Source organism: Pseudomonas sp. MF6396 (genome assembly GCF_002018915.1).
GTDB classification, from domain to species: Bacteria; Pseudomonadota; Gammaproteobacteria; order Pseudomonadales; family Pseudomonadaceae; genus Aquipseudomonas; species Aquipseudomonas palmensis.
The window spans coordinates 115344-229071 of sequence record NZ_MVOK01000002.1 but is presented as its reverse complement, the minus strand read 5'-3'; the positions used below and the strand labels follow the sequence as shown (position 1 = coordinate 229071).

107 protein-coding genes, 4 tRNA genes, 3 pseudogenes and 1 riboswitch (2 of these 115 only partly in view) are annotated in these 113728 nt (G+C 62.9%); of the genes and pseudogenes, 65 read left to right on the top strand and 49 right to left on the bottom strand.

Translation table 11 applies throughout. The annotated features are described in order from the left end of the window. The 3 genes in view from MF6396_RS02695 to fabI are tightly spaced (at most 18 nt apart) and all read left to right on the top strand, a layout consistent with a single transcriptional unit that may run on beyond the window. Positions 1 to 863, top strand: partial view of an ABC transporter permease gene (locus MF6396_RS02695; RefSeq protein WP_043864487.1) — the 3' portion only. 157 nt of this gene lie to the left of the window's left edge; only the last 863 of its 1020 coding nucleotides appear in the window; its start codon lies beyond the left edge, outside the window; the stop codon is at positions 861 to 863. 1 nt (position 864) lies between these two features. Continuing rightward, a complete protein-coding gene (locus MF6396_RS02690; RefSeq protein ID WP_043864488.1) occupies positions 865 to 2475 on the top strand; it encodes an ABC transporter ATP-binding protein in 1611 nt (536 codons plus the stop codon). Positions 2476 to 2493: 18 nt separating this feature from the next. Then, entirely contained in the window at positions 2494 to 3288 is a 795-nt protein-coding gene (fabI, locus tag MF6396_RS02685) for an enoyl-ACP reductase FabI (RefSeq protein WP_043864489.1), read from the top strand. A gap of 195 nt (positions 3289 to 3483) precedes the next feature. Here the strand turns inward: fabI and MF6396_RS02680 are convergent, their stop codons facing one another. The 8 genes from MF6396_RS02680 to MF6396_RS02645 all read right to left on the bottom strand — a co-directional run bounded on the left by MF6396_RS02680 (position 3484) and on the right by MF6396_RS02645 (position 15370). After that, the gene (locus MF6396_RS02680; protein WP_054915281.1) at positions 3484 to 5355 is read right to left on the bottom strand and encodes a SurA N-terminal domain-containing protein; all 1872 of its coding nucleotides are present in this window, start codon (positions 5353 to 5355) and stop codon (positions 3484 to 3486) included. Between the two features lie 196 nt (positions 5356 to 5551). Next, positions 5552 to 5824: an HU family DNA-binding protein gene (locus MF6396_RS02675; RefSeq protein ID WP_003183171.1), complete on the bottom strand. Its 273-nt coding sequence runs from the start codon at positions 5822 to 5824 to the stop codon at positions 5552 to 5554. A gap of 146 nt (positions 5825 to 5970) precedes the next feature. Next, entirely contained in the window at positions 5971 to 8367 is a 2397-nt protein-coding gene (lon, locus tag MF6396_RS02670; RefSeq protein ID WP_078479639.1) for an endopeptidase La, read from the bottom strand. A gap of 152 nt (positions 8368 to 8519) precedes the next feature. Continuing rightward, positions 8520 to 9803, bottom strand: coding sequence for an ATP-dependent Clp protease ATP-binding subunit ClpX (gene clpX / locus MF6396_RS02665; protein WP_043864492.1), 1284 nt, complete (start codon positions 9801 to 9803; stop codon positions 8520 to 8522). 105 nt (positions 9804 to 9908) lie between these two features. Beyond that, positions 9909 to 10544, bottom strand: a complete 636-nt coding sequence (gene clpP / locus MF6396_RS02660; RefSeq protein WP_043864493.1) for an ATP-dependent Clp endopeptidase proteolytic subunit ClpP — start codon at positions 10542 to 10544, stop codon at positions 9909 to 9911. Positions 10545 to 10635: 91 nt separating this feature from the next. Beyond that, positions 10636 to 11946, bottom strand: coding sequence for a trigger factor (tig, locus tag MF6396_RS02655; protein WP_043864494.1), 1311 nt, complete (start codon positions 11944 to 11946; stop codon positions 10636 to 10638). 128 nt (positions 11947 to 12074) lie between these two features. Next, complete coding sequence (gene ltrA, locus MF6396_RS02650) at positions 12075 to 13778, bottom strand: group II intron reverse transcriptase/maturase (RefSeq protein WP_078479638.1); 1704 nt, start codon at positions 13776 to 13778, stop codon at positions 12075 to 12077. A 1286-nt stretch (positions 13779 to 15064) separates the two neighbouring features. Then, the gene (locus tag MF6396_RS02645) at positions 15065 to 15370 is read right to left on the bottom strand and encodes a DUF6388 family protein (RefSeq protein WP_043864495.1); all 306 of its coding nucleotides are present in this window, start codon (positions 15368 to 15370) and stop codon (positions 15065 to 15067) included. Between the two features lie 226 nt (positions 15371 to 15596). Between MF6396_RS02645 and MF6396_RS02640 the strand changes: the two genes are divergently transcribed. From MF6396_RS02640 to MF6396_RS02630, 3 genes are all read left to right on the top strand, one after another. After that, positions 15597 to 17426, top strand: coding sequence for an SLC13 family permease (locus MF6396_RS02640; protein ID WP_058541306.1), 1830 nt, complete (start codon positions 15597 to 15599; stop codon positions 17424 to 17426). Positions 17427 to 17569: 143 nt separating this feature from the next. Next, positions 17570 to 18088, top strand: a complete 519-nt coding sequence (locus MF6396_RS02635) for a sigma-70 family RNA polymerase sigma factor (protein WP_043864497.1) — start codon at positions 17570 to 17572, stop codon at positions 18086 to 18088. After that, on the top strand, positions 18085 to 19032 hold the full coding sequence (locus tag MF6396_RS02630) for a FecR domain-containing protein (RefSeq protein WP_078479637.1): 948 nt from the start codon (positions 18085 to 18087) through the stop codon (positions 19030 to 19032). Before MF6396_RS02635 ends, MF6396_RS02630 begins: the two co-directional genes overlap by 4 nt. Positions 19033 to 19045: 13 nt before the next feature. Here MF6396_RS02630 and MF6396_RS02625 read toward each other — a convergent pair whose 3' ends face one another. From MF6396_RS02625 to MF6396_RS02600, 6 genes are read right to left on the bottom strand one after another with little or no spacing between them, the layout of a single operon-like run. Next, a complete protein-coding gene (locus MF6396_RS02625; protein ID WP_078479636.1) occupies positions 19046 to 19810 on the bottom strand; it encodes an ATP-binding cassette domain-containing protein in 765 nt (254 codons plus the stop codon). Continuing rightward, the gene (locus MF6396_RS02620) at positions 19811 to 20821 is read right to left on the bottom strand and encodes a FecCD family ABC transporter permease (RefSeq protein ID WP_078479635.1); all 1011 of its coding nucleotides are present in this window, start codon (positions 20819 to 20821) and stop codon (positions 19811 to 19813) included. Then, entirely contained in the window at positions 20818 to 21600 is a 783-nt protein-coding gene (locus tag MF6396_RS02615; RefSeq protein WP_058541309.1) for a heme/hemin ABC transporter substrate-binding protein, read from the bottom strand. Before MF6396_RS02615 ends, MF6396_RS02620 begins: the two co-directional genes overlap by 4 nt. Before the next feature lie 50 nt (positions 21601 to 21650). Continuing rightward, the gene (locus MF6396_RS02610; RefSeq protein ID WP_161493023.1) at positions 21651 to 22595 is read right to left on the bottom strand and encodes a ChuX/HutX family heme-like substrate-binding protein; all 945 of its coding nucleotides are present in this window, start codon (positions 22593 to 22595) and stop codon (positions 21651 to 21653) included. Positions 22596 to 22623: 28 nt separating this feature from the next. After that, positions 22624 to 23556, bottom strand: coding sequence for a ChaN family lipoprotein (locus MF6396_RS02605; RefSeq protein WP_078479633.1), 933 nt, complete (start codon positions 23554 to 23556; stop codon positions 22624 to 22626). Positions 23557 to 23573: 17 nt separating this feature from the next. After that, a complete protein-coding gene (locus tag MF6396_RS02600) occupies positions 23574 to 25982 on the bottom strand; it encodes a TonB-dependent receptor (RefSeq protein WP_202971256.1) in 2409 nt (802 codons plus the stop codon). 268 nt (positions 25983 to 26250) lie between these two features. On the opposite strand from MF6396_RS02600, the gene MF6396_RS02595 reads away from it, so the two are divergent. The 3 genes from MF6396_RS02595 (at position 26251) to MF6396_RS02585 (ending at position 27997) form a co-directional block, all read left to right on the top strand. Continuing rightward, positions 26251 to 26436: a hypothetical protein gene (locus MF6396_RS02595; RefSeq protein ID WP_054915290.1), complete on the top strand. Its 186-nt coding sequence runs from the start codon at positions 26251 to 26253 to the stop codon at positions 26434 to 26436. A gap of 100 nt (positions 26437 to 26536) precedes the next feature. Beyond that, on the top strand, positions 26537 to 26929 hold the full coding sequence (locus MF6396_RS02590; protein WP_078479632.1) for a RidA family protein: 393 nt from the start codon (positions 26537 to 26539) through the stop codon (positions 26927 to 26929). After that, positions 26930 to 27997: an alpha/beta hydrolase family protein gene (locus MF6396_RS02585; protein WP_196932488.1), complete on the top strand. Its 1068-nt coding sequence runs from the start codon at positions 26930 to 26932 to the stop codon at positions 27995 to 27997. A gap of 176 nt (positions 27998 to 28173) precedes the next feature. On the opposite strand, the gene MF6396_RS28360 is transcribed toward MF6396_RS02585, so the two are convergent. The 3 genes and pseudogenes from MF6396_RS28360 to MF6396_RS02570 all read right to left on the bottom strand — a co-directional run bounded on the left by MF6396_RS28360 (position 28174) and on the right by MF6396_RS02570 (position 29851). Next, positions 28174 to 28277: transfer RNA gene (locus MF6396_RS28360), tRNA-OTHER, on the bottom strand. A gap of 475 nt (positions 28278 to 28752) precedes the next feature. Then, positions 28753 to 29241 (bottom strand): DUF2514 family protein, encoded by a 489-nt coding sequence (locus MF6396_RS02575; RefSeq protein ID WP_404940711.1) that lies wholly within the window; start codon positions 29239 to 29241, stop codon positions 28753 to 28755. Beyond that, positions 29241 to 29851 (bottom strand): annotated as a pseudogene (locus tag MF6396_RS02570) (glycoside hydrolase family 19 protein). The gene MF6396_RS02575 and the pseudogene MF6396_RS02570 overlap by 1 nt, the downstream one beginning before the upstream one ends. A 66-nt stretch (positions 29852 to 29917) precedes the next feature. Here MF6396_RS02570 and MF6396_RS02565 point away from each other — a divergent pair. Beyond that, positions 29918 to 31864 (top strand): acyltransferase family protein, encoded by a 1947-nt coding sequence (locus tag MF6396_RS02565; RefSeq protein ID WP_078479629.1) that lies wholly within the window; start codon positions 29918 to 29920, stop codon positions 31862 to 31864. Between the two features lie 1112 nt (positions 31865 to 32976). Here the strand turns inward: MF6396_RS02565 and MF6396_RS02555 are convergent. Next, positions 32977 to 33366: a hypothetical protein gene (locus MF6396_RS02555; RefSeq protein ID WP_078479627.1), complete on the bottom strand. Its 390-nt coding sequence runs from the start codon at positions 33364 to 33366 to the stop codon at positions 32977 to 32979. A gap of 227 nt (positions 33367 to 33593) precedes the next feature. Between MF6396_RS02555 and MF6396_RS28945 the strand changes: the two genes are divergently transcribed. From MF6396_RS28945 to MF6396_RS02495, 11 genes and pseudogenes are all read left to right on the top strand, one after another. Continuing rightward, positions 33594 to 33845, top strand: a complete 252-nt coding sequence (locus MF6396_RS28945; protein ID WP_196932489.1) for a hypothetical protein — start codon at positions 33594 to 33596, stop codon at positions 33843 to 33845. Positions 33846 to 34299: 454 nt separating this feature from the next. Then, entirely contained in the window at positions 34300 to 34749 is a 450-nt protein-coding gene (locus tag MF6396_RS02545) for a hypothetical protein (RefSeq protein WP_078479626.1), read from the top strand. 377 nt (positions 34750 to 35126) lie between these two features. Further along, a complete protein-coding gene (locus MF6396_RS02540) occupies positions 35127 to 35384 on the top strand; it encodes a hypothetical protein (RefSeq protein ID WP_148071510.1) in 258 nt (85 codons plus the stop codon). A 96-nt stretch (positions 35385 to 35480) separates the two neighbouring features. After that, entirely contained in the window at positions 35481 to 35633 is a 153-nt protein-coding gene (locus MF6396_RS28650) for a hypothetical protein (protein ID WP_160328361.1), read from the top strand. Beyond that, the gene (locus tag MF6396_RS02530) at positions 35630 to 35953 is read left to right on the top strand and encodes a hypothetical protein (protein WP_058540508.1); all 324 of its coding nucleotides are present in this window, start codon (positions 35630 to 35632) and stop codon (positions 35951 to 35953) included. The genes MF6396_RS28650 and MF6396_RS02530 overlap by 4 nt, the downstream gene beginning before the upstream one ends. Then, entirely contained in the window at positions 35950 to 36264 is a 315-nt protein-coding gene (locus MF6396_RS02525; protein WP_078479624.1) for a hypothetical protein, read from the top strand. Before MF6396_RS02530 ends, MF6396_RS02525 begins: the two co-directional genes overlap by 4 nt. Positions 36265 to 36457: 193 nt before the next feature. Then, complete coding sequence (locus MF6396_RS02515) at positions 36458 to 36790, top strand: hypothetical protein (RefSeq protein WP_078479622.1); 333 nt, start codon at positions 36458 to 36460, stop codon at positions 36788 to 36790. A 263-nt stretch (positions 36791 to 37053) separates the two neighbouring features. Then, a pseudogene (locus MF6396_RS28940) lies at positions 37054 to 37521 on the top strand (DNA-methyltransferase); the annotation flags it as partial. A gap of 138 nt (positions 37522 to 37659) precedes the next feature. Next, positions 37660 to 38136: a hypothetical protein gene (locus MF6396_RS02505; protein WP_078479718.1), complete on the top strand. Its 477-nt coding sequence runs from the start codon at positions 37660 to 37662 to the stop codon at positions 38134 to 38136. Between the two features lie 38 nt (positions 38137 to 38174). Further along, entirely contained in the window at positions 38175 to 38492 is a 318-nt protein-coding gene (locus MF6396_RS02500; RefSeq protein WP_078479621.1) for a helix-turn-helix domain-containing protein, read from the top strand. 172 nt (positions 38493 to 38664) lie between these two features. Beyond that, a complete protein-coding gene (locus tag MF6396_RS02495; RefSeq protein ID WP_231390635.1) occupies positions 38665 to 39474 on the top strand; it encodes a tyrosine-type recombinase/integrase in 810 nt (269 codons plus the stop codon). A gap of 9 nt (positions 39475 to 39483) precedes the next feature. Here the strand turns inward: MF6396_RS02495 and MF6396_RS02490 are convergent. The 3 genes from MF6396_RS02490 to MF6396_RS02480 form a co-directional block, all read right to left on the bottom strand. After that, positions 39484 to 39568 (bottom strand) — tRNA-Leu (locus MF6396_RS02490). Positions 39569 to 39621: 53 nt separating this feature from the next. Continuing rightward, positions 39622 to 39697, bottom strand: a tRNA-His gene (locus MF6396_RS02485). A 41-nt stretch (positions 39698 to 39738) separates the two neighbouring features. Beyond that, a tRNA-Arg gene (locus tag MF6396_RS02480) sits at positions 39739 to 39815 on the bottom strand. A 285-nt stretch (positions 39816 to 40100) separates the two neighbouring features. Between MF6396_RS02480 and folD the strand changes: the two genes are divergently transcribed. The 11 genes from folD (at position 40101) to MF6396_RS02425 (ending at position 50751) form a co-directional block, all read left to right on the top strand. Then, the gene (folD, locus tag MF6396_RS02475; protein WP_054915292.1) at positions 40101 to 40955 is read left to right on the top strand and encodes a bifunctional methylenetetrahydrofolate dehydrogenase/methenyltetrahydrofolate cyclohydrolase FolD; all 855 of its coding nucleotides are present in this window, start codon (positions 40101 to 40103) and stop codon (positions 40953 to 40955) included. Positions 40956 to 41091: 136 nt separating this feature from the next. Next, positions 41092 to 41294, top strand: a riboswitch (cobalamin riboswitch). Positions 41295 to 41415: 121 nt separating this feature from the next. Then, positions 41416 to 43350 carry a TonB-dependent receptor plug domain-containing protein gene (locus MF6396_RS02470; RefSeq protein ID WP_078479620.1) on the top strand — a complete coding sequence of 645 codons (1935 nt, stop codon included), beginning with the start codon at positions 41416 to 41418 and terminating at the stop codon, positions 43348 to 43350. A 98-nt stretch (positions 43351 to 43448) separates the two neighbouring features. Then, the gene (locus MF6396_RS02465; RefSeq protein ID WP_043864507.1) at positions 43449 to 43790 is read left to right on the top strand and encodes a (2Fe-2S) ferredoxin domain-containing protein; all 342 of its coding nucleotides are present in this window, start codon (positions 43449 to 43451) and stop codon (positions 43788 to 43790) included. Beyond that, complete coding sequence (locus MF6396_RS02460) at positions 43787 to 44713, top strand: ABC transporter substrate-binding protein (RefSeq protein WP_078479619.1); 927 nt, start codon at positions 43787 to 43789, stop codon at positions 44711 to 44713. Before MF6396_RS02465 ends, MF6396_RS02460 begins: the two co-directional genes overlap by 4 nt. A 133-nt stretch (positions 44714 to 44846) precedes the next feature. Then, positions 44847 to 45764: a citrulline utilization hydrolase CtlX gene (gene ctlX, locus MF6396_RS02455; RefSeq protein ID WP_078479717.1), complete on the top strand. Its 918-nt coding sequence runs from the start codon at positions 44847 to 44849 to the stop codon at positions 45762 to 45764. Positions 45765 to 45787: 23 nt separating this feature from the next. Next, positions 45788 to 46834 (top strand): ornithine cyclodeaminase, encoded by a 1047-nt coding sequence (locus tag MF6396_RS02450; protein ID WP_043864509.1) that lies wholly within the window; start codon positions 45788 to 45790, stop codon positions 46832 to 46834. Positions 46835 to 47108: 274 nt separating this feature from the next. Then, positions 47109 to 47888: an ABC transporter substrate-binding protein gene (locus MF6396_RS02445; RefSeq protein WP_078479618.1), complete on the top strand. Its 780-nt coding sequence runs from the start codon at positions 47109 to 47111 to the stop codon at positions 47886 to 47888. A gap of 74 nt (positions 47889 to 47962) precedes the next feature. Next, complete coding sequence (locus MF6396_RS02440) at positions 47963 to 48688, top strand: ABC transporter permease (protein WP_043864511.1); 726 nt, start codon at positions 47963 to 47965, stop codon at positions 48686 to 48688. Then, positions 48685 to 49398: an ABC transporter permease gene (locus MF6396_RS02435; protein WP_043864512.1), complete on the top strand. Its 714-nt coding sequence runs from the start codon at positions 48685 to 48687 to the stop codon at positions 49396 to 49398. Before MF6396_RS02440 ends, MF6396_RS02435 begins: the two co-directional genes overlap by 4 nt. A gap of 3 nt (positions 49399 to 49401) precedes the next feature. Continuing rightward, complete coding sequence (locus tag MF6396_RS02430) at positions 49402 to 50244, top strand: ABC transporter ATP-binding protein (RefSeq protein ID WP_229589384.1); 843 nt, start codon at positions 49402 to 49404, stop codon at positions 50242 to 50244. 12 nt (positions 50245 to 50256) lie between these two features. Beyond that, positions 50257 to 50751, top strand: coding sequence for an Lrp/AsnC family transcriptional regulator (locus tag MF6396_RS02425; protein WP_043864513.1), 495 nt, complete (start codon positions 50257 to 50259; stop codon positions 50749 to 50751). Positions 50752 to 50800: 49 nt separating this feature from the next. On the opposite strand, the gene MF6396_RS02420 is transcribed toward MF6396_RS02425, so the two are convergent. From MF6396_RS02420 to MF6396_RS29375, 3 genes and pseudogenes are all read right to left on the bottom strand, one after another. Further along, on the bottom strand, positions 50801 to 52498 hold the full coding sequence (locus MF6396_RS02420; RefSeq protein ID WP_078479617.1) for a putative bifunctional diguanylate cyclase/phosphodiesterase: 1698 nt from the start codon (positions 52496 to 52498) through the stop codon (positions 50801 to 50803). A gap of 21 nt (positions 52499 to 52519) precedes the next feature. Beyond that, on the bottom strand, positions 52520 to 53596 hold the full coding sequence (locus MF6396_RS02415) for a methyl-accepting chemotaxis protein (RefSeq protein WP_434093267.1): 1077 nt from the start codon (positions 53594 to 53596) through the stop codon (positions 52520 to 52522). 207 nt (positions 53597 to 53803) lie between these two features. After that, positions 53804 to 54085, bottom strand: a pseudogene (locus MF6396_RS29375) (PAS domain-containing protein); the annotation flags it as partial. Positions 54086 to 54271: 186 nt separating this feature from the next. Here MF6396_RS29375 and MF6396_RS02410 point away from each other — a divergent pair. The 5 genes from MF6396_RS02410 to MF6396_RS02390 all read left to right on the top strand — a co-directional run bounded on the left by MF6396_RS02410 (position 54272) and on the right by MF6396_RS02390 (position 58105). Next, the gene (locus tag MF6396_RS02410; protein ID WP_043864657.1) at positions 54272 to 54586 is read left to right on the top strand and encodes a helix-turn-helix domain-containing protein; all 315 of its coding nucleotides are present in this window, start codon (positions 54272 to 54274) and stop codon (positions 54584 to 54586) included. A 251-nt stretch (positions 54587 to 54837) separates the two neighbouring features. Beyond that, positions 54838 to 56151, top strand: coding sequence for a C4-dicarboxylate transporter DctA (locus MF6396_RS02405; protein WP_043864516.1), 1314 nt, complete (start codon positions 54838 to 54840; stop codon positions 56149 to 56151). Between the two features lie 36 nt (positions 56152 to 56187). Beyond that, on the top strand, positions 56188 to 56892 hold the full coding sequence (locus MF6396_RS02400; RefSeq protein WP_054915296.1) for a FadR/GntR family transcriptional regulator: 705 nt from the start codon (positions 56188 to 56190) through the stop codon (positions 56890 to 56892). Positions 56893 to 56906: 14 nt separating this feature from the next. Further along, positions 56907 to 57593: a GntR family transcriptional regulator gene (locus MF6396_RS02395; RefSeq protein WP_043864518.1), complete on the top strand. Its 687-nt coding sequence runs from the start codon at positions 56907 to 56909 to the stop codon at positions 57591 to 57593. A 146-nt stretch (positions 57594 to 57739) separates the two neighbouring features. Further along, positions 57740 to 58105 carry a DUF7079 family protein gene (locus tag MF6396_RS02390; RefSeq protein ID WP_063612014.1) on the top strand — a complete coding sequence of 122 codons (366 nt, stop codon included), beginning with the start codon at positions 57740 to 57742 and terminating at the stop codon, positions 58103 to 58105. Between the two features lie 17 nt (positions 58106 to 58122). Here MF6396_RS02390 and MF6396_RS02385 read toward each other — a convergent pair whose 3' ends face one another. From MF6396_RS02385 to MF6396_RS02370, 4 genes are all read right to left on the bottom strand, one after another. Then, on the bottom strand, positions 58123 to 60549 hold the full coding sequence (locus tag MF6396_RS02385; protein ID WP_078479616.1) for a TonB-dependent siderophore receptor: 2427 nt from the start codon (positions 60547 to 60549) through the stop codon (positions 58123 to 58125). A gap of 98 nt (positions 60550 to 60647) precedes the next feature. Beyond that, complete coding sequence (locus tag MF6396_RS02380) at positions 60648 to 61622, bottom strand: FecR domain-containing protein (RefSeq protein WP_078479615.1); 975 nt, start codon at positions 61620 to 61622, stop codon at positions 60648 to 60650. A 4-nt stretch (positions 61623 to 61626) separates the two neighbouring features. Then, positions 61627 to 62157, bottom strand: a complete 531-nt coding sequence (locus MF6396_RS02375; RefSeq protein WP_043864521.1) for a sigma-70 family RNA polymerase sigma factor — start codon at positions 62155 to 62157, stop codon at positions 61627 to 61629. Between the two features lie 83 nt (positions 62158 to 62240). Continuing rightward, entirely contained in the window at positions 62241 to 62681 is a 441-nt protein-coding gene (locus MF6396_RS02370; RefSeq protein ID WP_078479716.1) for a PACE efflux transporter, read from the bottom strand. A gap of 99 nt (positions 62682 to 62780) precedes the next feature. On the opposite strand from MF6396_RS02370, the gene MF6396_RS02365 reads away from it, so the two are divergent. The 11 genes from MF6396_RS02365 to MF6396_RS02315 all read left to right on the top strand — a co-directional run bounded on the left by MF6396_RS02365 (position 62781) and on the right by MF6396_RS02315 (position 74646). After that, complete coding sequence (locus MF6396_RS02365) at positions 62781 to 63671, top strand: LysR family transcriptional regulator (RefSeq protein WP_043864522.1); 891 nt, start codon at positions 62781 to 62783, stop codon at positions 63669 to 63671. Positions 63672 to 63815: 144 nt separating this feature from the next. Beyond that, positions 63816 to 65696: a methyl-accepting chemotaxis protein gene (locus tag MF6396_RS02360; protein WP_078479614.1), complete on the top strand. Its 1881-nt coding sequence runs from the start codon at positions 63816 to 63818 to the stop codon at positions 65694 to 65696. 155 nt (positions 65697 to 65851) lie between these two features. Continuing rightward, positions 65852 to 66637 carry a sulfite exporter TauE/SafE family protein gene (locus MF6396_RS02355; RefSeq protein ID WP_043864524.1) on the top strand — a complete coding sequence of 262 codons (786 nt, stop codon included), beginning with the start codon at positions 65852 to 65854 and terminating at the stop codon, positions 66635 to 66637. A gap of 478 nt (positions 66638 to 67115) precedes the next feature. Further along, a complete protein-coding gene (locus MF6396_RS02350) occupies positions 67116 to 67442 on the top strand; it encodes a DUF485 domain-containing protein (protein ID WP_043864525.1) in 327 nt (108 codons plus the stop codon). After that, the gene (locus tag MF6396_RS02345; RefSeq protein ID WP_058541320.1) at positions 67439 to 69097 is read left to right on the top strand and encodes a cation acetate symporter; all 1659 of its coding nucleotides are present in this window, start codon (positions 67439 to 67441) and stop codon (positions 69095 to 69097) included. The genes MF6396_RS02350 and MF6396_RS02345 overlap by 4 nt, the downstream gene beginning before the upstream one ends. A gap of 84 nt (positions 69098 to 69181) precedes the next feature. Next, positions 69182 to 70450: an OprD family porin gene (locus tag MF6396_RS02340; protein WP_043864527.1), complete on the top strand. Its 1269-nt coding sequence runs from the start codon at positions 69182 to 69184 to the stop codon at positions 70448 to 70450. A 134-nt stretch (positions 70451 to 70584) separates the two neighbouring features. Continuing rightward, positions 70585 to 70887, top strand: a complete 303-nt coding sequence (locus MF6396_RS02335; protein ID WP_054915303.1) for a type II toxin-antitoxin system HigB family toxin — start codon at positions 70585 to 70587, stop codon at positions 70885 to 70887. Between the two features lie 4 nt (positions 70888 to 70891). Further along, complete coding sequence (locus tag MF6396_RS02330) at positions 70892 to 71281, top strand: helix-turn-helix domain-containing protein (protein WP_043864529.1); 390 nt, start codon at positions 70892 to 70894, stop codon at positions 71279 to 71281. Between the two features lie 37 nt (positions 71282 to 71318). Next, complete coding sequence (locus MF6396_RS02325; protein WP_078479613.1) at positions 71319 to 72023, top strand: hypothetical protein; 705 nt, start codon at positions 71319 to 71321, stop codon at positions 72021 to 72023. Between the two features lie 38 nt (positions 72024 to 72061). Continuing rightward, positions 72062 to 73939, top strand: a complete 1878-nt coding sequence (locus MF6396_RS02320) for a DUF294 nucleotidyltransferase-like domain-containing protein (RefSeq protein ID WP_078479612.1) — start codon at positions 72062 to 72064, stop codon at positions 73937 to 73939. Then, a complete protein-coding gene (locus MF6396_RS02315) occupies positions 73936 to 74646 on the top strand; it encodes a 3'-5' exonuclease (protein WP_043864532.1) in 711 nt (236 codons plus the stop codon). Before MF6396_RS02320 ends, MF6396_RS02315 begins: the two co-directional genes overlap by 4 nt. Positions 74647 to 74785: 139 nt before the next feature. Here MF6396_RS02315 and MF6396_RS02310 read toward each other — a convergent pair whose 3' ends face one another. Next, positions 74786 to 76456, bottom strand: a complete 1671-nt coding sequence (locus MF6396_RS02310) for a BCCT family transporter (RefSeq protein WP_054915306.1) — start codon at positions 76454 to 76456, stop codon at positions 74786 to 74788. Between the two features lie 203 nt (positions 76457 to 76659). Between MF6396_RS02310 and MF6396_RS02305 the strand changes: the two genes are divergently transcribed. Next, a complete protein-coding gene (locus MF6396_RS02305; protein ID WP_054915307.1) occupies positions 76660 to 77007 on the top strand; it encodes a hypothetical protein in 348 nt (115 codons plus the stop codon). Between the two features lie 6 nt (positions 77008 to 77013). Here the strand turns inward: MF6396_RS02305 and MF6396_RS02300 are convergent, their stop codons facing one another. After that, positions 77014 to 77979: a GlxA family transcriptional regulator gene (locus tag MF6396_RS02300; RefSeq protein WP_078479611.1), complete on the bottom strand. Its 966-nt coding sequence runs from the start codon at positions 77977 to 77979 to the stop codon at positions 77014 to 77016. Between the two features lie 127 nt (positions 77980 to 78106). Here MF6396_RS02300 and MF6396_RS02295 point away from each other — a divergent pair, with 127 nt between their 5' ends. Further along, positions 78107 to 78748: an HD domain-containing protein gene (locus MF6396_RS02295; RefSeq protein ID WP_043864536.1), complete on the top strand. Its 642-nt coding sequence runs from the start codon at positions 78107 to 78109 to the stop codon at positions 78746 to 78748. Between the two features lie 9 nt (positions 78749 to 78757). On the opposite strand, the gene MF6396_RS02290 is transcribed toward MF6396_RS02295, so the two are convergent. Beyond that, complete coding sequence (locus MF6396_RS02290; protein ID WP_238596407.1) at positions 78758 to 79996, bottom strand: NRAMP family divalent metal transporter; 1239 nt, start codon at positions 79994 to 79996, stop codon at positions 78758 to 78760. 259 nt (positions 79997 to 80255) lie between these two features. On the opposite strand from MF6396_RS02290, the gene dusA reads away from it, so the two are divergent. The 3 genes from dusA to MF6396_RS02275 all read left to right on the top strand — a co-directional run bounded on the left by dusA (position 80256) and on the right by MF6396_RS02275 (position 84374). Continuing rightward, complete coding sequence (gene dusA, locus MF6396_RS02285) at positions 80256 to 81266, top strand: tRNA dihydrouridine(20/20a) synthase DusA (RefSeq protein WP_078479609.1); 1011 nt, start codon at positions 80256 to 80258, stop codon at positions 81264 to 81266. Between the two features lie 120 nt (positions 81267 to 81386). Continuing rightward, positions 81387 to 82313 (top strand): transaldolase, encoded by a 927-nt coding sequence (gene tal / locus MF6396_RS02280; RefSeq protein ID WP_043864539.1) that lies wholly within the window; start codon positions 81387 to 81389, stop codon positions 82311 to 82313. A 174-nt stretch (positions 82314 to 82487) separates the two neighbouring features. Beyond that, positions 82488 to 84374, top strand: a complete 1887-nt coding sequence (locus MF6396_RS02275) for an alkaline phosphatase D family protein (RefSeq protein WP_078479608.1) — start codon at positions 82488 to 82490, stop codon at positions 84372 to 84374. A gap of 40 nt (positions 84375 to 84414) precedes the next feature. On the opposite strand, the gene rssC is transcribed toward MF6396_RS02275, so the two are convergent. Continuing rightward, entirely contained in the window at positions 84415 to 84897 is a 483-nt protein-coding gene (gene rssC / locus MF6396_RS02270; protein WP_043864541.1) for an anti-sigma factor antagonist RssC, read from the bottom strand. Continuing rightward, the gene (rssB, locus tag MF6396_RS02265) at positions 84894 to 86078 is read right to left on the bottom strand and encodes a two-component system response regulator RssB (RefSeq protein ID WP_043864542.1); all 1185 of its coding nucleotides are present in this window, start codon (positions 86076 to 86078) and stop codon (positions 84894 to 84896) included. Before rssB ends, rssC begins: the two co-directional genes overlap by 4 nt. Positions 86079 to 86348: 270 nt before the next feature. Between rssB and MF6396_RS02260 the strand changes: the two genes are divergently transcribed. Continuing rightward, entirely contained in the window at positions 86349 to 86648 is a 300-nt protein-coding gene (locus tag MF6396_RS02260) for a PilZ domain-containing protein (protein ID WP_043864543.1), read from the top strand. 50 nt (positions 86649 to 86698) lie between these two features. On the opposite strand, the gene MF6396_RS02255 is transcribed toward MF6396_RS02260, so the two are convergent. Next, positions 86699 to 87403, bottom strand: coding sequence for an MlaA family lipoprotein (locus tag MF6396_RS02255; RefSeq protein WP_043864544.1), 705 nt, complete (start codon positions 87401 to 87403; stop codon positions 86699 to 86701). Between the two features lie 206 nt (positions 87404 to 87609). Here MF6396_RS02255 and MF6396_RS02250 point away from each other — a divergent pair, with 206 nt between their 5' ends. Continuing rightward, complete coding sequence (locus MF6396_RS02250) at positions 87610 to 88197, top strand: hypothetical protein (protein ID WP_054916180.1); 588 nt, start codon at positions 87610 to 87612, stop codon at positions 88195 to 88197. Positions 88198 to 88321: 124 nt separating this feature from the next. After that, entirely contained in the window at positions 88322 to 88585 is a 264-nt protein-coding gene (locus MF6396_RS02245) for a DUF4404 family protein (RefSeq protein WP_043864546.1), read from the top strand. 49 nt (positions 88586 to 88634) lie between these two features. Here the strand turns inward: MF6396_RS02245 and queF are convergent, their stop codons facing one another. Then, complete coding sequence (gene queF / locus MF6396_RS02240) at positions 88635 to 89465, bottom strand: NADPH-dependent 7-cyano-7-deazaguanine reductase QueF (protein ID WP_054916181.1); 831 nt, start codon at positions 89463 to 89465, stop codon at positions 88635 to 88637. Positions 89466 to 89522: 57 nt separating this feature from the next. After that, entirely contained in the window at positions 89523 to 90044 is a 522-nt protein-coding gene (locus tag MF6396_RS02235) for a cupredoxin domain-containing protein (RefSeq protein ID WP_043864548.1), read from the bottom strand. A gap of 152 nt (positions 90045 to 90196) precedes the next feature. On the opposite strand from MF6396_RS02235, the gene MF6396_RS02230 reads away from it, so the two are divergent. Together MF6396_RS02230 and MF6396_RS02225 are read left to right on the top strand one after the other, a co-directional pair. Next, positions 90197 to 90877: a heavy metal response regulator transcription factor gene (locus MF6396_RS02230; protein ID WP_043864549.1), complete on the top strand. Its 681-nt coding sequence runs from the start codon at positions 90197 to 90199 to the stop codon at positions 90875 to 90877. Continuing rightward, entirely contained in the window at positions 90874 to 92232 is a 1359-nt protein-coding gene (locus tag MF6396_RS02225; protein WP_078479607.1) for a heavy metal sensor histidine kinase, read from the top strand. Before MF6396_RS02230 ends, MF6396_RS02225 begins: the two co-directional genes overlap by 4 nt. A gap of 102 nt (positions 92233 to 92334) precedes the next feature. On the opposite strand, the gene MF6396_RS02220 is transcribed toward MF6396_RS02225, so the two are convergent. The 3 genes from MF6396_RS02220 to MF6396_RS02210 form a co-directional block, all read right to left on the bottom strand. Next, a complete protein-coding gene (locus MF6396_RS02220) occupies positions 92335 to 93579 on the bottom strand; it encodes a lipoprotein-releasing ABC transporter permease subunit (RefSeq protein WP_043864660.1) in 1245 nt (414 codons plus the stop codon). Positions 93580 to 93651: 72 nt separating this feature from the next. Then, positions 93652 to 94335, bottom strand: a complete 684-nt coding sequence (lolD, locus tag MF6396_RS02215) for a lipoprotein-releasing ABC transporter ATP-binding protein LolD (protein WP_173925058.1) — start codon at positions 94333 to 94335, stop codon at positions 93652 to 93654. Positions 94336 to 94342: 7 nt separating this feature from the next. Beyond that, entirely contained in the window at positions 94343 to 95593 is a 1251-nt protein-coding gene (locus MF6396_RS02210; RefSeq protein WP_054916186.1) for a lipoprotein-releasing ABC transporter permease subunit, read from the bottom strand. 94 nt (positions 95594 to 95687) lie between these two features. Here MF6396_RS02210 and MF6396_RS02205 point away from each other — a divergent pair, with 94 nt between their 5' ends. Further along, the gene (locus tag MF6396_RS02205; RefSeq protein ID WP_043864553.1) at positions 95688 to 96275 is read left to right on the top strand and encodes a PilZ domain-containing protein; all 588 of its coding nucleotides are present in this window, start codon (positions 95688 to 95690) and stop codon (positions 96273 to 96275) included. Positions 96276 to 96302: 27 nt separating this feature from the next. Beyond that, positions 96303 to 97025, top strand: a complete 723-nt coding sequence (locus MF6396_RS02200) for a glycerophosphodiester phosphodiesterase (RefSeq protein WP_078479606.1) — start codon at positions 96303 to 96305, stop codon at positions 97023 to 97025. Between the two features lie 42 nt (positions 97026 to 97067). On the opposite strand, the gene sthA is transcribed toward MF6396_RS02200, so the two are convergent. The 3 genes from sthA to MF6396_RS02185 all read right to left on the bottom strand — a co-directional run bounded on the left by sthA (position 97068) and on the right by MF6396_RS02185 (position 101191). Further along, positions 97068 to 98462 carry a Si-specific NAD(P)(+) transhydrogenase gene (gene sthA / locus MF6396_RS02195; RefSeq protein WP_043864555.1) on the bottom strand — a complete coding sequence of 465 codons (1395 nt, stop codon included), beginning with the start codon at positions 98460 to 98462 and terminating at the stop codon, positions 97068 to 97070. Between the two features lie 187 nt (positions 98463 to 98649). After that, a complete protein-coding gene (locus MF6396_RS02190) occupies positions 98650 to 99561 on the bottom strand; it encodes an FAD:protein FMN transferase (protein ID WP_078479715.1) in 912 nt (303 codons plus the stop codon). Between the two features lie 166 nt (positions 99562 to 99727). Then, entirely contained in the window at positions 99728 to 101191 is a 1464-nt protein-coding gene (locus tag MF6396_RS02185) for a glyceraldehyde-3-phosphate dehydrogenase (RefSeq protein WP_043864557.1), read from the bottom strand. A gap of 180 nt (positions 101192 to 101371) precedes the next feature. Here MF6396_RS02185 and mfd point away from each other — a divergent pair, with 180 nt between their 5' ends. Genes mfd through MF6396_RS02170 form a run of 3 tightly spaced genes read left to right on the top strand, consistent with a single transcriptional unit; the run spans position 101372 to position 108063 of the window. After that, positions 101372 to 104821, top strand: a complete 3450-nt coding sequence (gene mfd, locus MF6396_RS02180; protein WP_043864558.1) for a transcription-repair coupling factor — start codon at positions 101372 to 101374, stop codon at positions 104819 to 104821. A gap of 10 nt (positions 104822 to 104831) precedes the next feature. Next, positions 104832 to 105404 (top strand): CsiV family protein, encoded by a 573-nt coding sequence (locus MF6396_RS02175; RefSeq protein ID WP_078479605.1) that lies wholly within the window; start codon positions 104832 to 104834, stop codon positions 105402 to 105404. A gap of 4 nt (positions 105405 to 105408) precedes the next feature. Then, the gene (locus MF6396_RS02170) at positions 105409 to 108063 is read left to right on the top strand and encodes a DEAD/DEAH box helicase (RefSeq protein ID WP_078479604.1); all 2655 of its coding nucleotides are present in this window, start codon (positions 105409 to 105411) and stop codon (positions 108061 to 108063) included. A gap of 73 nt (positions 108064 to 108136) precedes the next feature. Here the strand turns inward: MF6396_RS02170 and nagZ are convergent, their stop codons facing one another. From nagZ to MF6396_RS02155, 3 genes are read right to left on the bottom strand one after another with little or no spacing between them, the layout of a single operon-like run. Beyond that, complete coding sequence (gene nagZ / locus MF6396_RS02165) at positions 108137 to 109135, bottom strand: beta-N-acetylhexosaminidase (RefSeq protein ID WP_173925092.1); 999 nt, start codon at positions 109133 to 109135, stop codon at positions 108137 to 108139. Positions 109136 to 109157: 22 nt separating this feature from the next. Beyond that, complete coding sequence (locus MF6396_RS02160) at positions 109158 to 109682, bottom strand: L,D-transpeptidase (RefSeq protein WP_177346313.1); 525 nt, start codon at positions 109680 to 109682, stop codon at positions 109158 to 109160. Between the two features lie 45 nt (positions 109683 to 109727). After that, positions 109728 to 110441, bottom strand: coding sequence for a TetR/AcrR family transcriptional regulator (locus MF6396_RS02155; protein WP_043864562.1), 714 nt, complete (start codon positions 110439 to 110441; stop codon positions 109728 to 109730). A 228-nt stretch (positions 110442 to 110669) separates the two neighbouring features. Here MF6396_RS02155 and lexA point away from each other — a divergent pair, with 228 nt between their 5' ends. Both lexA and sulA read left to right on the top strand, forming a co-directional pair. After that, entirely contained in the window at positions 110670 to 111278 is a 609-nt protein-coding gene (gene lexA / locus MF6396_RS02150) for a transcriptional repressor LexA (RefSeq protein ID WP_043864563.1), read from the top strand. Positions 111279 to 111290: 12 nt separating this feature from the next. Continuing rightward, positions 111291 to 111773 carry an SOS-induced cell division inhibitor SulA gene (sulA, locus tag MF6396_RS02145; RefSeq protein WP_054916190.1) on the top strand — a complete coding sequence of 161 codons (483 nt, stop codon included), beginning with the start codon at positions 111291 to 111293 and terminating at the stop codon, positions 111771 to 111773. Between the two features lie 66 nt (positions 111774 to 111839). Here sulA and MF6396_RS02140 read toward each other — a convergent pair whose 3' ends face one another. The 4 genes from MF6396_RS02140 to topA all read right to left on the bottom strand — a co-directional run. Then, positions 111840 to 112076: a hypothetical protein gene (locus MF6396_RS02140; RefSeq protein ID WP_043864565.1), complete on the bottom strand. Its 237-nt coding sequence runs from the start codon at positions 112074 to 112076 to the stop codon at positions 111840 to 111842. A 50-nt stretch (positions 112077 to 112126) separates the two neighbouring features. Beyond that, entirely contained in the window at positions 112127 to 112648 is a 522-nt protein-coding gene (locus MF6396_RS02135; protein WP_078479603.1) for a DUF6586 family protein, read from the bottom strand. A gap of 89 nt (positions 112649 to 112737) precedes the next feature. Beyond that, positions 112738 to 113490, bottom strand: coding sequence for an HAD-IB family hydrolase (locus MF6396_RS02130; protein WP_078479602.1), 753 nt, complete (start codon positions 113488 to 113490; stop codon positions 112738 to 112740). Between the two features lie 139 nt (positions 113491 to 113629). Further along, positions 113630 to 113728 carry the end of a type I DNA topoisomerase gene (gene topA, locus MF6396_RS02125; protein WP_043864567.1) on the bottom strand. The gene runs 2508 nt beyond the window's last position, so 99 of the gene's 2607 nt are visible here — the last part of the coding sequence; the start codon falls outside the window, past its right edge — the gene reads right to left on this strand; the stop codon is at positions 113630 to 113632.

Here is a 113728-nt window from a genome sequence, read left to right as displayed (position 1 = left end):
AATGGTACTTCCCCGCCCTCAAGCGCTACCCCGAGACCACCTTCGGCGGCGAGTTCCCGCTGGAGGCCAACTACAAGAGCCCGTACATCCGCGAGTTGCTGGCAGCCAAGGACAGCTGGGTGCTGTGGGCACCGATCCCGTTCAGCTACCAGAGCATCAACTACGACCTGAAGGTGCCCGCCCCGGCCCCGCCCTCGGCGCAGAACCTGCTGGGCACCGACGACCAGGGCCGCGACGTGCTGGCGCGGGTGATCTACGGCTTTCGCATCTCGGTGCTGTTCGCCCTGACGCTGACGGTGTTCAGCTCCATCATCGGGGTGATCGCAGGCGCCCTGCAGGGCTTCTATGGCGGCTGGGTCGACCTGGCCGGGCAGCGCTTTCTGGAGATCTGGTCGGGATTGCCGGTGCTGTACCTGCTGATCATCCTGGCCAGTTTCGTGCAGCCCAACTTCTGGTGGCTGCTGGGCATCATGCTGCTGTTCTCGTGGATGAGCCTGGTGGACGTGGTGCGCGCCGAGTTCCTGCGCGGGCGCAACCTGGAATACGTGCGCGCGGCGCGGGCGCTGGGCATGCAGAACGGCGCGATCATGTACCGGCACATCCTGCCCAACGCGATGGTCTCGACCATGACCTTTTTGCCGTTCATCCTGACCGGCGCCATCGGCACCCTCACGGCGCTGGACTTTCTCGGCTTCGGCCTGCCACCGGGCGCGCCGTCGCTGGGTGAGCTGGTGGCCCAGGGCAAGTCCAACCTGCAGGCGCCGTGGCTGGGCATGAGCGCCTTCGCGGTACTGGCACTGATGCTCAGCCTGCTGGTGTTCATCGGCGAGTCCGCCCGCGATGCCTTCGACCCGAGGAAATGAGATGAGCAACGACACCTTGATCGAAGTGCGCGACCTGTCGGTGGAGTTCGTCACCGGGGCGCAGCAGCAACGCGTGGTCGAAGGCATCAGCTTCGACATCCGTCGTGGCGAGACATTGGCACTGGTGGGCGAAAGCGGCTCGGGCAAGTCGGTGACCGCGCACTCCATCCTGCGCCTGCTGCCCTACCCGCTGGCCCGCCACCCCAGCGGCAGCATCACCTACGAAGGCCAGGACCTGCTCAAGCTGGAAGAAAAACAGATGCGGCGCATTCGCGGCAACCGCATCGCGATGATCTTCCAGGAGCCGATGACCTCGCTCAACCCGCTGCACAACATCGAGAAACAGATCAACGAGATTCTCATGCTGCACAAGGGCCTGCGCGGCAAGGCGGCCACCGAGCGCACCCTGGAGCTGCTGGAACTGGTGGGCATTCCCGACCCGGTCAAGCGCCTCAAGGCCCTGCCCCACGAGCTGTCGGGCGGTCAACGCCAGCGGGTGATGATCGCCATGGCCCTGGCCAACGAGCCGGAGCTGCTGATCGCCGACGAACCGACCACCGCGCTGGACGTCACCGTGCAGCTGAAAATCCTCGAATTGCTCAAGGACCTGCAGGCGCGCCTGGGCATGGCGCTGCTACTGATCAGTCACGATTTGAACCTGGTGAAAAGAATTGCCCACCGCGTATGTGTCATGCAGCGCGGTTGCATCGTCGAACAGGCGTCGTGTGACGAATTGTTCCGTGCCCCGCAGCATCCGTATACGCAAATGCTGCTCGGTGCCGAGCCCAGCGGCAAGCCTGCCGACAACCCGGTGGGCCCGCCGCTGCTCGAGGTCGAGGACCTGCGCGTGTGGTTCCCGATCAAGAAGGGCCTGCTGCGCAAGACCGTGGACCACGTCAAGGCGGTGGACGGCATCAACTTCAGCCTGCCCCAGGGCCAGACCCTGGGCATCGTGGGCGAGAGTGGTTCCGGCAAGTCTACCCTGGGCCTGGCGATCCTGCGGTTGATCGGCAGCCAGGGCGCGATACGCTTTGAAGGCCAGGCGCTGGACGGCCTGACCCAGCAACAGGTGCGGCCGTTGCGCCGCCAGATGCAGGTGGTGTTCCAGGACCCCTTCGGCAGCCTGAGCCCGCGCATGAGCGTGAGCGATATCGTCGGAGAGGGCCTGCGCATTCATCGTATTGGCACGGAGGCAGAGCAGGAACAGGCGATCATGGAGGCGCTAGAGGAAGTAGGACTGGATCCGCAAACCCGGCACCGCTACCCTCACGAGTTCTCCGGTGGCCAGCGACAACGTATTGCCATTGCCCGGGCACTGGTATTGAAACCGGCGCTGATACTGCTGGACGAGCCCACTTCGGCGCTCGACCGGACCGTTCAGCGCCAGGTGGTGGAACTGCTGCGTACGCTGCAGACCAAGTACAACCTGACCTACTTGTTCATCAGCCATGACCTGGCGGTGGTCAAGGCGCTCAGCCACCAGTTGATGGTGGTCAAGCAGGGCAAGGTGGTGGAACAAGGTCCGGCTACGGGTATTTTCAGCGCCCCGCAACATCCCTATACACAGCAGCTGCTGGAAGCCGCCTTTTTGGCCCCTACAGCTGTCGATTAACCTGAAGAGGAACAACACATGGGTTTTCTCGCCGGTAAGCGCGTACTGATCGTCGGTGTCGCAAGCAAACTGTCCATCGCATCCGGCATCGCTGCCGCCATGCATCGCGAGGGTGCAGAACTTGCCTTCACCTACCAGAACGAAAAGCTCAAGGGCCGCGTCGAAGAGTTCGCCGCTGGCTGGGGCTCCAGCCCTGAGCTGTGCTTCCCCTGTGACGTTGCCAGCGATGAAGAAATCGCCAAGGTCTTCGAAGAACTGAGCAAGAAGTGGGACGGCCTGGACTGCATCGTGCACTCCGTAGGCTTCGCGCCGGGCGACCAGCTCGACGGCGACTTCACCCAGGCCACCACCCGTGATGGCTTCCGCATTGCCCACGACATCAGCGCCTACAGCTTCGTGGCCCTGGCCAAGGCCGGTCGCGACATGATGAAGGGCCGCAATGGCAGCCTGCTGACCCTGTCGTACCTGGGCGCCGAGCGCACCATGCCCAACTACAACGTGATGGGCATGGCCAAGGCCAGCCTGGAAGCCGGCGTGCGCTACCTGGCGCGCAGCCTGGGCCCGGAAGGCACTCGTGTGAACGCCGTTTCGGCCGGCCCGATCCGTACCCTGGCAGCCTCGGGTATCAAGAACTTCCGCAAGATGCTGGACGCCAACGAAGCGCAGACCCCGCTGCGCCGCAACGTCACCATCGACGAAGTCGGCAACGCCGGCGCGTTCCTCTGCTCGGACCTGGCGTCGGGCGTGAGCGGTGAAATCATGTACGTGGACGGTGGCTTCAACACTACTGCCATGGGCGACCTTACCGAGTAAGGTTGGCAGGATGAGAAAAGGCCGCTGATGCGGCCTTTTCTTTTGTCCGGGATCTGGCTATTCGCCGGCAAGGCCGGCTCCTGAAGAGGTTGCGATCCCTGTAGGAGCCGGCCTTGCCGGCGAACGCCCCCGTACAACCAACACAAAAACAGAAAGGGCCGCATCAGCGGCCCTTTCCGTTTACAGCAGCATCACTCAGTAACGGGTGATGTCCGCCTTCTCTTCCAACTGCTTGCGGTACGCAGCGAAGTCCTGCTGGCCAGCACGCGACGCCAGGAAGCGACGGTAGGCCGCCTTCTCTTCGTCACTTGCCGCAGCACCTTCGTTGACGCCGTTCAGGCGCAGGACCACAAAGCTGCCGTCGTTCAAGGTGACGCTACCGAAGGTCGGCTTGTCCTTGGCTTGCGGCTTGCTCATGCGGAACACCGCCTGCAGCTCGGCCGGGTCGATGGCCTCCTGGTTGCGTGTGACCGCTTCCTGGACCTTCCAGCTCTGCCCTTCCTGGCTGGCTGCCAGTTCGACCTTGCCGTCGCGCAGGCCGGCGATCAGCGCCTCGCCCTTGGCCTTGGCCGCCGCACTGGCGTGCTCCCTGGCCAGGTGCTTGCGAATGCTGTCGCTCACCACTTCCAGCGGCAGTTGCTCAGGCTTGCGGTGCTCCTTGACACGGATGACCACGACCGTCTCCGGGTCCAGCTCGATGGCGGTGCTGTTGGCACCCTCTTCCAGCACTTCCGGGCTGAACGCCGCCTGGATCACTGCACGGTTGGCCGTGATGCCATCGCCACCTTCACGGCCGAACGGCGCCGAGGTGTTCAGCTTCAGGCCAAGCTCCTGGGCCGGCTGGGCCAGGTCGGAGGCTTCGAACGCCGAGTCCTCCAGCTGCTTGGTCACTTCGACGAAGCGCTGTTCGACCTGCTGGGTCTTGAGCTCGCGGGTCAGCTTGTCTTTCAGGCTGGCAAAGGTCGGCACTTCAGGTGCCTGCACATCCAGCAGCTTGATCAGGTGCCAACCGAAGTCGGTACGCACCGGCGCCGATACCTGGCCCTTGTTCAGCGCATACAGCGCCTCTTCGAAGGCCGGGTCGTAGACGCCCTGGCCGGCATAGCCCAGGTCACCACCCGTGGCGGCAGAGCCCGGGTCCTGGGAGAACTCCTTGGCCAGCTTGGCAAAGTCTTCGCCTTTGTCCAGACGCTGCTTGATCTCTTCGATGCGGGCCTTGGCCTGGGCATCGTCAAGCTTGTCGTTGACTTCGATGAGGATGTGCGCGGCATGACGCTGCTCGGCCAGGTTGGCGATTTCCTTCTGGTACAGCGCCTGGAGCGCCTCGTCGTCGACTTTGACCTGGTCGAAGAACGCGGCCTTCTTCAGCTCGATGTAGTCGATGACCACCTGATCGGGGCTCATGAACTCCTTGGCGTGCTCGTCGTAGTGCGCCTTGATCTCTTCGTCGGTGACCTTGACCGCGGCCGGGTCGGCCTTGAAGGTCAGCGAAGCGAAATCACGGGTCTGCTTCTCCAGGCGGGCAAATGCCTCGACCTGCGAATCGGTAACGAAACCGCTGCCGGCCAGGCCCGCACGCAGTTGGCCGATCAGCATTTCCTGCGCCAGCATGTCGCGGAACTGCAGGCGGCCGTAGCCCAGCTGACGAATCACCTGGTCGAAGCGCTCGGGGCTGAACTTGCCGTCAACCTGGAACTCCGGCGTTTGCAGGATGACCTGGTCAAGCGCGGCTTCGGAGAAGCTGAACTTGGCATCCTTGGCGCCCTGGAGCAGCAGCTTGCGCTCGATGAGGCCCTTGAGTGCTGCTTCACGCAGCATTTTTTCATCCAGCAGGGAGGCGTCGAAATCCTTGCCCAGCTGTTGCATCAGTTGCCGACGTTGCATGTCGACAGCCTGGCTCAGCTCATTCTGGCTGATGGTGTCGCCATTGACCTTGGCAGCGTCCTGGCTATGGGTGGTGGCCTGGAAGATGGCATCGAAGCCGGTCAGCGCCATCAAGGCCACGATGACACCGATGATGGTCTTGGCAATCCAACCTTGTGAATTGTCCCTGATATTTTGAAGCATGCGTCCCCCAGAAACGGCCGTACTAAATAAACAACCGCGGAGCGTGGGTAGAGTCCTGATAGAAGAAAGGCGCATCCGAGGATGCGCCTTCTCGTAACTGGCGAAGCACACGGGAATCTGTTTTTGCGATTCCCCGTGCTGCGCTACCAGGCCAGGCGAAACCCGACCCGGTTAGGCGAAGCCTGAAAGAGACGCCTTAGTTGACGGCTTCTTTCAGTGCTTTGCCGGCCTTGAAGCCTGGCTTCTTGGCAGCAGGAATTTCCAGAGTCTTGCCGGTTTGCGGGTTGCGACCGGTACGGGCAGGACGATCGGTTACCGAGAAGGTACCGAAACCGACCAGCACCACGGAATCACCGGCTTTCAGGGCGCCGGTGACGGATTCGATGACTGCGTCCAGCGCACGGCCGGCAGCAGCTTTCGGGATATCAGCAGATGCGGCAATAGCGTCAATCAGTTCCGACTTGTTCACTCTAAGTCCCCTTATCTCTATTTGAGTTTGTTTCTAAGTATGTAATGAAAAGCAAAACGATTGCCGGGTGGCCCACCGACAAGTGGGCGCCGCTTTATAACAAGGGCCCGAATTAACGTCGTGGAGGCCCCCCAGCCAAATACGTACTAATGGGTACTGATTCGTTCCTTGGAATCGCTGTCGCGCTTTTCATCCTTGGCGACAATCTCGGGAGCCACATCTGGCAAGGGCTCCGGGGCGTATTGCAGCGCAATTTGGAGGACTTCGTCAATCCATTTGACAGGTTTAATCTGAAGATCCTGTTTAATATTGTCAGGAATTTCCTTCAGGTCGCGCACATTCTCTTCTGGAATGATCACGGTCTTGATCCCGCCGCGGTGTGCTGCCAGCAGTTTTTCCTTCAAACCGCCAATGGCCAGCACCTGGCCACGCAGGGTGATTTCCCCGGTCATGGCCACATCGGCGCGCACCGGAATCCCGGTCAGGGCCGACACCAGTGCAGTGCACATGCCGATGCCAGCGCTTGGGCCGTCCTTGGGGGTAGCCCCTTCCGGCATGTGAATGTGGGTGTCGCGCTTCTCGTGGAAGTCGGCCGGGATCCCCAGGCTGCGTGCACGGCTGCGCACCACGGTCTGCGCGGCAGTGATCGACTCGACCATCACATCGCCCAGCGAACCGGTCTTGATCAGTTGACCCTTGCCCGAAATCACCGCGGCCTCGATGGTCAGCAGCTCGCCGCCCACCTGGGTCCACGCCAGGCCGGTTACCTGCCCTACCTGGTCCTGCTGCTCGGCCAGGCCGTAGCGGAACTTGCGAACGCCCAGGTAATGCTCGAGGTTGTCACCATCGACCTTGACGGCCACCTGCTTGAGCCCGGCATGTTCCTTGACGACCTTGCGGCAGATCTTGGCGATCTGGCGCTCCAGGCCCCGCACACCGGCTTCGCGAGTGTAGTAGCGGATGATGTCGCGGATGGCGGCAGTGTCGATCTCCAGCTCGCCCTTCTTCAGGCCGTTGGCCTTGATCTGCTTGGGCGAGAGGTACTTGACCGCAATGTTGATCTTCTCGTCTTCGGTGTACCCCGGCAGACGAATCACTTCCATCCGGTCGAGCAGCGCCGGCGGGATATTCATCGAGTTGGAGGTGCACAGGAACATCACGTCCGACAGGTCGTAATCGACCTCCAGATAGTGATCGTTGAAGTTGTGGTTCTGCTCGGGGTCGAGCACTTCGAGCAGTGCCGAGGCCGGGTCGCCACGCATGTCGCTGCCCATCTTGTCGATTTCATCGAGCAGGAACAGCGGGTTGCGCACACCCACCTTGGTCATCTTCTGGATCAGGCGACCTGGCATCGAACCGATGTAGGTACGGCGGTGACCGCGAATTTCTGCCTCATCACGCACGCCACCCAGGGCCATGCGCACGAACTTGCGATTGGTGGCGCTGGCAATGGATTCGGCCAGGGAGGTCTTGCCCACACCCGGCGGGCCGACCAGGCACAGTACCGGGCCGCGGATCTTCTTCACGCGCTTTTGCACGGCGAGGTATTCGAGGATGCGTTCCTTGACCTCGTCCAGGCCATAGTGGTCGGCATCCAGGATCTCTTCGGCCTTGGCCAGGTCAAGGCGCACCTTGCTCTGCGCCTTCCACGGCACCTGCACCAGCCAGTCGAGGTACGAGCGCACCACGGTGGCTTCAGCCGACATCGGCGACATCTGCTTGAGTTTGTTCAGCTCGGCCTGGGCCTTGGCGTAGGCATCCTTGGGCAGGCCGGCAGCGTCGAGGCGCTTTTTCAGCTCTTCGACTTCGTTGTGGCCTTCGTCGCTGTCGCCGAGCTCTTTCTGAATGGCCTTCATCTGCTCATTCAGGTAGTACTCGCGCTGGCTGCGCTCCATCTGCTTCTTGACCCGACCACGGATGCGCTTCTCGACCTGCAACAGGTCGATTTCGGCATCCAGCAAGGCCAGGACGTGCTCGACCCGGGCGCCCAGGTCGATGATTTCGAGAATTTCCTGCTTCTGCTCGATCTTCAGGGCCATGTGGGCGGCCATGGTGTCGACCAGGCGGCCCGGCTCGTCGATGCTGTTGAGCGAAGAGAGGACTTCAGCGGGGACCTTCTTGCCCAGCTGCACATACTGTTCGAATTGCGACAGCAGGCTGCGCACGAAGACTTCGGACTCGCGATCGGCGGCCTCGACTTCGTCGATCAGCGCCACATCGGCGCGAATATGCCCGTCGACTTCGACAAAGCGCTCAACCGCACCGCGCTGCTCGCCCTCGACCAGCACCTTGACGGTGCCATCGGGCAGTTTGAGCAGTTGCAGTACGGTTGCGATGGTGCCGACACGGTACAGGGCATCTTCACCTGGATCGTCATCAGCTGGATTCTTCTGGGCCAGCAGGAGGATCTGCTTCTCGCCCGTCATCGCGGCCTCGAGGGCCTCGATGGACTTTTCACGCCCCACGAACAGCGGGATGACCATGTGCGGGTAAACGACGACATCGCGCAATGGCAAAAGAGGCAAGTCGAGGGTTGTCTTCATGATTTCGCCTCTACAGCGGCCTTATGGCCGTAATCCGATGGAAATTTGAGCATGGAGTTAATGTGGGGGCAGGCCCGCAAAAAAACAAGCTCTGCGACAGGAAAAGCAAAGGGGCCCGTAGGCCCCTTGCTGGTTTGCTGCCGTCACCCGACTCAGGCGTCGGGTGCAGCCTTGGCTTGCGGCTCGCTGTTCTCGTAGATCAACAGCGGCTTGGACGAGCCATCGATGACGCTCTCGTCGATCACCACCTTGCTGACATCCTTCTGCGAAGGAATCTCGTACATGGTGTCGAGCAGAATGCCTTCGAGAATCGAACGCAGGCCACGGGCACCGGTCTTGCGCTCCAGTGCCTTGCGGGCCACCGACTTGAGCGCATCGCTGCGGAACTCCAGGTCGACGCCTTCCATCTCGAACAGCTTGCCGTATTGCTTGGTCAAGGCGTTCTTCGGCTCGGTGAGGATCTGCATCAGTGCAGCCTCGTCGAGCTCGTCGAGGGTTGCCAGTACCGGCAGGCGACCGACGAACTCGGGAATCAGGCCAAACTTGACCAGATCGTCCGGCTCGACTTCACGCAGCGACTCGCCAACCTTCTTGCCTTCTTCCTTGCTGCGAACTTCCGCACCAAAGCCGATGCCACCGCGGGTGGAACGGTTCTGGATGACCTTTTCGAGGCCCGAGAACGCACCGCCGCAAATGAACAGGATGTTGCGCGTATCGACCTGCAGGAACTCCTGCTGCGGGTGCTTGCGGCCACCTTGCGGTGGTACCGAGGCAACCGTGCCCTCGATCAGCTTGAGCAATGCCTGCTGCACGCCTTCGCCCGAAACGTCACGGGTGATGGACGGGTTGTCCGACTTGCGCGAGATCTTGTCGATTTCGTCGATGTAGACAATGCCCATCTGGGCCTTTTCCACGTCGTAGTCGCACTTCTGCAGCAGTTTCTGAATGATGTTCTCGACATCTTCACCGACATAACCCGCTTCGGTCAGCGTGGTGGCATCGGCAATGGTGAACGGCACATTCAACAGACGCGCGAGGGTTTCGGCGAGCAGGGTCTTACCCGAGCCCGTCGGTCCGATCAGCAGGATGTTGCTCTTGCCGAGCTCGACATCGTCGTTCTTCTTGTCACGTTGGTTCAGGCGCTTGTAGTGGTTGTACACCGCTACGGCCAAGACTTTTTTCGCGCGCTCCTGACCAATGACGTACTGGTCCAGGATGCCGCTGATTTCTTTCGGCGAAGGCAATTTATGCGCGCTGCTCTCGGCCTGGGCTTCCTGCACCTCCTCACGGATGATGTCGTTGCACAGGTCGACGCACTCGTCGCAGATAAAGACCGAGGGGCCGGCAATCAACTTGCGTACTTCATGCTGGCTTTTGCCGCAGAAGGAGCAATAGAGCAATTTGCCGTTGTCCTCGCCGTTACGGGTGTCAGTCATTCGATCGATCCAATCCGGTAGGCTTGCAACACAAGATGAAGGCAATTGCGGGCTTTTTCAAGTCCACAGGTGGCGGGAGGGCCCGCCCACCCGCTTGGCTGCCTATCAAACAGGCCGCTTGTGGAGCACCGAGTCGATCAGGCCGTATTCGGCAGCACGCTCGGCGCTCATGAAGTTGTCGCGGTTGGTGTCACGCTCGATGGTTTCGAGGTCCTGCCCGGTGTGATGGGCCAGCAGCTCGTTCAGACGCGAACGGATCTGCAGGATTTCCTTGGCGTGGATCTCGATATCCGAGGCCTGACCCTGGAAGCCACCCAGCGGCTGGTGAATCATCACCCGCGAGTTCGGCAGGCAGAAACGCTTGCCATGGGCACCGGCAGCCAGCAGGAACGCGCCCATGGAGCACGCCTGGCCGATGCAGGTGGTGGAAACGTCGGGCTTGATGAACTGCATGGTGTCGTAGATCGACATGCCTGCTGTCACCGAACCACCCGGCGAGTTGATGTAGAGATGGATGTCCTTGTCCGGGTTTTCCGCTTCAAGGAACAGCAATTGCGCTGCGATCAGGTTGGCCATGTAGTCCTCTACCGGGCCGACCAGAAAGATCACCCGCTCCTTCAACAGGCGCGAGTAGATGTCATAGGCGCGTTCGCCACGAGCGGATTGCTCGATAACCATCGGGACCAGGCCGCCTGCGGCCTGGATGTCAGAGCTCTGCTGATAATAAGAATTGCGGGACATGTCCTGCACTCACTCCCAAATAGTCATGTCTTGAATACGCACAAGCCAGCTCGAAGGCTGGCTTGTGGTGTTTTCCTACAAGAGAAGGAAATCAGTCAGCGGCAGGTGCCTGCACCGGCTTGACAGCTTCTTCGTAAGAGACCGATTTGTCGGTCACAGTCGCTTTCTGCAGAACAGTATCCACAACTTGTTCTTCCAGCACAACCGAACGGACTTCGTTCAACTGCTGGTCGTTCTTGTAGTACCAGGCCACGACTTGCTCAGGCTCCTGGTAGGCCGAGGCCATTTCCTGGATCATTTCGCGAACGCGGTCTTCGTCTGGCTTGAGGTCGAACTGCTTGACCACTTCGGCGACGATCAGGCCCAGCACGACGCGGCGCTTGGCTTGCTCTTCGAACAGCTCGGCCGGCAGTTGCTCAGGCTTGATGTTGCCACCGAACTGCTGAACGGCCTGCACGCGCAGACGGTTCACTTCGTTTTCCAGCAGGGCCTTTGGCACTTCGATCGGGTTGGCAGCCAGCAGGCCGTCCATTACCTGGTTCTTGACCTTGGTCTTGATGGCCTGGCGCAGTTCACGCTCCATGTTCTTGCGAACTTCGGTGCGGAAGCCTTCGATGCCGGTTTCCTTGATGCCGAACTGGGCGAAGAACTCTTCGGTCAGCTCAGGCAGTTTTGGCTCGGAAACGCTGTTGACGGTAACGGTGAACTCGGCGGCTTTGCCAGCCAGGTCCAGGTTCTGATAGTCCTCGGGGAAGGTCAGGTTCAGAACGCGCTCTTCACCGGCCTTGGCGCCGACCAGACCTTCTTCGAAGCCTGGGATCATGCGGCCGGAACCCAGCACCAGCTGGGTGCCCTGGGCCGAACCACCGGCGAACACTTCACCGTCGACCTTGCCGACGAAATCGATGTTCAGCTGGTCTTCGTTCTGGGCAGCACGATCGGTCGCTTCAAAGCGAACGTTCTGCTTGCGCAGCACTTCCAGCATGTTGTCCAGGTCGGCGTCAGCCACTTCGGCGCTCAGGCGCTCGACGTTGATCGACTCGAAACCGGCAACGGTGAACTCAGGGAACACTTCGAAGACGGCAACGTATTCCAGGTCCTTGCCCGCTTCGAGCGACTTCGGCTCGATCGACGGCGAACCGGCCGGGTTCAGCTTCTGCTCGACCACGGCTTCGTAGAAGGAGGACTGGATCACATCGCCTACTGCTTCCTGGCGAGCGTCAGCACCGAAACGGCGCTTGATTTCGCTCATTGGAACTTTGCCTGGGCGGAAGCCAGCGATCTTGGCCTTTTGGGCGGTCTGCTGCAGACGCTTGTTGACCTGGCTCTCGATACGCTCAGCCGGCACGGTGACGCTCATGCGGCGCTCGAGAGCGGAAGTATTTTCAACAGAAACTTGCATGGATATTCCTCGTTGCACAGACGTTAGCCGGCGATACCGACTCCAGAATGTCGGGTAGAGATGGGCCATTACTGGCCCACCTCCCCCTAAGAACCGTACGTGCGAGTTTCCCCGCATACGGCTCGGGCCTAATCAAAACCCCCGGTAAGGGGAGCCGGTTTGTTCACTGTCAATCCGCGAGCGTGTAGCCGCTGGTGACAAAGGGGGTGCAATAGTACCCGGTTATTTAGGGAGTCTCCACCGCCTTTTGTGCGGTACAGAATGTGGTGATCATGCCACCCCGTCTCCTTCGTGATCGGTAACTTACATATTGGACACAATCCTTTCTGACTCTGGAAAAGGCTCAAGATTTGCTTACGGTACGCCAGCCTTTTGAGCATCTGTTCCATACGCCTTTTCTCACCCATTTCCTCCATAGAAGGATCGAAGGGGTTGTACTCCCCACTCACCTTCTTGTGTCGTTCGATCGGAGTGCTCGCTAGCGAGTACAACTCGATCGTTCGCATCTCTCCCTTGTCATTCATCGTCGCGGTAGCAAACACCCCTTTCCGCCCCTTCATGGGTTTAAAGTATTTCGCTCCGATCCACTGGAGTGTTTTCTTAGGGTGTCGCCGTTTTGCCCAACGCCATAGAGCCAGAAAGATCATGTAATCCATGCGGCTATACGCTTTCTTAGCTACCACAGGCTGGTGATAGAACGCCCAGCCACGCAGTATCGGATTCAGCTGTCGGATCAGATCCTCCTGCCTTACCGTTTTGCTGGTACTGATGACCTCCCTTACCTTGCTATAGAACGCTTTCACGTTTTTCTTGCTTGGCTTGATCAGAAGCTTCCCATCGTACTTGCGGAAATTCCAACCTAGAAAGTCAAAGCCTTCCTTTATATGGACGACACGCGTCTTCTCGAGTGACAACTGCAGCCCCCGCACTGCTAGGAACTGCTCTACCCAAGGTCTGACTTCAGTTTCCAGCACCTCTCGCGAGGTTCCGGTTATCACAAAGTCATCCGCATAACGCACCACATTGATTTTCAGCTTCTTGGCCTTGGTCACACCCAGATGTTGCTTAAGTTGTGACTCCAGCCCATCCAGAACCAGATTTGCCAAGCTGGGCGAGACAATCCCGCCCTGTGGCGTACCGGCATCCGTTGCCTGTAGCTGGCCTTTATGAATCACGCCAGCTTTCAACCATTTTCGGAGAACCACCTTATCCGTTGGGACGTTGGCGATAAGCCAGTCATGATTGATATGGTCAAAGCAGCCTTTGATGTCCGCCTCCAAAACCCATTGGGCCGAAACCTTCTTGGATAGGCATACGAACAACTGCCCCATTGCATCCGCCGTAGATCGCTCGATCCTAAAGCCGTAGCTGTTTGGATCGCCGGTGGTTTCTGCAATGGGTGCCAGAGCAAGCAAATACAACGCCTGCATTGCCCTGTCCGTCATGGTCGGAATGCCCAGAGGGCGCTCCTTTCCATTTGACTTCGGAATAAACACACGCCGTAAAGGCCGTGGTTTATAACCGTGGCGCTTCAACCCATTTGCCGCCTTCCATTTGGCATCGGGTGTACCCCAGAGCACGCGGTCGACTCCCGCCGTGCGCTTACCCTGGTTTTCAGTGACTCGCCGTACGGCCAAGTATCTGGCCGAGCGTGAGCGGGTCAGCATCCGCTGCAAGGCTTTCACCCTGCGCCAGTTGCCTTCCCGACAAGCCTTCGCAATCCGTATCTGCATCGCCCGGACATTCCGCTGAACACGCCACCAATCGATGTCATGCCATTGTTGCGGAGCGCCGGAAGGCGCAGACACGGCCAATTGGCTATGTTCTAACATGCTGCCTTCCTCTCAAGTTGCCCCAAGCGAAAGACGCACACATCCCCTGACGGGAATGTACGCTCCCGCCAGGGTTGGATTAATAGAAGATCCGTTACAGCTGGATCTCTAGGTTTATTGAGACAGGTTCACTCAGAGTTCATGCGACGAAAGACCACGCAGAAGTCTGCCCGGTTTCCCGTGGAGCAATGTTCCAGCCCCTATCCGGGCCATTACAGCCCGGCTTTCGCTTTCTCTGCGATCCCATACCCGCACAGCCAACGGATCACCTTGCGGTTCACCTGCCCGAAGGCAGCCATACGGGCTTACCACGTTCCCTGCCTGTCACACGACTGGGTTAGAGTCTGCCTATTCGCCGGCGACCTTATGTGACGACGTGTTCCGACCCTTGACCAGAACAACCGGTCGCATCACCTTTTTGGTTAATGCCTATCAGCAGATTAGGCACCGTAATGCTGACGACGTTTATTAGCAGTTCACTTGTGTTACCCATACCAGCCAGCCTAGCGCCTCAACCCGGTACTGCTCCGAGCATCTGCGCTCCGCCTCACGGCGAAGACGCACCCATACGGGGGCTACATTGTTGGAAGAGCTTCACACCCCACCGTTACCAGTGACGCATGTCTTCCTAGGCTATCGTTGGTCGCACAACGAGTCCGCTGCCACTCCAAACAGGCAATGGTTGGACAATGACAGACAGAGCTTTCGCTCATGTCTCCGGTTTGATGTGAACAGGGACTGCCGAGGCAGCATGCTCAAAGAATTGTTACCTCCTGTTTCAAAAGCAGGAGGGAACCCCAGCGGGGATTCTCTCCCGCGTGGGTTTAGCCCTGAATAGGGCTGATGTGTAGTAGGCACTCCAATACCGGAAATCCAGTACTGCGGTCGAGCCACCGAGCGCTAATCGACCTTGAGTTTGCCACCGCCGCTGCGGCAAGTCCTTGAAGGCATTGGACTTCTGGGAGGGTTTTGTTTCTTGGGATTGGGCACCCAAGCTCTCGGCTCTCTTTCGAAAACCCTTCAAGATGACTCTACACCTCGAAGTTTAGGAGACACGCCACGCGTGTCGCACCAAGGGCAAGCATTCTAGTGACTCAAACACCAGAAGTCACCCCGTTCAAATCAAGGAGAACAGGCCGCGGCACATTTGAATTTCGCACAACTGCCCCGAAGCCTCTTGCCCGGGCGCCGGAACCCGCCGTTGAAGGCGTTGCGGCCTGACCGGCGGGCATCCCGATGCCCAGTGGAGGCTATGGAACAGAAACTTTTCAACACACTACCGCGCCTCAGGGCGCAGCATCTTCAATTTCGTTGAACTCGCAGTATTCCTGCCAGCTCAGGCCCAATGCCTCGGCCACTTCGCGGTGCACTTCAAGACGCATCTCGCGCAGTTGTTCGGGCGACTCGGCAATCAACTCCAGGGTCAACTCCCAGGATTGAAGGCCACGCTCCTGCGCCTGGTCATCGAACGCCCACTGGATCTGCTGCTGTTGCTCGTGGGCATTGAGCCCGGCTATCTCTTCGAGCAACTGCGGGTTTGCCTGGGCAAACCGCTCTAGCGCGACCGCCTGGCGTGATTCTTTTGCAATCATGGTGCATTCCTTCCTGCGGCCGATAACCCGGCCACTGCTTCAACCGCCTGAAATCTATCAGCTTTGGCTTATTTGTCACTAGCCAGGGTGACATCGGCGACAGGTGAACAGCAGAATGCCGCGCACCTTAACATCTGGCCCTGTGCCACCCAAGCGCTGCAGCAAATCAACAAACGGCCGCCCGGTTTCTGCCAGACTCACCGGCGTCTTCTTTTCGGATACCTGCATGAATCACGAATTGTTCTGGGTCCTTGGCCTGCTGTTCAGCGCCGTCGCGCTGTTTGTCATCAATCGCCCGCGCATGGACGTGGTGGCGCTGCTGGTGATCGTCGCCCTGCCCCTGCTCGGCATCCTGAGCGTGCAGGAAGCCCTGGCCGGCTTCAGCGACCCCAACGTGGTGCTGATTGCCGCGCTGTTCGTGATCGGCGAAGGGCTGGTGCGCACCGGTATCGCCTACCGCATCGGCGAGTGGATGGCCGAACGCGCCGGCAACAGCGAAACTCGCCTGATCGTGCTGCTGATGGTGTCGGTGGCAGGACTGGGCTCGGTGATGAGTTCGACCGGCGTGGTGGCGATCTTCATCCCGGTAGTACTGAGCATCGCCGCACGCATGAAGGTGTCGCCCAGCCGCCTGATGATGCCACTGGCCTTCGCCGGGCTGATCAGCGGCATGCTCAGCCTGGTGGCCACGCCTCCCAACGTGGTGGTGCACAGCGAGCTGGTACGCCACGGTGAAACCGGTTTCAGCTTTTTCAGCTTCACCCCTTTCGGCCTGGTGATCCTGGTGCTGGGGGTGGGCTACATGCTGCTGACGCGCAACTGGCTGGGCAGCGCGACGCGCAAGGATGGCAGCACCGAAACCCGCCGCACCCTGCTCGACCTGATCATCGACTACAAGCTGGCCGGGCGTGAACGACGCCTGCGGGTCAGGCCCCATTCGCCGCTGATCGGCCACAGCCTGAGCGAGCTGAAGCTGCGCACCGAGCACGGTGCCAACGTGGTCGGCATCGAGCGCCAGCACAAGTTCAGCACCCGCGTGATCAGCCCCGACTCCAGTACCCTGGTGCACGAGGGCGACGTGCTGCTGCTTGACCTGTTCTCGCCCAAGGACGACCTGCGCAGCCTGTGCCAGACCATGCGCCTGGAGCCTCTGCACTTCAAGGCCGCCTACTTCATCGACCAGTCGCGCGAAGTGGGCATGGCCGAAGTGGCGCTGCCACCGGGCTCGCAGTTGATCGGCAAGAACCTGCTGGAGCTGACGTTCCGCAGCCGCTGGGGGCTGAACGTGGTGGGCCTGCGTCGCGACCAGGCGGCCATCGACGAGCAACTGGTGGAAGAAAAGCTCAAGCTGGGCGACACCCTGCTGGTGATCGGCACTTGGAAGGCGATTCGCCAGCTGCAGACGCAACCGCGAGACTTTCTGGTGCTGAGCCTGCCGGCGGAAGTGGACAACGTGGCCCCGGCCCTGAATCAGGCGCCTTATGCGCTGATCAGCCTGGCGGTGATGGTGGGCCTGATGATCAGCGGCCTGGTGCCCAACGTGATCGCCGCGCTGATCGGCTGCCTGCTGATGGGCGCCAGCCGCTGCATCGACATGGAGAGCGCCTACCGGGCGATCCACTGGCAGAGCCTGATACTGATCGTGGGCATGCTGCCCTTTGCCCTGGCGTTGCAGAAAACCGGAGGCATCGCCCTGGCGGTGGACGGCCTGGTGGGCGTGCTGGGCGGTGCCGGGCCCTACGTGATCCTCGCCACGCTGTTTGCGATCACGGCGCTGATCGGGCTGTTCATTTCCAACACCGCAACAGCGGTACTGATGGCGCCGGTTGCGATCACCACCGCACAGCAACTGGGCGCATCGCCCTACCCGTTCGCCATGATCGTGGCGCTGGCCGCATCCGCCGCATTCATGACGCCGGTGTCGTCGCCGGTGAACACCCTGGTGCTGGGGCCGGGGCAGTATCGCTTCGCCGACTTTGTGAAGGTGGGGGTACCGTTCACGATCCTGGTGATGATTGTGAGCGTGCTGATGGTGCCGTGGATTTTTGCTCTGTAGACGGCGATGCTGCCTTCGCCGGCCATGCCGGCTCCTGCAGGAGCCGGTTTGGCGGCCACAACTCACTAACAATAACAATTATCATTTGAGAAATAATCTCGTTATACTCCGCAACCTCATCAGCCCTGCACCGATCGCACTCGATGGAATCCAGCCCACACGCCCCTGCCAGCGCCCATGCGTACCTGCAGACGCTGTACACCGATCACCATCGCTGGCTACGCCAATGGCTGCGCAACCGTATGGGTTGCCCGGAGTCGGCGGCTGACCTGGCCCAGGACACGTTCCTGAGCATCCTGGCCTCCAAGGACCTGTTCAGCATCCGCGAGCCGCGCTCGTTCCTGTCCACCGTGGCGCGGCGCCTGATGGCGAACGTACACCGGCGCCGACTGGTGGAGCAGGCCTATCTCGAAGCCCTGGCCAACCTGCCCGAAGCCGTGGAGCCCTCGCCCGAGGTGCGCACCCTGGCCCTTGAAGCCCTGACCCTGCTGGACAGGCTGCTCGACGAACTGCCGGCCAAGGTCCGCGAAGCGTTTCTGCTGTCGCACCTGCAGGGTCTGAAAATCGCCGAGATCGCCGAGCGCCTGCAAGTCAGCACTCGCTCGGTGAAGCTGTACCTGGTGCGCGCCAACCAGCACTGTTTTTTTGCGCAACTGCCATGAGCACACCGCAACCGGCCTTCAAGCCCCGCACCACCCGTGAGGCTGCCCACTGGCTGACCCTGTGGATGGACGGCGACCTGCCGCCCGAGCAGGCCCAGGCCTTTGCACGCTGGCGCGCCGCCGACCCGGACAACGAACGCGCCTGGCTGCATATAGAAAGCCTGCGCGGTCGCCTGGCCGGGCTGGAGCCCACCGCCGGCTACCGCAGCCTCAGTCACGGCGGCAGCAGTCGTCGGCGGGTGGTCAAGGCATTGCTGCTGCTTGCCCTGGCCGGCGGCACCGGCGGCCTGGCCTACCGCGAGCCCTGGCGCAGCGGTGCGGGCCTGGCCTACCACAATGGCGCCAGCGCCCCTCGACACATCACCCTGGCCGATGGCAGCCAACTGACCCTGGATGCCGACAGCACGGTGGAGGTGGACTTCACCCCCACCCAGCGCACCGTGCACCTGCGCAGTGGGCGGCTGCTGATCAATACCGGGCATGATGACGCGCAGCGCCCCTTCAGCGTGAAGACCGCCCAGGGCAGCGTCCTCGCGCTGGGCACCCGGTTCGTGGTGCAGGTGCAGCCCGAGCGCACCGATGTGCAACTGTTCGAAGGCGCGCTGAAACTCAGCCCGCTGCACACCACGCCGCAGCGGCTCAGTGCAGGTGAGCGCACACGCTTTACTGCCATGCGCATAGACGACAGCACCCGGGTGGGCCGCGAGCCTTCATGGGGCGTAGGTGCACTGGAGGCCGACGACATGCGCCTGGGGCACTTCATTGCCGAACTGTCGCGCTATCGCCCCGGCCTGTTGCGCTGCGCCAGTGAAGTGGTCGACTTGCGCATCTCGGGGGTCTACCCGCTGGCCGACAGCGATGCGGTACTAGACGCGCTGACCCAGTCGCTGCCGGTCAGCATCAACCGGCGCTCGCGCTACTGGGTCACGGTCAGCGCCCGCTGAGGGAACTGGCCATTCAGCACGCCAGCTCGATGCCCACCGCGTGGCCGGGCCCCGCCGTTACACTGACCTGAGCCCCGAACACCGTCTCGATGGTATGTGCATTCAGTACCTGTGCGGGCGTCCCGCTGGCGCACAACCGGCCCTTTTCCATCAGCCACAGCCGGTCGCAGTAGCGCGCCGCCAGGTTGAGATCATGCAGCACGCACACCACCGCGATATGTGGCACGCGGGCCAGCCGGCGCAACAGGCGCATCAGATTCTGCTGCTGGCCGATATCCAGCGCGCTCGTGGGCTCGTCGAGCAGCAGCAGGCGCGGCGCCTGGCCCTCGGTGGGGCCCGCAGGGCTGATGGCCAACTGGTTCAGCGCGCGGGCGATGGTCACCCGCTGCAACTCGCCGCCCGACAGCGACAGCACGCCGCGGTCGAGCAGATGAGTGATGTCCATGGCCTCGACGATGCCGGCGCACGGCAACCCCGCATGCCCCTGGCCCAGCTGGATGAATTCGCCGACCTGCCAGTCGAACGCACTGTCCATGTGCTGGGTGACCAGGGCACGGTTGCGCGCCAGCTGGCACGGTGAATAGGCGCTCAACGGCTGATCGAGCAGCCGCACTTCGCCGCAGTCGGGCGTGATATAGCCGGAGATCAGCGACAACAATGTGCTTTTGCCTGCGCCGTTGGGGCCGATCAGCCCCAGTAGCTGGCCGCCCTGTATGGCCTCGGTGACCGGGCTGAGGGCCAATGGCCGATGCAGGCCGACAGCGAGAAGATCGAGCATTCAGAACTCCCGGACCTTGCGGCCCAGCAACAACCAGAGAAAGTACGGCCCGCCGATCACGCTGGTGACCAGGCCGACCGGAATCTCGGCAGGGCTGACCAGGCTGCGCGCCAGGGTATCGGCAAGCAGCAGCAGAATCGCCCCGCACAGCATCGAAGCCGGAATCAGCAGACGGTGGCCCGGCCCGAAGTACAGGCGCAGGCAGTGCGGCACCAGCAGGCCGATGAAGCCGATGATGCCAGTGAGTGCGACGCACAGGCCCACGCCCAGCGAGGAGGCCAGCACAATGCGATTTTTCAGGCGCTCGGCATTGAGCCCCGCCGCATGGGCAGACACCTCACCCAACTGGAACAGGTCCAGGTCGGCGGCGCTGCGCACCAGCACCAGCAAGGTCAACGGCAACACCACCAGCGCTACGCTCAGGGTCGACCACTCGGCACTGCCCAGGCTGCCCATGCCCCACAGGCTCAATTGGCGCAACTGTTCTTCGCTGGCCATGAAGGTCAGCATGCCGCCCACCGCGCCGGTCAGGGTATTGATCACCAGGCCGGCCAACAGCAGGGTGATGGTCGATTCACGACCCTTGTAGCCGCGCCCGATGCGGAAGATCACCAGCGTTACCAGCAACGCCCCGACAAACCCGGCCAGAAACTGCCCATACAGCTCCAGGCCGGCAAAACGCCCATTGAACAGCACGATCCAGATCGACACCGCCAGCCCCGCACCGCTGGCCTGGCCCAGCAGCGTGGGGTCGGCCAGCGGGTTGCGAAACAGCCCCTGCATGGCGGTACCGCCTGCTGCCAGGGTCGAGCCCACCAGCACCGCCAGCAGCAGCCGCGGCAGGCGTACCTCGCTCCACACTTGCCATTCCAGCGGCGCGGGCAGATGGCCCAGCAGGATGCGCGGCGACAGGCCGATGCTGCCCACCAGCGAGCACAGCGCCAGCAAGGCGCACAGGCCGGCCAGCATCAGCAACAGCATGGGCAATGAGCGGGTGTGCGAGCGCGTCATGGGAACAGCGCCCCTGCATCACGGCGCAGTTGCAGCATGGCCGCCACGGTGCGTGGGCCCAGGTTGAGCAGCGCCTGATCGTCCACCTGCACCAGGCGCCGGTGCTGACCGGCCGGGGTCAGCGCCAGGCCGCCGAGCTTCCACAGGTTGTCCTCGCCGCCCAGGGCCTGCAACCCGGCGCGGCTGATGATCACGAAATCCGGTGCAAGCGACACCATCGCTTCGGCCGCCACCTGCTTGTAGGCACTGAACGGCGCGCAGTTCTCGATGCCCGCCTGCTCCAGTGCGGCATGGGCTTCGGTGCCGCGTCCCATGATCAGCGGGATCATGCCCGCTCGATTGAAGATGAACAGCGCCCTGGGGCCCTTGAGCGGCGCCAGTGCAGCCAGCTCGGCGGCCAGACGTTGCTGCTCTGCAACCAGCGGCTGGCTCAGGGCTTCACGGTCGAAGGCCTTGGCCACCTGTTCTATCTTGCGTGGGATATCGGCGATGCGCTTGCCCCTGGGCACTTCGATGACCTCGACGCCCACGGTATCCAGCTGGCGCAGCACCACGGCCGGACGCGCCGCATCGCTGAGCACCACCCGCCGCGGATGCAGGCTCAGGATGCCTTCGGACGACAACTGGCGCAGATAGCCCACCGACGGCAGGCGAGCCACTTCGGGTGGGTAGTGACTGGAATCGTCACGCCCCACCAACCGCGAAGTGGCCTGCAACTGCGCGGCAATCTCGGCCAGGTCGTTGCCGATGACCAATGTGTCGGCCTGATCGGCATGCACGGGCGCTGTACCTATTAAAAGAAGCAGGCACACACTCAGCAGCCGAGCGCTCATTGCCCCGCCTCCAACCGATCGAGCAACTCGCGCCAGGCTGGCTGTTCGGGCTGCCCGGCAGGGCGACGCCCGAACAGTTGCACGATCAGGCGCTGCTCGGCATCGAAGATCTCCAGGCTGTTGACCCCGCCTACGGCATTGGGTTTGTACACGCGCCAGGCTTCGGCTTCGACGGTGTCACGTATGCCGAAACGGGTTGGTGCGGCGTCACCGTCACCCGGCATGTCGAACACCAGGCTGTCGCCCTGCCGCGTGGCGCCGTCGAGCTTGCCGGTGTAGATCTGCGTGGAGCCGGGGCTATAGATGAAGACCATCAGTTCCAGCCCGCTGTCGGCCAGTTGCCCGAGCAGCGCCGCAGTGCCCGCGCTGCCGATACGCCGGGCAAACTGCGGGGCCACGCCCTGGTTGCCCTGATAGCGGGTCAGGCCATGACGCTTGAGCAGCGCGAAGTGGTCATGCACATCCCCCATCGCTGCCCAGTCGTCGACCAGCCCGGCGACCTGTACATCAGTTTTGACCAGTGCCTCGCGCGGTGTGAAGTGCGGGTGCTCCAGGCTGCCCTGGGAATACAGCTCGGCCCACGCCTGCAGGTCCGAGCCGGGTAGCGACGCCAGGCGCAACAGCGGCGCGGCATGCCGGTCGAACACCCGCAGCTCGAAATCACCAGCGGCCTGGCCACGGGTGAGGCACAGCCAATGCCAGGCGCGCAGGTTCAGGCGCAGGTCCAGGCCATCTTCGCCAAGCACCAGACCGACCTGGGCAACATCGTCCGACCGTGGGAAGCGCCCCACCTGGTCGAGGAACGCATGACTGGCCTGGGTCATGACCCTCAGCGGGCCAAGGTGATACAGCCGGGCCGCCACTTCGGCGGCAGGCAGGGCGAGGCTGAGGCAGTCTTGCCCAAGGCGTTGGCGGAGGTCGCTGGCAGTAATAGCAGGCATGTGGGGATTCCTTGTGAGCAGAAAAGGTTCAGTGAAGGGGTGGCTGCAAGGGTGCGTCGCAGCTGGCAGCCGCCGGGGCAAGCGCAACGCCGTCGCCGTCCTGGCTGGGCAGCAGCCACACGAAGTCGGCATCCTGCACGGCTGGGGCCTGGCCCTCCTCACCCAGCACCAGCACCTTCAAACCGGGATCGCGCGCGCCATGCCTGAGGTACTGGGGCGCGCCCTGGGACTTGAGGGTGTGCAGCACACCGGCGAACAACAGGCGCGGGGCCGGCGCGGCGTCGAGCACCTGGGCCATGCGCCGGTCGCGACCGTGCTGAATGGCGAGCATGGCGTTCAGTCGCGGCAGGTCGATCTCGCCACAGTGCATCTGCACGATGCGCTGACGCTGCACCTCGGCGATTGCCGCTTGCGGAAACAGGCTGGCCGCATCCGCGGGCGCGTCGGCTGCCACCTGCTTGCGTTCGCGGGGAGACAGGTTGCCGGCCAGCACCGGGGCCGGGGCCTGCATCAGTGCCTGCATCAACGGGCCGTATTGCTCCCAGCTCCAGCGCTCATCCCACTGCATGATCTTGCGCAGACGCGCCAGCCGCACGCGGTTGCCTGCGCCCAGCCACGCCTGCACATCGCCAACCGGGCGCTGCTGATCGCTATCGAGCATCTCGAGCACCACGGCGCCTTGCTTGCGCCGCTCGGCCAGGCCGGTGGCCAGCCACTGCTCGATCAGGTGATGAGCCACGTTGTCGTGGGTCTCCCCCACCATCACCGTGGGGGCTTGCGCCAGTACGTCGAGCAATTGCCCGGCATCGATCTGCTGGCCGCTGCGCACATCAACGATCGCGCCCCAGCCGGGGATGTTGGCTTCGACACGGGCATAGGCGGTCTGGGCCGGCGGCGCATTGACCGTGGCGCAGCCGACGAGCAGGGCAAGGCACGCCCCAAGCAGGCAGTTCGTGTACATGAGAGGGTCCTGTGGGGTCAGTATTCGAACGTGACGCCGAACGAGGTGGTACGCCCACGCCCGGTACCGCGGTCCAGTGAGGCGGACATGATCGAGTCCACCGAGGCGTTGTAGCTGTAGGTCTTGTTCTCCACGTTCTCGACGTTGAAGAACAGGCTGACGTTCTGCTGCACCTGCCAGCTGCCGTAAAGGTCCCAGATCACGCCGGTAGACTGTGTCTTCCTGGTTTCGTACCAGTCCCAGCTTTCTTCGGCAGGGCCGGAGTACTCGCCGCGGGCGCCGAGCACCACGCGCTCGTCGAACCAGCGCGTGCCCAGGTCGAGGGTCCAGTAGCGGTCGGGCTGGCTGTTGATGTCTTCGAGTTCGATGCCCGAGGTGGTCGGCGCCTTGGTGGTGGAGCGGGTCCAGGAGAGGTTGGCGTAGACGAAGCCTGCGTCGTAGCGGCCCTCGATCTCGTAGCCGCTCATGCGCACCTGCTCGGGCCAGTTGACCCAGTTGGCCTTGGCCGAGTATTCGCCGTCGTCATCGACGATGTCGAACGACTGCGGGGTGATATAGCCGTCGATCTTGCTGATGAAGCGGTTGACCTTGAGCTGGGCGTAGTCGTTGCTGCTGAACAGCCCGGCGCGACTGAGATTGAAGCCGAACTCGTAGTTGGTGGAGCGCTCCTGGCGCAGGTAGGGGTTGGCCCCCACGCCGTCGGCATCGCTGGCGTCGGCGGTCATCGGTACCTTCTCGAAGAACATCTCCTGCACCCGCGGTGCACGCGAGGTGCGCGACCAGCTGGTATAGAGCTGCATCCAGTCATAGGGCTTTACGGCAAAGCCGATACGCGGGTTGAAGCTGTGCTCGCGGCGGGTGATGTCCACATCGCCCCCGCCGATACCCGCGCACTCGCGCAAAATCGAGCACTTGGGCACGTGGCCGCTGACCTTGTAGCCGTCGTAGTGCATGCCCAGGGTCATGGCATAGATGTCGTAGTCCAGCTCCAGGGTACTGAACAGGCTTTCGGTCTGCTGCTTGCCTTCGGGGTTGGCCCCGCGTTTTTCCGGCGTGTCGGCAACGAAGTCGTCGGTGTAGTAGCGCATGCCGTTGCTCCAGCTCGCTTCCACCGGGCCGAGGTTGAAACGGCTGAGGTTGGTGAAGTCGAAACCGTGGGCATCGTCGTGGGTCTTGCGGCCGATGAAGGTGGATTCCTCCACCGGCGGGTAATCGAGATGGGTCTTGTTCTGGTAGGCGTTTACCGTCAGGTTCACCCATTCGTTGTAGGGCGTGTAGGCGTACTTGGCGCGGTAGGTTTCGTTGCGCAGTTCCCATGGGTAGTTGTGGTAGAACTCGTTGCGGTACTGCACGCCGCTGAGGTCCAGGCGGTGCAGGTCGTTGGGCTGCAGGCGCACCTTGAGCAGGCCCGAGCGCGGGCTCTGCTTGGTGGTGTCGTAGTGGTTTTCCTGGCCGGAGCTGGTCTTGTATTCGCCGGTTTGCGAACTGCTGGCGGCGGCGACGATGCCGTACACGCCTTCGCTATCCTCGGGACGGGTTCGTGCGCCGGCGGCGAGCATGCGCGTGTTGCCGTAACCGTTGTTGCCGGTGCGGTAGGTGCTGCGCACACCCACGCGGTGATCGGGCTTGACGATGTCGTCGATATCGAAGGTACGGAAGTTGGCGGTGCCCCCCAGGGTATTGGCACCTTCGGCGCCGTCCACCGCGCCGCGCTGCACATCGACACCGGCCAGCAGGTTGGGGTCGACGAAGGCCATCGGCCCGCCTGAACCGTGACCGGCGTTGTTGCGGAAGGTCTGGGTCACGCCGTCGATCATGGTGTTGACCCGCCCCAGGCCCGACAGCCCGCGGATGTTCACCGAAACCCCGGGCTGGCTGCGCGAATGCAGGGTGTAGGTACCGGGCATGGAACGCACCAGGCTGTTGAGGTCCTGGCGTTCGGCGTGCACTTCGCGGCTGCTGCGGATCACGCCCGGGCGCTCGCCCAGTGCGTTGACCAGCGTGGGGCCCACCTCCAGCGCGCTGCGGCTCTGTTCCTCGGCGCGCAGCACGAAGCTCTTGTCCTTGAGCTGCACGATGCGCAGCCCGGTACCCATCAGCAGCAGGTCGAAGGCTTCCTTGCGGTTGTACTCGCCATCCAGGCCCTGGGTCTGGCGCTTGTCGGTCAGCTCCGGGGCAAAGGTCAGCATCACGCCGGTGGCGCCCGCCAACTGATTGAGTGCGGGCGCCAGCGGGCCTGCCGCAATCTGGTAATGCTTGCGTACAGCTGCGTGCTGAGCGGTGGGCGCCTCCATGGGCGCCGCCATTGCAACGCTGGCACCACTGACGGCAAGCGCCAGCACAGTAAGCGCGCCCTGCGCCGCCTTGAAAACACGGTGCCTGTCGGGCTGCTGGCCTGGATTTACGGTCGGCGCGATGCGTTTCACGTGAAGCTCCCTGGAACGTTGCAATGGTCTTGCAATAGAGGTCACGTGAGGCAGCCAAAAGGGGAAATGAAAATCAGTATTATTTTTAAAATCATTCATCAGCATGCGCGCGGATAAATGTTGGAACAGTTCTGCCCGTGATGTTCACGCGCCTACGGCGCAAAGGACGCTATGCTTGCAGAGCCTTCCGTTGACGAACGGTGCCACAGCACCCGCACACGGAACGGCCGACTCGAGTGGCAGGGAGGCCGTGATAAAGGAACCGCACATGGAAAAATACCGATTGGCCGCTGCGCAGCTCGACGAGAGCCTCAGCAGAATTCGCGAACAACGCGATCACCTCCTCGCCTTGGGGGAGGCGGAGCAAGCCGCTCCACTCACCAGAATCCTCAACATCGTTCGACTGGAGCTTGAGCTGTCACCGGTAGGTGGGCCCAAGGCGACCAGGCATTGACGCGAGGGCACTGAAACGCGAAAGCCACCTTGATAGGTGGCTTTTCTGTTCTATAGAGTGGCGCGTCGCTTGATAGCCCTACTCCCCTGGACCCTGCCCCATGACTGATCACCAGATTATCGTCCCCGACGAGATGAAATTGCTTTGCGAGCGTGCTGGTTATGCCCCCGCGGTAAAGGTGGGCAGAACCCTGTACTGCGCCGGGCAGGTGGGTCGAACGCCGGAGCTGGAGGTGATTGAAGACCCGGAGCAGCAGTTTCTGGCGGCCTGGGAAAACCTTCGCCTCGTGCTCGCGGCGGGCGGTTGCGGGTTTGACGACGTGGTCGAAATGACGACCTATCACATCGACATGCAACGCCATATGCCGCTGTTCAGGAGCGTGAAGGACAAGGTCTTTCCAAGGGGCACCTGTGCATGGACCTGCATAGGCGTCAGCGAACTCGCCCGACCAGGGTTGCTGGTGGAGATCAAGTGCATTGCGGTGCAGCGGTAGGTGTTCAGTGCCGAGCAGAACGATGCAGGGACACATTCGAGCAAGTTCATGAACAGAAAAAAACTCAGCAAAGCAGCAATCGGGCTAGGAGGCCTGATAGCAATCGGTGTTTTCATGGTCGTTCGATTGCAAGACTTTGATCTCGGCGAACGCCCCGCCCACACAATTCGATTCAGTCATCTCAGTGATCAACTAGAGGGCACGCTCCTCCTGCCTAACGGGAAACAGTCCCCTCCCGTCGCATTGATTGTTCACGGGGATGGCGCGCAGAACAGTTGGTCAGACGACGGTTATGCGCCCCTGGTGAATCACTTGCTGGATCAAGGTATTGCCGTATTCTCGTGGGACAAGCCGGGCGTGGGTGCCAGCCAGGGCAACTGGCTAGCGCAGGTCATGGACGACCGCGCAGCAGAAGCAGCAGCTGCACTGAAGCGGCTGAGGAGCGAGCCCGCCCTCGCTGACAGCCCGATGGGATTCCTAGGATTTTCACAGGCAGGCTGGGTGGTGCCGCAAGCGAGCAAATGGGCGCATGCAGATTTTGCGGTGTTGGTAGGGCCTGCAATCAACTGGCGCGACCAAGGGCTTTACTACATGCGTCAAAGACTCTTGGCACAACAGGTACCACCGAGTGAGATCAATGACGCAGAACGTCATGAGGCCTCCCTGTTTGATACCCGATTCACGCCAAAGGAAGCCGTCAGGCTGTGCGACTCCTCCTGCACACGACATGATTTCGAGCGGCGTAATTCCCAGGCGGATGCCCGGCAAGCGATTTCAAGCATGCACACGCCGGTGATGATTCTGATGGGTGAAACGGACAGGAACGTCAGCCCGGACGAGAGCTTGGCCGTCTGGTCTGAACGGCTCCCCAAGCAAACACATAGATGTATTCGCAAAATCCCGTCTGCGACGCATGGCCTGCTCCGCAGCACATGGTTCGATTATCAACTGACCAGCCAGTGGCCATGGTATTCCAAAGCCGTTTTCCTTATGTACGGGCGCGACGCGTATGCACCGAACGCATTGTCGTCCATATCTTCGTGGGTGCTCGATCGCAAGTGCGGATAGGCTGAGTTAAGCATGCAGTGCCCACGAACGCAGTGAAGCGCTGAAATGTCGAGCCCGGAAACGAAAAAAGGCAGCCATCAAGGCTGCCTTTCTCGTTTGCTCATTTCCAAAGTGTTCCCAAACGACTCCATTTTCAGAGCTTTCCGGGAAAACGCCTTTAGAAACAGACGCTTAGATGGTGCGGACGAAGAGACTCGAACTCTTACAGCTTGCGCCGCTGGAACCTAAATCATGAGGGTCTACATTTAGCTCTTTAAATTCAACAGGTTACGACGCCCGCACTAGTCAATCCTGTTCAAATAGTCCCGCTCTGTGTCACATCACACCGCGTGTGCAGCACAATCCTGTCACACCACCATCTCCCGCGTTCTGCCGACTGATTCCGTCCGTCTATATAGCTACCCACAGGTGGGCTTGCCGCTACCCTGTATCACCTGTGCGCCGCCGGGATTATCCTGCGGATAGTCGCCAAACAAGCCCAGCGCCCAGGCCTCTTCGTGCTCTATCAGCGCCCAAAGCCGCGCCGCCTCGACAAGCTCAGCATTTCGCCCATCTCCTCGATGGACACCTCAGCCCGCTGATAGCAGTCGTAGGCCATCTGCCTGAGCACGGCAACTCGCGCCTCTGGATCTGTGATCAGTGGCTCGCGGTCATCGAGTGCGGTTACCCAGGCTGGAGGGTATGGGAGTGGCATGGCCGATACTGTATGTAAAACCAGTATCGTATAGCCCGTCATGGCCTCAGGCAATCACCGGTCAGCGGTGCGTTCTCGTGCCGTCCATGATCGATTCCCACGCTAGCCCAGCTATTCGGCTTCGCTCAAGCGCTGCTGCGCAGCTGCCCGCCATTCGGTCAGCGTCTTCAAGCAATCCCCCGAGCACCACGACGGCAGAGGCTCCTGTCTGGCGCTGCTGGGCAGCGTTGGCATTGCAGGTGGCTGAATGCCCTGCGCGCAGCCGGCTGATTTCCCCGCGCAGCCCACCAGCAGCAGCGCGAGCCGCCGCCAGTTCAAACTGTTTCCTCGCATTGCTCTCCTCCTCATCCACCACCGCCTGCCGGCGAAGCTCTTCTTTTCTGGCCACCTGCTCAGCCAGGGCCCAAGCCTGTTTGTCCCCGGCATCGCGCGCAGCCCAACTGCCCCGCCACTCGGTGTCCATCGTCGTACGCCCATGCTCATAGGCACCCCAGTACGACACCAGCACTAGGGCGAGACACACCGCCGCGCCGGCGGTGCGCCACCCGATCACGCCAACACCTTCAGTGCCCGCTCGTATAGAGCCACCCGATCAGCCTGGCCATTGAGGCCGCCGTTGATCTTGCGAGTGATAGCCTCGAACTTTCCGGCGTCCGCCAGCTCGTTCAGTCGGTTCTGCGACCACCACCACGCGGCCGACTGGCAGGCAAATTCAGGCTGCTCCAGAAGCTTAGGCTTATCGACCAGGGGCAGGCCCAGCTCGTCAGCGGCGGCGCGGTAGTTCGACCGGCCGGTGAGCTGGATCAGCCCGCGGCCTCGGTACCGCCAACCATCGCCCGATGACTCGGGGCCGTTCGCCATGCGATCGGCATATACCTTGTTCGCGATCTTCTCAGGCTGCCGGGCATAGGCGGCGCTCGACAGCGCGGTGAACCGGGTGGGCCAGGTCCGCGCCAGTGCATCGGCGCTGTAGTTCAAGTTCTCCACCAGGCTACGCAGGTGGCCTGTTCGTGACCGACTTGGGCAAGGAACGCCGCGGTGCGCAGCCGGCTGTTGATCTTGAAGCGAGCCATTGCCCGGTTTAGAGCAGGCAAAAAAATGCCCGCTACCGGGCGGGCACTGGGAAGGATCTGCAGCAACTGCCGCTCGGTGATCGGCATAGGCACTCCTTTTAGGTAAACTCTTCGCCGCCATAGCAGGCAGCTGACCAACACAACAGGTAAGTTATGAGTAATCCGAACATCCAGTATCGCCCTGACATTGATGGATTGAGGGCTATTGCAGTCCTTGCAGTAGTTGTGTTCCATGCATTCCCAAGCGCCCTTCCAGGCGGATTCGTCGGCGTGGACTTCTTCTTTGTAATCTCCGGCTACTTGATCGGAGGCATTCTTCTCAAAAGCATTGCGAACGGTACGTTCAGCTTTTCCGATTTCTATGCTCGGCGGGTGAAGCGGATCTTCCCGGCCCTGCTCACGGTTCTAGCATCCTGCTACGTTTTCGGTTGGTTCGGCCTATTCGCAGACGAATTTGAGCAACTGGGCAAGCACATCGCAGGCGGCGCTGCATTCGTCTCCAACATCGTCCTGCTGAATGAAAGTGGATATTTTGATAACTCAGCAGAAACAAAACCACTCTTGCATCTGTGGTCGCTTGGGGTGGAAGAGCAATTCTATTTTCTGTGGCCCATCATACTTTGGGCTGCGTGGAAGCTCCGCGCCAACATACTGGCTGTATCGGTACTTCTGTTTGCCGTATCGTTCACTCTGAACATCAGCATGATAAAAGGTGATCCAGTAACAATCTTCTATTCGCCGCACACGCGATTTTGGGAGATCATCGCAGGCGCGATCCTAGCTTACCTCTCGATATTCAGGAACCTGCAGCCTAGATTCTATGCGGCAAACCTTCTATCCCTGGCGGGAACCGCTCTTGTGGCATATGGGATAGCGACTATCAGCAAAGAAAATAGCTTCCCTGGATGGTTTGCGTTGATACCAGTAGCTGCTGCGATCTTCCTAATATCCGCCGGCCCTAACGCGTTTTTCAACAAGCATGTACTCGCCAGCAGACCAATGGTTTGGGTTGGACTGATAAGCTTCCCTCTCTACCTATGGCATTGGCCTCTGTTGTCACTACTAAGGGTGGTAGAGGGCGGAACTCCATCTATCGAGCTACGTCTAATCGCAGTTGTGACGGCAGTCATTTTGGCAGCAACAACCTTCTACTTTATCGAGAAGCCGTTAAGATCAAAGACGAATTGGACATTCAAGACCCATGCATTGACCGCTGCCATGGCCGTTACGTTATGCATTGGGTTATCCACATTTTATTATTCTGGCATCCCAAACAGAAGCACAGTAAAAACATACAAAGACATCAACTCTCAGTTTGTTGGGCCGCACTGGGAGTTCTCAAAAAACAGAACATGCCTAAATAGATATGATTTCAGAGAGGCCACCACCTATGACTGGTGGTTCTGCGTAACAAACAAGGACGCACCCCCTACTATAATTATAATGGGAAATAGCTTTGCTAATCATATTTATCCCGGATTGGAAAGCTTGGCTGAATTCAAGAATGAGACAATCTTATCGATTGGCGCATGCGATCCTACACTAGCTGACACCCAACCGTCAGACTCGCCAAAAACAGGTAGGCCATGCGCAGGATTCCGGCCACTCCATCAGATGGAGTACATAAAGAAAATAATCAGCGAAAGCCCAAACCTAAAGTACGTATTAATTAGTGGCTTGTCCGGATCTCCAACTGAGCAATACATATCATCTATAAAGGAAAAGGTCTCATACATTGAGCGCAGCGGCGCTAAGGCTATCATTTTCTTTCCGCACATCGTTTTGCCTTACGACATAAAAGGATGCTTCTCGCGCCCATTCACGGCACCAAAAAATGAGTGCACCAAACCAGCTTCCGACTTGCAGCGACTTAAATCTTCATTCAGCCAGCTAGTGGTAGAGGTAAAAGCCAGCAACCCAATGACTATGTTCTATGATCAGAATGAATTTTTCTGCGACGCAGAGCGTTGTAACTTCATTGTGGACGGAATGCCAGTATTCAGGGATGAATACAACCACTACTCAGAATATGCAAGCAAGAAACTGGCTGAGCATTTTGCATTGTGGGCGAAAAAGAATGCACCAGAAATAATCCAGTAAGCCGGTGGCCCGCCCCTAGTCAAAACCTTTGGGCGGGCGTTTTCAGGAGTTTACGAAAAGCCGTTATACATTGGAATGTATCTGGTTTGCCCTCCAACACTGACAGGCATTGCCCCCCAAAGCGTTACGAGAGTAGTTCCCGAAAAAGGATTCAGGAAACCACCATTCCCAATAATTAATCCAGTCCCGGAGCAGACAAGAGCGCCAGAATAATTAAAAAAATTATTTCTCGACACGACTCCTGACGAGAAATTAGTTATTGAAACACGCCCTTCGAATGAGCATCCGCTCATATTTAAATTTGACAGAGCGAGAGAGGTAGAAGATTGGCGTATAACATATTCAGTACCGGGCGCAGCCTCAAGCGATATACCAGTAAAAGAATGGATGGCGCCGCCGACCGTCTGCGTCACAAGAATGCCATCTTGACCCGCCGCCACACCCGAACCGGCCAATCCTGATATTCTCCAATACCGATACCCCGAAGAGTGCATTACTCTATTCCAAGCCCCGACAGCGAAATTGTCATCCGCGTATACAAAGTTGCAATTCGAAAAACTGTACGCATAGCTCTGTGGCAGGGTCGTCGCGCTGTCCAAATTCACCCTATTCTCCATGGCTAACACCTACGTCGCGATCATCTCAGCTTGACCCTAAATTAAGCAAAAAACGGAACTCGAGACGAAAAAAAGGCCGAATGATCGGCCTTTTCCTAAAATTGGTGCGGGTCTTGGGAAAATTAGATCTCCCCTGGCGGCCTATTGGAGCTAGCCACAACCTGAAATTCGAATGCCTGGCCAGTCCTTTCAGACCCCGCAGTAACCGCCTCGCACCAGTTCAGCATTGTCATAATCGTCATAGCAACCCCCAGGTCAAATACAGCAATGAATGGAGCGATCGGCAGGTACAGCGTTACCAGATCTGCTAGGACGGCCAAGACTTCGGTTATCTTCAGGTCGCAGTTCACTATGAACCCAACGCTGTAGGCATGCGACACAAGTTGCACGCCAATACCCCGCATCCTACTCAACGACCGAATCTTCTTCAACTCATATTGCCACCATGCCGCATCCGGCCACAGAGGGCGGTGCATGCATAGCGATAACTGTCGACTAGTGCGCGACATTCATCTGGCCAGAGGCCGACTTCCTGATCAGTGCGACATCGACGTAGTAGTTGGAAAAATCATTCGACCTGGCATCGGTCCGCAGGGACGCGCTCAAAACAACATCGTTTTCCCTCTTCAGCTTCTCCAAGGTGTTGAAGAACTGATGCTCATGGACCAGCAACAACAGAACGCAATCTGCACCTTCGGAAAGCCTCTGCTTCACTTCTTCGGCGCTGAACGCTAAAGCAACGCTGCGCTGGTAAGAGTCAGCAAGATCACGCGTGGCTGCAATATCCAGATTTAGAACACCGTCAGCTCGACGAAGGTTGGCTACCCGCGACTGGGTCAGTACATGGCCACATGCCTGCAAAAACAACGATTCATACCACTCCACAGCGCTCTCCTTGAAATAAGCGCGACACCAATACCCCACTTCAACGAATCACGCCACCCCGGCGAGGCTGGTGGCTGCCCGGAGATCACCATGAGCACATTCGCAGTCTTCGGCATGACCGCCGACGTAGCGCTGGCTGAAGGCCAGTAAGATCAACAAGACGACCAGGCCGAGCGGGAAAGCCGGCGCCCCCCCTGGAGCTGACCCTTGCTGAGTGGAATGAGGCCGTGGAGCAGCGCACCGCAGCGATCATGGCCAGCGAGAAGGTCAAGCAGCTGAGTCATCTTTTCGATGCGCCGCAGTACGCCCAGCAGTTCATGGAGCTTGCAAGAAAGACAGGCCAGTGCCGCGATCTACGCATCAGGGCAAAGTGTGAAATCACCGACGCCAAAGGTAAGCCAGTGATTAATCAGAAGACCAAGATGCCAAAGATTGGGTGGGTTGACTATCTGCCTGACATAGCCCGACAAGTCGCTTAACTTTCGCAAAAGCCCGACGCACCTCGCCGCCCCTGAAGATCTGCAACACGAGCCGTTAGTCGACGAGGACGAAGAAATTGATAGCTTTTTCGGAGAGTAAGAAAACCGGGTGGCGGCGCTACGACCCGGAACAACCTTCAAATCAAGACAGTGCGAATTTCAGCAGCACGATCAAAATCTTCAGATCTAGCCTGATAGTGATCTCAATTTGCATAAGAAGCTCCAATAGCTGGGCGAAGGTAAGAGCAGCGCAACGGCAAACCGTTATGAAGCTCACGTAACCGCCTATTCGGCGGACTTCACGCAACCACCTATTCGGTGGAATCCCCAATGCGGAGCGCCCCGCAAAGTTGACTTTGACTTTCCCAGGGAGGCTCAGGCTTCACGCACTTTATGCACTTTCAGTGATTCCGTAAAGCCATCACTTACAGTAGCCAATGAACGAGGTATTCCCATGCCCACAGAAAACCTATACAGCAACACCGAACAGATGTTCAGCGTGCCGCGCAGCCTCCTTGAGGAAGCGTGCAATGGACTTCGAATCACCCAAGACCGAGCGCGGAAGGAGTTGCGCGCCCTTCTGGCCCAGCCGGCCGACCAGCACCAGGGCGATCCCGACCGAGCATTGAAAGACGCCCTGTTCGCCTGCCTGGCGGCCGGTGGTGATGATCGCGAGTACGGCGGCGTGGCGACTGCTGGCGACCGGCAAGGGTGGATTCGGTTCACGACTGTGGGGGCCGGCGCACAGCACCAAGGCGAGCCGGTGGCTTTTTATCGGGAATTTGTGGATGGTCGCGAGTACTGCGAAAAGCCCTTCACGAACGACTGGACACCGCTCTACACCCACGTCGACTCTGGCGAGGTTGAGCGGCTGCGGGAACAAGTAGAGACCCTTCGCCTGTGACCAACGACTACTTGCTAGAAACCGAGCGGTTGCGCGCCCACCTGGCCGAAACCGAAACGGATCGCAAGCGGCTGCCAGCTCGAGAAAGGCAGCCGGTTGAGCGCGATGGGCGGGGGGATCTCCGAGGTCATCTTGAGGCAATGTGCAAACTTTGGCCGGAAGACATATCTGATGATGGCTCGGGTCGGATGGGGTTCAAGCCTGAGGTCATAGAGGTCGTGACAAAAGCCCGCGCCGCCCTCGAACGCAAGCCATAGCAGGAGAACATTTGTACTCCAACCGACGAACCGCCATCGACGGCCGAGATTTGCGGGAACAAATACTGTTTATTTGAACAGTACTATCGCTTCCTCATCGTTCCAATGCGCGTGCGCGGCGTGCCGCGCAGCAAGAAAGAGATCAACAGCGTCGTGCCGATCCGCGGAGACGTGCACCTGTGCGTCGATGCGTTCTCACCCATGGGCCGGCCTTCCAGCTCTGCGTCGATCCTGAAGATTCACCCGGGCGAGCCGCTTCTGCCGCCGCTGTATGAGGCGGTGATGACCGGCATGTCGACCATGGGCGCCACGTTCACTGGCATCGAGTTCATCGACGGCGTGGCCTACGCGCAAAGCTGGTGGGTCCGCGTTCCGTAGCAACACCCCTACCCCTCTCCCCTCTATTCACTGCCGCGATATGGCGGCCAAGGATCTGCCGTGGGCAAAACAATCATCCTGACCGGGAAAGCGGTCGTGAACTTCCGCAAGGTAATGGAGAACGTGCCGGACGAAGAGGTTCAGGACCTGGTGAGCATGAGTGACACCAGGGAGGACCAGATCACTGAGGACGACCTGCTCGACATCGAGTGGATTCATGACGACGTGGCCATCGAGGTGAAGGAATGAGCAGGCGGAAAACACACTTCACCTTCGGCGGATCAGGCGCGCCACAAGACGACGGCGACGACTACGTTTTCTGCGGCACCAACCTGATCGAGGGCGATTTCACTACGAAGGAAGGCTTGGTCACCTGCAAGCGTTGCGTCAGAGCGCTGGCCGCTCACCATGAGGCGCACCGGAAGGGCATGGAGAGCCGCAAGGCAGAGCATTACGACGAGGTGTGGGCTCTCGCCAAAAGCCTTGGCTGGATGAACGTCACGGACGCTCTGCGCTACGCCGGCCCCGCCGGAGACTATTACAAGCAGATGCGCGAGGTTCAGCCATGACCCGCCTCGCCCTCTGCCTCCTGCTGCTGGCCACCCTGGCCGGCTGCGAACCCATGACGCCAGAACAGCTCGCCCAGCGCCGGGCGGCCAGGCCAGACACCCATGTAGAGGTGATGCACGACGATTACCGGCAGGTCACCTGCTGGAAGTACGGCGGCAGCAATGGCGGGATCTCCTGCCTGCCGGACTGGATGCTGCACAGGTCGGACCTAGCCCACAACGAGCGCCAGCTCTCCCTGCACGAAACACAACCCGAACCTACACCCGCACTGGCGCCTAGGCGCTGGATTGATGAGAGGTATCAGCTGTGAGCAAGCCCGATTGGAAGGACGCCCCGCAATGGGCGGGATGGTTGGCCAGGGACAGCTTCGGCGAGTGGTATTGGTTCCAGGCGCTTCCTGACTGCCGACGAGTTCTGTGGCTCACGAACTATGACACCGAGCACACCCTGGCTGGCAAAAGTGCCCCTGGCGGGGACTGGAAGGACTCTCTGGAGAAGCGACCATGACCGACCTGATCGAAGTGAAGACGGCCGACCTGGTCGGCGAGGCGCTGGGTTGGGCAATCGAACAAATCGAAGGACCACTGCCGAAGCCGGCCGGCCAGCTGCAGTTGGCATTTTGCGCCGACTCATTCGCTACCGATGTCGTAGAGCGCCTCATCGAAAAGTACTGCGTCTGGATTGACCGTGGTGCCCATGTACCGTGGGTGGCGAGCATCAAGTTGGACCCGTTCGAGCGGGAGGGTGGGGGTACGCGGGAGCATGCTGCTTGCAGAGCAATCGTCGCCAACAGGATAGGTCGCACAGTCCAGGTGCCCAAGGAGCTGATGCGATGATCGCCCTCGCCCATATGGCCTACCTGATCTACAGGGGGCCGCGATGAGCGAAGTCAGTCTGTACCAAGGCGAGAGTCTGGAGGTGATGAAGTCGATCCCGGATGCCAGCGTCGACATGGTGCTGGCTGACCTGCCATACGGGACTACGCAATGCGCGTGGGACGTGGTGATCCCTTTCGCCCCCCCTGTGGGAGCAGTACTTGAGATTCGCCAAGCCCGAGGCGGCCATCGTTCTTTGCGCAGCTCAGCCGTTCAGCTCGCTGGTGGTCGCCAGCAACCCGCGGGACTACCGCTACGAGTGGATTTGGGAAAAAGGCAACGCAACCGGATTTCTCAACGCCAAGAAGCAGCCACTGCGGGCCCATGAAAGCGCCCAGGTCTTCTACCGGCGACAGCCTGTGTACAACCCACAGATGATCAGCGGCCACGAGCGGCGCACTGCCAAGCGCAAGACGGTCAACTCGGAGTGCTACGGCAAGGCCCTGGCGCTCACCGAGTACGACTCCACGGACCGGTACCCGCGTTCGGTCCAATTCTTCTCGAGCGACAAGCAGACGGCTAACTTCCATCCGACACAGAAGCCCGTCAGCTGGATGCGGTTCCTGATCGCCACCTACACCAACCCTGGTCAAGTCGTGTTCGACAACACAATGGGCAGCGGCACGACCGGCATCGCCTGCATCCAGCTGGGCCGGCGCTTCATCGGCATCGAGCAGGACGAGGCGCACTTCGGTACCGCCCAACAGTGCATTGCCGAGGCCATAACCATTCGCGACACCCCAGCGGCGCAGATCGACCTGTTCGAAGCACGCGCCTACCCCCTCCCCCTACAACTCAAGCCCGCCGACATGCGCGGGCGAGGATTCCCTATGTCCGCAATCAACCGATTCCATGAGGTCGCCAACGATGCGTTGGTGATGATCAGTAATCACCTGGCGCCCGAAGCCAAACTGACCCTGGCGATATACACGCCCGGCGAGCCAGAGCAAGACATCGTCCTGAAGGGCCCTGGCGTCGATGCCGACGAGGTCGTGAACACCCTGCGCCGGCGCTGGGGCCTGAGCCTCGATGGCGACAACGGCTACAAGAGCGGCTTGTGCGACGTAATCGTGGGCGCCCTTTTCGTGGGCAAACAGAACAACAACCAGCCGCCGGCGGACCACTGGGCCAATCGGTTCTGGGATATCGGTCGGGCCGAAGGCCAGCAGCGCGACGACCTGGTGAACGCCCTTGAGCACCTAGTTGCCGTGACCACACCTGACGCCAATGGCCAGATCGGCGCCGAGGAAGAACACCTGGCCGCCCTCGAACATGCACGCGAAATGATTCAGCTGCACCGCGGCTGACCACCAACCAGCCGCCACCGGCGGCGTGGAGACCATCCATGAACCTGCGACTGATTTCAGTCACCCAGGCGGCCGAGATGCTGGGAATCGGTCGCTCAACTGCCTATCGCCTCGCGAAGGACGGAAAAATCCCATGCGTGCGGGGCTTCGGGCCGCTGCGCGTTCACTATCAAAAGCTCGTTGAGATGATCGAGGCTGGCATCCCTGGTACCCTCGCCGCCGCGGGCGTCGTATCCGAGGAGAGGATATGCCGTACAAACGAGGAAAGGTGTGGTGGATCAGCTACACCGCGTCAGATGGAACGTACGTTAGACGCTCTTCTGGCACCGAGGACCATGCCGCAGCCAAGGCTTTAGAGCAGGAACAGCGGAGCCAGGCGTGGCGGGAAAAGGAAATGGGGGTCGATCGCCAGCGGACGTTTGAGGAAGTGATGGTTGAGTACCTGAACCATGCGGCCAGACGCAGCGCAGCTTCGAAACCACCCAGCACCGGGTGAAAGCGCTTCGCACGTTCTTCGCCGGCCGAATCATGAACGACTTGGCCGGTAAGGACATTCGGGAGTACTCATCCCTTCGGATCAAGGCCGGGAAGTCGCCGGCCACCATCAACCGGGAGCTGGCCGCGCTGTCTGTGGCAATCAACTGGGGCATCACTGAACTGGAATGGGGTCTTCCCAACCCGGTGAAGGGGCGAACGATGCGGGAGCCAGAAGGCCGGGTGCGCTGGATTACCAGGTCGGAGGTTGACGCCCTGTGCCGCGTGGCAAGATCGCAGCGCCATGGAGATGTGCTGGACGACTTCATCCGCCTGGCGGTAAACACCGGCTGCCGCAAAGAAGAGATGCTCGGGCTTGAATGGCGACGGGTGGACATGGCCAACCGGCTGATTTTCCTAGAGGGGGAAAGAACGAAGGCCAAGAAACGCCGCAGCATCCCGCTGAACGAGGCCGCTATGGCGGTGATGCGCAGCAGGATGGCCGATCGGGCCGAGCACTGCCCGTCTTCACCCTGGGTGTTCTCGCGTCGCAATGGGGAAAGGGTCGCTGACCCGTCTACCGGGTTCGATTCAGCAACAAAGAAGGCAGGCATTGCCGACTTCACCATCCACGACCTGCGGCATACATGCGCAGCCTGGCTGGTGATAGCTGGGGTACCGATGATGGAGATAAGGGATTTGCTGGGGCATTCGTCGGTGCAGATGACCGAGAAATATGCGCACCTCGCACCGGCCAGGGTGCGAGATGCGGTCAGTGTGCTCGACAAGCCAATGTCACAATCTCGCTACACTGATAATCCAGCGGGTCGAGCGGAGGGCGCTCTAAAGCTGGTAAGTACTTGATTTACAAAGTGGTGCGGACGAAGAGACTCGAACTCTTACAGCTTGCGCCGCTGGAACCTAAATCCAGTGTGTCTACCAATTTCACCACGTCCGCGTGAAGCTTTTAAAGCAAAGGCGCCGGATTTTCATCGGGCGCCTTTTAGAATATGGGGTGGACGATGGGGATCGAACCCACGACAACAGGAGTCACAATCCTGTGCTCTACCAACTGAGCTACGCCCACCATATTGCTTCACTGCTTTTACTTGTGCCAGCTGCCTGTATTGGCGCACCCGGCAGGACTCGAACCTGCGACCATCCGCTTAGAAGGCGGATGCTCTATCCAGCTGAGCTACGGGCGCATATTTAATCTGCTTTCTGTTAGGATTACAAATTAACTTTTAGTCATACCGAACAAGCTATCAAAACCACTCATTCTGCCTGACCTTGCTAACCAGTGCTAGGCTCTGCCCGACAAGTGCGATGAATGTTATAGACGAGCGGCAAAGTCGTCAACACCTTTTTGAAAAAAATTCATTTTATTTAAGGGGTTAGGGGAATTGCCAGACCAAGCGCCTTTGCCCTGCGCCCCGGTCATGCGAGAATGCGCGCTCTTTTTATTCCCTCTCGATGGTTAATCACGCGTCATGACTGCACAACTTATCGACGGCAAGGCGATCGCCGCCAGCCTGCGCCAGCAGATCGCCCAACGTGTCGCGCAACGTCGCGAGCAAGGCCTGCGCACCCCCGGCCTGGCAGTGATCCTGGTAGGCAGCGACCCCGCCTCCCAAGTCTATGTTTCGCACAAGCGTAAAGACTGTGAAGAGGTCGGCTTCAACTCCCAGGCCTATGACCTGCCCAGCGACACCACCCAGCAGGCGCTGACCGACCTGATCGACCGCCTAAATGAAGACGCCGACATCGACGGCATCCTGCTGCAGCTGCCACTGCCGGCGCACCTGGATGCCTCGCTGCTGCTCGAGCGCATTCGCCCCGACAAGGACGTGGACGGTTTCCACCCTTATAACGTAGGTCGTCTGGCCCAGCGCATCCCGCTGCTGCGCCCGTGCACCCCCAAAGGCATCATGACCCTGCTGCACAGCACCGGTCAGGACCTGTACGGCATGAATGCGGTGGTAGTGGGCGCCTCGAACATCGTCGGCCGCCCCATGGCCATGGAGCTGCTGCTGGCCGGCTGCACCGTGACCGTGACCCACCGCTTCACCAAGGACCTGGCCGGCCACGTCGGTCGCGCCGACCTGGTGGTGGTGGCTGCCGGCAAGCCGGGGCTGGTCAAGGGTGAATGGATCAAGGAAGGCGCCATCGTCATCGACGTGGGCATCAACCGCCAGGAAGACGGCAAGCTGGTGGGCGACGTGGTCTACGAGACCGCCCTGCCCCGCGCCGGCTGGATCACTCCGGTGCCAGGCGGCGTCGGGCCGATGACCCGGGCGTGCCTGCTGGAGAACACCTTGTATGCGGCCGAAGAGCTGCACGGTTGACCCCGCTGGATTTAAGTTCCAGCGGCGCTAGCCACTAAAGGAACGGCACCTGAGAAGGTGCCGTTTTTTTTGGCCTGGACAAACGCACGCTCGTCGGCAAAGGCCGTCAGGTTGACGAACGGTCATGACAATGGTCAGATGCGGCCCAGTTTCAGGTGCCTGCTGCCGCCGTGCAGCAGGTGAAACGGGAAGCCGGTGCGTCTTGCATGACTAGTCCGGCGCTGCCCCCGCAACGGTAAGCGAGTGAAGCATCCAACAGGCCACTGTGCGCAACGCATGGGAAGGCGGATGACTTCGAGCCTCGCAAGCCCGGAGACCGGCCTGCAAACCCACGACTGTTGAAAGGATGCGTTCAGTCATTTTGGCAAACCTGCGGTGGGCGGGCACGAGCCGGTATTCTGGCGCGCGTTCGCCGGAACCCTCCTGTGCGCTTCCCGAAAAATCCTTTTTCGAGAAGTAGATGAAGACACGTCGTTTTACCCTGATCGGTTGCCTGATCGGCAGCCCGGCCCTGGCGGCCAGCGAACCCCTGACCCTCGACCAGCAGATCGTTTCCGCACCCTCGGTGGAGTCCACCACGGTGGCCGAGATGGCGCGCTATGGCAGCAAGGTGGAGGTCGTGGACCGCGAGCAGATCGAGCGCGCCGGCCCCAGCGCCGACATCACCCGCGTGCTGCAGATGTTCGTGCCCGGCCTGTATGTGGCGCCCAAGCAGGGGCCGTTCGACTATGGCACCTATTCGCTGCTGGGCGGGCGCAACGACGACACGCTGATCATGCTCGACGGGGTGCGCCTGAACAACCGCCTCTACGGCGGCATCTATATAGACACCCTGCCCGCCGCCGCCATCGAGCGCATCGAGGTACTCAAGGGCGGCCAGAGCCTGCTGTTCGGCACCCAGGCCGTGGCCGGGGTCATCAACATCGTCACCCGTTCGGCCCATAGCCGCGACCCCTCGGGCCAGGTCAACCTGGGCGTCGACAGCTTCATGGGGCGCAACGGCGATGCCCGTATCGAGCACATCTTCAGCAACGGCCTGGGCGACCTGGGGCTGCTGGCCTACGTCAGCCACAACGTGTCCGAGGGCTACCAGCCCTACCACAGCAGCCAGATCACCTCGACGGTCAGTGACAAGAAGCGCAGCTACGAGGTCAACACCTTCGGCGCCAAGGCCGCACAAAGCCTGGGCGATGACAGCCGCCTGGAGCTGTTCTACCAGTACAGCGCCGCCAACCTGGACTTCCTGCGCCCGGACGCCAACCGCCGTACCACCAACGACCGCGTGCAGCAGATCGCCACGGCCACTTTCGAGCAGCGCCTGAACCCCGACTTCAGCTACTTCGTCAAAGGCCACATGAACGATTGGGATACGCGCTACACCCGCATCTACAACAACACCGACGGCAGCACCCGTACCCTCAACCACGACGACTACTGGGGCTTCAGCGACTGGGGCATGCAGGCCGAAGGCAAGGCCGTGCTCCCCGGCGAGCACACCCTGGTGTTCGGTACCGACAACCAGTGGTTCAAGGGCAAGGACGACGTGCTCAAGATCGATAACAACCAGGCCGAGGCCCATGCGCTATATGTGCAGCTGCGCCCTGTCATCGACGCCCTGCCTGACTGGCACCCCAGCATCGGCGTGCGCCGCGAGCACCTGAGCGGCGGTGACAGTGCCACGGTGGGCATGCTCACCTCGCTCTACGACCTGACCGACCAGCTCAAGCTGCGCGGCCAGTTCGGCACCGCCTACAAGCTGCCCAACGCCGAGCAACTGTACGTCAACGAACCGGGCGACGAGATGGGCAACCCCAACCTCAAGCCGGAGAAGAGCCGCAATGCCGAACTGGGCCTGGACTACACCGGCCTGATCCAGGGCCAGCCTTACAGCCTGAGCGGTACGCTGTTCACCCGGCGCATCGAGGACCTGATCACCATCGTGGATGCACAATGGGTCAACGGCGATGGCGAGATCCAGGTGCGCGGCGTCGAGGTCAACGGGCAGTTCCAGCTCAGTGACCGCTGGCAGCTGGCGGCAGACATGACGCGCAACCTGAGCGAGTCGCGCAACGGCGCCACCCTCAACAACATTCCCGGGTTCTTTGCACGCAGCCGGCTGGGGTACGAGTCGGGTGACCGGATGTGGGGCGCAGGCGCGGCGGTGCGCTACATCGGCACGGTAAAAAGCCCGCGGGATGTGGACTACGGGCATTACACCGTGGTGGACGCCGATGCCTACCGCTACCTGGACGGCGCCCGCCAGCATCGCCTGAGCCTGCTGCTGGAGAACCTGCTGGACCGCGACTACACCACCAGCATGGACAGCGGCGCGCGCAAGGTGCAGAACCTGGGAAGGCCGTTCACCAGCGAAGTGCGTTACACCTACAGCTTCTAGAAGCAGCGCGGGTCAATCCCGCTCCCACAGGTGACAGATGAGCCTGTGGGAGCGGGCTTGACCCGCGAAAGCCGCACCACGGACTCAAGGACAAGCCCATGCCCATCCCCAGCAAACCCGAGTGGTCGCACATTCCCGCCCACGCCCGCCACGTGATGCTGTGCACCGGCCCGCGCTGCACCCAGCGCGGCGCGCAGCAGGTGTGGAAAGTGGTGCGCAACGAACTGCTCGCCGCCCAGCGCATGGAAACCGCCGACGGCGTGCTGCTGACCCGCACCCACTGCCAGTTCCCGTGCAACCTGGGCCCGGTCGCCACCGTCTACCCCGAGCGCTGCTGGTACCGCATCGCCAGCGCCGACGATGCCCGCCGCCTGGTGCGCGAGCACCTGGTCGCAGGTACCCCGGTCAGCGCACTGCTGCTCAATGGTGATACCCCATGACGCGCCTGCTCTGCCTGCTGTTGTGCCTGCTCGGCACCACGGCCCACGCCCAGACCTACCGTAACTGCGGCCAGGACTGGACCCTGCCGCACGCCCCGCCGCAGCGCATCCTGGCGCTCCACCAGCATGCCGCCGACCTACTGCTGGCCCTGCAGGTCGGCCCGTCGCTGGTTGCGGTGAGCTACATCGATGACGACCCCGAGGCGCTGGCCTCCCGGCGCTACCGCGGCGTGCCCCTGCTGTCGCGGCTGTATCCCTCGCCGGAGGTGTTCTATGCCCAGCGCTACGACCTGGTGGTCGGCGGTTTCGCCAGCGCCTTTCGCGATGGCGTGGGCGCCCGCACCCACCTGACCCGCAATGGCATCGGCAGCTACCTGCTGGAGAACGCCTGCGACCCGCGCCCGGCCTCCGGCTTCGCGGCCATCGAAGACGACCTGCGCAGCCTGGGCAAGCTGCTGCAGCGCGAACCCCAGGCCGATCGGCTGATCGCGCAGCAACGAGCAGACCTGGACCGCGCCCGCCAGCTCGCCGCGCAGCATGCCCCGCTTTCGGTGTTCTACCTGGACAGCGAGCACCAGGGCCTCGACAGCGAGGGCAGCCGCGGCTTCATCACCCAACTGATCCAGGTCGCCGGTGGGCGCAACCTGTTCGCCGACGTCGACCTGCACCGCGTGACCGTCGACCCCGAAACCCTGCTGCAACGCGACCCGGACGTGATCATCCTGGCCGACGCCGTCTGGTCGCCGGCCCGGCGAAAGCGCGAGTACCTGCACAACCACCCGGCCCTCTCGAAGTTGCGTGCAGTGCGCGAGGGCCGGCTGATCGACCTGCCCTTCACGCACCTGGTGGCAGGCGAACACAGCGCCCGTGCTGCCGTCGCGCTGGCCAACCAGTTGCGTGACATGGCCGAGCACCTGCCCTGAACCGGCACAGCCGATTACGCTGCAATACCCCGCTTTTCAGCTTTCCCCGCTGAGCGCCCCGCGCGCTTCAGCCGGGATTGCAGCGCCACTGCATCGACAATAGACGCACTGCCAACCCCGGATGCGTGCCTCGATGCAAACCACCAATACAGTCTTGATGATCCGCCCCGCGCGGTTCGCCTTCAACCCGGACACCGCACTCAACAACCGCTTCCAGCAGCCTGCACTGGACCCCGACCAGGCACAGCATAAAGCGCTGGAAGAGTTCGACGGCTATGTGGACACCCTGCGCCAGCATGGCGTCGAGGTGCTGGTGGTGCAGGACACGCCGGCCCCGCACACGCCTGACTCGATCTTCCCCAACAACTGGTGGAGCAGCCACGCCGACGGCAGCCTGGTGCTCTACCCGATGGAGGGCCACAACCGCCGGCTGGAACGCGACAAGGGCGTGCTGCAGGTGCTCGCCGACCGTTTCAGCATTCACAACACCATCGACCTGAGCCCGCTGGAGCAACAGAGCATGTTCCTGGAAGGCACCGGCAGCATGGTGCTCGACCGCGAACACCGCATCAGCTACGCCTGCCACTCCGGGCGCACCCACACCGAAGCACTGCGCCAGTTCGCCGACAGGCTCGACTACCGCCTGTGCCTGTTTCACGCCGTCGACCGGCACCGGGCGCCCATCTATCACTGCAACGTGATGATGAGCGTGGGCCGCGAGCTGTCGGTGGTGTGCCTCAAGGCACTGCCCGATGCCGACGAGCGCCGTACCCTGGAACACAGCCTGCGTGCCACCGGCAAGGACATCCTGGCCCTGGACTTCGACCAGCTCGAAGGCTTCGCCGGCAACATGCTCGAAGTGCACGACAAGCAAGGCCAGCCGCTGCTGGTGATGTCGCGCAGTGCCTGGCGCTCGCTGCACCCCGAGCAGCGCCGCCAGGTCGAGCGGCACACCCACCCGGTGGTGGTGAACATCGACAACATCGAACGCATCGGCGGCGGCAGCGCGCGCTGCATGCTCGCCGAAGTGCACCTGCCGGTGCGCAATTGACCGACCACAAGAAGGAGCTCCCCATGACCCGTTACATCGACGTCAACGACCTCAGCCAACTGGTCGCCCGCAAGGGCCTCACCACCTGCCTGGAAGAAATGGCCGAGTACATCCGCCAGGACTACCTGCGCTGGCACGACTTCGAAAAGTGCGCGCGCCTGGCCAACCACTCGCCAGACGGGGTGATCGAGCTGATGCCGGCCTCCGACGCCAACCTCTACGCCTTCAAGTACGTCAACGGCCACCCGAAGAACACCCAGCGCGGCATGCTCACCGTGATGGCGTTCGGTGCGCTGGGCGATGTCGACACCGGCGCGCCATTGCTGCTCAGCGAAATGACCCTGACCACCGCGATCCGCACCGCCGCCACCTCGGCCCTGGCCGCACGCTATCTGGCGCGTCCCGACAGCCGCAGCATGGCGCTGATCGGCAACGGCTCGCAGAGCGAATTCCAGGCCATCGCCTTCCACGCGCTGGTGGGCATCGAGGAAATCCGCCTGTACGACCTGGACCCACAAGCCACGGCCAAACTGGCCGCGAACCTTCGCGCCTTCCCGGCGATCAAGGTGGTACTGGCCAGCTCCGTGGCCGATGCGGTACGCGGCGCCGACATCGTCACCACGGTCACCGCCGACAAGGCCTACGCCACCATCCTGACCGCCGACATGATCGAGCCGGGCATGCACCTGAACGCGGTGGGTGGCGACTGTCCAGGCAAGACCGAGCTGCACCGCGACATCGTCGACGCCGCACGGGTGATCGTCGAGTACGAACCGCAGAGCCGCATCGAGGGCGAGATCCAGCAGATGCCAGCCGACTCGCCGATCACCGAGTTCTGGCAAGTGGTCAACGGCCAGGTGCTCGGCCGCGAGAACGACACCCAGGTCACCCTGTTCGACTCGGTGGGCTTTGCCATCGAAGACTACTCGGCCCTGCGCTATGTGCTGGATGTGGCCAAGGCCCTGGATATCGGCCATGAAATCGACCTGGTGCCGGCCCTGGAAAACCCCAAGGACCTGTTTGCACGGCTGCTGCCCAAGGTTCAGGCAGTGCACAAGAAACGCGCCTAGACCGGGCCTGCACGTCAATCCAGGCGGCCGTGCACCTTGCACGGCCTACACAGCAAGCTGCCCCGAAGCCAAAACAGGAGGTCATGCAGCCGATTCGGCTGACACCGAATCGCCAACAGCAGAATCCGGCAGCCAGCGCCGGCCCAAACGACACAAAAAAAATGCTGCCTTCACGCATTCTGACGCCCAGACCGAAGAGTCACACACAGACCAAGGCTCAGGCCAACGAAGCGTTCACTGCCCTACATCAACTACAAGACACAGGGATACCTTTATGACCTCGCTGCGAAAGCTGCTCAGCGTGCTGCTCCTGCCCATGTGCGCGAGCACAGTCCAGGCCCAGGAATGGAAAGAAATCCGTTTCGGCGTGTTCCCCGAATACCCGCCCTTCGAATCCGTCGCCGCCGATGGCAGCCTGCAAGGTCTCGACATCGAGCTGGGCAATGCCATCTGTGAAAAGCTGCAGGTAAAGTGCACCTGGGTGCACAACGAATTCGACGGCATGATCCCGGCCCTGCGTGCACGCAAGTTCGACGCAATCATGTCGTCCATGGCGGTGACGCCGGCCCGTCAGAAGCAGATCGAGTTTTCCGATCGCCTGTTCCTCAGCCCCACCTCGGTGATCGTGCGCAAGGGCGCCGACTTCGGCGACACCCCCGAATCGCTCGAGGGCAAGACCGTTGGCGTGTTGCAAGGCTCGCTGCAAGAGGCCTACGCCCGCGCCAAGCTGGCGCCGCTGGGTGCCCGGGTCAAAGCCTACCAGGCCCAGAACCAGAACTATGCCGACCTCATGAACGGGCGCCTGGACGCCACCCTCACCGATAAGCTCGAAGCGCAGCTGAACTTCCTCAACACCCCCGAAGGCGCGAACTTCGAGAGCGGCCCGGCAATCAAGGACCCCACCCTGCCCCTGGATATCGCCATGGGCCTGCGCAAGAACGACGCCGAGCTCAAGGCGCTGATCGACAAGGGCATCGCCGCGGTGCTGGCCGATGGCACCTTCGCCAGGATCCAGCAGAAGTACGTCGGCGACCTCGATATCTACAACGAGTAATCGCCTGCAGAGCCCGGGCCTGCACGGCCCGGTGCGCTGTCGCACCCGCCTTTGGTCCTACCGAGAGTTTTCCCGTGAACGACTTCCTCACCTCCACCGGCTTGCAGGCCCTGAGCCTGCAGGGCTTCGGCCCGCTGTTGCTGCAAGGAACCTGGATGACCCTGCAACTGGCTTTTCTGTCACTGGGCCTGAGCCTGCTGCTGGGCCTGATCGGCGCCAGCGCCAAGCTGTCCTCGCTGCGCCTGCTGCGCATTCCCGCCACCCTCTACACCACGCTGATTCGCAGCGTGCCCGACCTGGTGCTGATCCTGCTGATCTTCTACACCCTGCAGCTGTGGCTCAACGACCTGACCGAGCTGCTTGGCTGGGATTACGTCGAGATCAACCCGTTCATGGCCGGCGTGATCACCCTGGGCTTCATCTATGGCGCCTACTTCACCGAGAACTTTCGCGCAGCGATCCTCAGCGTGCCCCATGGCCAGCTGGAAGCGGCTACCGCCTACGGGCTGAGCCGCGTGCAGCGCTTCCAGCTGGTGCTGTTCCCGCAACTGATGCGCTTCGCCCTGCCGGGGCTGGGCAACAACTGGCTGGTGCTGCTCAAGTCCACCGCGCTGGTGTCGATCATCGGCCTCTCCGACCTGGTAAAGGCTGCGCAGAACGCCGGCAAGACCACCAATGAGCCGTTGTACTTTCTGCTGTTCGCGGGGCTGGTCTACCTGCTTATCACCACCCTTTCCAATCGCCTGTTCAAGGTGCTGGAACGGCGCTACAACACCGGCATCAAGGGGTTGGCATCATGATCGAACTGCTTCAGGAATACGGCCGGGCCTACCTGTACAGCGATGGCGCGGGCATGTCGGGGCTGGCGATGACGCTGTGGCTGTTCATCGTGACCATGGTGCTGGGTTTGGTGCTGTCGTTGCCACTGGCGCTGGCGCGGGTGTCGCGCAAGCGCTGGCTGCGCTGGCCGGTAGAGCTGTACACCTTCGTGTTTCGCGGCACCCCGCTGTATATCCAGTTGTTGATCTGCTACACCGGGCTGTACGGGCTGGAGGTGGTGCGTGACAACGCGCTGCTCGACCAGTTCTTGCGCAATGCGCTCAACTGCACGCTGCTGGCCTTTGTGCTCAACACCTGCGCCTACACCGTGGAGATCTTCGCCGGGGCCATTCGCAACATTCCCCATGGCGAGATCGAGGCCGCCCAGGCCTACGGCCTGCATGGCTGGCGCCTGAACCTGTTCGTGGTGCTGCCGGCAGCCCTGCGCCGTGCGCTGCCGGTGTACAGCAACGAGCTGATCCTGATGCTGCATGCCACCTCGCTGGCGTTCACCGCCACCGTCGCCGACGTCCTCAAAGTGGCCCGCGACGCCAACGCCGCGACCTTTCTGACGTTCCAGGCCTTCGGCATCGCGGCCATTCTGTACATGCTGCTGTCCTTCGCGCTGGTCGGGCTGTTTCGCCTGGCCGAACGCCGCTGGATGCGTTTCCTTGTTCCTGCCCGAGGCTGACCCATGACCCTTTGCGCACACCCCCTGCCGGCCCATGGCCAGGCCCTGTACGAAACCCCCACCGCCCCGCGCGTCAGCAGCGCCGCCATCAAACTGAGCGTGGATGCCCTGCACAAGAGCTATGGCGATCACCAGGTACTCAAGGGCGTCTCGCTGCAGGCGCGCAAGGGCGACGTGATCAGCCTGATCGGTGCCAGCGGCTCGGGCAAGAGCACCATGCTGCGGTGCATCAACTTTCTCGAACAGCCGGACTCGGGCGTGATCACCCTCGACGACCAGAGCATCGAGATGCACCAGGGCCGCGCCGGCACCCGCGCGCCGAACCCGGCCCAGTTGCAGAACCTGCGCACGCGCCTGGCCATGGTGTTCCAGCACTTCAACCTGTGGAGCCACATGACCGTGCTGGAGAACATCTGCCTGGCGCCGCGCCGCGTGCTTGGGGTGAGCCCGCGCGAAGCCGAGGCCCGCGCCCGCGCCTACCTGGACAAGGTCGGCTTGCCAGGGCGCGCGGCCGATCAGTACCCGGCATTCCTGTCTGGCGGGCAACAGCAGCGCGTGGCCATTGCCCGGGCGCTGGCGATGGAACCGGAGATAATCCTGTTCGACGAACCGACCTCGGCACTGGACCCGGAACTGGTTGGCGAAGTGCTCAAGGTGATACAGACGCTGGCCGAGGAAGGCCGTACCATGCTGATGGTTACCCACGAGATGGGCTTTGCCCGCCAGGTGTCGAGCCAGGTACTGTTCCTGCACCAGGGCCGGGTCGAGGAACAGGGCGGCCCGCAGATGCTCGACCAGCCGCAGAGCGAACGCCTGCAGCAATTTCTTTCCAACCGTTTGAAGTGAACCGACGCCACCATGGACACCAAGGCCAACCGCTTGCATGACACGCCGCCTCTGGATCGGATCGACGAGGCGATCATCGACGTACTGCGCCACAACGGGCGCATCACCTACGAAAAGCTGTCTTCGCTGGTGCACCTGACGCCCAGGCCTTGCCTGGAGCGGGTGCGCAAACTGGAGCGACGCGGGGTGATACGTGGTTATGGCGCGATCATCGATGTGCAGCGGGTGTCGCCAGGGTTGTCGCTGCTGGTGCTGGTGGCGTTGTCCAACCAGAGCGGGCGCTCGGCCCAGCGGGCCTTCGAGGCCTGCATGAAGGCCTGCCCGCAGGTATTCGAGTGCCAGCTCATCAGCGGGCATTTCGACTACAGCCTGCGCATGCGCTGCCGGGACATGGAGCATTACCGGGTGCTGAGCGAAACCTGGATGAACAACGACGAGCTGCACATCGACAAGCTGGTGGCGCACCCGGAACTGGCGGTGGTGAAGAACACGGCGCCGCAGTTGTAGCACCGGCCCTGCAGCAGCCGGCCTTGCCGGCCAAGGGCCCGATGCGGCATTACACCTGGCGCAACACCACCCACTCATGCGGCTGCACATACTCGCGCACCCATCCCACCACCTCCGCCGCCGGCATCGGCCGGGCGATGCCGTAGCCCTGCGCCACATCGCAGCCAAGCCCCATCAGCACCTCGCCATGCTCCACCGTCTCTACCCCCTCGGCGATCACCTGGCGCCCGAAGGCCCGTGCCAGGCCGATCACCGCGCGGGTCAGGGCCAGGTCATCCTGGTCATGCAGGATGTCGCGCACGAACGACTTGTCGATCTTGATCGCCTGGGTGGGCAGGCGCTTGAGATAGCTCAGCGACGAATAGCCGGTGCCAAAGTCATCCAGTGAAAACTGCACCCCCAACTGCTGACACGCCTCCAGGCATTCGCTGACCCGCTTGATGTTCTCGATTGCCACCGACTCGACGATCTCAAGGTCGAGCATGCGCGGCGCAACCCCGTCATGACGCGCAAGCAACAGGCGCAGGCGCTCGACGAAGTCAGACCGTTGAAAGTGGCGCGCCGCGATGTTCACGCTCACCGACCAGCGATACCCGGCGTCCTGCCAATGCTGCATCTGCGCCATCGCGCGGTCGATCACCCACTCGCCGATGTCCACGATCAGGTCGGTCTGCTCGATCAACGGCAGGAACTCCGCTGGCGGCACCAGCCCCTTGACCGGGTGCTGCCAGCGCAGCAAGGCCTCGAAGCCCAGCACCTCGCCACTGCGCATGTTCACCTTGGGCTGGTAGAACAGGCGCAGCTCGCCATTCTTCATGGCGCGGCGGACCCGCTCAACCGTCTGGTGCGTGGCCTTCACTTCCTGGTCCAGCGATACGTCGAACAGGTGGAAGCGGTTGCGTCCGCTCTGCTTGGCCACGTACATCGCCTGGTCGGCATGGCGCAGCAGGGTGTCGGCATCATCGTTGTCGGCCGGGTACAGGGTCACGCCGATACTGGCGCTGACACTGATCTGCTGGCCACGAATCGAATACGGCGCCGCCACCGCCGACAGCACCCGCCCCAGCACCGTGCGCAACTGCGCCTGGCCCTCGACATGGCGCAGAATCAGCACGAACTCGTCACCAGACAACCGCGCAACCGCATCGCCGGCAAGCAGTATGCCCTTGAGCCGCGCCGCCACCTCGACCAGCAGCAGGTCGCCGCAGGCATGCCCATAGCCGTCGTTGACCGCCTTGAAGCCGTCCAGATCGAGCATGCACACCGCCAGCGGGAACTGCTCGGTGCGCGAGAATTCCAGGGCCTGGTTCAGCAGGTCCGAAAGGAATGCGCGGTTGGGCAGCCCGGTGAGCACGTCATGCCCCACGCGCCATTGTAGGGTGTGCACCAGCTGGCGTTTCTCGCTGACGTCGAAGCGGATCGACACATACTTGCGGACCTTGCCGGTGGCCGGGTCCAGCAGTGGCACCATGGTGCTGTCGACCCAGTACAACGAGCCGTTCTTGGCGCGGTTGCAGATCTCGCCCTTCCAGACCTTGCCGGCTACCAGCGATGCCCACATGCTCTCGAAGAAGTCACTGCCGTGCAGGCCGGAATTGAGGATGCGGTGGTTGGCCCCCAGCAGCTCTTCACGGCTGTAGCCGGAGATGCTGCAGAACTGCTGGTTGACGTAGGTGATGCGTCCGGCGAGGTCGGTTTCGGAAAAGATCGCGGCCGCGTCGACGGCCGCGCGGTAGTTGTCATCCATGCTCGTTCACTCGCCTGGCGGCTATCGGTTGAAGCGTTCAACCAAGGCACGCAGGCCGCTGGAAATATGCTCAAGCTCGCCACCACGGGTGGCGGCGGCATTGGCGTTGTCGGCAGTCTTCTGCACCGTGCCGGCTACCCGATTGATCTGCTGCGACACGTCCTCCGCCACGTAGGACTGCTCCTGCGAGGCGGCCGCCATCTGCTGGGTCATATCGGTGATGCGTGCCACCGCCTCGCGAATGCCTTGCAGTGCGCGCTGCGCCTCGACCACCTGCGCCACGCCCTGCTCGGCCTCCTGGATGCCCAGGTTGGCGATGCTCACCGCGTCATCGGCGCCGCTGCGCAGGGTCTCGATGATGCCCTGGATCTGCTGGGTCGACTGGCGGGTCTTGCCCGCCAGGGCGCGCACCTCATCGGCCACCACGGCAAATCCGCGGCCCTGCTCGCCAGCACGCGCCGCTTCGATGGCAGCGTTGAGCGCCAGCAGGTTGGTCTGGTCGGCAATCGCCTGGATCACGCTGGCAGCCAGCATGATGTCCTGGGTCTGCCCGGCCAGGTGGCCGACCGCCTGGTTGATCTGGGTGACGGTGCTGGCCAGCAGCTGGATCGCCTCGCGCGAGGTACCGGCCACCTGGCTGCCCTGTTCGGCCAGCTGGTTGGCGGTGCCGGCCTCGCTGGCGGTCTGCTGTACATGCACCGCCACTTCGGCGATGGATGCCGCCATCTCGGTCATCGCCGCCGCGGTCATGTCGGTTTCGGCGCGCTGGTCGAGCAGCGCCAGCTCGGTGGCATTGGACAGCCGGCTGGAATCGCTGGCGGCCACGGCCATCTGGTTGGCCAGGTCGCTCAGGCGCGTCAGCGCGGTTTTCAGGCGCGCCTCTTCACTGATCAACACCATCTGCAGTTGCGCGGTCGGCCCCAGCGCTTCGCTGTAGGCCAGCGCACTGATCGGGTCGGAGAACGTGTTGGGGGTGCTGCGCACGATCTGGCGCACTTCATGGCGCAGGCGATTGTGCCCCCACAGGCCCACCGCCACGAACAGCGCCAGCGTGATGCCCTGCCCGCCCCAGCCCGGCAACAGCCGGTTGGCGCCCATGGCCAAAGCGGCTGCCAGCAACGGCAGCGCAAGCACGCGGCCCTGCAGGGCCAGGCGACGCCCGAAGGGCACGGGGGGCTTGCCTTCACGCAGACGGGCATACAGCGCTTCGGCGCGCTGCACCTGATCGCGAGTGGGCTTGACCCGTACCGATTCGTAGCCGACCAGGCGGCCGTCCTCGAGCACCGGTGTGACGTAGGCGCTGACCCAGTAGAAGTTGCCGTTCTTGCAGCGGTTCTTGACGATGCCCATCCAGCTCTGGCCGGCCTTGAGGTACTGCCACATCAGGGCAAATACGGCAGGCGGCATGTCCGGGTGGCGCACCAGGTTGTGCGTGCTGCCGATCAGTTCCGCCTGGCTGAAGCCACTCATGGCGGCGAATTCGGCATTGCAATAGGTGATGTTACTGTCGGTATCGGTGGCGGAAATCAGCCGCTGATGGTCCGGAAAGGTCTGTTCGACAGCCGTGACCGGCAGATTGAGACGCACGTTAAAACTCCCTGAAGCGCACGCTAAAGCCTTGTCCAGCGGCCCTGAAACCTGCAGCGTAAATGTCGGTCCAAGTGAACGATTCTACGAAATACATCACATTTTGCAAGGAAAGGTGATGAAACGTGGCGTTGTGCAATGCCAATATTTATCGTTAAGTTCTTGATTCTAAATGGGAATCGAGCGATGGAATTATCTAGTTTGGGTCCAGCCATCAGACGCTATCGCAAGGTAGCCGGGCTTACTCAGGCTGAACTTGGCGAAAAAACCGGTTTTGACCCCAAAACCATAAGCCGCTTTGAAACCGGCACCTACACCCCCAGTGTCGAAGCGCTGTTCACCTTTGCCGACGTGCTGGGCGTCAAGCTCAATGCCTTTTTCGCCGACCTGGAAGATGCGGACGAGCAACGTGCCTACTTGTTCGGTGTTATTCACAAAGCTCCACCCAAGGACCTGGGAAAGCTGATTGCAGCGGTAGACCTGGCCCTTTCCAAGCCTTGATCACTGCCCTCGCAAAAGCGTGACAGGCGCCTGCCACTGTTGCTTGAAGCGCTTTTGTCGTCGATAAGTACTGCAACTGGTCAGACCGGTAAAACCGATCTGATGCCCTGGATTCGCGAAATACTTGCAAACCCGCAAAAACCCCGCCTACACTGCGCCTGCACTGGACATACCGGTAAGACCACAATAATTAAGTCTGTCGCTCGGCGCTTGTTGCCAGAAGCACGGACACCGACCAGAGATCCCTCCCCATGCTCAAATGGTGCTCGCGTTCGATCTTCCTCCAAGTGGTGCTCGGCCTGATGCTCGGCATCGCCTGCGGCCTGAGCTTTCCTGAAGTTTCCCTCCAACTCAAACCCCTCGGTGACGGCTTCATCAAGCTGATCAAGATGCTCATCGGGCTGATTGTGTTCTGCGTGGTGGTCAGCGGCATTTCCGGTGCCGGCGACCTCAAGAAGGTTGGCCGCATCGGCCTCAAGTCGGTGATCTACTTCGAAGTGCTGACCACCATTGCGCTGGTGCTGGGGCTGGTACTGGCATTCACCTCAGGCATCGGTACCGGTGCCAACATCCACCTCGACCAGTTGTCGACCGCCGATGCCGGCGCGCTGGCCGAGCGTGGCCAGCATATCCAGGGTACGGCAGCGTTCCTCATGGGCCTGATACCCAATTCGGTGCTCGGCGCCTTCGCCGACAACAACATCCTCCAGGTGCTGCTGTTCTCGGTGCTGTTCGGCAGCGCCCTGAACCTGGTGGGCGAGGCCGCGTCGGGCATCACCCGGTTGATAAACGAACTGAGCCATGTGATCTTCCGCATCATGGGCATGATCGTGCGCCTGGCGCCGATCGGCGTGTTCGGCGCCATCGCCTTCACCACCAGCCAGTACGGCCTGGACTCGCTGCAACACCTGGGCGGCCTGGTGGCGCTGTTCTACGTGACCTGTGCAGGCTTCGTGCTGGTGATCCTGGGGACAGTGATGCGCGTCTCGGGCCTGAAGCTGTTCCCGTTCCTCAAGTACATGCGCGAAGAACTGGGCATCGTGCTGGGTACTGCTTCGTCCGATGCGGTCCTGCCGCAGATCATGCGCAAGCTCGAACACCTGGGCATCGGCAGCTCCACCGTCGGCCTGGTGATCCCCACGGGCTACTCCTTCAATCTGGACGGGTTCTCGATCTACCTCACCCTGGCCATCGTGTTCATCGCCAACGCCACCGGCACGCCGCTGGCCATGACCGACCTGCTGACCATCCTGCTGGTGTCGCTGATCACCTCCAAGGGCGCCCACGGCATTCCGGGGTCGGCGCTGGTGATTCTGGCCGCCACCCTCACGGCAGTACCGGCCATCCCGGTGGTGGGCCTGGTGCTGGTGCTGGCGGTGGACTGGTTCATGGGCATCGGCCGCGCGCTGACCAACCTGATCGGCAACTGCGTGGCCACCGTGGCCATCGCCCGCTGGGAAAAGGACATTGATCTGGAACGCGCCAACAACGTACTCAACGGCAAGCAGGGCTTCAGCTTCCAGACGCGCAAGCTGCCCACCCCTGCCCATCAACAGGAATTCTAGGCAACGACGTATGCATGTGTTTTCAGGGAGCAAACAGTGATTACCTCATCGACGGTAGTGAATGCGGTAGTGGAGAAACTGCGCCAGGCACTGGCCCGTGGCCAGTGGCGCTCGGGCGAGATGCTCCCGGGTCAGCGAGAACTGGCCGAGCAACTGGGCATCAGCCGGCCAAGCCTGCGCGAAGCGGTCACGGTGCTGGAGACCCTCGGCCTGGTGCGTTCCATGCCAGGCAAGGGAGTGCTGGTGCTCGACCCCGGCACCCAGGAGCTGGTACAGGCCCCCGCGGCCGTGGCCGGAGCCAGCCTGGAGGACGTGCTGCAGCTGCGTTACACGCTGGAGCCGTTCATTGTCGGGCTGGTGGCGCAGTCGGTCAGCAGCAAGGAAATCGGCCAGTTGCGCCTGACCCTGATGGACATGCGCGAGGCCCTGGAGGCCAGCGACAGCGAAGCCGGGGTGCGCGCCTACCTGGCATTTCACGAAGAGCTGTTCGCACTGACCGCCAACCCGATTTTCCAGAGTGTGGTGCAGCAGACCAGCAATGCCCTCAAGCAGAGCGCCCAGGTGCTGCACAACTCGCCCGAGCACCTGGCCGCGCGCCTGGAAGAGAACGAGGCGGTGGTGCGCGCCATCCGCAACAAGGACAGCGCCCAGGCCAGTGCGCAGATGCGCCGGCACATTCTGCAGGAAGGCCTGCGCATGGGCATCGAATTGACCATTCCGGATGAACACCCGGGCAACTGACCAGGAGAGCGACCATGAACGCCTGCCCTGCTACCCCGTCCGCGATCGCCCTGCCCGCGCTGCTGGCGGCCGGCGAGCAGCGCCTGAGCGCTGACGAGATCTACCCGCGCCTGTTCGATGCGATCCTCGAACAGCGCCTGGCGCCAGGTACCGCGCTGACCGAGCAGGCGCTGGGCCAGGCCTTCGGCGTGAGCCGCACGGTGATCCGCCGCGTGCTGGGGCGCCTGTCCGACCAGCAGGTGGTGGTGCAACGCCCGGCGCACACCGCCCGGCTGGCCGCACCCGACCCGCAGCAGGCGCGCCAGGTGCTCAGTGCCCGGCGCCTGGCTGAAACCACGCTGATCGGGCTGGCGGCGCGGCGCACCAGTGCCCCACGCATCCGCCAGTTGCGCGAGCTGATTGCCCGCGAGCGCAAGCACCACGAGCAGGGCCATCGGTGCACGGCGATTCGTCTGGGGGGCGAGTTTCACCTGAAGCTGGCGGAGATGGCCGACAATGCCCCGTTGACGCGGTTTCTCAACGGGCTGGTGCCCATGACGTCGCTGATCATTGCCCAGTACGAGACCCAGCCTTGCGAACACTGCGCCTGGCAGGAACATGCAGCCCTGGTGGACGCACTGGAGGACGGCGACAGCGAGGCGGCGCTGCAGTTGATGCACCAGCACCTGGACCGCATCGAGGCCAAGCTGAGCCTGGATTGAGAATGGCGGTGCGCCTTTCGCCGGCAAGGCCGGCTCCTGCAGGAGGTGTTGTGCAGGAGCCGACCTTGCCGGCGAAGGGTCTTGCTGCGCTTGACCTGCCAACGACAAACCGCGCAGCATCGGGCATCCCCACAAGAGCCCGCCCCGTGACCCCAGAACAACGCCACAACGTCCGCGCCCTGCTCTCCGAGTCGTTCGTCGACAGCTGGGTGGACTACGCCTGGATCGCCCGCGAACTCGAACCCTTCGACCTGGCCGAGCTCAAGCGCATCTTCTACGAGGAAGTCGCGCCGGTCTGCTACTACAACATCGTGGCACCGGTACCACCGGTATGGACCGGTTTCGAGCCGGTATCGCTCAACGAAGAAATCGAAGAGCTGCTGGAGGCGCGCCGACGCAACCCGTTGCGCCGGCATTGGGACCGACTGTGGGCCGCCACCTGGATCCGCCTGTGGAGCCAGGAATGCTGGGACGCGATCCACCAGGCCTGCCTCGCCCAACGGCAGGCCTGACACCTCGGCACGCTGGCTCAGAAGTCCCAGCGAGTGGTCACCATCACGTTGCGCGGGTCGCCATAAGAGGCCGAGTTGTAGAAGCCGATATTGGTGAAGTAGGCCTTGTCGAACACGTTGTTGACGTTCAGCGTGGCCGACAGCTGCTCGCTGATCTGGTAACGCGCCATCAGGTCCACCAGCCAGTAAGGGTCCTGGGCAAACTCTTCGTCGCGCTTCTTGACGTTGTTCGACAACACCTGCCAGCCCTTGCCCTGCCAACGCGCACCACCGCCGATGGTCAAGCGGTCGAGCGCCCCCTTGAGCTTGTAGCTGGTGTAGAAACTGACCTGGTCCTCGGGCTCCCAGGTCGACACCTTCTTGCCCTGGTCATCGCGGATCACCTTGTGGGTGTAACCCCCCTGCAGTTGCCAGCCCTCAGCCAGTTCGCCGGAGATCTCTGCCTCATAACCCTTGGTCTTGGCCTTGATGCCTTCGTAGGCATACTCGACCGCCGGGTTGGTCGGGTTGCCGTTGTAGGCCCGGTCCTCTTCGCCCCGGCTGCTCTGGTGAATCTCGAAATACGCCAGGCTCGCATTCAGGCGCCCGTCCAGGAACTCACCCTTCAGGCCCACCTCGTAGTTCTGCCCTTCATCCGGGTCGAGCAGGCGGTTGTTGCGGTCGCGGTACCAGGCATCCTGCGGCATGAAGATATCGGTGTAGCTGGCATACAGCGACAGGTAGTCATTGAGGTCGTACACCGCCCCCAGGTAGGGCAGCAGGCGATCGTCCTCGCGGCCGTTGGCGGTCACGCCGTTGATGCGGTAGTTGGCCAGGCGTGCACCGAGCAGCAGCGTCAGATCGTCGGTGGGGTGCAAGCGGGTGGTCACGTAGGTGCCGGTCTGACGCACGCGGTCATCCACGGTCTGGGTCTGCTCCCCCCAGTCCGGTTCGGGGGTGTTGCCGTTCCAGCTGCCGTAGTCGACGGAGTTGCCATTGGGGTATCTGGCGCTCCACCAGCCCTTGCCTTCCCAGTGAGACTGGGCAAACGAGGTACCGATCACCAGTTCGTGCTCACGCCCCAGCAGCTCGAACGGCCCGCTGGCGTAGAGGTCGGCCGAATTGCTCACCGTCTCGCCCGTGTATTTGGCCGAATAGAGGCTGGCGGTGCCGTCGGCGCGCGGGTAGTAACCCTGGATCGAGCCCAGCGGCGCGTCATAGCCGTTGATCTTGTGGTCCAGCTGCGCCTTGGCAACCCAGCCGTTGGCCAGGTGATGCTCCAGGCTGGCAAACACGGTGCGGGTGTACTGGTTCCAGTGGCTCCACTTGGCGCCGTTGTTGAAGTGGCGTGGCAGGTCGTTGCGGTTGCCCTGGGCATCGAACAGCGGAATGCTGCCCGACCAGCTCGAGCCTTCCGGCTTGTTGTCCTGGTAGTCACCGCCCACGGTGAGCAGGGTGTCCGGGCTCAGGTCGAATTCGAGGATGCCGTAGTAGACGTTGGTCTTGCGCTGGTAGTGGTCCATGAACGAGTGCTTGTCCTGGTAGGCCGCCACCGCACGGCCGCGCACGTTGCCGCTGTCGGTCAGCGGGCCGCCCACGTCGAGTTCGCTGCGATAGTTGTCCCAACTACCGGCGCCCAGGGTGAAATGCCCCTTGAAATCGGCAGTCGGCTTCTTGCGCACCAGGTTGATCGTGGCCCCCAGCGACCCCGCGCCGGTGAGCAGGCCGGTAGCGCCCTTGAGCACTTCCACGCGGTCATAGATGGCCATGTCGCTCAAGGTGTTGCCGGCCGAATAGCCGACGTTGCGCGCCGTCGAGGGGATGCCGTCGTACTGGAAGTTGTTGATCGAGAAGCCGCGGGCATAGTAGCTGGTGCGGTCGCTGTCGAAGGCCGACACGGTGATGCCCGGGGTATGGCGCATCACATCGTCGATGTTGTTGAGCCCGAAATCGTCCATGTGCTGACGGGTGACCACGGTGATGGTCTGGGGCGTTTCGCGCGGTGTCAGCACCAGCCGTGTGGCGGTGGCGATGGTGCCTGGCGTGTAGGAGCCGCTGTCTTCGGTGATGGTACCCAACTGGTTGCTGGTGACTTCGGTCACGCCCAGGTTCAGCGCCCCGGCAGTTTGCGGCAGCGGGGCCAGGCTGTAGCGCCCGTCGTCTTCACGCACGGCCATCAGGCCATTGCCCTCGAGCAACGCCTGCAGGCCCTGATCGACACTGTAACGCCCGTGCAGGCCGGCGCTGGTCTTGCCCGCGGTCAGGCTCGGTGCGAACGAAAGCACCACGCCGGCCTGGGCGGCGAAGCGGTTCAGAACCTGACCCAGGTCGCCCTGGTCGAGGTTGTATTCGGTCGGTGTGGTGCTGTCGGCGTGCGCAATGCCCGGCATCGCCAGCGGCCACAGCAGGGTGGAGCACAACAGCGTGGTACGCAGCCTTGCCGCGACCGGTGATCGGGTATTCATCGGTTCTTTTCTCTTCTGGTTGGCAGTCAGGCCATCACGCCTGCATGCCTAGAAGTCGAACGAAGGAGCGAATACCTATCATTTACGAAAAATATTTTTCAGGTCGTGAGGGGTTCGATGCTTACCCAGTATTTTGTGCGCCGCTCGACCCGCACCGGCAGGGTCTTGCCGATGGCGCGCAGAATCTGCTCGGTGTCGTCGAGCTTGAAGGTACCGCTGATACGCAGGCTGGAAACCTCGTTGGCACATTTGAGCCAACCGGGGCGATAACGCCGCAGCTCGGCGATGAATACCCCAAGCATCTGGTCGTTGGCAATCAGCAGCCCCCTGCGCCAGGCATCGCGGTCGGGCTCCAGCGGCGAGCCAAGCACGAACTTGGGGTGTGAAAACCGCACCTGATCCCCGGCATCGACCACGGCCCCCCCCATGCCATCGCGCGGCATCACGCCCACCTGGCCCTGGTACACCGCCAGTTGCGTGCTGCTGGCGTCGCTGTCGCGGCGCACCAGAAAACGCGTGCCCAGCGCCTCGACGGTGCCGTTGACGGTCTGCACCCGCAACGGGCGCCCGGCCTTGTCGGCGGCGCTGGTGATCATCACCTCGCCCTGGCGCAGTACCAGCAGGCGCTGCTGGTTGTCGTAGCGCACATCCAGGGCAGTGTCGGTGTTGAGTTCGAGCCGGGTGCCATCGGCCAGGGTCAATGCCTGACGCTTGCCGACGCGGGTATGGTAGTCCGCCGTCCACGGCCCGCTGCTCAGCTCTCGGTAGCCGGCCCAGCCCAGGCCGCTGGTGCCGGCCAGCACCAGTATGCCCTTGAGCACGCCGCGCCGCGGGATCGCGGCAGGCTGCCCGGCGATGTCCAGGGTACGCCCGGCCAGCCCGCCAGATAGCTGGCCAAGCCGCTGCTGAACCTGGACGACCTGTTGCCAGGCCCAGCGATGCTGGTCGTGGGCGTCCAGCCAGGTCTGCCACGCTTGCCGGTCGGTATCATCCACGGCATCAGCATTGAGGCGGGCGCGCCAAAGCGCAGCCTGTTCCAGCGCGGCGCGCTGGAGAGGGTCGAGAGTAGCCATGGGGTCACGAGTCGGCTTGCAGGCTGTACAGCGTACAGTGGTGAAAGGCCTTGGCGATATAGCGGGTGACCGTCACCTCGGAAACCCCCAGCTCCTCGCCAATCAGCCTGTAGGTCATGCCATCGAGCTGCGACAGCAGAAAGGCCCGGCGTATGCGCGGGCCGAGCCCCGCCAGCATGGCATCCAGCTCGCACAGGGTCTGCAGCAGGATCAGCCGCTCCTGCTCGGATATCTCCACCGCTTCGGGCTGCTCGGCCAGTGCCTGCAACCAGGCCCGCTCGAGGCGGGCACGGCGAAAGTAGTCGATCATCAAACGCCGCGCGATGGTGGCCAGGTAGCCGCGTGGTTCGCGTACCGCGCCTAGCCGGTCGCTGGCGTCCGGGGCGCTGAGCACCCGCACGAACACGTCCTGCATCAGGTCGGCCGCCAGGTGCCGACAGGCCACCCGCGGACGCAGCCAGCCCTGTAACCAGCGGTGGTGGTCCTGATAGATACGGCTGACCTGTTCGCGCAACGCGGGATCGGGAGTGGACATGGGCGACCGGGGTACGAATGAGAATTCCTATCATTCTATGCCTAGCCGACGCTCAGAAGCAAAGCATCGCGGGCCTGCACGCCCTACACGGCGGGCGATACCTGTGCCGATGCCGAACTCGGCAGCCCGAACACCCGATCGAACAGCCAGTTGTAGAGGAACGTGTAGCACGGGATCAGGATGATGAACGCCAGGTCCACCAAGAAGGCCTCCCACAGCGAAATCCCCAGCCACCAGGCAATCAGCGGGATCAGGTACACCACCAGGGTAAGCTGGAACCCGATCGCGTGCGCCACGCGCCGGGCCACGCTGCGCCCCCGTGTGGCCTGGCGGCTCTCCCAGTACTCGAACAGGGTGTTGTAGATGAAATTCCACACCATCGCGATGGTGGTGATCATCACGGCCAGCGGCCCGGTGTTGCTGGGCGCGGTGCCGGACAGCAGCGCCAGCCCGAGTGTCGACAGGCACAGCCCGATACCTTCATAGGCCGTTACATACACCAGCTTGCGTTTCAGACCTTGCACCTTTTCACCCCTCGACAAATCAAATTCGGCCGGCAGGATGCGTCAATCTTCTTGACAGAAAAAGTCAGCAGCTATCAGATCTACTGAAAGGAGAGGCTGATGAATTTTTCCAGCGACACTATCGAACTGTTTCTTGCGGTGCTCGACCGCGGCTCGTTCTCGGCTGCCGCCCGGGCATTGGGGCGGGTACCCTCGGCAGTCAGCATGGCCATCGCCAACCTGGAGGCGGAGCTAGGCTTTGCCCTGTTCGAGCGTACCCACCGTGAAACCCGCCCCACCCCGCTGGCCCTGGCGCTGGAGCCCCATGCCCGGCTGATCGCCGACCAGCTGACGCAGCTTCAGGTACACGCCATCGAGCTTTCCCAGGGCCTGGAAAGCACCCTGGCCATCGGCGTGGTGCCCGACATCGATCACCAGCCGCTGCTCCAGGCCATCGGCCAGATCAGCCAGCGCCACCCGCTGCTGCAGGTGGAGGTGCTCAGCGCCCCGCAGGAAGATGCGCTGCACCTGCTGCACGAGGGTCGCGTGCAACTGTGCCTGGCGTTTGCCGGGCTGACGGTCGACCCGCGCCAGCGCTTCGAACAGGTCGGCATGGAGTCGCTGACCGCCACCCTCTCGCCCCATCACCCCGCGCTGGGCGAGCAGGTGCGCTACCTCGAAGACCTGGTCAACGTGCGCCAGATCGTGGTGGCCAGCCGCGATTTGCCGATGCTAGACCCCCGCGTGCTGATCGGTGCCTCGCACTGGCGCACCGACAGCCTGAGCATGGCCATCGAGATGGTCGAGGCCGGGCTTGGCTGGGGCGACTTCCCGCTGTCGCGCATTGCCCCGCTGCTCAAGGCCGGGCGACTGGTGCAACTGGATTTTCGCAACACCCGCAATGAACTGCGCCTGCCGGTGCATGCCTTCTGGCTCAAGCAGCAGCCGCTGCAACGCGCTGCCCAGGAGCTGGTGAGGTTGCTGAGACAGACCGCAGCCCTGGCCGACTGACCCCGCGTCAAAATGGTACATAAATATTTCGTGGTTTCAGCCGATACCTGAAAGGTCAGTCGCGTGCAATTCACGATGGCGGTGCTCACAAGGCTCCGACCCGTGACGCCGTCACTTCCCCTATCTGGCTAAAGGTCTCGAAACATGAACCTGAAATTTCGCCACAAGATCCTGCTCAGCGCCAGCGCAGTCGTCGTGCTGGCCTTTGCACTGTTCACCCTCTACAACGATTACCTGCAACGCAACACCATCCGCCAGAACATCGAATCGTCGGTCAACCAGGCCGGCGCGCTGACAGCCAGCAGTGTGCAGAACTGGATGAGCGGGCGCATCCTGGTGCTGGAAAACCTGGCCCAGAACATCGCCCACCAGGGCGCCAATGCCGACTTCCCCGGGCTGGTCGACCAGCCCGCCTTCACATCGAACTTCCAGTTCACCTATGTGGGCCAGACCAACGGCGTGTTCACCCAGCGCCCGGACGCGAAAATGCCCGACGGCTCCGACCCGCGCCAACGTCCCTGGTACACAGCTGCTGTCGCCGCCGGCAAACCCATGCTCACCCCACCCTACCTGGCGGCTGTCGGCGGGCTGGTGGTGACCATTGCGATGCCGGTCAAGAGCAACGGCGAACTGGTCGGCGTGGTGGGCGGCGACCTGAGCCTGGCCACCCTGGTGGACATCATCAATGCCGTGGACTTCGGCGGTATCGGCCACGCCTTCCTGGTCGACCGCGACGGGCAGATGATCGTCAGCCCGGACAGCGACCAGGCCATGAAGAACCTCAAGGACATCTACCCCGGCAGCAACCTGCAGGTCACCGCCGGCCTGCACGACGTGACCCTCAACGGCGAACAGCGGATCATCTCGTTCGCCCCGGTCAGCGGCCTGCCGTCGGCCGACTGGTACATCGGCCTGTCCATCGACAAGGCAAAGGCCTACGCCCCGCTGAGCCAGTTCCGCACCTCGGCCATCATCGCCATGCTGATCGCCGTGGCCGCCATCGCCGGCCTGCTGAGCCTGCTGATTCCGGTGCTGATGCGCCCCCTCACCACCATGGGCCGCGCCATGCAGGACATCGCCCAGGGCGAAGGCGACCTGACCCGGCGCCTGACCGTGGAAAACAAGGATGAATTCGGCGAACTGGCCGGTGCCTTCAACCAGTTCGTGGAGCGCATCCATGCATCGATTTCCGAAGTGGCCTCGGCCACCCGCCAGGTGCACGACCTGTCGGAACGCGTGATAAGCGCCTCCAACGCCTCGATCATCGGCTCCGAGGAACAGAGCCTGCGCACCAACAGCGTGGCCGCTGCAATCAACGAACTGGGCGCCGCCACCCAGGAGATCGCGCGCAACGCCGCCGATGCCTCGCAACATGCCAGCGGTGCCAGCGACCAGGCCAACGATGGTCGCCAGGTGATGCAGGAGACCATCAGCGCGATGACGGCGCTGTCGCAGAAGATCAGCGAGTCGTGCGAGCAGATCGAAACCCTCAACGCCAGCACCGATGACATCGGCCAGATCCTCGACGTGATCAAGGGCATCTCGCAGCAGACCAACCTGCTGGCACTCAACGCCGCCATCGAGGCAGCACGGGCCGGTGAAGCCGGTCGCGGCTTTGCCGTGGTGGCCGACGAAGTGCGCAACCTGGCGCACCGTACCCAGGAATCGGCCGAAGAGATCCACAAGATGATCACCACCCTGCAGGTGGGGTCGCGCGAGGCAGTGCACAACATGAACGCCAGCCAGGTGTCCAGCGAGCAGAGCGTGCAGGTCGCCAACCAGGCCGGCGAACGCCTGACCAGCGTGACCCTGCGCATTGGCGAGATCGACGGCATGAACCAGTCGGTAGCAGCCGCCACCGAGGAACAGACCGCCGTGGTCGAGAGCCTGAACCTGGACATCACCCAGATCAACGTGCTCAACCAGCAGGGTGTGGCCAACCTCAACGACACCCTCAAGCACTGCGATGACCTGGCGCGTCAGGCCGGGCGCCTCAAGCAACTGGTAGACAGCTTCAAGATCTGACCCCCGCCCTCGCCCATCGGCCGCCCAGGCGGTCGATGGCACCCTCGCCTGCTGCGTTACGGTTATAAACTAATAACGAACAAGTCTATTTGGCTATAAAAAAACCTTTATGCTGGCGCCATCCGATCACGGGCTCGCTGGGTGTTTAGGTATTTATGGATGTAGGTTCTTTTGGTTTCACCATCGCAGGCCTGGTTGTTGGGTTCATTGTCGGCATGACCGGCGTTGGCGGTGGTTCGTTGATGACCCCGATCCTGCTCTGGTTCGGCATCAACCCGGCCACTGCAGTGGGCACCGACCTGTTGTATGCGGCCATCACCAAGGCCAGTGGCGTCTGGGTGCACAGCAAGCAAAAGAACATCGACTGGAAGATCACCGGGCTGCTGGCCATGGGCAGCGTGCCAGCGGCGGCCTTGACCCTGTGGTTTCTGAGCACCCTGCATACCGACACCCAGACGCTCAACGGCGTGATCAAGCAGGGCCTGGCGGTGGTGCTGATCCTCACGGCGCTGGCCATCCTGTTCAAGTCGCGGTTGCAGGCGTTTGCCAGCAAGCACGCCGGTGACCGCTACCACCTCAGCGAACGCAGCCTCAACGCCCTTACCGTGGTCACTGGCGTGGTGCTGGGCGTGATGGTGTCACTGACCTCGATTGGCGCGGGCGCCCTGGGCACTGTCGCGCTGTTTCTGCTGTACCCGTACCTGGTCACCCGGCGCCTGGTGGGCACCGAGATCGCCCACGCCGTACCTCTGACCCTGGTCGCCGGCCTGGGCCATGCGAGCATGGGCAACATGGACTGGTCGTTGCTGGGCTACCTGCTGCTGGGCTCGTTGCCGGGGATCTACCTGGGCAGCCACCTGACCGGGCGCATTTCCGACAACGTACTGCGCCCTTGCCTGGCGGGGATGCTGTTGCTGATCGGGTACAAGCTCGCGTTCTGAGCGCATCTTTCCGACAGCGCGTCGACGCCATTCGCCGGCAAGGCCGGCTCCTACCGTGATCATGTAGGAGCCGGCCTTGCCGGCGAAGCTTTTTATGACGCAACGTATAGTAGTATTACCATACGTCGCAGGTAGTACTTCCATAACAACCCGACATTGTTATATAAGATGCCCGGAGCCATCTGCGCTGCCGCCACCGACAAGGGGGCAGCTGACATCAAGAGCTAACAATCAGCCAACGGGTGCCACACATGTCGAATTCTCACCAGGGCCTCGCCCCTGCCTGTACGAGCCTGCTCAACCTCGGCTCACCCCCGCGCACGTTACCCCGCCCCGCGACCTGATCGCGGCGCGCCGGCGCCTGCCCCACCGCATTTACCGTCTGGCTGCGAGCCCTGCCCGCCGCCCTGACGCCCCACACCCGCAACAAAGTCGATGGCCCGCCCCAGGCAATAAAAACAACAAAGGAGCCCCACCCATGACGCACGCCCCAACCGATCACGCGCAGAGTTGCGACCGCATCCGCGCCAACCCCAAATTCCAGCAACTGGTGCGCACCCGATCGCGCCTGGCCTGGTCACTCAGCGCCGCAGTGCTGGGTGCCTACTACCTGTTCATGCTGGTGGTGGCGTTCTACCCGCAGGTGCTGCACACACCGCTGGGGGACGGTCGCCAACTGACCCTCGGCATTCCCGTGGCCTCGGCACTGATCGTGCTGTCGTGGCTGCTGACCGGCTGGTACGTGCGCAGCGCCAATACCCGCTTCGACAGCCTCAGCGCACAGGTACTGGAGGAGTCGAAATGAACCGCACCGCACTGCTAGTGCTGAGCAGCCTGCTGCTGACCCCGGCGGCTTTCGCGGCGCCGCTGGTGGCCGACAAACAACCGGTCAACCTGCACGCCATCGCGATGTTCTTCGTGTTCGTGCTGGGCACCCTGGCGATCACCTGGTGGGCCGCGCGCCAGACCCGCTCCACCTCCGACTTCTACACCGCCGGCGGCGGCATCAGCGGTTTCCAGAACGGCCTGGCGATTGCCGGCGACTACATGTCGGCGGCCACCCTGCTGGGCCTGTCGAGCCTGGTGTTCGCCAAGGGCTACGACGGCTTCATCTACACCGTGGCGTTCTTCGTCGGCTGGCCGATCATCACCTTCCTGATGGCCGAGCGCCTGCGCAACCTGGGGCGCTACACCTTTGCCGACATCGTGTCGTACCGCCTGGACCAGACCCGCATCCGCACCTTCGCCGCCTTCGGCTCGCTGACCGTGGTGTGCTGCTACCTGGTGGTGCAGATGGTGGGTGCCGGGCAACTGATCAAGCTGCTGTTCGGCCTGGACTACAGCACCGCAGTGATGGTGGTGGGCGCCCTGATGCTGGTGTACGTGATCTTCGGCGGCATGATCGCCACCACCTGGGTGCAGATCATCAAGGCCGTGCTGTTGCTGGCCGGTGGCACCACCCTGGCGCTGCTGGCCATGGCCGAGTTCGGCTTCAGCCTGGAAACCCTGGCCAGTCGCGCAGTGAACGTGCACAGCACAGGCTGGAGCATCATGGGCCCCGGCTCGATGCTGGCCGACCCGATCAACGCCGCGTCGCTGTCGCTGGGGCTGGTGTTCGGCATCGCCGGGCTGCCGCATATCCTGATGCGCTTTTTCACCGTGCCCAACGCCAAGGAAGCACGCAAGTCGGTGTTCTACGCCACCGGCTTCATCGGTTTCTTCTTTCTGGTGGTGATGGTGCTGGGCTACGCGGCCATCGTCATCGTCGGCACCGACCCGCAGTTCTACGTGGACGGCGACCTCAAGGGCGCGCTGATCGGTGGCGGCAACATGGTCGCCATGCACCTTGCAAAGGCAGTGGGCGGCAACCTGTTCCTGGGCTTCCTGTCGGCGGTGGCCTTCGCCACCATTCTCGCGGTGGTGTCGGGCCTGGCACTGGCCGGTGCGTCGGCCATCTCCCATGACCTCTACGCCACCGTGTGGAAAAAGGGCACCGCCAGCGAAAAGGACGAGATGCGCGTGACCCGTATCGCCACCGTCGGCCTGGGCATCATCGCGATCCTGCTGGGCATCCTGTTCGAGAAGCAGAACGTGGCCTTCCTGGTGGGCCTGACCTTCGGTATCGCCGCCTCCACCAACTTCCCGGTGCTGATCATGGCCATGTACTGGAAAGGCCTGACCACCCGCGGCGCGCTGGCCGGCGGCTTTGCCGGGCTGATCACCGCGCTGGGGCTGGTGATCCTGTCGCCGGCGGTGTGGGTGTCGGTGCTGGGCAACGCCCAGGCGATCTATCCCTATGACCATCCGGCACTGTTTTCCATGCCGCTGGCGTTCCTGGTCACGGTGATTGTGTCCAGGCTCGACCGCAGCGCCCGCGCAGCCCGCGAACGTGCCGCCTTCGACGACCAGTTCGTGCGCGCACAGACTGGCCTGGGCGCCGCCACCGCCGTCAGCCACTGAACCACTGCAACCCCTGTCACGGGCCGCTACGGCGGCCCGTGCGGGCATCGCTGCACCTCATAAAAACAAAAAAGAGGATTTACCATGCACCGCACTTTCCCACCGTTCAGCCTTGGCCTGCTGGCCACGGCAACACTCGCCGGCGTTTGCAGCACGGCCAACGCGGCCTTTGTCGATGACAGCAAGGCCAGCGTGGAACTGCGCAACTTCTACTTCAACCGCGACTTTCGCCAGCACGAGGCCCCGCAGTCCAAGGCCGAGGAATGGGCCCAGGGCTTTGTGCTGCGCTACGAGTCCGGCTTTACCGAGGGCACCCTGGGCGTTGGGGTGGACGCCATCGGCCTGCTCGGGCTCAAGCTCGATTCCAGCCCCGAACGCAGTGGTAGCGGCCTGCTGCAGCGTGACCGCGAGGCACCGCGCCGTGCCCAGGGCGAGTACAGCGAGCTGGGCCTGACCGCCAAGGTGCGCGCCAGTCACAGCGTGTTGAAGGTCGGCACCCTGATACCCAGGCTGCCGGTGCTGATGCCCAACGACTCGCGCCTGTTGCCGCAGACCTTTTCCGGCGGGCAGTTGAACGTGCAGGAGCTGGAGAACCTGAACCTCGACATCGGCCGGCTGCGCCAGGTCAACCAGCGCGACTCCACCGACTACGAGGACATGGGCGTGACCACGGGCGCGGCAAAAAACATCGTGGCCCGGCGCAGCGACAGCGATCGCTTCGACTTCGCCAGCCTGAGCTACAAGTGGACCGACAGCCTGAGCACCAGCTACAGCTACGGTGCGCTCGACAACCTCTACCGCCAGCACTTCGTGGGCCTGAACCACACCTGGGCGTTGGGCGAGGGGCAGTCGCTCAAAAGCGATATCCGGTTCGCCCGCTCCAGCGATGACGGCGCCAGCAACGTCGACAACAAGGCGCTGGGGGCGATGTTCACCTACGGCATACAGGGCCACGCCTTCGGTGTGGGCTACCAGCGCATGCGCGGCGACACCGGCTTTGCCTACCTCAACGGCGCCGATGCCTACCTGGTGAACTTCGTGCAGATCGGCGACTTCGCCAACAAGGACGAAACCTCGTGGCAGGCCCGCTACGACTTCAACTTCGCCAGCGTGGGCCTGCCGGGGTTGACCTTCATGACCCGCTACCTGCGCGGCGATGGCATCGACCTGGGTGCGGGGCGGCCTGATGGCAAGGAGTGGGAGCGCGACACCGATATCGGCTACGTGGTGCAAAGCGGCCCGCTGAAAAACGTCGGCGTGAAGTGGCGCAACGCCACGGTACGCTCCACGCATTTCGGCAACGACCTGGACGAGAACCGGCTGATCCTGTCGTACACCGTTGCACTCTGGTAATTGAACATTGGCCATTCGCCGATAACACTCAGGCGTTGCTCGTGGTCCAGAGGGCAACGTCTGACGTCATCAAGCGACGAACAACTGGAAGTCGCGCTTGAAAAAGTCCCACACCGGGACCAGAATGGGGCCTTATGAGAATCATTGCCATCAGTCACCTGAAAGCATTTTCCGAGAAGCATCCTGCATCCAAGCAACCCTTGCTCTCATGGATTGACGAAGCCAGGCAGGCAAGATGGTCCACGCCTGCGGATATCAAGGCGCAGTTCGGCAATGCCAGCATCCTCAAAAGTCGCAGAGTGGTGTTCAATATCAAAGGCAATGACTATCGGATCGTGGCTGCCGTGGCCTATCGCTTCGAAGCCATCTACATCAAGTTTGTCGGTACTCACGAACAATACGATGGCATTGACGCCGACACCGTTGAGATGGAGTGATCCTGTGAACATTCACCCAATTCATACCGAGCAGGACTACAAGGCCGCGTTGAACGCAGTGTCCGAGCTGTTCGACAACGAGCCGGAACCCGGCACGCCCGAAGGTGATTACTTCGATGTCATGGTCACGCTGATAGAGGCGTATGAGACCAAGCAGTTTCCGCTCGACCTGCCCGACCCCATCGAGGCTATTCGCTTCAGAATGGAGCAGTCCGGCCTGAGCGCCGCCGACCTGGTACCGGCAATCGGCCGGAAGAACCGGGTCTACGAAGTACTCAATGGAACGAGAGCGCTGACGCTGCCGATGATATGGCGGTTGCACGAAATGTTCGGAATTCCGGCGCAAAGCCTGATAAAACCTCGACAAGTACAGGGCGTCGACACTACACGTTGACTGCTTGCGCAGCGCTATCGAGCCAGGGAGGCCCGGCATGTTGCACGTTCTGTTCCACCGCTTTTCTCTTGCCCTGGCCCTGAGCGCCCTGCTCGTCGCCTGCGTGCCCTACCCGCGAGAGCGCCCGGCCTATGCCGACCTGTGCGAGTCGCGCCAGGTGTTCGAGGTGCCGACCGCGCACGGGGTCAAGACCTTCTACCTGTACACCTACCTCTACGACCATGCGCTGATGTGGAGAGATCGACCCTACACGCAGGGTTACTTCAGCGTGCCCCATGGCTCGCCACAGCGCGAGTTCTACGTGCAGGTGATCGGCTTCAACAAGAATCGCCAGCAGCCTCTCAAGCCAGGGTCGGGCGAAGCGCCCATCCCCATGCTGTACGACAGCCGCAAGGCCTACCTGACCTTCGAGAATGGCCAGCGCCTGGCGGCCCGCCCGGACCTTTACCTGGGCGCGCTGAACAACGACTTCCCGCTTTCGGGCAAGGACTACGTGCGCCCCTCGCCGTTCGACATCAACAGTGACGAGGTGCACCGGCGCATTCCCAAGCTCACCAACAACAGCCGCTATGGCTCGGTCTACGTCGCGTTCAACACCCCGGACTTCAACGCCGACGCCAAGTGGACGATCAACCTGGGCACGTTGGAAATCGACGGGCAGTCGGTTACTGTGGCGCCACTGCAACTGTGCCACCACCCGAAAAAATCCTGGATCGGCGTCGAGCCGTTGATGCGGCCCTGAGCCCCGGTCCACTTCACGCCCACATTCAGCGAGGTTGCATGCAGATCGAGCTTCTGGAGGTTCGCGATCACCTCCACCGTTTCGCCCCTTTCGACGCCCTGCCCGAAGAAACCCTCAACGGCATTGCGCCACGTATCCAGGTGAGCTATTTCAAGGCCGGCAGCACCATCCTGGAAGCAGGCGCCAGCATCCAGGACCTGCACTACGTGCGCAGCGGTGCGGTGGAGATCTACCGGCGCAACGGCGAGCTCTACAACCGCCTGGGCGAAGGCGACATCTTCGGCCAGGCCGGGTTGCTGCGCAGCAACAAGGTGCGCTTTCCGGCCAAGGCGCTGGAAGACAGCCTGATCTACTTCATTCCGGCAGACCTGTTTGCCGAACTGTGCGAGCAGCACGACAGCTTTGCCGAGTTCGTCGAGGCCGAAGGACATTCGCGTCTCAAGTCCGCTGTCGAAGGCCAGGGCCGCGCCAGCGAGCTGATCCAGCTCAAGGCACGCACCCTGCTCTCGCGCAGCCTGGTGTGGGTGAGCCAGGACACTTCGATTCTGGACGCGGCGCGCCTGATGGCCGCCGAAAGCGTGTCGTGCGTGGCAGTGGTCGAACCGGTACCGGATGCCCCCGACAGACTGCTGGGGCTGGTCACCGACCGGGACCTGCGCACCCGCGTGCTGGCCGCCGACCTCAGCAGCAGCCTGCCCATCAGCACGGTGATGTCGAGCGATCCGGTGGTGATCCAGGCCAACGACTCGGTGTTCGAAGCCATGCTGTGCATGCTGCGGCGCAACATCCACCACCTGCCGGTGGTGCACAAGGGCCGCACGCTGGGGCTGATCAACCTGTCGGACATCATCCGCCACGAGTCCCAGAGCAGCCTGCACCTGGTCAACAGCATCTCCAACCAGAACAGCGTGGCCGGCCTGCGCTCGCTGCTGCGCGACCTGCGCGGCACCTATGTGCGCATGGTGCGCGATGGCGCCACGGCGCACATGATCGGCAGCGCGATTTCCGGCATCGGTCGCGCCTTCACCCAGCGCCTGCTGGAACTGGCCGAACGCGACCTGGGCCCGCCGCCGGTGCCGTACTGCTTCATGGCGCTGGGCTCGATGGCGCGGGACGAACAGTTGCTGGTCACCGACCAGGACAACGCCCTGGTGCTGGACGACAGCTTCGACCCGGTGCAGCACGACGCCTACTTCCTCAAACTCGCCACCTTCGTCAGCGACGGCCTGGCCGCGTGCGGCTACAGCTACTGCAAGGGCGGGATCATGGCCACCAACGACCAGTGGCGCCAGCCGCTGCGGGTATGGAAGGGCTACTTCACCCAGTGGATCGACAAACCCAACGCGGCCACCCTGCTCAACAGCAGCATCTTCTTCGACCTCGACGGGGTGTATGGCCAGCTGGAACTGGTGGAAACCCTCAAGATCCTGTGCGCGCAGAAGTCCAGCGCCAGCCCCGCCTTTCTTACCGCCATGGCGCGCAATGCACTGAACCGTACGCCGCCGCTGGGGTTCTTCCGCACCTTCGTGATGGAAACCGACGGCCGCCAGAAACAGATCATCAACCTCAAGGGCCGCGGCACCGCACCGCTCACCGACCTGATTCGCGTACATGCCCTGGCCTGCGCCAGTACCGCGCAGAACTCGGTCGAGCGCCTGGAAGCCATCAGCGCCACCAAGCTGATGCAGCCGGCGGCCATCGAGCACCTGCGTTATGCGCTGGAGTTCCTGTCGATGGTGCGCATTCGGCACCAGGTGGACGCCCTCGAAAACGGCCAGCAGCCGGACAACTACATCGAGCCCGAGCGCTTCTCCAGCAGCGAGCGACACAACCTCAAGGAAGCGTTCCAGGTGCTGAGCCATGCGCAGAAGTTCCTGCGCTTTCGCTACCCTGGCATCGTGCGGCACTCGCGATGAAGCCGCGTGGTATCGACCGTATCGACTGGGCAACGCGCTTTCAGGCATTGGCAGCCCAGGCGCGCAACCCGCTGCTGAAGAACTTCTATGCCGCCGGCGTGGTGCCGGCTGGCACTCCCCTGGAGCAGGTGCCGTTGCTGGCGCTGGATGTGGAAACCACCGGGCTGGATGCGCAGAAGGATGCCATTGTCAGCATTGGCCTGATGCCCTTCACCCTGCAGCGCATCCGCTGCGCCGAGGCGCGCTACTGGGTGGTGAAACCGCGCACCGAACTGAGCGACGAGTCGGTGACCTTCCACCACATCACCCACAGCGACATCCGCCATGCGCCCACCCTGCCCCATGTGCTCAACGCGTTGCTGGGAGCCATGGCCGGGCATGTGATGGTGGTGCATTACCGCAACCTGGAACGCGGGTTTCTCGACAATGCGGTGCGACGGCACCTGGGTGAGGGGTTGGAGTTTCCGGTGATCGACACCATGCAGCTGGAAGCACTGCTGCACCGTGGCAAACGCAGTTGGCGGGACCGCCTGCTGCGCCGGCCGCCAGCCTCGATACGCCTGGCCGACAGCCGCGCGCGCTATCACCTGCCGCCGTATCACGCGCACCATGCCCTGACCGATGCGTTGGCCACGGCCGAGCTGTTGCAGGCCCAGGTGGCACATCGGTTCGAAGCGGGAATGGAAATCGGGCGGCTGTGGGATTGAACGCCAGCAAACTGGCTTTGTGCAGAAGCCAGCCTTGCTGGCGATGCCCGGCTACGCCGGGCCAGGGGCGCCATGCACGCCATCGCCGGCAAGGCCGGCTGCTACGCCCCCACAATAAAGTTGCTGCGCCGGGCGGGCTTTAACCGCGCGGCTCCGACATCAGTCCCTTGACCAGCGACACACAGCCGAGCAGCAACACGATGGCGAACGGCAGGCCGGTCGACACCGCCATCGCCTGCAGCGCAATCAAGCCGCCACCGAGCAAAAGCGCAATCGCGATCACGCCCTGCATCACCGCCCAGAACACCCGCTGCGGCACCGGTGCATCCACCTTGCCACCGGCGGTGATGGTATCGATCACCAGCGAGCCGGAGTCGGACGAGGTGATGAAGAACACCGCCACCAGCACGATGCCGATGAACGAGGTGATCTCCTTGAGCGGCAGGCCGCTGAGCATCGCGAACAGCTTGAGCTCCAGCACCGCATCGGTCACGCCGGCAAAGTGCTGGTTCACGGTCTGATCGATGGCGGTGCCGCCGAAAGTGGTCATCCACAGTACCGACACCAGCGAGGGCACCAGCAACACGGCGATGAGAAACTCGCGCACCGTGCGGCCACGGCTGACACGGGCGATGAACATGCCCACGAACGGCGACCAGCTGATCCACCAGGCCCAGTAGAAGGCAGTCCAGCCCTGGGTGAACTCGGCATCCTCGCGCCCCACCGGGTTGGACAACGCCGGCAGGTACTCGATGTAGGCCGTGAGGTTTCTGAAGAAGCCGGTGAAGATCGCCAGGGTCGGCCCGACCACGATGATGAACACCAGCAGCAGCAACGCCAGGCCCATGTTCACCTGGGACAGCATCTTCACGCCCTTGTCCATGCCGGCCAGCACCGAGCCCAGTGCGATGATGCTGATGCCGATGATCAGCAGCACCTTGCTGACATTGGTCGAGGGGATCGCGAACAGGTATTCGAGCCCGGCTGCCGCCTGCTCGGCACCGATCCCGAGGGAAGTGGCCAGGCCGAACAGCGTGGCGAACACCGCCAGGATATCGATCACATGCCCCGGCCAGCCCCACACGCGCTCACCCAGCAACGGGTAGAACACCGAGCGGATCGACAGCGGCAAGCCCTTGTTGTAGGTGAACAGCGCCAGCGACAACGCGACGATCGCGTAGATCGCCCACGGGTGCAGGCCCCAGTGGTAGATGGTGGCCGCCATCGCCATGTCGGCCGCCACCTTGGCATCACCGCCTGCACCGCCCAGCGGCGCCCAGTCGGTACGCACGCCGTTGGCGTCGAGGGTGACCCCGCCCATGGCGGCCGAGAAGTGCGACATCGGTTCGGCCACGCCATAGAACATCAGGCCGATACCCATGCCGGCGGCGAACAGCATCGAGAACCAGCCCACATAGGAATGGTCCGGCACCGCTTCGCGCCCGCCCAGGCGCACCTTGCCCAACGGCGAGACGATCAGGCCCAGGCACAGCAGTACGAAGATGTTCGCGGTGCTCATGAAGAACCACGCCAGGTTGGCGGTCAACCAGCTGCGCATGGCGCTGAACACCGGCTCGACTTCGTTCTGCAAGGCCAGGGTGAGGATGACGAACAGGAAGATGGTGGCGGCAGAGATGAGGAACACCTTGCCGTGGATGTCCAGCGAGAAGGAAAACTCGCCCTTGAAATTGTCCTGGCCGACGACGTAGTCGGTATCGATCAGGTTTACTTCACCGCTGGGAGCTGGAATGCCGTCGACGGTCGGCGGCTGAGAATGCCCGGGTGTGTCGTTGGAGGGGGTTCTTCCCACGAAATAGCTCCTTGAATTGCTGGCACGCTTCGACGTGCAGTGATCTGATAGCCCCGCTGTTCCTATGGCAAAACGAGAAATGTGAAGGCCACAGGGTAGCAGGCCTGAGGTCGGACCGCCGCACCCGTCATCGGTTCAAGGCTTTTTGCCATTATTTGCATTCACCTTGCCGGCCCTTTATTGCGCAACTCAAGCGAGCCCCCATGTCCCGATACGCCATCGCCGTCACCGCCGCCGACCACAAGCCAGGGATCGTCAAGCTGCTGCGCCAGTGGTCTGCCGACAGCATCGGCGAGCTGATGCGCAAGGTGGGCACGCAAACGCCGGTCGTGCTGTTCGATACCACGGACTTCGCCCTGGAGGTGCCCAGCGAGCAAGGCACGGTGACGCAGCAGCAAACGCTGCTGGCAATCATCGATGCGCTGGAGCAGGCCGGCGCCAGCCTGCGCATCACCCACCATGCGGGCACGCTGGTGGAGCCGGTGACGCGTGAGATGCTGGAGAACCTGTTCGAAAGCGAGCTGCTCTACCTGGGCCAGGAGCACGACTGAGCGTTGCTACGCCCCGCCGTGCCCGTAACGCTTGCGGTACTCGGCAGGTGTCACCCCCACGTGCTTGAAGAACGCTCGGCGCAAGGTGTCGGCGTTGGCGAAGCCGCATTTGGCGGCGACCTGCTTGGGCGCATCACCACCGGCCTCCAGCAGGGCGCGTGCAGCGGCCACCCGCGCCGACTCCACCCAGGCCGCGGGGGTGACGCCCACCTCGGCATGAAACAGCCGGGCAAAATGCCGGGGGCTGAGGCCGGCATGTTCGGCCAGTGCCTCGACTGTCAGCGCCAGCTGCGGGTTGGCGGCCACCCAGCGCTGCACTTGCTGCAACACCGAACGCCCGGCTGGCTGCGCCTCGCCCTTGCGGCTGAACTGCAACTGCCCGCCCGGGCGCTTGAAGAACATCACCAGTTGCGCCGCTACCCGCAGCGCGATTTCACGGCCCAGGTCTTCCTCCACCAGCATCAGCGCTAGGTCCAGCCCGGCAGTGACCCCGGCGGCTGTGCGCAGCTTGCCGTCGCGCACATACAGCGCGTCCTCTTCCACGCTCAGGCTCGGGTAACGCTGTGCCAGGGCCTGTGCCGCGGCCCAGTGCGTGGTCACCCGCCGCCCATCCAGCAACCCGCTGGCCGCCAGCGCGAAGGCGCCGGTGCACACCGAGCCGAAGCGGCGCGACTGGCCCGCGCAATCGCGGATCCAGGCCAGCAGCGTGTTGTTCAGTTGCATCCGCGCCGCATCCGGCGCCCCGGCCACCAGCAAGGTGTCGAAGCGCTGCCCGGGCTCACCTGCCACCAGGTCGGGCAACAGCCGCGCACCGGACGAGCTGTGAATGGGCCCTGGCTCGCACGCCACCACCTGCAACGTGTAGACCTGCCGACCCGCCTCGACATTGGCCTGGGCGAACACATCCAGTGGGCCCGACACATCGAGCAGTTGAACACCGGGCAGCGCGAGTACGGCAATGGTTCTGGTCATGGCGAAGGGGCGAACCTGAAGGCGTCGTGATTTCACGTGAAATGGCAGTATATGGCGTATCACGCCATTTGAGGACAGCAGTGTCGAGGCTGACAATGGAGGCGAACCGCAACCCGGAGCCTGCCCCATGACACTCGACATCCACGGCATCAAGATCCCCGACAGCCAGCTCGCCCGCGAAATCACCGAGGTGGTACGCGATACGGCCTCGCCCCTGCTGTTCCACCATTCCAGCCGCGTGTTCTACTTCGCGGCCCTGGCGGGCCAGAAGCGCGGTCTGAAGTTCGACGCCGAGTTGCTGTACTGCGGCTGCATGTTCCACGACATGGGCCTGACCCATCAGCACAGCAGCGCCTGCGAGCGTTTCGAAGTGGATGGCGCCAATGCCGCACGCGACTTCCTGTGCGGCCACGGCATCGCCCAGCAGGACATCGATACGGTATGGACCGCCATCGCTCTGCACACCACCCCAGGCATACCCGAGCACATGCACCCGGTGGTGGCGCTGGTGACGGCAGGGGTCGAGATGGACGTGCTGGGGCTGACCCACGGCCAGTACGGCGCTGCCGAGCGCGAAGCCATCGTCAGCGCCCACCCGCGGGGCGAGCATTTCAAGGAAGACATCATCCAGGCCTTCTACGACGGCATCCGCCACAAGCCGCAGACCACCTTCGGCAACGTCAAGGCGGATGTGCTGGCCGACAAGGACCCCGCCTTCAAGCCCGGGAATTTCTGTGCGGTGATTCGCGGCTCGAAGTGGGCGAGCTAGGCACCTGCTCTACAGCGTCACCAGCATGCAGGCCACGGTGATGGCCATGACCCCGGTGGCAATCCACCCAAGCCAGCGCAACCGCGGCCTGATCACGTGCTCGCCCATCGTTTGCGGTCGCGATGCCTGCAGCATCATGACCACCATGATGGGCACGGCGATCACGCCGTTGAGCACTGCCGACCAGAACAGCTCCTTCACAGGGTCGGTGGGCGTGAAGCACAGGATCACCCCGCCGACGGTCGCGGCGGCGATCAAGGTGTAGAACGCACGCCCTTCGCCCTTGTCCAGCCGCGCGCTGAGGCTGCCCGACCACCCCGCTGCTTCGGCCACGGCATAGGCGGCCGACCCCGCCAGCACCGGCACCGCCAGCAGCCCGGTGCCGATGATGCCCAGGCTGAAGATCAGAAAGGCAAAGTCCCCCGCGAGCGGGCGCAGCGCCTCGGCCGCCTGGGCCGAGGTCTGGATATCCGTGATACCGGCGGCACGCAGGGTTGCCGCCGTGCTCAGGATGATGAAGAACGCGATCAGATTGGAAAACGTCATGCCCACCACCGTATCGACCCGGATGCGCAGCAGGTGCCGGCGCACCTCGCGCCTAGCCGGTACCTGCTGGCCCGTGGTGGCGTCTTCCATTTCCTGTGCGGCCTGCCAGAAGAACAGGTAGGGGCTGATGGTGGTACCCAGTACCGCCACCACCATCAGCAGGGTGTCATAGTTGAATGCGATATCGGGGAACACGATACCCCGCGCTACCGCGCTCCAGTCCACGTGCACCATGAACGCCACCGCCACGTACGACAGCAGCGCCAGGGTCAGCCATTTGAGCCAGCTGACGTAGGCGCGGTACGGCATGAACACCTGCAGCACCAGGCACAGCAGGCCGAACGTGACGGCATAGATATGCGCCGATCCGCCCACCAGCAAGCGAAGGGCCTCGGCCATGGCTGCGATGTCTGCCGCCAGGTTCAGCGTATTGGCCACCAGCAGCATGCTCACCACGGCCCACAGCACGCTGGCGGGAAAGCTCTGCTTTATATTGGCGGCCAGGCCGCGACGGGTGATGTAGCCGATGCGTGCGCTCACCAGTTGAATCGCGATCATCAGGGGCAGGGTCAGCACCACGGTCCACAGCATGGAGAAGCCAAACTGTGCGCCGGCTTGAGAATAGGTGGCGATACCGCTCGGATCGTCGTCGGCGGCGCCGGTGATCAACCCGGGCCCAAGCCGTCGCAGGCTGCGGCGCAATCCGATTTTCCTGACAGGCTTCATGGCCGCGCCTCGATTCACCTGCGGGGGTGGGCCGAACATTGCGCAGGGGACAGCAACAGACTAGCCCGCCTACGGCCGTTTGGGCGCCGGCATGACGGGCTTGCAGGCGAAGGTTGCAGACTCTTGGTAAACTGGCGCACTTGTGTTTTTGGGGCTGGCCGGTGTGACGCGGTGTCAGCGCAGAACGCCCATCGCCCGAAACACCCCGAATTGGCTGCACCACACGTAGACGAACATGCTCTCAGAACCTGTTACAACTCCTGTAGATACGCGGCCCGAGCCGTCCCGCCGGTTCAGCGTTGCACCCATGATGGACTGGACCGACCGCCACTGCCGCTTCTTCCTGCGCCTGCTGTCGCGCAATGCCTTGCTCTACACCGAAATGGTCACCACCGGCGCCCTGCTGCATGGCGACGCCGAGCGTTTTCTGCGCCATGGCGAAGCCGAGTACCCGCTGGCCCTGCAACTGGGTGGCAGCGTGCCGGCGGACTTGGCCGTCTGCGCCGTACTCGCGCAAAACGCCGGCTACAACGAAGTGAACCTCAACGTCGGCTGCCCCAGCGACCGCGTGCAGAACAACATGATCGGCGCCTGCCTGATGGGCCATCCGGGGTTGGTGGGCGATTGTGTCAAGGCCATGCTCGACGCAGTGCAGATCCCGGTCACGGTCAAACACCGCATCGGCATCAACGGCCGCGACAGCTACGCCGAGCTCTGCGACTTCGTCGGCCAGGTACGCGACGCAGGCTGCCGCAGCTTCACCGTACACGCGCGCATCGCCATCCTCGAGGGCCTCTCGCCCAAGGAGAACCGCGAGATCCCGCCACTGCGCTATGACGTCGCCGCGCAGCTCAAGGCCGACTTCCCGGACCTGGAGTTCATTCTCAATGGCGGCATCAAGACGCTCGCCGAATGCCAGCAGCACCTGCAGACCTTCGACGGCGTGATGCTCGGCCGCGAGGCGTACCACAACCCTTATGTACTGGCCGAAGTCGACCAGCAGCTGTTCGGCAGCGACGCCCCGGTGATCAGCCGCAGCGAAGCGCTGGCCAGGCTGCGCCCGTACATCGCCCAGCACCTGCAGAACGGCGGCGCCATGCACCATGTCACCCGGCATATCCTCGGCCTGGGCCAGGGCTTCCCCGGCGCTCGCAAGTTCCGCCAACTACTGTCGGTGGACATCCACAAGAGCACCGCCCCCCTGAGCCTGCTCGACCAGGCGGGGCTGCTGCTGGAAGGACGCTAGGAACCTGCGCGCGGCTGGACACTCCAATCGTTACCCTCCCCCGATAGCCTGCCGCACAGCCCTTGAGCGGCCGGCAGCGCTCGGGTAATGTCGTCCAACCGCACAGGACAGAGCACGCTCATGACTTCCAAGCTGGAACAACTCAAGCAGTTCACCACGGTCGTCGCCGACACCGGCGATATCGATGCGATCAGCCGGCTCAAGCCGGTCGACGCCACCACCAACCCGTCCCTGTTGCTCAAGGCCGCCGCCATGCCCGGCTATGCCGAGCTGCTCGATGACGCGCTCAAGCACAGCAAGGGCGACCTGGGCCTTGCCTGCGATGCATTCGCGGTATCGGTGGGCAGCGGAATTCTCAAGGTGATCCCGGGCCGTATTTCCACGGAAGTGGACGCCCGACTGTCCTTCGACCAACCTGCCCTGCTGTCCAAGGCGCGCCAATTGATCGAGTTGTACGACAAGGCCGGCATCGGCCGCGACCGCGTGCTGATCAAGCTGGCCTCCACCTGGGAGGGCATCCGCGCCGCCGAGGTGCTGGAAAAGGAAGGCATCCAGACCAACCTGACCCTGCTGTTTTCCTTCGCCCAGGCGGCTGCCTGTGCCGATGCTGGGGTGTTCCTGATTTCGCCGTTCGTGGGCCGTATCTACGACTGGTACAAGAAATCGACCGGCAAGGAGTATGTCGGGGCCGAAGACCCGGGCGTGAAGTCGGTCACGCGTATTTACGATTACTACAAGGCCAACGGCTACGACACCGTGGTCATGGGCGCCAGCTTCCGCAACATCGGCCAGATCGAGCAGTTGGCCGGCTGCGACCGCCTGACCATCAGCCCTGAGTTGCTGCAGCAGCTCAGCGATGACCAGGGCACCCTGGCGCGCAAGCTCACCCCGGGCAAGGCTGGCGAGCCACGCCTGACACTCGACGAAAGCCAGTTCCGCTGGCTCTCCAACGAAGATGCCATGGCCACCGAGAAACTCGCCGAGGGCATCCGCCAGTTTGCGCGGGATCAGGAGAAACTCGAGGCGTTGTTGGCTGCAAAGGCCTGATACAAATATGGTTTGCCAGGCAAGGTGTGAAGGCGGAGCATTAACGGTTTTGCACGCTGGATCTTGCAGACCTCTTCGCCGGCAACGCCGACTCCTACAGGGCTGCACGATACTGTAGGAGCCGGCATTGCCGGCGAAGCGCCGAAGGCGCACCCATCCATCTTCGAGTAATCAATGCCCGAAAACACCCCGCTGCCCCTGGTACTGGCCGGCCCGTTGCTGCGCCGCCTGGAGCCTGCGCGCATGGTCCTGTGGCTGGTCGGCTCACAGCCGTTGCAGCCCGAACTGCACCTGCAACACTCCACCGAATACACCCTGAGCTGTCAGGTCATCCCCATCGGCCAGCACGCCTTCGTGCACCTGCTCGATATCCAGCTGCACACTCCACTGCCCACCGACGTGCAGATCGACTACGACGTGCTGATCGGCGGCCAGGGCATCGCCACCTGGGCCCCACACCTGCTGTATGAAGGCGCCCGCCTGCCCAACTTCGTGATACGCGAGCGCCTCGACCAGTTGTTGCATGGCTCGTGCCGCAAGCCGCACCACCCCGCCGCCGATGGCCTGTTGTGCGCCGACCGCCTGCTGGCCGCGCCCCACGCACCCGCCGAGCGCCCGGCGCTGCTGATGATGAGCGGCGACCAGGTGTACGCCGACGATGTCGCCGGCCCCATGCTGCGGGCCATCCACGGGCTGATCGAACGGCTGGGCCTGTACCACGAGCACCTGGAAGGCGCCGTGGTGCAGAACAGCGCCGAGCTGTACCGCCACCCGGCCAGCTACTATCACCGTGCCGACCTGCTGCCAGCCCTGGAGAGCAACGAAACCCTGCGCGAGCGCTTTTTCGGCGGCACGCGCAAACCCATCTTCACCAGCAGCAACGCCGACAACCACCTGGTAACCCTGGCCGAGATCATGGCCATGTACCTGCTGGTCTGGTCGCCTGTGCCCTGGACCTTGGTCGACACCCCCATGCCATCAGGCCTGACCACCCAGCGCCAGGCCCGCTACCAGCGCGAACAGCACTGCCTGAAGGGCTTCGTCGAAGGGCTGGATGGCGTGGCGCGGGTACTGGCGCACCTGCCCAGCCTGATGATCTTCGATGACCACGACATCACCGACGACTGGAACCTCTCGGCCCAATGGGAAGAAACCGCCTACGGGCACGCCTTCTCGCGGCGCATCATCGGCAACGCGCTGATCGGCTACATGCTCTGCCAGGGCTGGGGCAACAACCCGGACGTGTTTGGCGAGCTGCTGCAAAGCTGCCAGGCCCTGAGCCACAGCGCCGATGACGACGGCTATTTCGACCGCGCTGCGCAAGATGGCCTGATCAAACAGCTGCTGCGCTTTCAGGAATGGCACTTCGTGCTGCCCACCCAGCCTGCGCTGCTGGTACTCGATACCCGCACACGTCGCTGGCGCAGCGAGAGCAAGCTGCAAAAGCCCTCCGGGCTGCTGGACTGGGAAGCGCTGTGCGAACTGCAGCAGGCCTTGCTGGACCACCCCTCGGCCATCATCGTCTCCCCCGCCCCGCTGTTTGGCGTGAAGCTGATCGAAACCATCCAGCGTGTGTTCAGCTGGTGCGGCTATCCGCTGCTGGTGGACGCCGAGAACTGGATGGCGCACCGGGGAGCGGCGCAGGTGATCCTGAATATCTTCCGTCACTCGCGCACGCCAGGGCATTACGTGATCCTCTCGGGCGACGTGCACTATTCCTTCGTTTACGAGGTAATGATTCGTCACAAACGCGGCGCCCCGCACCTGTGGCAGATCACCAGCAGCGGCATCAAGAACGAATTCCCGCGCCGACTGCTCGATGTGTTCGACCGACTCAATCGCTGGCTCTACGCCCCACGATCACCGTTGAACTGGTTCACCAAGCGCCGCCTGATGCAGGTGGTGCCGCGTACACCCGCGCACAGCAAGGCCGGCGAGCGCCTGTGGAACAGCGCCGGGCTGGGCCAGGTGTTCTTCAACGCGCAGGGGCAGCCCGAGCGCATCTTCCAGCTCAACGCCAACGGCGCGCCGCCCACGGAGTTTCCCCGCGAGGCTGAATGAAAAGGTGAGTTCGGCGCCCGCTACAGGGCGCCAGGATCGATCAGGTCCGCTCCAGGGCGTTGACCAGGTCGTGGAAGGCTTCGCGGTTGGAGTCGTTCAGGCCCATGAGGATCTTGTGCGCTTCCAGCACCTTGGCGCGCACTACCTCTTCGTTCTGGTCCTGGGACGGCAGATCGGTCAGGCACTCGGGGCACGGGATTGGACGATCGACGATGTTGAACACCTGATCGAAGCCCATCGACTGCAGAAGCCGGGTGATATCGGCATGGGTAGTCACCACCGTGGGCAGCAGGCCGACCTTCTGCCGCGACAGGATCGACAACTTGGCCAGCAGGCCCAGAGTGGTGCTGTCGATACTGTTGGTTTCGGTAAGATCGATGACGATCGCCGAGAAATTCAGCGCCGTGAAGATCTTTTCAATCGTTGCATCCAGCGCCGAACACAGGGTCAGACGCACTTCACCGACGAACTTCAGAACAAAGGTGCCATTCTGCTCGGCAAACTGGATTCTTCCAGTACTCATTGAAGGTTCCTGCTCAACACCATTAGGGCGATATCATCCGGCATCTCCCCAAGCGTAGCCAATTCGAATCGTTGGCGCAGCCCATCCAGGCTGCCACCTGCTGCCTTGATGATTTCAGGCAAGGCAGCCTCCTTATCTTTGAGTGTGTCGCCAGGCAAAAGGTCCAGAATGCCATCAGACAGCAATGTGAGGCTGAACTGCGGCGGCAACTCCAGAACGTGATCCTGGTAGGTGGCCTCGTCGAACAGCCCCACCGGCAGGCCGCGCCCTTCGAGGTACCGGGTGTCGTCCGGGGTGTACAGCACCGGCAACGGCAGATGGCCGCCGATGCTGTAGGTCATCAGGCCGGTGTGCTCGTCGATCACGCCGCCCACCATGGTCACGTGCTTGCCCAGCCTGCAATTGATCAGGCCGCGGTTGATATGCCCGAGCACCTCGGACGGCTTGAACTCGGGCAAGGTGCCGGCGCGCTTGAATTCGAACAGCAGGCGCGTGGTCATGAACTTGAGCAGCACAGTCACGAACGCCGAGGAGGCACCATGGCCGGACACGTCGGCCAGGTAGAACGCCACGCGTCGCTCGTCGACACGAAAGTAATCGGTGAAATCGCCAGACAGGTACAGAGACGGAATGATCTGGTGTTCGAAACGCAGGTCTCCGGCCTTCCAGGGGTTCTCCGGCAGCATGTTCATCTGCACCTGGCGCCCGGCAGTCTGGTCTTCCTGCAGCAGGTGCAGGCTGGCCTCCAGCTCACGGTTGGCGGTTTCGAGCTTGTCGCGGTAACGCTGGTTTTCCAGTACCAGATGCGCCCGATCCAACGCCCGGCGAACCGAGTGCTCCAGCACTGCCAGGTCTTCCAGGGGCTTGATCAGGTAGTCGGCAGCACCCAGGCGCAACGCTTCGACGGCATCGTTCATCACGCCCGCGCCCGACACCACGATCACCGGCAGGTCGGGGGCACGCTCGGTAACCTGGCGAATCAGCTCCAGGCCGCCCATTTGCGGCATGCGCAGATCGCAGATCACCAGATCAGGCTGTTCCTGCTCGAAGACCTGGAGACCCTGCTGGCCGTTGCTTGCCTGCAGGACGCTGAAGCCGCTGTCTTCCAGGTAGGCGGCGAGGCTCGCACGCACTACATCGTCATCATCGATTATCAGCAGCGTTGCACTGTTTTTCTGCATGTGGGCAAACGGCGCCAGAAATAGGTTGGGGTAGGCGGCCAGGCAAAACGGGGCCCGCTTACTGGATTCACTTCTAGCCACTCTTGCATTTCAGGTGTAGGACAAAAGGCCTGCCCGGCAAATGTCAGAGGTGCCCTGTAAGGCGCAGACGGTACTCCCATCCGCCGGGGGTTTCAAGCATGCACCGATGGTCGCCTGTGCTCTTTACAGCACAAATCACCGGGAGTTATAAAAACCCCTTCTATCGCAACCCAATGGAAGGATGCAGGCATGAGCCAGAACCACGCCGACTATAGCGAGAAGCGTGATTTCATCAGGATGCGGGTAGATACCGACGTTACCCTGATACATGCCGAGCAAGTGATTGCGGCGGTGTGCCTGGACCTCTCGAGCAGCGGCATGCAGGTACAGGCAGCGAAAACCTTTCAGGTTGGAGACAACCTCAGCGTCAGCATCGATTCGGACCACCCTTCACTCAAGGGCCTGCACGCCACAACGCAAGTGGTGTGGATTGCCGATCAGCCCCAGGGCCAGCAGAAGCTGGGCCTCAAGATCCTTGCGATGAGCTGAACAGCAGGCATGAAAAAGGCGGCCATGGCCGCCTTTTTCATGCATCACGATCAGAAATCGTCTTTTACATCCCCGTCCTTGACCTTGAACTCGCGGTTCTGCAGGTAGGCGTTGCGGATGAAGCTGTACTTGTCGCCACGGATCATCTTCTCGGCCGACAGCAGGCTGGCACGGGTGTCCACCACGTCCACCGCGATTGCGGTATTGCGGGTGGGCACATGGTCCATGTAACGGTAGGGTTCGGTGTAGGTATCCGGGTACTTGGCGATCGCATCGCGCACGGTGCTCGGCCCAAGCAGCGGCAGCATCACGTACGGGCCACTGCCTACACCCCAGTAGCCGAGGGTCTGGCCGAAGTCCTCGTCGCTGCGCTGCAGGCCCATCTTGGTACCCACATCGAAGAAGCCAGCCAGGCCGAAGGTGGTGTTGACGATCAACCGCGCGGTATCCACGCCGGCTGCGTGGGGCTTGAGCTGCAACACGTTGTTGGCAAGGTTGGTCACGTCACCAAGGTTGCGGAACATGTTGTGGATGCCGTCCTCGAGAAACTGCGGCGTCACCCACTGGTAGCCCTGGGCCAGCGGCTTGAGCGCGTAGGTATCGATCGTGTCGTTGAACCGGAAGATCGGCCGGTTGATGCTCTCCCACGGGTCTTCCTCGGTCGCCGCCTGGGCCAGTACCGGCGCCAGCAGCAGGCTCGCGCAGACACAGGCACGGGTCATACGATCGATCACGCCAGCACCGATCCCACGCATAAAATTTCTCCTAGGCAAACATTGCACTGCGCCGGCATCAGGCCGTCGACAGCCAAAAGGAAACAAGTATAAAGCCTCTCTGGCAGATTAGGCAGCTTCCTCCAACCTGCGTCGATATTTTGTGAAAGCCGCCTGAAGGTCATCAAAGCGTCACGCCACGGTCACACCCCGACGTTAGCCTTGCTGGTTATTTCAGGGACGTTGCCATGCCCCATTCCCCCGCCTTCACCGCCGTGCTGTTCGGCCTGCGCGGCTGCCTGGTCGACTTCGGCGCACGATGCCAGGCGCCCGGCAACGCACCGGCCAGGCCTACACCAGGCGCCCTGCCCGCCCTGCACTGGCTGCGGGAACACGGCGTGCCCTGTGCCTGGCTCGACGAACTGCCGGCTGCCCTGGGCCAGCACCTGAGCCAGGCGCTGCCCGCCTGGGTGCGCCGACCGGATACCACCGGCCACGCGCCCTGGCCCGCGCCGGATGCCTGCTGGCACGCCCTGATGCAGCTCAAGGCCGACCGGCTCGATGGCTGCGTGCTGGTCAGCGGCGAGCCGCGCCTGCTGCAGGCCGGGCTCAACGCCGGGCTGTGGACCGTGGGCCTGGCCTCGTGCGGCTCGCTGTGCGGGCTGGACGAGGCTACCTGGCAGGCACTGGAGGAACGCGAGCGCGAACTCAAGCGAGGCAAGGCTACCGTTCACCTGTTCGGGCTGGGGGTGCATTCGGTGATCGACCAGCTGGAACAACTGGCCGATTGCCTGGCCGATATCGGCCTGCGCCGCCTCAAGGGCGAAAAACCCTGATACAGGCACATTGATCAGGGTCATGCAAAGCGGCGCCGGGTGGATTAACCTGAACAGCGAGGCACGGACCTTTCGCCCGCGCGCGGGGTCCATGTCTGAGCCTATTCATAGAGGGAGAACACCCATGCCTGCCCGCGAACTTCAAGCGCAACTCGACGCCCTGCGCGAGCAACTGGAGCAAAACCCACCGCTCTCGGAACAGGAGCGTGTCGAGCTGCACGAACTGATGGCGCAGATCCAAGCAAAAATCGAACTGGAGGCCGTAACCCCGGACAACAACCTGGTCGACGGCGTCAACCTCGCCGTCGAACGTTTCGAAGTCGAGCACCCGGGCCTGACCGCCACCCTGCGCAACATCGTTCAGAGCCTGCAAAGCATGGGCATCTGAACCCTTCGGCAAAAACGAAAGCCCCGTCACACTGGACGGGGCTTTTTCGTTACTGGCGAACCAGGCGCAGGTTCTTCAGGGTGACCGGCCCGGTGCTGCGGTACGGGTTGATGTCCAGCCCGCCCCGGCGCACGTAGCGCGCATACACCGTGAGGGTTTCGGGGTTGAGCAGGCGCTTGAGGTCCAGGTAGATACGTTCCACGCATTGCTCGTGGAAGTCGGCATGCTGACGGAAGCTGATCAGGTAGGTCAGCAGGCTGGCATGGTCCAGCGCCGCGCCACGGTAATGGACAGTCACGCTGCCCCAGTCCGGCTGCCCGGTCACCGGGCAGTTGGATTTGAGCAGATGGCTGTGCAGGGTTTCTTCCACCACACGCTCGGCATCGCAGCGCAGCAGCTCCGGTTGCGGCTGCTCGTAGTTGCTGATGCTGACCTCCAGGTCATCGATGCAGGTGCCCGGCAGCGCCATCACACCCTCGCGCTGAACCTCGGCCAGGCTGCGGATACGCACCCCTACCGGCTTGCCGGCTGCCGCAGACAGGTCCTTGACCAGACAGGCCTGCACCGCCTGCGCCGAGGCGAACTCGGTCTGGTTCAGCGAGTTCAGGTACAGCTTGAACGACTTGGACTCGATGATGGCCGGCGAATCGGCCGGGATGGCGAACTCGCCGATGGCCACCACCGGCTTGCCCGAAGGCAGCAGCCAGGACAGCTCGAAGCAGTTCCAGTAATCCACACCCGACCACGGCAACGTTTGCGCGGTGACCCCAAGCTCGGCCCATTTGGCTGCACGCGGGATGGGGAACAGCAGCGACGGCGTGTAGGTGCTGATGTATTCACTGGACTTGCCCAGTGGCGAATGTTCGGCGGCGGGATGCATGGCTCAAACCTGAAGGACGAAATTGGTCTAGTTTATCGGGTTTGCGCGCTGCATTGGTCATTTGGCGATAGTCAGCTTGCCCACCATGCCAGCCTGGTAATGCCCCGGCACGTTGCAGGCGAACTCGATCGGCGTGCTCTGGCTGAAGGTCCAGGTCAGTTCGGCGCGCTTGCCCGGCGCCACCATCACCATGTTCGGGTCGTCATGCTGCATGCCGCCGCTACCCATCGCACCATGATCATCACCGCCATGATTCATGCCGCCATGTCCCATTGCCGAATGATCCATCTGCCCCTGCATGGCGAGCATCTCCTGCTGATGCCGGGCGTGCATGGCCGCATCCCCCAGGTTGAACTCGTGGGGCACCTGGCCGTTGTTCACCAGCACGAAACGCACCGTTTCGCCGGCCTTGACCTGCAGCGCGCGCGGCTCGAAGTACATGTCGCCCATCACGACCTCCACCGTGCGCGTGGCCTGCGCCGCCGCAGCCGGCTTGCCGAAGGCGTACTCGTGCCCGGGTGCCGCCAGCAGCGGCAAGCTCCACAGCGCCAGGGCGCTCGCGATCATCAAGCGTTTCATCGTGCATCCTCTATCATGTGCAAGCTCATGCCCCGCACTGTAGAAAACTGCCGCTGGCAACCACCTGACGAAAACATTACAACTTTGTCAGCTTTGCCCCGCGCACCCTGCCACAGGGTATAAACCCAGCCCCCAACGCTGCCGAGAAGCCCATGAAACTGTTGATCGTCGAAGACCAGCCCAAGACCGGCCTCTACCTGCGCCAGGGCCTCAACGAAGCCGGCTTCAGCACCGAACTGGCCACCGACGGCGATACCGGTCAGCACCTGGCCCTGAGCGGCGACTACGACCTGCTGATTCTCGACGTGATGCTCCCCGGGCGTGACGGCTGGCAGATTCTGCAGGCCGTGCGCGAGGCCGGCTTCGACACCCCGGTGCTGTTCCTCACGGCCCGCGATGCGGTAGAGGACCGCGTGCATGGCCTGGAACTGGGCGCCGACGACTACCTGATCAAACCCTTTGCGTTCTCCGAACTGCTGGCGCGGGTCCGCACCCTGCTGCGCCGCGGCGCCAGCCCGCCCCAGGAAACCACCCTGAACCTGGCCGACCTGCGCCTGGACCTGATTCGCCGCCGGGTGGAACGCGCCGGGGCACGCATCGACCTCACCGCCAAGGAGTTCGCCCTGCTCGAACTGTTGCTGCGCCGCCAGGGCGAGGTGCTGCCCAAATCGCTGATCGCTTCGCAGGTGTGGGACATGAACTTCGACAGCGACACCAACGTGATCGAAGTGGCGATCCGGCGCCTGCGCCTGAAGGTCGACGATGGCCACGACAACAAGCTGATCCACACCGTGCGCGGCATGGGCTACGTGCTCGAGGAGCGCCCGGCGTGATGCGCAGATTGTCCCTGGGCGCACGCCTGGCGCTGTTGTTCGCCGCCTGCACGGCGGCGGTGTCACTGACGGCGGGGCTCCTGTTCAGCCGGGCCAGCGAGGCCCACTTCATCGAGCTCGATCAGCAGTTGCTCGACAGTCGCCTGTCGGTACTGCGCCAGGCGCTCGTTGGCGTGCACGACCGCCCGAGCCTGGCAGCGCGGCTACCGCTGCTGCGCGGCGAGCTGAGCCACCAGGCCGACCTTGCACTGCGCATTCGTGGCAGCGACGGGGCGCAGTGGTTTGCCAGCCGCCCCGGCCTGCCTGACGCACCCGACACACCGGGCCTGAGCACCCTGCGCAGCGAGGGCATGGATTTTCGCAGCCTGTGCGTGGTGCTTGAAGGCGGCAGCCGGCTCACCCTGTTTCTGGATATCACCCACCACCAGCACTTTCTGCAACGCATGCAGCGCCTGATCTGGCTGACGATGGGCCTTTCGGCGCTGGCCACCGCGCTGCTCGGTGCCTGGGCCGTGCGCCGTGGCTTGCGTCCGCTGCGCCGGATGGGCGAGGTGGCAGCCGGCGTTTCGGCACGCTCGCTGACCACACGCCTGCCCCAGGCCCAGATGCCGCCAGAGCTGGCGCAACTGGCCGGCACCATGAATGCCATGCTCGAACGTCTGGACGATGCCTTCCAGCGCCTGTCGGCCTTCTCGGCCGACATTGCCCACGAGCTGCGCACGCCGCTGTCCAACCTGCTGACCCACACCCAGGTCACCCTCACCCGCCCGCGCAGCCTGGAGGAGTATCGCGAGGCATTGCACGGCAACCTCGAGGAACTGCAATGGATGGCGCAACTGGTCAACGACATGCTGTACCTGGCCAAGGCCGACCACGGCCTGCTGATGCCCAATCGCGAGCCCCTGGCGCTGGACCAGGAGGCCGATGCCTTGATCGAGTACTACGCGCCATTGGCCGAGGATGCACAGATCAGCCTGAGCCGCGAAGGGCTGGCCGAGCTGACGGGAGACCGCAACATGCTGCGACGGGCCCTGTCCAACCTGCTGGACAACGCGCTGCGCTTTACCCCGGCACAGGGCGAGATACGGGTCGAGATTGCGCAGGGTGATGGCAGGGTTCGCCTGGTGGTGGCCAATCGCGGGGCGCCGATCGATGCAGCGCTATTGCCGCGGCTGTTCGACCGGTTCTACCGGGCCGACCCGGCACGCCGGGAAGGCAGCAGCGAACATGCGGGGCTGGGGCTGGCGATCACCCGTTCGATCGTGCAGGCGCACGGTGGGGTGATCAGTGCCGAATCGGCGCAGGGGTGGACGCGGTTCCTGATCGACTTGCCGGAACACAACGCAGCCCTGTAGGAGCCGGCGTTGCCGGAGAATCGGCGCATGCGACATGCCTGAACATGGCCAGGCAGTGTGTCCGCTTCGCCGGAAACGCCGGCTCCTACAAGAGCGGTGGCATCACTCGTACCGCAAGGCGTACGCCGGCTCGACCTGCGAAGCACGCCACGCCGGATACAGGGTGGCCAGAAAGCTCATCACCAACCCCGCCGTGCAGATCAGCGCCACATCGCCCCATTGCAGTTCCGATGGCAGCGTACTGATGAAGTACACGTCCGAGGTAAAGATATGCTGCCCGCTGACCCGCTCCAGCCAGCCGACGATCTGGCTCACATTGAGCGCCGCGATCACACCGAGCACACCACCGATCAAGGTGCCCACCACACCGATCAGGCTGCCCTGCACCATGAACGTACCCATTATCTGCGCCGGCGTCGCGCCGATGGTACGCAGGATGGCGATGTCCGCGCCCTTGTCGTTCACCACCATGATCAGGGTGGCGATGATGTTGAACGCCGCCACCGCAATGATCATCATCAGCAGCAGGCCGATCATGGTCTTTTCCATCTTCATGGCACTGAACAGGCTGCCCTGGGTGTGGGTCCAGTCATCGGCACGGTACTGCTCGCCCAGTTCGCCCACTATCGCCCTGGACACCTGCGGCGCGGCATACAGGTCCTTGACCTTGAGCCGCACGCCCTGCACCTGGTTCGGCGCCCAGCGCTGCATGCTCGCCGCATCGGCCATGTGGATCAGGCCCATGGAGCCATCCAGCTCGGCGCCCACCTTGAACACGCCGACCACGTTGAGGCGCTGCATGCGCGGGGTGATGCCGCCGGGCGCGGTGCTCACCTCGGGCACGATCAGGGTCAGCTTGTCACCGACCCTGAGGCCAAACCGACGCGCCGTCATCTCGCCTACCACCACGCCGAACTCGCCCGGCTTTAGGTCGTCGAGCCGGCCCTGAACGATGTGGTCGGCCACGATCGAGACCTTGCCTTCCTGCGCAGGGTCGATGCCGCTGATCTGGATCGGCTGCATCGCGCCCTTGTAGGAGAGCATGCCTTCCATCTCGGTCAGCGGCGCAGCGGCCAGCACTTCGGGGTTCTTCAACGCGGCATCGGCCACCGCCTGCCAGTTGTCCAACGGCTGGGCGCCCAGCACGGCGGCATGCGGCACCATGCCCAGGATCCGCGCACTCATTTCACGCTGGAAGCCGTTCATCACCGACAGCACCACGATCATCGCCAGCACGCCCAGGGACAGGCCGATCATCGAGGTCATCGAGATGAACGAGATGAAGTGGTTGCGGCGCTTGGCACGGGTGTAACGCGCACCGATGAAAATTGACAAGGGTCTGAACATGAACTGAAGCACCCAGGTAAAGAAAAGAGACAAGGGGCCCGCCATGCACGGCGGGCCACCTGTACTGCCAGGTCAGATCGAAACCAGACGCCCGTCTTCCAGGCGCAGCACACGGTCCATCTGCCGCGCCAGGTTGAGGTCGTGGGTCACCACCAGGAACGCGGTCTGCGAGGAGCTGCTCAGCTCCTGCATCAGGTCCTGGATGCCCTGTGCGGTGTGGTGGTCGAGGTTGCCGGTAGGCTCGTCGAGCATCACCAGCCCGGGCCGGTTGACCAGCGCCCGGGCAATCGCCACGCGCTGACGCTCGCCGCCGGACAGCTCGGATGGCTTGTGCGTCAGGCGATGGCCCAGGCCGACACGCGTGAGCAGCGCCTCGGCACGTTCGCGCGCCTCGGGGATCGGCGTGCGGCCGATCAGCAGCGGCATGCACACGTTCTCCAGCGCGGTGAACTCCGGCAGCAGGTGGTGGAACTGGTAGACGAAGCCCAGTGCGCGGTTGCGCAGCAGGCCACGTGCACGCTCGCCCAGCGCCGACAGTTCTTCACCGGCCAGCCATACGCTGCCCTGGGTCGGGGTATCGAGGCCACCCAGCAGGTTGAGCAAGGTACTCTTGCCCGACCCCGAACTGCCGACGATCGCCACGCGCTCACCCGGGTGCAGCTCCAGCTGCAGGCCCGACAACACTTGCACCGACTCCGGGCCTTCCTCGTAGGATTTGCCCAGGTTGCGGCAACTCAGCACTGCTTTATCACTCATGCCCAACTCACTCATAACGTAGCGCCTCCGCAGGCTGGGTGCGCGCCGCACGCCAGGCCGGATACAGGGTGGCGAGGAAACTCAGGACCAGCGCCGCACCGCAGACCATCCACACGTCTTCGGCCATGACCTGGGACGGCAGGTAGTCGATGAAGTACACGTCGGCGTTGAGGAACTTGTGCCCCATCAACCGCTCGAGGCCGGCAATCGCTGCACTCACGTTGAGCGCGGCGGCGATGCCGACCACGGCGCCGATCAGGGTGCCGACCACGCCGATCACGGTGCCCTGCACCATGAAGATGGCCATGATCTGACCCGGCGTGGAGCCCAGCGTGCGCAGGATGGCGATGTCGCCCTTCTTGTCGTTGACCACCATCACCAGGGTGGAAATGATGTTGAACGCCGCCACCGCGACAATCAGCAGCAACAGCAGGCCGATCATGGCTTTTTCCATGCGGATGGCCTGGTACAGGTTGCCGTGGCTGCGGGTCCAGTCACGGGCGTAGAACTCGTGCTCGCCCAGCTTCTGGGCGATGTTCCAGGCCTCGCGGGGTGCCTGGAACAGGTCGTCGAACTTCAGGCGCAGGCCCTGCACCTGGTCGGCCTTCCAGCGGTGCAGGCGCGACAGGTCCGACAGGTTGGTCAGGCCCAGGTAGCCGTCGATCTCGCCGGCGCCCACGTGGAAGATGCCGACCACGGTGAAGCGCTTCATGCGCGGGAACATGCCGGCCGGGGTCACGGTGACCTCTGGGGCGACGAAGGTCAGCTTGTCGCCGATGCCCACGCCCAGCTTGGCTGCGGCCTTGTCGCCGATCATGATGCCGAAGCTGCCCGGCGCGAGTGCGTCGAGCTTACCCTCGCGCACGAAGTCGTCGATGATCGACACCTTGCGCTCTTGCGCCGGGTCAATACCGTTGAGCAGCACCTTCTGTACCTTGCCGTCATGGGTCAGCAGGCCCTGCATCTGGGTGAACGGCGCCACCGCCAGCACCGCCGGGTTCTGCTTTACTGTATCGGCAAGGGCTGGCCAGTCGCTGATCGGCTGTCCGGTCTCGAGGGTGGCATGGGGCACCATGCCCAATACGCGGGTACGCATTTCATGATCGAAGCCATTCATCACCGACAGCACCACGATCATCACCACCACGCCCAGGGCGAGGCCGATCATCGAGGTCAGCGAAATGAACGAGACGAAGTGATTGCGACGTTTGGCACGGGTGTAACGCGTACCGATAAATACGAAAAGAGGTCTGAACATGTCGGGGCTTGTTCGGAGGAAAGAGGAACGTCCTTGTGGCGGGGCTTGAATAGCAGCTTTACACTCAGACCACCGCCGCTACCATGGGTTCGCCATGTCGACATTAGATGAAGAAGATCGCCGCGAATACTACCGTATCGAGGACAGGATCGCACTGGAAATTACCCCTCTGAGCGCCGCCGAGGCCTTGGGCGGCGAGTTGTTGCAAGATGCTTCACCACTCTTCAACCTGCTCAGCGAACTGCACCTGAGCGAGTTCGAGTCCCAGCACCTGCTGCGCCAGCTCAGTGACAAGGACCGCACCCTGGCAGCCTTTCTCAAGGCCCAGAACAAACGCATCGACCTGCTCAGCGCCGTGGTTGCGCAAACCCTGCTGGGGCAGATCGGCGAGGCGCGCCCGGTGACTCTCTCCGAAGGTGGCGTCGAGGTGCACCAGGCCCAGGCCATCACCGCCGGCAGCCGCGTCTCGGTGAAGATGGTGCTGATGCCCCAGGCCCTGGGCCTGCTGCTGCGGGCCAAGGTGACCCACTGCGACAAGGCCGCTGACGGCCTGTTCGACATCGGCGCCGAATTCGTCGAGATGACCGACGCCCAGCGCCAGTTGCTGGCGCGCTATATCCTGCAGAAACAGGCACTGCAACGCCGCCAGGCACTGGAACAGAACACCCCGCCTGCCTCCTGATTTTCCGTCTTGCTTGAAGGAACGAACGTGACCCTGATTTACGGCCACCGCGGCGCCAAGGGCGAAGCCCCCGAGAATACCCTGACCAGTTTCCAGCAATGCCTGAGCCACGGCGTTCGCCGTTGCGAGCTGGACCTGCACCTGTCCGCCGACAACGAGCTGATGGTCATTCATGACCCCAGCCTCAAGCGCACCACCGGCCGTGGCGGCAAGGTGGTGGAGCACAGCGCCGCCGACCTGGTGACCTACGATGCGCGCAAGGGCGGCCCGGGCTGGGTCAACCCCTGCCCGATTCCACGCCTGGAAGAGCTGTTCGAGAAATGTGATTTCGACCACTGGCAGCTGGAGGTCAAGAGTGCCTCGCGCACCCGCGCTGCCACCACGGTGCTGGCGATTCGCGAAATGGCCCAGCGCTTCGGCCTGCTGGACAAGGTCACCATCACCTCAAGCTCGCGGGAGGTGCTGGGCGCCGCCCTGGAGCTGACCCCGGACGTGTCCCGCGGGCTGGTCGCGGAATACACCTGGCTCGACCCGTTGAAGGTCGCGCAGAACTACGGTTGCGAACTGCTGGCGCTGAACTGGACGCACTGCACCCCCGAGCGCCTGGCCAAGGCCCAGCGTCAGGGGTTGCATGTGTCGGTGTGGACAGTCAACGAGCCGGCGCTGATGCTCCGACTCGCCGACTTCGGCGTAGACAGCCTGATTACAGACTTTCCCGGTTTGGCCAGCGCCACCCTCGAGAATCGCTGAAATCGGTCTCCCCGGCCGGCTCAGGCCACCGGCCGGAGCCGCTCAAAAAAGCCGGTTGAGACCGTCGTAGGCGGCAACCCGATAGGCTTCGGCCATGGTCGGGTAGTTGAAGGTGGTGTTGACGAAGTACTTCAACGTGTTCTGCTCGCCCGGCTGGCCCATGATCGCCTGACCGATGTGCACGATCTCCGAGGCCTGGTAGCCGAAGCAGTGCACGCCGAGAATCTGCAGCGTCTCGCGGTGGAACAGGATCTTGAGCATGCCTTGCGGCTCGCCGGCGATCTGCGCCCGGGCCATGCCCTTGAAGAACGCCTTGCCCACTTCGTACGGCACCTTGGCCTGGGTCAGCTCCTGCTCGTTCTTGCCGATCGAGCTGATCTCCGGAATGGTGTAGATGCCGGTGGGCACGTCGTTGACGAAGCGCCAGCTGCCATTGTCGACGATGCTGCCGGCGGCCGAGCGGCCCTGGTCGTGGGCGGCACTGGCCAGGCTTGGCCAGCCGATCACGTCACCGGCACCATAGATGTTCGGCACGCAGGTGCGGTAGGCCTCGTCCACTTCGATCTGGCCACGGCTGTTGACCTTCACGCCGATGTTTTCCAGGCCCAGGCGGTCGGTGTTGCCGGTACGCCCGTTGCACCACAGCAAGGCGTCGGCCTTGATCTTCTTGCCCGACTTCAGGTGCAGGATCACACCGTTGTCCAGGCCTTCGACGCGCTCGTACTCTTCGTTGTGGCGCACGGTGATGTTGTTGTTGCTGAAGTGATAGCTCAGGGCCTGGGAGATTTCCGAGTCCAGGAAGCTCAGCAGCTGGCCGCGGTTGTCCACCAGTTCCACCAGCACGCCCAGGCCGCTGAAGATCGAGGCGTACTCGCAGCCGATGACGCCGGCGCCGTACACGATCAGTTTGCGCGGGGTGTGGCCCAGGCTCAGGATGGTGTCGCTATCGTAGATGCGCGGGTGATGGAAATCGATATCGGCCGGGCGATACGGGCGCGAGCCGGTGGCGATGATGATGTGCTTGGCTACCAGCTTCTCGACCACACCGTTGGCGCAGACCACTTCGATGGTCTGCTCGTCGGCGAAGCTGCCGGTGCCGAAGAACACGTCGACGCGGTTGCGGGCGTAGTAGCCAGTGCGCGAGGCGACCTGCTTGGAGATGACCTTCTCGGCGCTTTTGAGCACGTCGGGGAAGGAGAACCAGCGCGGCTCACCGATGGCCCGGAACATCGGGTTGGTGTTGAACTGCATGATCTGGCGCACCGAGTGACGCAGGGCCTTGGACGGGATGGTGCCCAGATGGGTGCAGTTACCGCCGACCTGGCGACGGCTATCGACCATCGCTACCTTGCGTCCTGCTTTGGCGGCGTTCATTGCCGCCCCTTCTCCTGCCGGGCCGGAACCCAGCACCACTACGTCGTAGTTGTAGACAGCCATGCGTACTCCTTCAGAACAGGCCCGGACGCCAGATTGACCTCCGGGGCTACATCATGCCGCCATCGGCGCCATGCAAAAATTCGGGTGCAGTCTAATCAAGCTTGAACGCCGCGCACATTAACCCTTGGTCGCGTCGTAGGCTATTTTTCTCTGCACTACATGTAGGCCGCCTTGCTGGCGAAGCCTTTCATTTCCCCGCAATGCTGTTGAATGCTGGCGTGGCCCGGGAAACGAACCCACCCTCGACCCGATTCACGAACACTGCCGCAATCCGATGCTCGACCGCGAAGCGCCAACCCTGCTCCGGGCCCAAGATCAGCAACAGGGTCGAGTACCCGTCAGCCATCAGCGCAGTGGGCGCCAGCACCGTCACCGCCGCCAACGCATGGGCAACCGGGGTGCCCAGGCGCGCATCGAAGGTATGCGAATAACGCTGGCCATTCTCCTCGAAATAATTGCGGTAGTCACCCGACGTGGACACCCCGTACCCCTCCAGCGGCAACACCTGTTGGGCTATCTGAAGATCGTCGCGCGGCAGTTCGAGTGCAATGCGCCAGGCACTGCCATCGGGCTTGCGCCCCATTGCCTTGAGCTCACCGGTAGCTTCCACCAGAAAGCTTTCGACCCCCAGGGCTTGCATCCGTGCCACGATCAGGTCGACCGCATGCCCGGCGGCGATGCTGTTGAAGTCGACCTCGACGCCAGCGTCCTTGCACAGTTGCTGGCCTTCGATACGCAAGTAGGTATACCCCACTCGCTCGCGCACCTGCGCCAGCCGCCGGGCATCGGGCACCTTCTCTTCACGCGCCTGGGGGCCGAAGCCCCACAGGTCGAGCAGCGGCTCCACCGTGAGATCGAAGGCACCGTCACTCTGGCGCGAGAGCTGCTCACCTACCCGCACAAGCTGCAGCACGTCGGCCGGCATCGCCTGGCAGCGGTGGGCGGGCAACTGGTTGAACTGCCCCACCAGTGAATCGCTGCGGTAGGTGGAAAAGCGCTGGTCGATGCCCTGCAGGATCGCCTCGACCTCCTGCTGCACCTGCCCAGGCGTCGGGCCGCCGGCCTTGCGCACGTACTGCACGGTGTAGCTGCTGCCCATGGTCGGGCCACTGATGCGCTCGATCGAATCCCTGTGCTCGCAACCGGCCAGCAATGCCACCAGGGCAGGCAGCGCAGCCCATCCCTTTTTCACACGACGCCTCCTTTTCTGAAGCCAAAAAAAACGGGAACCCGCAGGCTCCCGTTCTTTCAACGCAACGTAATGCTTAGCGTGGGAACGCTGGCGGGTTGACCCCGGCCATGTCTTCCATCACGCGCACTACCTGGCAGCTGTAACCGAACTCGTTGTCGTACCAAACGTACAGTACAACGCGGTTGTCGTTGCAGATGGTGGCCTCGGCATCGACCACACCGGCGTGACGCGAGCCGACGAAGTCGCTGGAAACCACTTCCTGCGAGCTGACGAAGTCGATCTGCTTGTGCAGGTCCGAGTGCATGGCCATCTGGCGCAGGTACTCGTTGATCTCGTCGCGGCTGGTGGCCTTTTCCAGGTTCAGGTTCAGGATCGCCATCGAGACGTTCGGCGTCGGAACGCGGATCGCGTTACCGGTCAGCTTGCCCTTGAGCACTGGCAGCGCCTTGGCGGCGGCAGTGGCGGCGCCGGTCTCGGTGATGACCATGTTCAGCGCAGCGGAACGACCACGGCGGCTGCCCTTGTGGAAGTTGTCGATCAGGTTCTGGTCGTTGGTGTACGAGTGAACGGTTTCGACGTGACCGTTGACGATGCCGAACTTGTCGTTGACTGCCTTGAGCACCGGCACGATGGCGTTGGTGGTGCAGGAAGCCGCCGAGATGATCTTGTCGTCAGGGCTGATGTCGGCGTGGTTGATACCGTGCACGATGTTCTTCAGCGCGCCCTTGCCCGGTGCGGTGAGGATAACGCGTGCGGCACCCGGGCAGGCCAGGTGCTGGCCCAGGCCGTCGGCATCGCGCCAGACGCCGGTGTTGTCGACCACCAGGGCGTTCTCGATACCGTACTGGGTATAGTCGACTTCGCTCGGGTTCTTCGCGTAGATAACCTGGATCAGGTTGCCGTTGGCGGTGATGGTGTTGTTTTCTTCGTCGATGGTGATGGTGCCATCGAACGGACCGTGCACCGAGTCGCGACGCAGCAGGCTGGCACGCTTGATCAGGTCGTTCTCGGCGCCCTTGCGTACCACGATGGCACGCAGGCGCAGGCCGTCGCCACCACCGGTCTTCTCGATCAGGATACGCGCCAGCAGACGGCCGATACGACCGAAGCCGTACAGGACCACGTCGGTGCCCTTGCGTGCGGAGGCGTTCTGCTGGCCAACCACGTCGGCCATTTCTTCACGCACGAACTGCTCGGCGCTGCGGCCGTTGCCTTCTTGCTTGAACTTGTTGGCCAGCTTGCCCAGGTCGACCGAAGCGGCGCCCAGCTTGAGCTCGCTCATGGCCTTGAGCAGCGGGAATGTCTCGTGGACAGACAGTTCGGTTTCGTCGGTCTGGCGATGACGGGCAAAGCGGTGGGCTTTGAGGATCGCGATCACCGAACGGTTGATCAGGCTACGGCCATAGATCGAGCTCACCACATTGTTATTGCGGTAGAGCTGACCGATAAGCGGGATCATCGCTTCTGCAAGCGCTTCACGATCGATCCACTCACCAAGACACTGGTCGGGCTTCTGAGTCACGGGAACCTTCCACATGTAGGGACAGAAAAAAGGGGCTACATTATGACGCCCCGCGTCGCTTCGAGCAATGAGCGCCTGTCGCCGGCGCCGCACGGCATGATCCGGGCCCCACATTCAGGCGGCTGAAACCTGACAGCAATGCCCCGCGCCCGGTACAATCGGCGTTTTGTCGCAACGCTTGGAGCTCGACCTCCCGTGCCTGTTCTGCGTCTACCTCACCTGCCGGCCAGTGCCGGCAAACACACCTGGGGCAACCTGCCCGGTGCCGCCCTGAGCCTGGCCATCGCCGAGGCCGCCAGCGCCGCGAAGCGCTTCACCCTGCTGCTGACCGCCGACAGCCAGAGCGCCGACCGGCTGGAGCAGGAGCTGCGTTTCTTCGCCCCGGAACTGGCCGTGCTGCCGTTCCCCGACTGGGAAACCCTGCCCTACGACCTGTTCTCGCCGCACCAGGACATCATTTCGCAGCGGATCGCCAGCCTGTACCGGTTGCCGGAGCTGGACCACGGCATCCTCGTGGTGCCGATCACCACCGCACTGCACCGCCTGGCGCCCACGCGCTTTCTGCTGGGCAGCAGCCTGGTGCTGGACATCGGCCAGAAGCTGGATGTGGAACAGATGCGCACGCGCCTGGAGGCCAGCGGCTACCGCTGCGTCGACACCGTGTACGAGCATGGCGAGTTCGCCGTGCGCGGTGCCCTGATCGACCTGTTCCCGATGGGCAGCAAGCTGCCGTACCGCATCGACCTGTTCGATGACGAGATCGAGACCCTGCGCACCTTCGACCCGGAGAGCCAGCGCTCGATCGACAAGGTCGACTCGGTACGCCTGCTCCCGGCCCGCGAGTTCCCGCTGCAAAAAGACGAAGTCACCCGCTTCAAAGCGCGCTTTCGCGAACGCTTCGACGTGGATTTTCGCCGCAGCCCGATCTTCCAGGACCTGAGCAGCGGTATCGTGCCGGCCGGCATCGAGTACTACCTGCCGCTGTTTTTCGAAGAAACCTCGACCCTGTTCGACTACTTGCCGGAAAACACCCAGGTGTTCTCCCTGCCCGGTGTGGAACAGGCCGCCGAGCACTTCTGGAGCGATGTACGCAACCGCTATGAAGAGCGGCGCATCGACCCTAACCGCCCTCTGCTGCCGCCTGCCGAGCTGTTCATGCCGGTGGAAGACTGCTTCGCCCGGCTCAAGGGCTGGCCACGGGTGGTGGTCAGCCAGGACGACATCGACGCCGGCCCCGGCCGCGAGCGCTTTGCCGCGCAGACGCTGCCCAACCTCGCCATCGAAGCCAAGGCCAACCAGCCCCTGGCGGCGCTGTCGGGGTTTCTCGAGCAATTCCCCGGCCGCGTGCTGTTCACCGCCGAATCGGCCGGGCGCCGCGAAGTGCTGCTGGAACTGCTCGAACGCCTGAAACTGCGCCCGCAAACCGTCGATGGCTGGCACGAGTTCGTCGCCAGCAAGCAGCGCCTGGCAATCACCATCGCACCACTGGACGACGGCCTGCTGCTGGACGATCCGGCCCTGGCTCTGGTTGCCGAGAGCCCGCTGTTCGGCCAGCGCGTGATGCAGCGTCGGCGCCGCGAAAAGCGCAGCGACGTCAACAACGACGCTGTGATCAAGAACCTTACCGAGCTGCGCGAAGGCGCCCCGGTGGTGCATATCGACCATGGCGTGGGCCGCTACCTGGGCCTGGCGACACTGGAGATCGACGGCCAGGCCGCCGAGTTTCTCACCCTTGAATACGCCGAAGGCGCCAAGCTGTACGTGCCGGTGGCCAACCTGCACCTGATCGCGCGCTACACCGGCAGCGACGATGCGCTGGCACCGCTGCACCGTCTGGGCTCCGAGACCTGGCAGAAGGCCAAGCGCAAGGCGGCCGAACAAGTGCGCGACGTGGCTGCCGAGCTGCTCGACATCTATGCCCGGCGCGCCGCGCGCAAGGGCTATGCGTTTGCCGACCCGTCGGTAGACTACGCCACCTTCAGTGCCGGCTTCCCGTTCGAGGAAACCCCGGACCAGCAGTCGGCCATCGAAGCGGTACGCGAGGACATGCTCGCCGCCAAGCCGATGGACCGCCTGGTGTGCGGCGATGTCGGCTTCGGCAAGACCGAAGTGGCCATGCGTGCCGCCTTCATCGCCGTGCACGGCGGGCGCCAGGTCGCGATCCTGGTGCCCACCACCTTGCTCGCCCAGCAGCACTACAACAGCTTCCGCGACCGCTTTGCCGACTGGCCGGTAACCGTCGAAGTGATGAGCCGCTTCAAGTCGGCCAAGGAAGTCGGTGCCGCCGTGGCGGACCTCGCCGAAGGCAAGATCGACATCGTCATCGGCACCCACAAGCTGCTGCAGGACGACGTCAAGTTCAAGGACCTGGGCCTGGTCATCATCGACGAGGAACACCGGTTCGGCGTGCGCCAGAAAGAGCAGCTCAAGGCGCTGCGCAGCGAAGTCGACATCCTGACCCTGACCGCCACGCCGATCCCGCGCACGCTGAACATGGCGGTGGCGGGCATGCGCGACCTGTCGATCATCGCCACCCCGCCGGCACGCCGGCTGTCGGTGCGCACCTTCGTGATGGAGCAGAACAAGAGCACCATCAAGGAGGCGCTGCTGCGCGAACTGCTGCGTGGCGGCCAGGTGTACTACCTGCACAACGACGTGAAGAGTATCGAGAAGTGCGCCGCCGACCTCGCCGAACTGGTACCCGAGGCGCGCATCGGTATCGGCCACGGGCAGATGCGCGAACGCGAACTCGAACAGGTGATGAGCGACTTCTACCACAAGCGCTTCAACGTGCTGATCGCCTCGACCATCATCGAGACCGGCATCGACGTGCCCAGCGCCAACACCATCATCATCGAGCGTGCCGACAAGTTCGGCCTGGCCCAGCTGCACCAGTTGCGCGGCCGCGTGGGGCGCAGCCACCACCAGGCCTATGCCTACCTGCTGACGCCCCCACGCCAGCAGATCACCCCCGACGCCGAAAAGCGCCTGGAGGCCATCGCCAATACCCAGGACCTGGGCGCAGGCTTCGTGCTGGCCACCAACGACCTGGAGATCCGCGGCGCCGGTGAACTGCTGGGCGAAGGCCAGAGCGGGCAGATCCAGGCGGTGGGCTTCACCCTCTACATGGAAATGCTCGAACGCGCCGTCAAGGCGATTCGCAAGGGTACCCAGCCCAACCTCGACCAGCCCCTGGGCGGCGGCCCGGAGATCAACCTGCGCGTACCGGCACTGATCCCCGAGGACTACCTGCCCGACGTGCATGCGCGCCTGATCCTGTACAAGCGCATCGCCTCGGCGGTGGACGAAGATGGCCTGAAGGATCTGCAGGTGGAGATGATCGACCGTTTCGGGCTGCTGCCCGAGCCGACCAAGAACCTGGTGCGCCTGACCCTGCTCAAGCTGCAGGCCGAGAAGCTGGGCATCAAGAAGGTCGACGCCGGCCCGCAAGGCGGACGGGTGGAATTCGAGGCCGAGACCCCGGTCGACCCGCTGGTGCTGATCAAGCTGATCCAGGGCCAGCCCAAGCGCTACAAGTTCGAAGGCGCGACGATGTTCAAGTTCATGGTGCCCATGGAACGCGCCGATGAACGCTTTACTACAGTGGAGGCGCTGTTCGAACGACTCGCCCCGAAACCTGCTTGAAGGATGATCCATGCGTGCAATTCGTAGCTTGACCCTGCTGCTGGCGCTGATTGCGCCGGCCGCCTTTGCCGACAGCCAGTACCAGGTCGAGATGTTCCTGCTGCGCCAGAATGCGGTGCCCGCGATCACCAGCCAGTTCGCCCCGGAAGACTGGCGCCAGGGCGCCAAGGCCCCCAGCGACTACGACATGCGCAAGCCGGTGCTGACCGCACAGGCCGAAAAGCTGGCCGCCGACAGCAACTACACCGTGCTGCTGCACAAGGCCTGGCAGCAGCAGGTAGGCAGCGAACCGTCGCGGGTTGCCATCAGCGAGGGCCAGGAGCAGTTCGGCCACTTCCCGGTCGAAGGCAATGTCAGCCTCAGGCAGGGCCGTTTCATCGAAGTGCAGGCCAACTTCTGGGTCAACCAGCTCGATGGCAATGGCAGCGTGATCCAGAGCGAACAGCTCAGGCAGGTCAACAGCACGGTGAAGAACAACGAACTGACCTTCCTCGATGGCGGGCACCTGGCGGTCCTGTTCAAAGTGATCGCCGCCGGCACACGCACCACCTCTCCTGCTGAAGCGGAGATGATGGAACAGTAGAGCCATGTCGACCACACTGCAGCGCGCGCTCAAGAGCAAGCTCTGGCGCGAACAATTCGGCCCCAAGACCCTCACCCGAGGGCTTGACTATGCAGACAACAAGCGCGTCAGGCTCGTTTCGGTTGACGACAAGGGCGCGACCACCCTGTGCCACGGGTCCGGCGGCAACCTCTACCGGCAGACCCTGCTGATCGAAGGCGACGTTCACCCCCTCCTGATCGCCACCTGCAGCTGTCCTGTCCGCCAGAACTGCAAGCATTGCGCAGCGGCGCTGTACACCCTGACGGAGCGGCTGACGGCCAACGACTTTCCGCCGCCTCCAGCCACGGCGACCTACCAGAACCAGGTCATCGAAAATGTACCGGCTGTTGCGCACCTCACCCTGGGCAGCTACGAATTCACCGCCTACATGCCCAAGACCGGCAAGATGCAGCGCCAGTTGCAACACCGTGCGGCACTGGCGTTCACCTATGACGGGCAGCGCACCAGCGACAAGAGCAGCAGCGAAGTCATCCGTATCGACGGCAACGTCCGCCAGCGTATCCAGCGTCAGCCAGACGCCGAAAAGGCGCTGCGCCAGACCTTGAAGAAAATGGGCTTCAGCGTTGCCACGCGCCAGAGCAAGGCATTGCCCGACAGCGCCGGCGAAATGCTGCAGATGGCCGACGACCAGGCCTGGCTGCAGTTCGCCCGCACCGGCATCGATACCCTGCGTGCAGCCGGCTGGGAGGTGGAAGTGAGGCCCGACTTCGCCTTCAACCTGCATGACATCGACGACTGGTACGCCGATGTCGAGGAAGCGCCGGGGCGCGAATGGTTCGACCTGGAGCTGGGCATCGTGGTCAACGGCCAGCGCCACAGCCTGCTGCCGATCGTGCTGCACCTGCTGCGCAGCAACCCCGAACTGCTGCGCCCCAGCGAACTGGCCCGGCGCAGCGACGACGAGCACCTGCTGATCGACCTGAACCGCGCCCGCCATGACAGCCCGGCGCTGCGCGTGGCCTTGCCCTACGCACGCATCAAGCCGCTGATGGCCACCCTGGGCGAGCTGTACCTGGGCAATGACAGCGGGCCTTCGCTGCGCCTGGCAGCGCCGGATGCCGCGCGCCTGAGCAGCATCGACGACATGGCGCTGACCTGGCGCGGCGGCGACCGGGTACGCGACTTTACCCGCCGCCTGCGCGAGTCCAGGCGTACCGACATCGCCGCCCCCGAGGGCCTGAACGCCACGCTGCGACCCTACCAGCTCGAAGGCCTGAACTGGTTGCAGACCCTGCGCGAACTGGAGGTCGGCGGGATCCTGGGCGACGACATGGGCCTGGGCAAGACCCTGCAGACCCTGGCGCACCTGCTCGCCGAAAAGAACGCGGGGCGCCTGCAGCGCCCTGCCCTGGCCGTGATGCCGACCAGCCTGATCCCCAACTGGCTCGACGAAGCGCAGCACTTCACCCCGCAGCTGCGCGTGTTGGCCCTGCATGGCCCCGGCCGCACCCGACACTTCGCCGACCTTGACCAGTACGACCTGGTACTGACCACCTACGCCCTGCTGCCCCGCGACCTGGCTCACTTCACCGCGCAGCCCTGGCACCTGCTGATTCTGGATGAAGCGCAGAACATCAAGAACGCCAACAGCAAGGCCGCCGAAGCGGCGCGCGAGATCCAGGCCAACCAGCGCCTGTGCCTGACCGGCACACCGATGGAAAACAACCTGGGCGAACTGTGGTCGATCTTCCACTTCCTGCTACCCGGCTGGCTGGGCGACAGCAAGGCCTTCAGCCGCGATTACCGCTCCCCTGTCGAACGCCATGGCGACGTCGAGCGCATGGCGCATCTTGCCGCGCGCATCAAGCCATTCCTGCTGCGCCGCACCAAGGAACAGGTGGCCCGCGAACTGCCGGCCAAGACCGAGATCGTGCATTGGGTGGAGCTGAGCGACGCGCAGCGCGACACCTACGAAACGGTGCGGGTGGCGATGGACAGGAAGGTCCGCGAGGAAATCACCCGCAACGGCGCGGCACGCAGCCAGATCGTGATTCTGGATGCGTTGCTCAAGCTGCGTCAGGTGTGCTGCGATCTGCGCCTGGTCAAAAGCATTGCGCCAAGAACCACCCATTCGGACAAGGGCAAGCTGGGCAGCCTGATGCAGATGCTCGACGAACTGCTCAGCGAAGGGCGACGCATCCTGCTGTTCTCGCAGTTCACCTCGATGCTCGAACTGATCGAGCAGGAGCTGCACAAGCGTGGCGTCCGCTACAGCCTGCTGACCGGTGAAACCCGCGACCGGCGCACCCCGGTGCAGCAGTTCCAGAGCCTGCAGACGCCACTGTTTCTGATCAGCCTCAAAGCGGGCGGCACCGGCCTCAACCTCACCGCGGCCGACACGGTGATCCACTATGACCCGTGGTGGAACCCGGCCACCGAAAACCAGGCCACCGACCGCGCCTACCGCATCGGCCAGGACAAGCCGGTGTTCGTCTACAAGCTGATTACACGGGGCACGGTGGAAGAGAAGATCCAGAAGTTGCAACAGGAGAAGGCAGCGCTGGCTGCAGGCTTGCTGGAGGGGCGTCAGGCGGGGGACTGGAAGCTGGCGGATGAAGACATTGATGCGCTGTTTGCGCCGTTGCCCGGGAAGCGGCAGGCCGCGAAAATTAGTTGAGCCTTTCGCCGGCAAGGCCGGCTCCTACAGGTATCGCAGCACCTGCAGGAGCCAGCCTTGCCGGCGCAGGACCTCAGTCGATCAGTTGTGCATCCTTCAGCGCGCCAAGCGCCTCCAGCCAGCGGGGCTGCTGGCGGTAATCGGTACGCGCAAAACCCTGCCCGCGCATCTGCGCGATCCGCGGCGACGGCCTCACCCTCAACCGCTGCGCCGCGGACAACGCAAGCTCGGCAGCCGCCCGATCATTGCACACCAGGCCCATGTCGCAACCGGCACTCAGCGCCGCCTCGATACGGCTGGCGGCGTCCCCCACCACATGCGCACCGGCCATCGACAGGTCATCGCTGAAGATCACCCCGTCAAAGCCCAGCTCGCCACGCAGAATCTCCTGCAGCCAGCGCCGCGAGAAGCCGGCCGGCTGGTTGTCGACCTGTGGATAGATCACATGCGCCGGCATCACCGCCGCCAGCTGCCCGCTCAGGCGCGTGAACGGCACCAGGTCGGCTGCGCGGATCTGCTCCAGGCTGCGCTCGTCGGTGGGTATCGCCACATGCGAATCCGCCTCGGCCCAGCCATGCCCCGGGAAGTGCTTGCCGCAGGCCGCCATGCCCGCCGCGTTCATGCCGCGAATGAAGGCACCGGCAAGCAAGGTGGCGCGCTGCGGGTCACCCTCGAAGGCGCGACTGCCAACCACCGCGCTGCGCTGGTGGTCAAGGTCCAGCACCGGGGCAAAGCTCAAGTCGAGCCCTACCGCCAGCACTTCGGTTGCCATCAGCCAGCCGCAGTGTTCGGCCAGGCGCTCGGCATTGGGGTTGTCGGCAATCGCACGCATCGCGGGCAAGCGCACGAAGCCCTGGCGCAGGCGCTGTACGCGACCACCCTCCTGGTCCACGGCCAGGATCAGGTCCGGGCGCACGGCACGAATCGACGCACTCAGTTCGCGCACCTGGCGCGGGCATTCGATGTTGCGGGCAAAGATGATCAGGCCGGCCACTTCGGGCTGACGCAGCAGGTGGCGGTCTTCGGCAGTCAGCCAGGTGCCGGCCACGTCGACCATCAGGGAGCCTTGCAGGCGGGTACTCATAAATGATCCTTCAGTTGAGGGGCGCGCTCGCCCACTGGGGGCAGGCGGCTTCTTCGATCTGTACCGGGCAATGCACAGGCACCCGGTCGAACAGCGCTACCAGGTCGGCGTTGCGCAGGCGTATGCAGCCGTGGGACAACGGCACACCCATGGGTTCGCTGTCGGGCGTGCCGTGCAGGTAGATATAGCGGCGGAACGTATCCACGGGCCCGAGGCGGTTGCGCACCGGCTCGCGGCCGCTGAGCCAGAGAATGCGCGAGAGAATCCAGTCGCGCCCAGGGAACTGCGCGTGCAGGTCGGGCGTCCAGACCTCGCCGGTCCAGCGACGCCCGCGCAGCACCGCGCCCTGGGGCAAGCCCGCGCCGATCTTCGCACGCACCTGATGCAGCCCGCGCGGTGTACAACCGGAGCCGTTGTGCTCGCCCGGGCCATTGAGTGCGGTGGACACCGCAAGACGCACCGCCAGTCGCCCCTGGGCGAACCCATAAAGGCACTGGTCGGCGATGGAAATGTGCAGCAAATCGAGAATAGGCATGGGCGCTAGCTTAGCCGAAGCCGGCTGTGCCGCCCAGCCGGGGAATCAGGCCTTTGCCGGCACCGGGGCGTGGCTGGTCTTGCTGCGCGGACGCAACTGCGCCGCCGCCATCGCCTCGTCCGTGACCCCGCTGTCGGCACGCATGCCGGCGGCCAGGAACGGCACCATCAGGCGCATGACCTGCTCGATCGAGGTATTGACCCCGAAATCGGTCTCGGCAATCGCGCGCAGGGCCTTGATGCCCGACATGCTGAACGCTGCAGCGCCGAGCATGAAATGCACGCGCCAGAACAGTTCAAGGGGAGGAATCTGCGGCGCGGCCTCGTTGACCAGCAGCATGTAGCGGCGGAACACCTTGCCGTACATGTCTTCGAGGTAACGACGCAAGTGGCCCTGGCTCTGGCTGAAGGCCAGGCCCAGCAGGCGCATGAAGATCGACAGGTCATTGCCGCTGCGCGGCTGCACCACCAGCGCCTGCTCGACCAGCATCTCCAGCAGTTCTTCAAGGCTGGGCTTGTGCTCGGGGCGCGCCTGGCGCCGCTCGAGCTCACGCTCCAGGCTCTGGCAGAACGGCCCTAGAAAACGCGAGAAGACCGCCTGGATCAGCGCCTTCTTCGAACCGAAATGGTAGTTCACCGCCGCCAGGTTGACGCCGGCCTTGCTGGTGATCAGCCGCAATGAGGTTTCGGCAAAACCTTTTTCCGCGAACAGCTGCTCGGCAGCATCGAGAATGCGTTCAACGGTTTCCGACTGGGCCATGACTACTCCGCGAGACAAACACTTGTTTGAAACATACGTTTCAAGGCAGGGTTCTGTCAAGTACGCACGGGCGTTTTGTGCCCGGCCGGTCATGGTATTGAAGGCAGCGACAAGCCACAAGCCGGAAGCGGCAGGCAACTGCGGGCACGCTTGGAGCTTGCCGCTTGTAGCTTGCCGCTATCACTGTATATAATCCCAGTCACTGTATAAAAAGACAGAGCGATCGACATGCTAAAACTGACGCCACGCCAAGCTGAGATTCTGGCTTTCATCAAGCGCTGCCTCGAAGACAACGGCTTCCCGCCCACCCGCGCGGAAATCGCCCAGGAACTGGGGTTCAAATCCCCCAACGCCGCCGAAGAGCATCTGAAGGCACTGGCCCGCAAGGGTGCAATCGAGATGACCCCTGGTGCCTCGCGCGGCATCCGCATTCCGGGGCTCGAGAGCAAGCCCGATGAAAACGCCCTGCCCATCATTGGCCGCGTGGCCGCAGGTGCCCCTATCCTCGCCCAGCAGCACATCGAGGAATCCTGCGCCATCAACCCGGCCTTCTTCCATCCCCGCGCCGACTACCTGCTGCGTGTGCACGGCATGAGCATGAAGGACGTCGGCATCGTCGACGGCGACCTGCTGGCCGTACACACCTGCCGCGAAGCGCGCAATGGTCAGATCGTCGTAGCCCGCCTGGGTGACGAAGTCACGGTCAAGCGCTTCAAACGGGAAGGCAACAAGGTCTGGCTGATCGCCGAGAACCCCGAATTCGCCCCTATCGAAGTCAACCTGAAAGAGCAGGACCTGGTCATCGAGGGCTTGAGCGTCGGCGTTATCCGCCGCTAATAAGGAGGCGTCATGCAGTTCCCCCACGTACCACAGCAAGCACAGTTGCCCTTGTTCGAAGCATTCCTGGCCCAGCCGGTACTGCCGCGGGTCAAAACCAGGCAGCCCGCCCGGCAAAGCAACAAGCCGCAGGCATTCAGCGAGCTGTCCTTGCGTGGCGCGCTGGAGCACTGCCAAAGCCTGCTGGCACCGGTGCTACGCGACCTGAGCGAACTGAGTGAAGAGCATGACGCCCGCTGGCTTACCCTGATCGCCCCGCCCGGCAGCCTTACCCAGGCCTGGCTGAGGGACGCAGGGCTCAACCGCGAACGCATACTGCTGCTGCAGCCTCGCGGCAACCAGAGTGCGCTGCAACTGGCCTGTGATGCCCTGCGTCTGGGGCGCAGCCATACGGTGGTCACCTGGTTCAATCCGGTCAGCAACGGCGCCCGCCTGCAACTGACCAATGCTGCCCGTGCGGGTGACGCACAAAGCCTGAATATCCGCCTGGGCTGATACTCGCTGAACGCTCGAAGGGTATGCAGCAGGCTTCCTCAGGACGAGGAAGCCGGATACTGATGGTCAGTGCAGAACCCGTGGGCCTGCATGTTCCTGTTCGATCTCGCCTTCAACCAACTTGCCGGCCATCTGCACACCAACGCTGAGCATGGCCTTGGCCACCTCGACGTGTTGGCCCTGCAGGAACGCCTTGGCATCTTCCGAAAAATCCAGGGTTACCAACGACCCCTCGTCCTCGGCGCGGCGCAACTCGATGCGACCGTCAGGCAACTCTACAATTTCTAGAAAGGACGTGGGCATAAAAGACTGTTCTCCAGGAAAGGCCGGCATTGTACCAGCCACTGGCAGGATCAGCACTCACTCAGACCTTCGCGAAAACGCACCACGAGGCGTTTGAGATTCTGCCGCCAGCCCTCCAGTTCTTCGCGCGACAGCGCTGGCGCCTCGGGTTCATCCAGGCTCACGGCCTGAATCAACGGTTGGGTCACATCACCTTTGGGCGCCTTGCTCGCGACAGGTGGTCGGAACAAATCGGCATAAGCCCTGAGCAGTTGCGCCAGCCAGGTTTCAGGCTGCTCGGCGAGTTCGACCAGTTCAGCCAGCTCGGGAATGGCGATGGTCGCCAGTACTTCACGGCTCAGCAGTTGCTCGGCACGCAGCGCGGTTGCCTGGGGCAAGCGATAATAGCCACCGATCTCATGACACAGCCCCAACAGCGCACCATACAGGTGAAACAGCGCAGACTCCCGCTCGGCCTGGGTCTGCGCCTGGGCGTTCATGGCGCGACTGTCCTGCGCCTTGCCCAGTGCCTCCAGGGCCAGACCGGCGAAATAGATCTTCTGGTTGGTACGGGTATAGAGTTCCTGGGCCATCGAGGCGCGCTCCGAGGGAGTGTGAGGCGGGGGCTCAGTTTCTGTGATGGATCGCAGGCACGCAAGCTGAATCACCGCAGGCGTGAGGCTCAACCGCCCTTGCGGTCATCGTTGCGCGGCAAACCGCCAACCGTGGTTGCAGCCGACTCTTTCGACGTGGCCGGGGTGACCGGGCCGTAGATCTTTTCGATGCGCAGGCGGCCACGCTGCCACGCGGGATGAAAGTGCCGCCAGTGTGCGTCCTGAGCCGCGGCCAGCAGCTCATGGTCGCCCCGCGTGTCGCCCCAGGCGCGCATGCGGTACTGCGTCAGCACCCCGTAAACCGCCTCCAGGCGCAGAACCTTGGCTTCGCAGCGGCAGTTGTCGCCACTGATCCTGCCGGTCAGCACGCCATCGATCACCTCCAGCTCGGTGCCGATCAGCTTGATGCCCAACTGTTCGGCAAAGGGCTTGAGCACCAGCGCCGGCGATGCCGAACAGATCGTCACCTCAGCACCAGAGGCCAGTTCCTGTTTCACCGAAATCACGCCCTGCGGGCGCATCAGCCGGGCCCACGCCTGCGACTTGAACGCCACCGCCTTCTGCGCGACCCATTGCTCTTTCACACCCGCAAGAAACGTCTGGATCAACTGGGCCTTGAGTTCATCGCGGCTGATCCGCCGCCCCATATAGCGCAGGCTTGGCCAGATCATCCGCAGCATGCGGCGAGCAAAAAAGCCGTTGCCGAAAGCGAACCTCAAAAAAGGTACAAAGCTGTCACGGCGGGTCAGCGTGCCATCGAAATCGAACACCGACAGGATTCTGGCCGACTGCGGCCCTGCTTCCAACATTTCCTGACTCATCTGCTTGCCTCTGCTCGATGGTGTACAGCCCTGGCGGAGAAACGTCCCGATCAAACCTCACAACCGTTCGCTGACCTGACTAAAAAAAAGGCTGCGTCCAGGATCACCAGATGCAGCCTCTTGTAGCCGATTCTATCGCTTAGCGCTTGTCTTCCACCTTCCACGCCTTGCCGTCATAGAACGCTCGCCAGCCGGTCGGCTTGCCGTCGACCTCGGTCTGCACATACTGCTCCTTGGT

Excerpts from the sequence above, each read along its gene's own strand:
- MF6396_RS02690 (WP_043864488.1), top strand. The coding sequence starts at position 865 with ATGAGCAACGACACCTTGATCGAAGTGCGCGACCTGTCGGTGGAGTTC.
- fabI (WP_043864489.1), top strand. The coding sequence starts at position 2,494 with ATGGGTTTTCTCGCCGGTAAGCGCGTACTGATCGTCGGTGTCGCAAGC.
- MF6396_RS02680 (WP_054915281.1), bottom strand. The coding sequence starts at position 5,355 with ATGCTTCAAAATATCAGGGACAATTCACAAGGTTGGATTGCCAAGACC.
- lon (WP_078479639.1), bottom strand. The coding sequence starts at position 8,367 with ATGAAGACAACCCTCGACTTGCCTCTTTTGCCATTGCGCGATGTCGTC.
- clpX (WP_043864492.1), bottom strand. The coding sequence starts at position 9,803 with ATGACTGACACCCGTAACGGCGAGGACAACGGCAAATTGCTCTATTGC.
- clpP (WP_043864493.1), bottom strand. The coding sequence starts at position 10,544 with ATGTCCCGCAATTCTTATTATCAGCAGAGCTCTGACATCCAGGCCGCA.
- tig (WP_043864494.1), bottom strand. The coding sequence starts at position 11,946 with ATGCAAGTTTCTGTTGAAAATACTTCCGCTCTCGAGCGCCGCATGAGC.
- ltrA (WP_078479638.1), bottom strand. The coding sequence starts at position 13,778 with ATGTTAGAACATAGCCAATTGGCCGTGTCTGCGCCTTCCGGCGCTCCG.
- MF6396_RS02645 (WP_043864495.1), bottom strand. The coding sequence starts at position 15,370 with ATGATTGCAAAAGAATCACGCCAGGCGGTCGCGCTAGAGCGGTTTGCC.
- MF6396_RS02640 (WP_058541306.1), top strand. The coding sequence starts at position 15,597 with ATGAATCACGAATTGTTCTGGGTCCTTGGCCTGCTGTTCAGCGCCGTC.
- MF6396_RS02635 (WP_043864497.1), top strand. The coding sequence starts at position 17,570 with ATGGAATCCAGCCCACACGCCCCTGCCAGCGCCCATGCGTACCTGCAG.
- MF6396_RS02630 (WP_078479637.1), top strand. The coding sequence starts at position 18,085 with ATGAGCACACCGCAACCGGCCTTCAAGCCCCGCACCACCCGTGAGGCT.
- MF6396_RS02625 (WP_078479636.1), bottom strand. The coding sequence starts at position 19,810 with ATGCTCGATCTTCTCGCTGTCGGCCTGCATCGGCCATTGGCCCTCAGC.
- MF6396_RS02620 (WP_078479635.1), bottom strand. The coding sequence starts at position 20,821 with ATGACGCGCTCGCACACCCGCTCATTGCCCATGCTGTTGCTGATGCTG.
- MF6396_RS02610 (WP_161493023.1), bottom strand. The coding sequence starts at position 22,595 with ATGCCTGCTATTACTGCCAGCGACCTCCGCCAACGCCTTGGGCAAGAC.
- MF6396_RS02605 (WP_078479633.1), bottom strand. The coding sequence starts at position 23,556 with ATGTACACGAACTGCCTGCTTGGGGCGTGCCTTGCCCTGCTCGTCGGC.
- MF6396_RS02595 (WP_054915290.1), top strand. The coding sequence starts at position 26,251 with ATGGAAAAATACCGATTGGCCGCTGCGCAGCTCGACGAGAGCCTCAGC.
- MF6396_RS02590 (WP_078479632.1), top strand. The coding sequence starts at position 26,537 with ATGACTGATCACCAGATTATCGTCCCCGACGAGATGAAATTGCTTTGC.
- MF6396_RS02565 (WP_078479629.1), top strand. The coding sequence starts at position 29,918 with ATGAGTAATCCGAACATCCAGTATCGCCCTGACATTGATGGATTGAGG.
- MF6396_RS02545 (WP_078479626.1), top strand. The coding sequence starts at position 34,300 with ATGCCCACAGAAAACCTATACAGCAACACCGAACAGATGTTCAGCGTG.
- MF6396_RS02530 (WP_058540508.1), top strand. The coding sequence starts at position 35,630 with ATGAGCAGGCGGAAAACACACTTCACCTTCGGCGGATCAGGCGCGCCA.
- MF6396_RS02525 (WP_078479624.1), top strand. The coding sequence starts at position 35,950 with ATGACCCGCCTCGCCCTCTGCCTCCTGCTGCTGGCCACCCTGGCCGGC.
- MF6396_RS02515 (WP_078479622.1), top strand. The coding sequence starts at position 36,458 with ATGACCGACCTGATCGAAGTGAAGACGGCCGACCTGGTCGGCGAGGCG.
- MF6396_RS02505 (WP_078479718.1), top strand. The coding sequence starts at position 37,660 with ATGTCCGCAATCAACCGATTCCATGAGGTCGCCAACGATGCGTTGGTG.
- MF6396_RS02500 (WP_078479621.1), top strand. The coding sequence starts at position 38,175 with ATGAACCTGCGACTGATTTCAGTCACCCAGGCGGCCGAGATGCTGGGA.
- MF6396_RS02495 (WP_231390635.1), top strand. The coding sequence starts at position 38,665 with ATGAACGACTTGGCCGGTAAGGACATTCGGGAGTACTCATCCCTTCGG.
- folD (WP_054915292.1), top strand. The coding sequence starts at position 40,101 with ATGACTGCACAACTTATCGACGGCAAGGCGATCGCCGCCAGCCTGCGC.
- MF6396_RS02470 (WP_078479620.1), top strand. The coding sequence starts at position 41,416 with ATGAAGACACGTCGTTTTACCCTGATCGGTTGCCTGATCGGCAGCCCG.
- MF6396_RS02465 (WP_043864507.1), top strand. The coding sequence starts at position 43,449 with ATGCCCATCCCCAGCAAACCCGAGTGGTCGCACATTCCCGCCCACGCC.
- MF6396_RS02460 (WP_078479619.1), top strand. The coding sequence starts at position 43,787 with ATGACGCGCCTGCTCTGCCTGCTGTTGTGCCTGCTCGGCACCACGGCC.
- ctlX (WP_078479717.1), top strand. The coding sequence starts at position 44,847 with ATGCAAACCACCAATACAGTCTTGATGATCCGCCCCGCGCGGTTCGCC.
- MF6396_RS02450 (WP_043864509.1), top strand. The coding sequence starts at position 45,788 with ATGACCCGTTACATCGACGTCAACGACCTCAGCCAACTGGTCGCCCGC.
- MF6396_RS02445 (WP_078479618.1), top strand. The coding sequence starts at position 47,109 with ATGACCTCGCTGCGAAAGCTGCTCAGCGTGCTGCTCCTGCCCATGTGC.
- MF6396_RS02435 (WP_043864512.1), top strand. The coding sequence starts at position 48,685 with ATGATCGAACTGCTTCAGGAATACGGCCGGGCCTACCTGTACAGCGAT.
- MF6396_RS02430 (WP_229589384.1), top strand. The coding sequence starts at position 49,402 with ATGACCCTTTGCGCACACCCCCTGCCGGCCCATGGCCAGGCCCTGTAC.
- MF6396_RS02425 (WP_043864513.1), top strand. The coding sequence starts at position 50,257 with ATGGACACCAAGGCCAACCGCTTGCATGACACGCCGCCTCTGGATCGG.
- MF6396_RS02420 (WP_078479617.1), bottom strand. The coding sequence starts at position 52,498 with ATGGATGACAACTACCGCGCGGCCGTCGACGCGGCCGCGATCTTTTCC.
- MF6396_RS02415 (WP_434093267.1), bottom strand. The coding sequence starts at position 53,596 with ATGGGCGCCAACCGGCTGTTGCCGGGCTGGGGCGGGCAGGGCATCACG.
- MF6396_RS02410 (WP_043864657.1), top strand. The coding sequence starts at position 54,272 with ATGGAATTATCTAGTTTGGGTCCAGCCATCAGACGCTATCGCAAGGTA.
- MF6396_RS02405 (WP_043864516.1), top strand. The coding sequence starts at position 54,838 with ATGCTCAAATGGTGCTCGCGTTCGATCTTCCTCCAAGTGGTGCTCGGC.
- MF6396_RS02395 (WP_043864518.1), top strand. The coding sequence starts at position 56,907 with ATGAACGCCTGCCCTGCTACCCCGTCCGCGATCGCCCTGCCCGCGCTG.
- MF6396_RS02385 (WP_078479616.1), bottom strand. The coding sequence starts at position 60,549 with ATGAATACCCGATCACCGGTCGCGGCAAGGCTGCGTACCACGCTGTTG.
- MF6396_RS02380 (WP_078479615.1), bottom strand. The coding sequence starts at position 61,622 with ATGGCTACTCTCGACCCTCTCCAGCGCGCCGCGCTGGAACAGGCTGCG.
- MF6396_RS02375 (WP_043864521.1), bottom strand. The coding sequence starts at position 62,157 with ATGTCCACTCCCGATCCCGCGTTGCGCGAACAGGTCAGCCGTATCTAT.
- MF6396_RS02365 (WP_043864522.1), top strand. The coding sequence starts at position 62,781 with ATGAATTTTTCCAGCGACACTATCGAACTGTTTCTTGCGGTGCTCGAC.
- MF6396_RS02360 (WP_078479614.1), top strand. The coding sequence starts at position 63,816 with ATGAACCTGAAATTTCGCCACAAGATCCTGCTCAGCGCCAGCGCAGTC.
- MF6396_RS02355 (WP_043864524.1), top strand. The coding sequence starts at position 65,852 with ATGGATGTAGGTTCTTTTGGTTTCACCATCGCAGGCCTGGTTGTTGGG.
- MF6396_RS02350 (WP_043864525.1), top strand. The coding sequence starts at position 67,116 with ATGACGCACGCCCCAACCGATCACGCGCAGAGTTGCGACCGCATCCGC.
- MF6396_RS02345 (WP_058541320.1), top strand. The coding sequence starts at position 67,439 with ATGAACCGCACCGCACTGCTAGTGCTGAGCAGCCTGCTGCTGACCCCG.
- MF6396_RS02340 (WP_043864527.1), top strand. The coding sequence starts at position 69,182 with ATGCACCGCACTTTCCCACCGTTCAGCCTTGGCCTGCTGGCCACGGCA.
- MF6396_RS02335 (WP_054915303.1), top strand. The coding sequence starts at position 70,585 with ATGAGAATCATTGCCATCAGTCACCTGAAAGCATTTTCCGAGAAGCAT.
- MF6396_RS02325 (WP_078479613.1), top strand. The coding sequence starts at position 71,319 with ATGTTGCACGTTCTGTTCCACCGCTTTTCTCTTGCCCTGGCCCTGAGC.
- MF6396_RS02320 (WP_078479612.1), top strand. The coding sequence starts at position 72,062 with ATGCAGATCGAGCTTCTGGAGGTTCGCGATCACCTCCACCGTTTCGCC.
- MF6396_RS02315 (WP_043864532.1), top strand. The coding sequence starts at position 73,936 with ATGAAGCCGCGTGGTATCGACCGTATCGACTGGGCAACGCGCTTTCAG.
- MF6396_RS02305 (WP_054915307.1), top strand. The coding sequence starts at position 76,660 with ATGTCCCGATACGCCATCGCCGTCACCGCCGCCGACCACAAGCCAGGG.
- MF6396_RS02300 (WP_078479611.1), bottom strand. The coding sequence starts at position 77,979 with ATGACCAGAACCATTGCCGTACTCGCGCTGCCCGGTGTTCAACTGCTC.
- MF6396_RS02295 (WP_043864536.1), top strand. The coding sequence starts at position 78,107 with ATGACACTCGACATCCACGGCATCAAGATCCCCGACAGCCAGCTCGCC.
- dusA (WP_078479609.1), top strand. The coding sequence starts at position 80,256 with ATGCTCTCAGAACCTGTTACAACTCCTGTAGATACGCGGCCCGAGCCG.
- tal (WP_043864539.1), top strand. The coding sequence starts at position 81,387 with ATGACTTCCAAGCTGGAACAACTCAAGCAGTTCACCACGGTCGTCGCC.
- MF6396_RS02275 (WP_078479608.1), top strand. The coding sequence starts at position 82,488 with ATGCCCGAAAACACCCCGCTGCCCCTGGTACTGGCCGGCCCGTTGCTG.
- rssC (WP_043864541.1), bottom strand. The coding sequence starts at position 84,897 with ATGAGTACTGGAAGAATCCAGTTTGCCGAGCAGAATGGCACCTTTGTT.
- rssB (WP_043864542.1), bottom strand. The coding sequence starts at position 86,078 with ATGCAGAAAAACAGTGCAACGCTGCTGATAATCGATGATGACGATGTA.
- MF6396_RS02260 (WP_043864543.1), top strand. The coding sequence starts at position 86,349 with ATGAGCCAGAACCACGCCGACTATAGCGAGAAGCGTGATTTCATCAGG.
- MF6396_RS02255 (WP_043864544.1), bottom strand. The coding sequence starts at position 87,403 with ATGCGTGGGATCGGTGCTGGCGTGATCGATCGTATGACCCGTGCCTGT.
- MF6396_RS02250 (WP_054916180.1), top strand. The coding sequence starts at position 87,610 with ATGCCCCATTCCCCCGCCTTCACCGCCGTGCTGTTCGGCCTGCGCGGC.
- MF6396_RS02245 (WP_043864546.1), top strand. The coding sequence starts at position 88,322 with ATGCCTGCCCGCGAACTTCAAGCGCAACTCGACGCCCTGCGCGAGCAA.
- queF (WP_054916181.1), bottom strand. The coding sequence starts at position 89,465 with ATGCATCCCGCCGCCGAACATTCGCCACTGGGCAAGTCCAGTGAATAC.
- MF6396_RS02235 (WP_043864548.1), bottom strand. The coding sequence starts at position 90,044 with ATGAAACGCTTGATGATCGCGAGCGCCCTGGCGCTGTGGAGCTTGCCG.
- MF6396_RS02230 (WP_043864549.1), top strand. The coding sequence starts at position 90,197 with ATGAAACTGTTGATCGTCGAAGACCAGCCCAAGACCGGCCTCTACCTG.
- MF6396_RS02220 (WP_043864660.1), bottom strand. The coding sequence starts at position 93,579 with ATGTTCAGACCCTTGTCAATTTTCATCGGTGCGCGTTACACCCGTGCC.
- lolD (WP_173925058.1), bottom strand. The coding sequence starts at position 94,335 with ATGAGTGATAAAGCAGTGCTGAGTTGCCGCAACCTGGGCAAATCCTAC.
- MF6396_RS02210 (WP_054916186.1), bottom strand. The coding sequence starts at position 95,593 with ATGTTCAGACCTCTTTTCGTATTTATCGGTACGCGTTACACCCGTGCC.
- MF6396_RS02205 (WP_043864553.1), top strand. The coding sequence starts at position 95,688 with ATGTCGACATTAGATGAAGAAGATCGCCGCGAATACTACCGTATCGAG.
- sthA (WP_043864555.1), bottom strand. The coding sequence starts at position 98,462 with ATGGCTGTCTACAACTACGACGTAGTGGTGCTGGGTTCCGGCCCGGCA.
- MF6396_RS02190 (WP_078479715.1), bottom strand. The coding sequence starts at position 99,561 with ATGGGCAGCAGCTACACCGTGCAGTACGTGCGCAAGGCCGGCGGCCCG.
- MF6396_RS02185 (WP_043864557.1), bottom strand. The coding sequence starts at position 101,191 with ATGTGGAAGGTTCCCGTGACTCAGAAGCCCGACCAGTGTCTTGGTGAG.
- MF6396_RS02175 (WP_078479605.1), top strand. The coding sequence starts at position 104,832 with ATGCGTGCAATTCGTAGCTTGACCCTGCTGCTGGCGCTGATTGCGCCG.
- MF6396_RS02170 (WP_078479604.1), top strand. The coding sequence starts at position 105,409 with ATGTCGACCACACTGCAGCGCGCGCTCAAGAGCAAGCTCTGGCGCGAA.
- MF6396_RS02160 (WP_177346313.1), bottom strand. The coding sequence starts at position 109,682 with ATGCCTATTCTCGATTTGCTGCACATTTCCATCGCCGACCAGTGCCTT.
- MF6396_RS02155 (WP_043864562.1), bottom strand. The coding sequence starts at position 110,441 with ATGGCCCAGTCGGAAACCGTTGAACGCATTCTCGATGCTGCCGAGCAG.
- lexA (WP_043864563.1), top strand. The coding sequence starts at position 110,670 with ATGCTAAAACTGACGCCACGCCAAGCTGAGATTCTGGCTTTCATCAAG.
- sulA (WP_054916190.1), top strand. The coding sequence starts at position 111,291 with ATGCAGTTCCCCCACGTACCACAGCAAGCACAGTTGCCCTTGTTCGAA.
- MF6396_RS02140 (WP_043864565.1), bottom strand. The coding sequence starts at position 112,076 with ATGCCCACGTCCTTTCTAGAAATTGTAGAGTTGCCTGACGGTCGCATC.
- MF6396_RS02135 (WP_078479603.1), bottom strand. The coding sequence starts at position 112,648 with ATGGCCCAGGAACTCTATACCCGTACCAACCAGAAGATCTATTTCGCC.
- MF6396_RS02130 (WP_078479602.1), bottom strand. The coding sequence starts at position 113,490 with ATGAGTCAGGAAATGTTGGAAGCAGGGCCGCAGTCGGCCAGAATCCTG.